Source organism: Mesorhizobium sp. Primo-A (assembly GCF_003997175.1).
In the GTDB taxonomy this organism is placed as follows: domain Bacteria; phylum Pseudomonadota; class Alphaproteobacteria; order Rhizobiales; family Rhizobiaceae; genus Mesorhizobium; species Mesorhizobium ciceri.
Genome location: NZ_RZTG01000012.1, coordinates 1 through 111425, shown reverse-complemented (window position 1 = coordinate 111425; position 111425 = coordinate 1). Strand labels below are relative to the sequence as shown.

Below are 111425 nucleotides of genomic sequence, written 5' to 3'. Positions count from 1 at the left end.
GGAAAATTCAGGCACCAGAAGCAGCACGGCGATGTGCACAATGCCGGCGCCGAGCAGGCCGAGCAGGACGGCATGCAAAAGTCTGCGCATCGCCGCATAAAAACTACGCATCGCAGCCGACCTTGACGATCCGCGGCAGCGAGACGTCCGACAGGCCCGTGCTGCTGGCGATTGGCGTGTCGTAGAAGGTCAGCACGAAATACATCCTGCCGAAGCCGTCTGTCAGCAGCCAATTGCCGGGCATCGGGTGATGGCCGGCGGAAATGATCACCGAATTGTCGGGCTGGCGCACCACCCCGTAGGATTGCAGCGCCGCCAGCCGGGATTTGCCGGTCTCGACCACGCTGAGCGACTGGTCGGCGGCGTAGAGCGTCCAGAACCGCGCCGTCGGAAATCCGCCCTCGATGGTGTAGGTGCATTCGCGCTTGAGCTCGGCGCCGCCCGTGTCTCGCTCGGCGACGAAGGACAGCCCCTCGGCACGGCCGAGTGCAAGCACGCCCTCGCGCGCCACGCGAGCCTTGGAATAAGGATCGGCGGACGGCGTGCCGATATCGGGAAAGGCTGTCCATTGACCGATCCGGATGGCGCCGACGCCATCCTGGACTTTCAGCGCATACCAGACGCTGCCGCCACCGCCGATGATGGCTATGGCAAGCGAAAGCAACGTCAGGAAGGCAGTTTTGAGCATGAAGGGCCGGGGACACCGAAGAGTTGCCGCTCGGGGATATCGCGGCGCAGGGCCTTGTGGCAAGCGGGCCGATGTAGAATTGCAGCCGCCTCTTCCTTCTCCACCTGCGGGAGACGGTGGCCGAGCGAAGCTCGGTCGGATGAGGGGTGTTCCAGCTTCGCAAGGACGGTGATCCGGCCAGCACCCCTCAACCGTCTCGGCGCTGCGCGCCGATCCACCTTCTCCCACAGGTGGAGAAGGAAGAGGCGCGCCATCACAGCGCCGACAGCGTCTCCGGCGGTTGAGGCGTATTGAGGACGGGCGCCGACTGGAACAGGCTGGTCATGTCCCGCAGCGTCTGCGTCGTGCGGCTGGACAGCACCGGCGGCCGTTCGGCGGCTGCATCGGCCACCGCCTGCGCGTCGCTCTTCTTCTGTGCTTCCTCGGCTTTGGCAGCGATCTCCTCGTCGACGAAGGGCTTGTCGATGCCCGGGATCGGCTTGAGGTCGATGTTCTGGTGCGCATAGACCATCAGGCGCTGCCATACCATCGCAGGCAGCGAGCCGCCGGTCATGTTCTTGGTCGGCGTGAAATCGTCATTGCCCATCCATACCGCCGCCGTGTAGTTGCCGGTGAAGCCGACAAACCAGGCGTCGCGGTAGGATTGCGTCGTGCCCGTCTTGCCGGCGACGACGATGTTGGGAAGTTGGGCCCGCCGCGCCGTGCCCATCACCGGTACTGCCGCCAGCATGGTGTTCATCGATTTCAGCGCCTGCTCCGACAACACCCGGTGTGGCGGCGGCGCATCCTTGGCGAAATCATAAACCACCTCGCCGGTGCGGGTGACGAGTTGGCTGATGCCGTGCCGGAAGCCGACGAAACCGTTGTCGGCGAACACGCTGTAGCCCGTCGCCTGGTCCATCACCGTCATGCCCGAGGTGCCCAGCACCATCGTCTTGTGCGCTTCGAGCGGCGATTCCACGCCCATCGCCTCGGCCATGGCCTTGATCGGCCCGATGCCAAGGTGATCCTTGGCCAGCCGAACCGGCACGGTGTTGATCGATTTGGCCATAGCCATGATCAGAGTTACATTGCCCGCCGATCCGCCGCTGTAATTGTGCGGCGACCAGGACCCCCAGCTGATCGGGCCGCCGGAGATGATGGAGTTGGGCGTGAAGCCGTGTTCCATCGCCGTTGCATAGACATAGGGTTTGAATGACGAGCCGGTCTGGCGCAGCGCCTTGGTGGCGCGGTTGAACTGGCTGGCGCCATAGTCGCGGCCGCCGACGATGGCGCGCACGGCGCCGTTGGTCTCGATGACGACGACGGCACCTTCGGTGACGTTGTACTCCTTGCCGAACTGGCGCAGGTGGAACTCCACCGATTCTTCCGCTGCCTTCTGGATGTTCGCGTCGAAGGTGGTGTGGGCAACAAGCGAGTGCTGGCCCGGTTTGGCGATCTTCTTGACCTCGTCGAATGCCCAGTCGAGGTAATAGTCCGGACTTTTCTGCTCGCCGCGGTCGACGACATCGGCCGGATGCAGCCTTGCCTGCAGAACCTGCCCCTCGGTCATGAAGCCGGAATCGACAAGGTTGGACAGCACCACATTGGCGCGTGCGCGCGCTGCCGGCAGGTTGATGTGCGGCGCATATTTGGTCGGCGCCTTGAACAGCCCGGCCAGCATCGCCGCCTCGGCGAGGTTCAGATCCTTGACGCTCTTGCCGAAATAGAAATCGGCGGCCGCCTCGATGCCGAACGTACCGCCCCCCATGTAGGCTCGATCGAGATAGAGCTGCAGGATTTCCTTCTTCGACAGATTGGCCTCGAGCCACAGCGACAGGAAGGCTTCCTTGATCTTGCGCTCTAGCGTGCGCTCATTGGTGAGGAACAGGTTCTTGGCCAGCTGCTGGGTTATGCTCGAGCCGCCCTGAACGACGGAATTGGCCCGCACATTCTCGAAGATGGCGCGGGAAAGGCCGAGCACATCGATGCCGTAGTGATCGAAGAAGCGGCGATCCTCGGTAGCAAGCACCGCCTTGATGACGTGATCGGGCATCTCGTCGACCGGCACGGAATCGCGCTGGATGATGCCGCGCTGGCCGATCTCGTTGCCATAGCGGTCGAGGAAGGTGACGGCGAAGTCGCCCTGGGCGCGCCAGTCGCCGGCCGTATCCTGGAAAGCCGGAATGGCCAGCGCCAGCATCACCACGATGCCGCCGGCGCCGAGCGTAAAACCTTCGCTCAACACTTCGATGATGCCACGGCGCCAGCCGTTGACGCGGAAGCGCCGCGAGAAGATCGTCGCCGATTCCCAGAACTGGCGCGCCTTGAAGCCGATCTCGTAGAGCGAGGAATCGATCCACGCGTCGAGCGCCAGCAGCCGGGCGGCGATCGGACCTCTTCTCTTGCGCGGTTCGGGACTGGCCATTCGGAATCCGGCTAGCAATTGCACGACCTGAGTACCGCAAACCGGCAATTTCAGGGCGATGCATTCCGCAAGACTATTCCTCCATTTTTCCAGCACTCACAAGGGCAGCGAAGACACAGTATCGGGTTTGTTGCTGAGGGGCGAGCCGGCTCAGGCCGGTTCGCGCTTCAGCGCCTGCGCCATGCAGTGGATGCCGCCGCCGGTCTTCGAAATCTCGCTCATGTCGACGGCCGCGACCTCGAAACCGCGGGCCTTGAGCTGGCCGATCAGCGACTGGCTGGAGGTCGGCGCGATCACCCGGTCCTTGCCCAGCGACATGAAGTTGCAGCCGAGCGCCATCGTGTCCTGGAACGGCACGTCGATGATCTCGTGGCCTTTGCCCTTCAGCCAGTCGACAATGCCGGGCTCGGTGCAGGCAAGGCAGACGGCGGTCAGTTTTTCGGCGATCGGCACCACCATCAGGTCGATATGGACGTAATATTCGTCGATGAAGGCGATGCGGGTTTCCCAGCCTTCCTTGTCGAACCAGGCCTGCACCTGGCGCGCACCTTCCTCCTGCGTGCGCGCGCCGCCGCAGCCTATCAGCACGACGCCATCCTCGATGACGTTGAAGTCGCCGCCCTCGAACGTACCAGCCGTGACCATGTCGTAGATCGGGATGCCGAGTTTTTCATAGGTGCGGATCGCGGCATAGTTCTCGCCGCGCCGCCACCAGTTGGCCATGGCGGTGATGAAGGCGCCGTAGGGCGTCATGACGCTGGAATCGCGGGAATAGACCTGCATCGGCAGCTCGGGCGTCGGCTCGTGCCAGTGGATGTTGACGCCGAAATGCTCGTAGGCGGCGACCAGGTCCTTGTGCTGTGCTTGTGCGATCTGCACGTTGCAGGGCGCCTCGCGCAGGTGCTTGCGCGACAGCGAGCTGGTCGACAGATGACGCAGGAAATTGGGCGAGCCGAGCAGGACGTCGGTCAGCACGTCGGTCTCGTTGGCAAAACCCCAGGCGGTCAGCGGCTTGGTGCCGCCGGCGGGGGTGCGGCGCTGCAGCGAAAACGGCTCGGCGACAATGCGGTCATGAACGGTCATGGGATGCTCCTCGTGAGGTGACTTGGGGGTGTCTGATTGCTCGGTATCCACCAGTCGCGTCCACGCGGGGTGGTGACATATTCTGGCCAGCGAAACCCGATCGGCGGCTCGTAGTCGCAAAGCGGTGCGATCCAGTTCGAACCGCCGATGCCGCCGCCGGTGCGGGTAACGAACTCGTCCATCGCCGCCTCGCGGGCAGTCTGGTCTTCCAGCAGGCGAAGGGCGGCAAGCGCAATCGTGCGGGAGGCGCAGGCCACCATCGGGTCGATCGTGGCCGAAATACCGCCCAGCGCATTCATCACCCAGGCTGGATAGGGATAGCCGGTCTCCGAACGCAGCGCCGGGCGGGCGACATAGAAGCGCGCCGTCGGCGTATGCCAGCTCATGTCGGTGTAATCGTCGGAGGTCGAATTGACCTGCGAGGGCGGCAGGTCGCGGCGCAGGATCGCTTCCGCCGCCTGCGGCTCGATCAGGCGCTCCAGCTCTTCGATGAACGGCTCGTCGCTCGCCATGCGCCCGGCATTGACCTGCATTTCGCGCGCGACTGCCTTGGCGTCTTCGTCCCAGCGCGGCGGCCCGACCGCCGACAGCGCTTCATAGGCGATCTCGGCCATGGCATGATTGGCAAGTCCCGGTCGTGACTTCGACACCCAATGCCGCTCGGTGCGGCAATCACTCATCGCTGCCGCCGCCTCGGCATTGCGGTCGAGCACCGCGGTGACCTGCTCGGCCATGGCAAGCGTCGGCACGCGGATCATGTACTGAATCTCGGCCAGCCCCGCCGGCAAATTGTCGGCGGTCGCTTGCCCCGCCGTCAGGATCGCCTCGCTGATCGACCAGCCGCCCTGGTGAGGCAGCATGGAATCGCGCAGAGCCTTGGAGGCCATGTACATCATCATCAATGCGTCGTTGGCGCCGGGCGCGCGCGCCGCCGAATGTGCTTGCGGAATGGGTGCAGCACCCGCAGCCAGCGCCCAGCGCTCCGGTTGGTCGCAGATGAAGCGATAGATCATCGCGTAGGCCGCGCCGCAATGCGTGTCCCAGCGCGCCGTGTTGCAGAGCGGCAGCATGTAGAACGGATGAAAGGAGATCATGCCGGCAAGGCCGTCATAATAGCCCTTGGCGGCATGGATCGGCTTTGACCCACGCACCTTTTCCGCCGGCTCGCCGGTGAAGCGCAGCGTGCCTGATATGCCGTGGCGCTGCATCGCGGCCTTGGTCGCCAGCAGCCCGCCGAGGCTCGAAATACCCAGCCCGGAATGCGGGTCGGTGTGGCCGCCGGCCTGGTTGCCAAGTCCCCGGCGCGGACGCTCGACCGTAGCGGCATCCTGGCAATTGCCCGGCACCGCGTCGTATTCGGCGTACATGCCGATGGTCGGGCCGGGGCCGTTGGTCCAATGTGCGCAGAAGGCGGTCGGCATGCCGCCGGAGCCTTCTTCGACAGAAAAGCCTTCGAGTTTCAGTCGCTCGACATACCAGGCGGCGGATTGATATTCCCGCCACGCGGTCTCGCCGTAATCGAAGATGATGCGTGTCCACGCGGACAACAACGGCTGGATGCCGTCGAGACAGGCAAGGGCGGTTGCTTGCGCCGAGGTGGCCACCGGTTTCTCCATGGCATGAGAAGAAAGCAGTGAAGCGGTTCGCTAAAAAGTGATATGTTTTCCCGGTTCGTGCAAATTCGGTTCACCTGAGGTTCCTTGCGTATACCATCCACACAAGCGCTGCGTGCGCTCGACAGCTTCGCCCGCCATGGCAGCGTCTGGCGCGCCGCCGACGAGTTGCACCTGACCCGCAGCGCCGTGAGCCATCAGCTTCGTCTGCTGGAGCGCGATCTCGGCTTCGACCTGCTCGAACGCATCGGCAAGGGCGTGGCGCTGACGCCGCGCGGCCAGCGCTATGCCAGCGACGTGCGCAAGGCGCTCACCGTTTTGGGCGATGCGGTGACGCGGGACGCCGGCACCGGCGTCGGCGGCTCGTTCGCCGTCAGTTGCACGCCCGGCTTCGCCTCGCTGTTCTTGTGCACCCATATCGGCGAGTTCCGGCAGATGTATCCTGACGTGGCGCTGCGCATCCTGACGCCGCGCCGGCTCGACGATGTCAGCAACGCAGATGCCGATGCCTTCATTGCGTTTGGTGTCGGCAATTGGCCGAACCGGGCGGTCGAGCCGCTCTGCGAAATCTCGTTCACGCCGCTCTGCAGCCCGACGCTGCTCAACAAGGTCGGCGGTTTTTCCCGACCGTCGGACGTGCTGCGCGCCAACCTGCTGCATCTCGACGACACCGAGGATTGGGCGCGCTGGCTGGCGCTGTCCAAGGTGGAAAACCCCGACATCGAGGGTGGCATCTTCTTTTCCGACATGAACCTGGTCTTTTCGGCGGCGATTGCCGGCCAGGGCATCGCCATGGGCGACGAACTGACCAGCCGGCGGGCGCTGAGCGAGGGCCGGCTGGTCAGGCCGTTCGACATCGCGATCAAGTCGCCACGCTCTTATTTCCTGGTCTCCGAACACGCCAAGGCTTCGCATCCGGTGCTGGAAGCGTTCGCGGGATGGCTGCGGTCGAAACTCCAGGAGAACCGCATTCTGCCGTATTGAGGGCAAGGCGGCGCCATCTCGCCATAGATGAATGGAATTTGCCGATCACGCGAAAACTATTCGGTTGCGGTGAGCCGGCACCCTGCCTACGATTTCGACAAGCGTTAGGGAAAGGGCAGTATGCAGCAACCCGGCCGTGCCGCAGAGATCAAGGCAATCGGGATCGGCAAGAGCTTCGGCTCGTTCCGTGCGCTGGACAATCTGTCGCTCGATATCGGCCGTGGCGAGTTCCTGACCCTGCTGGGGCCGTCGGGTTCGGGCAAGACCACCTTCCTGATGATCCTTGCGGGCTTCGTGCAGCCGACCGAGGGCAAGCTGTTCAGCGACGGCGTCGACATCACCGACCGACCGGCAGAGCAACGTGCCGCCGGCATGGTGTTCCAGGGCTACGCGCTGTTCCCGCATATGAGCGTCGAAGCCAACATCGCCTTCCCACTCAAGGTGCGCAAGAAACCGGCCGCCGACATCAAGCGCCGTGTCGGCGAGATGATCGAGCGCGTCGGTCTCAAGGGCCACGAGAAGAAACTGCCGGCGCAACTGTCGGGCGGCCAGCAGCAGCGCGTGGCGCTGGCCCGTGCGCTGGTGTTCGAACCTGGCGTGCTGTTGCTCGATGAGCCGTTCTCGGCGCTCGACAAGAGCCTGCGCGGCCAGATGCAGGCCGAGATGAAGCGGCTGCACCAGGAAACCGGAACCACTTTCGTCTTCGTCACCCACGACCAGAGCGAGGCGCTGGCGCTGTCGTCGCGCGTTGCCATCTTCAACCACGGCAAACTGCTGCAGGTCGGAGCGCCCGACGAAGTCTACGACCGGCCGGACAACCGCTTCGTCGCCGAGTTCCTCGGCGAAATCAACATGCTGCCGCTGAAGGGCGTCAAGCCTGCCGGCAATGGCTCGACCGGCCTTTGCGAAGACCGCGCGGTCAGCATGGGCTGCAAGGCCGAACTCGTGCGCGGCGATGCCATCCTGGCGATCCGGCCCGAATACATGTCGATATCGGGCGAGGCGGCGGATGGCGAGAATGGCATCGCCGCTACCGCCACCAACTCCACCTATCTCGGTGCTGCGACGCGGCTCGACCTGACGACACGGCAAGGCGCCAAGGTTACCGTCTCGGTGCCGAACGAGGTGGCGGCCGCAGCGCTCAGCAAGGGCAATTCCGTCTGGCTCACCTGGCCGGCGGAAAAGGGTTTCCTCCTTCCGCATGGAGGGCAATGACGACGGTGTGGCGAGATGTCGCTCCACCGCTTTCCGGCACTATCAACAACAAAAAAGGGGAACTGACATGACACATGACAACAAAAAACAAGCCGTCGAGAGCCTGTCCGCCAGGGCAGGTCGCGGCGAGATCTCGCGCCGGCAGTTCACACAGCTGGCGGCACTCGTGCTGGCCGGCACGCCGATGCTGCTGCGCTCGACAGGTGCCTTTGCGCAGGCCAAGGAACTGGTGCTGGTCAACTGGGGTGGCGATGCCATCACCGCCTATGATGCCGCCTATGGCCAGGCCTTCACCAAGGACACCGGCATCGCCGTCAAGATGGACGGTTCGGGTCCGACCGAAGGCGCCATCGCCGCGCAGTTCAAGAGCGGCGCGCCGACCTGGGATCTCGTCGACGTAGACCCCTTCTCGGCCATCACGCTCGGCGCCCAAGGGGCTCTCGAGCCGATCGATTACAACATCGTCGACAAGAAGAAGATGCGGCCCGGCTTTGGTTGGGAATACGCCGCCTCGACCTATTTCTTCTCCTATGTCATCGCCTATGATTCCGAGAAGTACGGCAAGGACGCGCCGACCGGCATGGCCGATTTCTTCGACGTGAAGAAATTCCCCGGCAAGCGCTCGCTCTACAAATGGGGCGTATCGAGCTGGGAAGCAGCACTTCTGGCCGACGGCATCGCGCCGGCGTCGCTCTACCCGCTCGACCTCAAGCGCGCCCATGACAAGATCGCCGCGTTCAAGGAAAACGTCGTTGCCTATTGGGGTGGCGGCGCCGAAAGCCAGAGCGTGCTGCTCAATGGCGAGGCCTCGATGGCGATCGTCTGGTCGACGCGCGCTTCGCTGATCGAGCAGGATTCGGGCGGCAAGATCAAGTTCATCTGGGATCAGGGACTGATCTCGCCCGGTGCGCTGGCCGTGCTCAAGAACAACCCCGGCGGCAAGGACGCTGCGATGAAGTTCATCGCCAGTGCCCAGGACCCTGAAAAGCAGCTGGTCATGTTCGACAAGCTCGGCCAAGGTCCTGCAAACCCGGCGGCAGACGCGCTGATCACGGCCGACAAGAAGCGCATCAACCCGGTCGATCCCGAGAACATGAAGAAGCAGATCGCGCTCGACATGGACTGGTACGCCAAAAATTACGGGCCGGCGCTCGACGAATACACCAAGATCATCTCGGCCTGATCAGGGCCGGGATAATCGGGTGGACATGAGATCCTATCTCTCCGACAGGATGGGCGCGGCGCTGTTGATGGCGCCGCTGCTCCTGTTTCTTGTCCTGGCCTATGCCTGGCCGTTCCTCGGCGTCGTCAAATGGAGTTTTACGCTGCCGACGCCCGGCCTCGGCCAATATGAGGCGCTGCTCACCGACGATCTGGTGCAGTCGGTGTTCATCCGCACGCTGCGCATCGCGGCGGTCGTCACCGTGGTCTCGGTGGCCGCTGCCTACGCCATCACCGTCGTCTGGGTGCGTGGAACCCCGGCACAGCGCCTGATCGCCGAGTTCTGCATTCTCGTTCCCTTCTGGATTTCCGTGCTGACCCGTGCCTTCGGCTGGGTGGCGCTGCTCTCCAATCGCGGCCTGATCAACACGTGGCTGCAGGCGATCGGCTTCATCTCCGAACCGCTGGCGTTGGTGCGCAACGAATTCGGCGTCATCGTCGGCATGACGCACTTCCTCATTCCTTTCGCCGTTTTTCCGCTGGCATCGGCCATGCGCAGCCTCGACGACCGCGTGCTCCTGGCGGCGCGCGGGCTCGGCTCCAGCCGCATGCGCACCTTCTGGACGGTGTTCGTGCCGATGACGCGCTCCGGCATCATAGGCGCGGCGATGATCGTTTTCGTCTTCTCGCTCGGCTTCTTCGTCACGCCAGCGATCCTTGGCGGCGGCCGCAGCGTCATGATTGCCGAGCTGATCTATCTCAGGATATTCCAGAGCCCGGACTGGGGCTTGGGTGCAGCGATCAGCGTCGTGCTGGTGCTGTTCGTCGGCGCGCTGATGGCGCTCTTGTTCCGATATGTCAGACCGAAGCAGTTGATCTGATGCCGACCTACCGCCCCGGTCCCGTCTCGCTGATCATCGCCGCCTTCGTGGCGCTGTTCCTGCTGATGCCGCTGCTCGCCGTCATCCCGGTGTCGCTGACGCCGAGCCGCATGCTGGCCATGCCGTCGGGCGAACTGTCGCTGCGCCATTACCGGGCGCTGATCGAAGACCCGCGCTGGCTCCAATCGATTCTGCTCTCGATCCGCATCGGTGTCGTCAGCAGCGCCTTTTCAACTGTGCTGGCGCTGTGCTTCAGCCTTGGCGTCTGGATGTTCCAGCCGCGCTTCACCGCGGCCCTGGTCGGCTTCGTGCTACTGCCGATGGTGGTGCCGCCGGTGGTCTCGGCGATCACGCTCTACTTCTTGCTCACCTCGATCTCGGGTTTCAGCGCGTTCTTCGGCTACGACACCTGGCTTGGCGTCGCCATGGCCCATTCGGTGATGACCGTGCCCTTCGCCACGGTGCTGATGCTGGTCTCTCTCAGCCAGCTCGACCGCCGCATCGACCTTGCCGCGCGGGGCTTAGGGGCCACTGTGTGGGAGCGCGCCACCCGCGTCATCATGCCCAACATCAAGTTCGGCATCGTCACCGCCGCACTTCTCTCCTTCGTGCTGTCCTGGGAAGAAATCGGCGTCACCCTGTTCATCACCTCTGTCAACGCCATCACGCTGCCGCGGCTCATGTGGATGGGCTTGCGCGACAACATCGACCCGGCGATCGCGGCATTGTCGGTGATCCTGATCATCATCACCGTGCTGGTGCTGGCGGTGCGCAGTTTCGTGGCCAGGCAGCGCGGAGCCTAGACAAACCGCACCGAGACGCGGCCAAACCTGCCTAGATCGCCGATGACTTCGTCGCCTGCCTCGACGCTTATCGGTGTCACGCAGGTGCCGGTAATCACCACCTGTCCCGGCTGAAGCGCTATGCCCAGGCCCGACAGTTCATTGACGATCCAGGTAAGCGCGATGCGAGGATCGCCCAATACGGCTGCTCCCGATCCGCTATGTTGCGACCTTCCGGAAACGGACGCGATCACGGGGTGCTTTGCAAGATCCACGTCGTGCCAGTCGTCTTCCGCCGCCTCGCCGATGACAAACAGATTGGCGCAGGCATTGTCCGCAATGAGCTGCGGCGCCCCGACGGCGCAGAAATCGTCATACCGTGAGTCCGGGATTTCGATCGCCGGGTGCAAGCTCGCCACGGCTTCCATCGCCTCGGCGATTTCATAGGGTGCCGCACGAGGCGGCAGCTCGCGGCCGAAACGGAAAGCGAACTCGATCTCGGCCACGCGCATCTTGCTCGTCGCCAGGGAAACGGTCCCGCCGATCTCCACCGCTTTCTCGGCCAGGAGACGTCCGGCCATGGGGCCGTCGACGTTGATGTGCCTTTGTCCCGCCAGACTGGTCGCGGCAATCTTCCAGCCGAAAAGCGGAGCCGCCGAGCGATCCATGACATGCGACTGGACAGCGTAACCTTCGAGCCGTGTTTGTGGGCGCAACGCCTCGGGTATGGCGTCGAGACGGGTGCCCTTGTCCCAGTGGCCTACCAACAACCGCGACGCAGCCCTGGTCTTTTCTGCATCGAGCATCATCAGCTTCCGAAATTGCTTCCTGGATCAAAAACGGCAAGGAAACATTGCGTCATGCGACGCTGTATGGAGCGAGAATATGTGACCAGGAATCGAGAGTCCATGTTCACGGCGTGGTGCCCGCGACGGTGGTCTTGGCAAAGCCGCCCTTTCGAGATCATCGGCATCCATCATTCCGATGACGAATCGCCATCGCCTCTGCGCGTCGAATGGCTATATCTGTCAGAACACGCAGAACGCGGACAGCTTCCGAAAAGCAACAGTCGGCAGCGCAGGAACCGGAGGAAAAGACGATGACCGCGCCAGGCGATTTGCAGCAGGCAGTGTTTCTCAGGCTGAGAAGCGACGCATCGCTGTCGGCCTTGTTGGGCGGCGCCGGACTGCTCGAACGGCCAACCGACAACGCCGCTTTTCCGTACGTGACCTGCGGCCATACCTCCGCTTTCGACTGGGATACGGGCATCGAGAACACTGACGATCAGTTGATTACGCTGCATGTCTGGTCGAAAGCCCATGGTGATGCCGAAACGCTAGCCATCATGGCCGCCATCCAGGTGCGCCTTGCCGACGCAGCATTGGTGATCGGCCCTCGCGGCCAGACACGACTGTCGCTGGAATTTGCCGAAGCCCGCCATGACGAGGATCTGCTCGTGCATCACGGGCTGCTGCGTTTTCGCGCGATGACGCAGGAAAATGCCTGATGCGCTTTCAATATGGTCAAAACGGAGTCTAGACTGGACTTTCGCGGGATTTCGCCTGTTCGAGGCGGTGAAATCCCAGGTTGACTGTCTCGCGTTGCAGGGGTGTGGCGAGGATGTTTTCAGCGGCGTTCACCGTTCATTTCACGTTCAGCACCGATGCGTTACAACGCCGGTCATGAAAACGCTTCGCTCCCACTTCCGAACCGCGACACTGGCGCTTTGTGCTGCCGGGCTGTTTGCGTCGCAGGCGATGGCGATGCCGGTCATCGCGCCGCCCGACCTTGCCAGTCCGATCGTACTGGCGGCCTCCGATTGCTACGCCATCGGCCAACAGGTGGCTGAGCAGAATGGCGGAACGCTGGCCAAGGCCTCGCAATCGACGCGCGGCGGTCAGCCTGTCTGTGTCATCGTCGTGCTCGTTCCGGGCAAGGACGGACAACGTCCGCGCCGTTCCGAGATCGTCGTTCCGCTGAACTGATCCAATCAATCTTAGGCTACGTTTCCCAGGCCGCCGGAATCGGCCTATATCTGCCCCAGTTTTCAATCCTACAAAGCTCTTCCATCCGACAAAGCTCTTCAACAGGTATCGAACTCCGCATGCGTGTACTGGTCGTCGAAGATGACAAGGATCTCAATCGGCAGATATCGGATGCGCTGGTCGATGCCGGCTATGTCGTCGACCGCGCCTTCGACGGCGAGGAAGGCCATTTCCTCGGCGACACCGAGCCCTATGACGCGGTCGTGCTCGATATCGGCCTGCCGCAGATGGACGGCATCAGCGTGGTCGAGCGCTGGCGACGCGGCGGCCGCAAGATGCCGGTGCTGATCCTGACGGCGCGCGACCGCTGGAGCGACAAGGTTTCCGGCATCGATGCCGGCGCCGACGACTACGTCACCAAGCCGTTCCACATCGAGGAGGTGCTGGCGAGGCTACGGGCTCTGATCCGGCGCGCTGCCGGCCATGCCTCGTCCGAGCTGACCTGCGGACCGCTGCGCCTCGACACCAAGGCCTCCAAGGCCGATGTCGGCGGCGTGCCGCTGAAGCTGACGTCGCACGAATTCCGCCTGCTTGCCTATCTGATGCACCATATGGGCGAGGTCGTCTCGCGGACCGAACTGGTCGAGCATCTCTACGATCAGGATTTCGACCGCGATTCCAACACCATCGAGGTGTTTGTCGGGCGGCTGCGCAAGAAGATGGGCATCGACATGATCGAAACCGTGCGCGGCATGGGCTACCGCATGCGTGAGCCGGAGGCGTAACTCGGAACCGCTCAAACCAACCGCAAGGACGCCGCTTTCGCTGCGTTTGTGGCCGCGTTCGCTGACGTTCCGCGTCATCGCCTTTTCCACGGTCTGGGCGATCGTGACGCTCGTTGTCATCTTCACCTTGATCACCACCCTATACCGCCAAGCCAGCGAGCGCGGCTTCGACAGCCTGCTTTCGGCGCATCTGTTCAACCTGATCGGTTCGATCGGCATCTCCGACAGCGGTGCGCTGACCGGCGCGCCAGATCTCGGCGACCTCCGGTTCTCGGAGCCGAATTCGGGCTGGTACTGGTCGGTTGAGCCCGCTTCGGAAGGCGTGCATGGCGATCTCCATTCGTCGTCGATGACCACGACGATCCCGTCACCGAGCGTTGCCGAGGTGCCGTTCAACGCGAGCTTCCAGCGCAGCTACGCAGCCGAAGGCATCGACGGCGAGCAACTCGAAGTGTTCGAGAGCGAATTCGTCCTCGACGCCAAGAACCGCGCCGCGCGTTTCCGCGTCATGGGCAACCAGAGCGAACTCGAACAGGAAATCGCCACCTTTCAGCGCCGCCTGCTGACCTATCTCAGCCTGTTCGGCGTCGGCATGATCGCCATCAACGCGATCGCAATCCTGCTCGGCCTGCAGCCGCTGCGCCGGGTCAGGAACGCGCTCGCCATGGTGCGCGAAGGCACCGCCCAGAGGCTCGACGGCCGCTTCCCGGCCGAGATCGAACCGCTTGCCAACGAAACCAATGCGCTGATCGAAAACAACAGGCGCATCGTCGAGCGGTCGCGAACACAGGTCGGCAATCTCGCCCATTCGCTGAAGACGCCGCTGGCGGTACTGCTCAACGAGGGCCGCGCGCTCGGCGGCGCCAAGGGGCAGTTGATCGCCGAACAGGCGGCTTCCATGCAGAAGCAGGTCGAACACTATCTCCAGCGCGCCCGCGTCGCGGCACAACGCGACAGCGTCGTCTACCGCACGCCGGTGACGCCGCTGGTGCAGCGCATGGTGCGGGTTCTGCGGAAGCTCAATCCGCAGACAAATCTGTCGCTGTCGCTGCCGGCGGGCGAGATCGTCTTCGCCGGCGAGCGCGAGGACCTTGAGGAACTGCTGGGCAATCTCCTTGAAAACGCGATGAAATGGGCAAAGAGCGCGGTGCAGGTCTCGATCGTGCCCTTGACCGGCAAGGACGACCCGGCCGGCCTGTTCGAGATCGGCATAGAGGATGACGGTCCGGGCATTCCCGAGGACAAGGCTCGCGAGGCGCTGAAGCGCGGACGGCGTCTGGACGAGACAAAGCCCGGAACAGGTCTGGGCCTGGCCATTGTCGCAGACCTCGTCAACGAGTATGGAGGCGTTCTGGCGCTCGAACGGTCCGGTATGGGCGGATTGAAGGCGGTGGTGCGATTGCGGAGCCTTCAGTGATGTTCACCAGAGCCGATCGACATAGAGGGGCGGGAGATGTTGTTGGCGGCATGTCCATTGGTCCCGCAGCGGCCAGCGGCCAAATTTCCGACAAATATCAATATTATGGCCACGCCGACTTCTCGATGACGCGGCCCCCGGCGCATCCATGGCAGGCTCCAACTCAAGAAAACCGGTTGTTGGCATGAAGATTCGCGTCGCGCTTGTTTCCGCATTGCTGGCTGTTTCCGGCTGCACCACCTTGAGCGGCAAGGGTCCAACCGTGGCAGCGACACCGGCCTCGACACCTCCTTCCAGCGGCAAGGTGACCACGACGATCATTTCGGCGATGGGCGGCGGCCTCATCAGCGGGGCGATCGGCAACGGCCTCAGCGAGACCGAGAAGCGCAGCGCGCTCGAGGCTGAGTACAAAGCGCTGGAATACACGACCAGCGGCCAGAAGGTGACGTGGAAAGGCGCCCAGGCTTCGCGCTACGGCGAGGTGGTTCCGGCCCAGCCCTACCGCGTCGGTTCGCAGGACTGCCGCCAGTACACGCAGACGGTGTTTTCCGGCGGCGCCGGAGTCACGGCGCGCGGAACCGCTTGCCGCAACGCCGATGGCAGCTGGACGCCGCTGACCTGACGACCGTCTGCCGACGATTGGCGGCTGGCGTCGTCAAAGCGTCGCAGCATGCATCTGTTGGCACGGCAGAGCTCTGCCGTTATTGGAAGAACCATGCTGTTCTGGGTCATAGCCGCCATTCTCACGCTGGGTGCAAGCCTGGCGGTGCTGTTGCCGCTGGCCGCCAGCGCGAAGGGCGCGTCGTCGAGCGGCGAACATGATCTCGAAGTCTATCGCGACCAACTGTCCGAGCTTGACCGCGACGCCGCGCGTGGCTTGATCCAGCCGGCCGAAGCGGCCGAAGCCCGCGCCGAGATCGCTCGCCGCATCCTTCGCCTTGACAATGCGGGTACCGCCGGTGGCGCAAACGCGGGCCGAGCGCCGGCCACCGCAAGGCTGGTGGCAACCGTAGCCGTGCTGGCGGTGCCGCTGGTCAGTTGGGGGCTCTATGTCAAGCTTGGCTCTCCCGACCTGCCGTCACAACCGCTCAGCGAGCGGTTGGCCAAGAATCCCGCCGACAGTTCGGTCGACGAACTGGTGGCGCGGGCCGAAGCCCATCTGGCCGCCAATCCCACCGATGGCAGGGGCTGGGACGTGCTTGCCCCGGTCTATCTGCGCATGCAGCGCTTTTCCGACGCGGCGGATGCCTATCGCAACGCCATTCGGCTTGATGGCGACAGCGCCGTTCGCCAGGCCGGTCTCGGAGAGGCGATCGCCGGCGCGGCAGGCGGCATTGTCTCGGCCGATGCCCAGGATGCTTTCGAGGCAGCCCTGAAGCTCGATCCGGCCAATGCGAAGGCCAGTTTCTACCTGGCCATGGCGTTGGCGCAGGAGGGTCGCGCCAAGGAAGCGACCACGGCATGGCAGGCGATGCTGGGCAGATTGCCGCCGGACTCGCCATGGCGCGGTGCCGTCGAGCAGGCGCTGGCCAAGTCCGGCAACCCCGAAGTGGCTTCTGGCGACGCCGCCAACGGCCCCGATGCCGGCGATATCGACGCCGCATCCTCGATGTCGCCGCAGGATCGGGAAGCCATGATCAACACCATGGTTGCCGGCCTTGACGACAAACTGCGGCAAAATCCGCACGACCCGGAAGGATGGATGCGGCTCGTTCGTTCCTATGTCGTGCTTGGCAAGGCCGATCAGGCGCGTGAGGCGCTCGGTCGCGCCATTGCCGTCTTTGGGGCCGACAGTGACCAGGCGAAGAAGTTCACCGCCTTTGCCGCTTCGCTTGGGCTTGCGGCGACGGAGTAGAACAAGACATGACGCGCAAGCAGAAACGATTGTCGGTGATCGCGGGCGGCCTGGTCTTCCTGGGTGCCGCGACCGGGCTGACTTTCTACGCGCTTGGCCAGAAGGCCTCCTATTTCTACATGCCGGCCGATCTCACCACGGCAAGCGTCCAGCCTGGCCAGCGCATCCGGTTGGGTGGATTGGTCGAAAAAGGCACGATCCAGCGCGGGCAGGGGGCCACGGTCGGCTTTTCGGTCACCGACACGCACAAATCGGTCAAGGTCACCTATACCGGCATCCTGCCCGACCTTTTCCGCGAAGAGCAGGGCGTCATCACCGAGGGTAGTTTCGGCCCGGACGGGGTTTTTGTTGCCGATAGCGTGCTGGCCAAGCATGATGAGCGCTATATGCCCAAGGAGGTTGCGGACGGCCTCAAGGCCAAGGGCGTGTGGCAGGAGAGCAAGAGTGAATAGCTCCGGCAGGAGAGCGACAGTGGATCACGGGCATGGTTGAAACCGGACATTTCGCCCTCGTCCTGGCGTTTGCGCTTTCGCTGGTGCAGACGCTCGTGCCGCTGTTTGGCGCACGCCTGAACAACCAGCGCCTGATGGCCGTCGGGGGTCCGGTCGCGGTGACCGGCTTCGCCTTGACGGCGCTGTCTTTCGCAGCGCTGGCGAGTGCCTATGCGAGCTCCGATTTCTCGGTGGCAAGCGTGTGGGAAAACTCGCATTCCTTGCAGCCGTTGATCTACAAGATCACCGGAACCTGGGGCAATCATGAAGGCTCGATGCTGCTTTGGGTGTTGATCCTGACCTTCTTCGGCGCACTCGTCGCCGCTTTCGGCTCCAACCTGCCGGCGACGCTGCGCGCCAATGTGCTTGCGGTGCAAGGCGCCATCGGCGCCGCCTTCTTCCTGTTCATCCTGGCGACGTCCAATCCGTTCATCCGGCTCAACCCGGCGCCGATCGAAGGCCGCGATCTCAACCCGATCCTGCAGGATCTCGGCCTCGCCATCCACCCGCCGTTCCTCTATCTCGGCTATGTCGGCTTCTCGATCTGTTTTTCCTTCTCGGTCGCCGCTCTCATCGAAGGCCGCATCGACGCGTCCTGGGCGCGCTGGGTGCGGCCGTGGACGCTGGTCGCCTGGATGTTCCTGACCGGCGGCATCGCCATGGGATCGTACTGGGCCTATTATGAACTTGGCTGGGGCGGTTTCTGGTTCTGGGATCCAGTCGAGAACGCGTCTTTCATGCCGTGGCTGGCGGGCACCGCGCTGCTCCATTCGGCCATTGTCATGGAAAAGCGCTCGGCGCTGAAGATCTGGACGCTGCTGCTCGCCATCCTGACCTTTTCGCTGTCGCTGCTCGGCACCTTCCTCGTGCGTTCGGGCGTGCTGACCTCGGTGCATGCCTTTGCAACCGATCCGACCCGGGGCGTGTTTATCCTGTGCATCCTGACGTTGTTTATCGGCGGCTCGCTGGCGCTGTTTGCGCTGCGCGCTTCCCGGTTGACGACCGGCGGCCTGTTCCACCCGATTTCCCGAGAAGGGGCACTCGTCCTCAACAATCTGTTCCTGACCACGGCGACGGCGACCGTGCTTGTCGGCACACTCTATCCGCTCGCTGTCGAAGCCTTTTCAGCCGACAAGATCTCGGTCGGCGCGCCGTTCTTCAATCTCACCTTCGGGCCGCTGATGGTGCCGCTGCTGCTCGTGGTTCCGTTCGGGCCGTTGCTGGCCTGGAAGCGCGGCGATGTCTTCGCCGTCGCGCAGCGCCTGATGGTGGCCTTTGCTGCGGCACTGCTGGCGACGCTGGTCACCGCTCTGTTCATCGACGGCGGCTCGGTGTTCGCAGCCCTGGGCGTAGGCCTTGCCGTCTGGCTGATCCTTGGCGCGCTCACCGATCTCGCCGTCAAATCCGGCTTTCGGACCGTCGCAACGGGGATCATGGTCCGGCGCTTGCTCGGCTTGCCGCGCTCGGTCTTCGGCACAGCCTTCGCTCACCTCGGCCTCGGCCTGACCACGCTCGGCATCGTCGGCACACTTTGCTTCGGCACCGAGAAGATCCTGTCGATGCATGCCGGCGAGACCGTCGAACTGTCCGGCCATACGCTGCGTTTCGTCGGGCTTTATCCGGCCCAGGGACCGAATTACAGCGAGGATCGCGGCCGCTTCGAGCTGATCGGCGTCAGCGGCAGCCCTGTTGGCGAAATCAGCTCCGCCAAGCGGTTTTATCCGGTGCGGCAGATGACGACGACGGAATCCGGCATCAGGACGATCGGTTTCTCGCAGCTCTACATCTCGCTCGGCGACGAGGGCAAAGACGGTTCGGTCGTCGTGCGTTTGTGGTGGAAGCCGCTGGTGACGTTGATCTGGGGCGGTGGCCTGATGATGATGGCGGGCGCGGCGATGTCGCTGATGGACCGGCGCCTGCGCGTCGGCGCGCCGTCGCGACGGCGCAAGCAGGCGAGCGTGGTGCCATCCGCGACCCTGCCATGAACGCACGGCTTTCGCTGACCTCCATTATCCTGCTGCTGGCGCTGTTTTTTGCCGGCACGGCCTTGGCGGTGAAGCCTGACGAGATGCTGCCTGATCCTGCACTTGAGGCGCGGGCTCGGGCGCTTTCGGAAGGCTTGCGCTGCATGGTCTGCCAGAACCAGTCGATCGACGAATCCGATGCCGACCTTGCCCGCGACCTGCGCGTCCTCGTGCGTCAGCGCCTCGTCGCCGGCGACACTGACCAGCAGGTCATGGACTACGTGGTTTCGCGCTATGGCGAGTTCGTGCTGCTCAAGCCGCGTTTCGACCTGCGCAATGCATTGCTGTGGGGCACGCCTGTCCTGCTGTTGCTGGTGGGAGGCGTTTTCATCGTGCTGACCGCGCGGTCGCGTCGCTCGACGGCAACCAATGCGCTGACCACTGAGGAACAGGCGGCGCTGGACAAGATACTAGGCAATTAGCTCGGCCATTCCTCCGAGGGCCAGTCCCGCGACGTGTGAATGACGCGCAGGATAACGACGCACTGACGGCCAGCGATCGGGCGCAACTCATAAGCAATGATGTACGGCGGGCGGCCGATGAACGTCTCATATGTGCCTGTTACCCGGCCTGGCCGGCCCGTCGCCATATCACCAAGGCCTCGGCCCATTTCACGAATACGATCCGCCAGGCGTGCTTGCTGTCATTTATGAAAGCCTTGTGCTGAGTTGTGTACAAGATAGCGCATAGGGCATCGCGGCCAACGGGTTTGTGCGTCTCCCGACCCCAAAACATTACCAAAGTTTCATGTGTCGGAAATGGCGCTGTAATGTGCGCCACTCTAATTCTCTTGCTTGAGGATGCCCATCAGCAGCGTCCATTTGGAAAGAGGATACGAGATCCATGAATATTGCCCCCCGTTCATATTCCGTCACCCGCAAGCGTCTCATGGCTGCCGTCGCGTCTGTAGCCGTGGCCGGTGCGATCGGCGTCGGTGCGCTGACCAGCGGAACCAGCCCTGTTCTGGCCGATGCCGTGCGCGTCGAGGCGCCGCAGGTACCGGGCTTCGCCGATGTCGTCGAGCGGGTTTCTCCCGCTGTTGTCAGCGTCAAGGTCAAGGCCAAGATCAGCCCGGCCGCCGATGACGGCTCGGACCCGTCCGACGATCAGGATGGCATGAACAACCTGCCCAACAATCCGCAACTGCGCCGCTTCTTCAAGGAATTCCGTGGATTTGGTGATCAGGACGGCCAGGGTGGCGGCAACAGGCGCTTCAGCCATCGCGACCGCAACAACGACCAGCCGCGGCCGGTTGCACAAGGTTCCGGCTTCTTCATCTCGGATGACGGCTATCTCGTCACCAACAACCACGTCGTTTCGGAAGGCTCGGCCTTCACCGTGGTGATGAATGACGGCAAGGAACTCGACGCCAAGCTGATCGGCACCGACCCGCGCACCGATCTCGCCGTGCTCAAGGTCGATGGCGTCGGCAAGTTTACCTATGTCGACTTCGCCGATGACTCCAAGGTTCGCGTCGGCGACTGGGTGGTGGCCGTCGGCAATCCGTTCGGCCTTGGTGGCACCGTCACCGCCGGCATCGTCTCCGCCCGCGGCCGCGACATCGGCGCTGGCCCTTATGACGACTTCATCCAGATCGACGCATCGGTCAACCGCGGCAATTCTGGCGGCCCGACCTTCAACCTCAACGGCCAGGTCGTCGGCATCAACACCGCGATCTTCTCGCCGTCCGGCGGCAGCGTCGGCATCGCCTTCGACATTCCCGCTTCGACCGCCAAGCAGGTCGTTCAGGACCTGATGAAGAGCGGTTCCGTTCAGCGCGGCTGGCTCGGTGTCGAAATCCAGCCGGTCACCTCCGACATCGCTGAGTCGCTTGGTCTGAAGTCCAACAACGGCGCACTGGTTTCCAGTGCCCAGGACGATGGTCCCGGCAAGAAGGCGGGCATCACGGCCGGTGACGTGATCACCCAGGTCAACGGCAAGGACGTCGCTTCGCCGAAGGAACTGGCACGGCTGATCGGCGCCTACTCGCCTGGCAAATCGGTTGACGTCACCGTGTGGCGCGACGGCAAGAGCCAGACGGTCAAGGTCGATCTCGGCAAACTGCCCTCGAGCGACAAGCAGGCCTCTGTCGACCAGTCGCAGCCTGCCGCTCCGGCAAAGCCCGACACGCTGGCCGATCTCGGCCTGACCGTCACCAAGTCCGAAAACGGCAAGGGGCTGGTGGTGACCGACGTCGATCCCGACAGCGATGCTGCCGATCGCGGCATCCAGCCGGGCGACGTCATCACATCGGTCAATTCGACCGAAGTGAACGGCACCGACGACGTCACCAAGGCGATGACCGAAGCGGTCAAATCCGGCCGCAAGGCAGTGCTGATGCAGATCACCCGCGACGACACCAATCGTTTCGTCGCGCTGCCCGTCGCCAAGGGCTGAGGTCGGCTCCGGAGCGTTCTCTCGGCCTTCCGAGACGGGTGAGGGCGTTCCGGCGGCAAGTTGGACTTTTCCAGTGCGCCGGTTCAACACCCCCGAGCCGCCGTACGGGAAAGCATGGAGGAGCGCGCGTTAGTCAGTCATCGCGCCTTCCCCCGGCGGCAGCGGGCTTCCCATCGCCCGCTGCCGCACAATTTCAAAAGCGCTTCAACGATCCGATGCCAACGACATCGGCAGCGAGCAGCTTTATCGCGCACTGCTTCGAGCGATCTCGGTCGCGATGCGCTTTGGCAAAGGCCACAATGCAGATGTCTGCCACTCAACCTTCCGGCGAAATCGCGTATAACAGCCCTATGAAGATTCTCGTCATAGAAGACGATCGCGAGGCTGCGGATTACTTGCAGAAAGCCTTTGCCGAGGCCGGTCACACCGCGCATGTCGCCGGTGACGGCGAAACCGGCTTTGCGCTCGCCGACGCCGGCGACTACGACGTGATGGTGATCGACCGGATGATGCCGCGTCGCGACGGCCTGTCGGTCATTGCCGGTCTCAGGTCCAGGGGCAACACGACGCCGGTGCTGATCCTGTCGGCGCTCGGCGAGGTCGATGACCGGGTCACGGGTTTGCGCGCCGGCGGCGACGATTACCTGACAAAGCCCTATGCCTTCTCCGAGCTTCTCGCCCGCGTCGAGGTGCTGAACCGGCGCGCCAGTGCCAAGGAAGCGGAAACCGTCTACCGCGTCGGCGATCTCGAACTCGACAGGCTGTCGCATTCGGTCCGCCGTGCGTCACGCGAGATAACGCTGCAGCCGCGTGAGTTCCGCTTGCTCGAATATCTGATGCGGCATGCCGGCCAGGTGGTGACGCGCACCATGCTGCTGGAAAATGTCTGGGACTACCATTTCGATCCGCAGACCAATGTCATCGACGTCCATGTCTCCCGGCTGCGCGGCAAGATAGAGAAGGGCTTCGACAAGCCCATCCTGCATACGGTTCGCGGCGCCGGCTATATGCTGAAGAGTGGTTAGCTGCGGCATGGCTCTTTCCGTGCCCGCCATCATGAAGACGACGGCAGCGCGGCTTTCGGCGCTCTACTTCCTGCTCTTCGCGCTCTGCGCGGTGGCGCTCGTCTTCTACATGACCTCGCTGTCGGCGCGAATGCTGACCGCGCAGACGCAGGAGACCATCAATGACGAAGTGCTCGGCCTTGCCCGCGCCTATCAGCGCGGTGGCCTGCCGGTACTGGTCCGCGTGGTCGAAGCGCGCTCGCGCCAGCCCGGCGCAAACCTTTACCTGATCGCCGACGCCAACGGCCAGATCCTGACCGGCAACGTGCAGAGCCTCGAACCTGGCGTTCTCGAAACCGAAGGCTGGACCAGCAGTCCGTTCTCTTATCAGCGCTTTGGCGAGGGAGAGCTCGAGCGCCTGCGCAACCTTCCCGCCGAGCAGGGTACCACCACCCAATCCGAGCAGAACGATGCGCAGGCGCAGGGCGAAAAAGGCCACAACGCCATTGCGCTGGTGCTGCGGCTGCCGAACCAGATGATCATGCTGGTCGGCCGCGACCTTGGCGAGCCGGAACGGTTTCGTGCCGTCATCCGCCGTGCGCTGATGCTGGCGCTCGGCATGATGGGGCTGGGCGGATTGCTGATCTGGTTTTTTGTCGGCCGCGCTGCGCTGAAGCGCATCGACAGCGTGTCGGAAGCCAGCCGTCGCATCATGGGCGGCGATCTGTCGGGCAGGCTGCCGGTGACGGGGGTTGGCGACGAGTTCGACCGGCTCTCCGAAAATCTCAATGCCATGCTGGCCAGGATCGCCACGCTGAACGAAGGCTTGAAGCAGGTTTCCGACAACATCGCGCATGATCTGAAGACGCCGCTGACCCGGCTGCGCAACCGGGCCGAAGCGACGCTTTCGGGCAAGCAAAAGCCCACCGACTACCGGCAGGCGCTGGAAGGCACCATCGCCGAGTCGGACCAGTTGATAAAAACCTTCAACGCCATCCTGATGATCTCCCGGCTGGAGGCTGGCTACTCGTCTGAAAATACGAACCGCGTCGATCTTGCGGAAGCCGTACGCGATGTCGTCGAGCTCTATGAGCCGGTGGCGGAAGAGGCGGGCGTGTCGCTGGAAGCAGACGCGCACGAGGCGGTGTCCGTCAACGGCAACCGCGAACTGATCGGTCAGGCGCTGTCGAACATCGTCGACAACGCCATCAAATATTCCACCGGCGCCAATGCCCAGCCGGCGGTGCGCGTCACGCTCGAGCGAACCGGTGCGGACGTTCGCCTGTCGGTTGCCGACAATGGCCACGGCATTCCCGACGATGGCGACCGCGCGCGTGCCACGGAACGTTTCGTGCGGCTGGAGAAGAGCCGTTCGCAACCGGGTTCCGGTCTTGGCCTCAGCCTCGCCAAGGCGGTCATGACATTCCACAATGGCCGGCTTGAACTCTTGCCTGGCAATCCTGGACTATCCGTGGTCATGAGTTTCCCGGTTCGGGAGGATCACTGATGAGCACGACTGCGAGAGCGAAAGATTGGCTGCTGAAGCCGGCGGCCAGGCTTGTTCCGCTGGACGAGGACCGTGCGCGGCTGGAACTGGCCGAGATCGCGTCCGCCGCACGCGAAGAAGGGCTGACGCGGCTGGCCAAGTTTCTGGCCGGCAAAGGGGAGGGCCAGGATTTCCTCGCCGCCGTCTTCGATCTGTCGCCGTTCCTGCGCGATACGGCACGTCGCCGGCCGCAAATCCTGGACGGGCTGTTCGAGCAGACAATCGAGGCTCGGCTGAAAGCGATCGGCGCCGCCATAGACCTGGCGCATTTGGCGGAGACCCTTTCGGAATCCGGCCTGATGATGGAGCTGCGCCAGTGGAAGGCGGAGGCGCATTTCCTCATCGCGCTGGCCGATCTTGCCGGCGAGGCCGAAACGGCGCTGACGGTCCGGCGGTTGAGCGACCTCGCTGACGCCTGTACCCGTGCCGCCGTCGACTTCCTGCTGCGCGACGCGCACGGCCAGGGCAAACTCAAACTGCCGGATGTCGACAACCCGTCGAAACAGTCGGGTTGGATCCTGCTCGGCATGGGCAAGCTCGGGGCACATGAGCTGAATTTTTCCTCGGACATCGATCTGGTGGTTTTCTTCGATCCGGAAGCACCGGCGGTCGTCGACCCGCTCGACGCCACCGAATTGTTTTCGCGGCTGACGCGCCGCCTGGTTCGCATCCTGCAGGACCGCACCGAGCACGGATATGTCTTCCGCACCGATCTGAGGCTGCGCCCCGACCCCGGTTCGACACCGCTGGCGATCCCGGTTGAGGCGGCACTGCGCTACTATGAGGCGCGCGGCCAGAACTGGGAGCGCGCCGCCATGATCAAGGCACGTCCGGTGGCTGGCGATCTGGCCGCGGGCGCTACCTTCCTCAAGGAGCTTCAGCCCTATATCTGGCGCAAATACATGGATTACGCGGCGATTGCCGACGTCCATTCGATCAAGCGTCAGATCCACGCCCACAAGGGCCATGGTGAGATCGCGGTCAAGGGCCACAACGTCAAGCTCGGCCGCGGCGGCATTCGCGAGATCGAGTTCTTCGTCCAGACCCAGCAGCTTATCGCCGGCGGACGCTTCCCTGAACTGCGTGGCCGCGAGACCGTGCCGATGCTCGGCGAGCTTGCGACACGCGGCTGGATCACCACCGAGGCGCGCGATGCGCTCGCCCGCCAGTACTGGTTCCTGCGCCGCGTCGAACATGCCGTGCAGATGGTTGCCGACGAGCAGACCCACACGCTGCCGGAAGATGATGAAGGCTTGGAGCGCATCGCCCGCATGCTCGCCTTTGCCGATGCTTCTGCCTTTTCCCAGGCGTTTCGCGCCTCGTTGCAGCAGGTCGAACGCCACTACGCGGCACTGTTCGAAACAGCACCCGAACTGTCGACAGGCATCGGCAATCTCGTCTTCACCGGCGATGTCGACGATCCCGATACGCTGCAGACCTTGCACGGCCTCGGCTTCCAGCGGCCAAGCGACATCTGCCGCGTCATCCGAGGCTGGCATTTCGGTCGCTATCGCGTCACCCAGTCGGCGGAGGCGCGCGAGCGGCTGACGGAATTGACGCCGGCGCTGCTGCGCTCCTTCGGCCAGACGCGCCGGGCCGACGAAGCGCTGATGCGCTTCGACGAATTTCTCGCCGGCCTGCCGGCCGGCATCCAGCTGTTTTCCCTGCTGCAGTCCAATCCGGCCCTGCTCAAGCTCCTGGCAACGATCATGGGTGCGGCGCCCCGGCTGGCGGCGATCATCACCCGCCGGCCGCATGTCTTCGATGGTCTGCTCGACCCGGCCTTGCTGACGGAGCTACCGGACCGCGCCTATCTGTCGGCACGGCTTTCCGCCTTTGTCGAGGGCGACCGGCTTTATGAGGACGTGCTCGACCGGCTGCGCATTTTTGCTTCCGAGCAGAAATTCCTGATCGGCGTCCGGCTGCTCGCCGGCTCGATCGATCCGGCGCGCGCCGGCCGCGCCTTCTCCGATCTGGCGGATCTCACCATCGAGGCTGCGTTGCAGGCGGTGACGGCCGAATTCGCGGCGCGCCACGGCACCATTGCCGGCGGCGTGGTTGCGCTGCTCGGCATGGGCAAGCTCGGCAGCCGCGAGCTGACCGCCGGATCGGATGTCGACCTGATCCTGCTTTACGACCACGCGCCGGACGCCGAGGAGTCCGATGGCGACAAGCCGCTGGCGCCTTCGCATTACTACACCCGCATGACGCAGCGGCTGATCGCAGCTGTGTCGGCGCCGACGGCGGAGGGCGTGCTCTACGAACTCGACCTGCGCCTGCGGCCATCAGGCAACAAGGGTCCTGTGGCGACCCATATCGATGCCTTCAAGAAATACCAGCGCCAGGAAGCCTGGACCTGGGAGCACATGGCGTTGGCACGCGCGCGCGCCATAGCTGGCGACGCCAGCCTGTGCAGTGAGGTTGAAGCGGAAGTGGCGGCGGTGCTTGGTCAGCCGCGCGACGCCGCAAAGGTGATGGCCGAGGCCTCGGAGATGCGGGCTATGATCGAGAAGGAAAAGCCGCCGCGCGACCTGTGGGACATCAAGCTGATCCCCGGCGGCCTGATCGATCTCGAATTCATCGCCCAAGTCGCTGTCATCACCGGGCAGGTAGGCGCCGGGCCGCGCGTTACCGGTACCGCCGAAATCCTTTCGCGCCTGTCACCGGGCTTCGCCAATGCCGGGGCGAGGCAGGAGCTTTTCGACGCCTATGCGCTCTATCTGGCGCTGACCCAGATGACGCGGCTGTGCCTTACCGGAGCCTTCGAGCGCGACGACGTTCCGCCGGGGCTTTCGGATCTGCTTCTGGCGGTGACCGACCTGCCGGATTTCGGTGTGCTCGAAGCACACCTCAAGGAGACGTCGCAGAAGGTCAGGAAGGATTTCGACCTTTTGCTTCGTGCGGGATGACCGGGAAGCGATCGTCCCTTGGAATCGGGGACGTTTCGTGGTCCTCCAGTCTCATGCAGCTACTCTGTTCGCCGAATCTGCTGCAGCGCCCGGCTTGCGTGAGACTGCAAAATCCGGTCGCGCAGATAGGCATAGAAACGCGGCGGCAGCATGCCATAGTCGAATCGGGACGGTTTGCTCCCCGCGATAGGCCTGAGATCGGGACCCGGCCAGAGGAAATGATTGGTTTCGGTGACGACGATCCATGATGGCGTGTCATCGAGGCCGAGATAGGCTTTGAGGGGCGCAGGTATTTCTACTGCATCGGCAGGATCTGCTGGTGGCGAGTGTGTGACCGGAACGACCGTTATGACTTCACGGCCCTCCACGACCGCGCGGCGACAATGGCGCATGATCGGTTTTTGCGACCTTCTTCGGCACCCTTTTCGTGTTCTCTCACCCAGAGGTAAGAATAGGAAATCACCAGACCCGGGATAGGTTTGGGCAGGCTCACGGTGTCCAGTCTTTGAGCATTGCATCAAGCCCGGCATATTCGCTCGATACGGCGCTTTCGGCGATGGCGTTAAGCGTCTCGTCGTCCAGCTCTTCCACAGGACGGGCGACCCGTCCCTTGACCAAGACCTCGAACATCGCCGCCGACAGGAGTACCGTGTGGGTCCGGCCATTCTTTGTGATTGCGACCGGCGCACGCTGGGCAGCATCCTGAAAACGCCCGACATTCTGCTGGAATTCCGTTGAAGTCACTCGCATGACAAGGCCTTTCTTTTTTATCCAAAATAGATAAAATAGATAACTTTGTCAAAGCGTTTCACCTCGCGTCCACGAGGTGGATCAGGCCTGGGATGGTGATAAAAACTTCACGCTGCAACCTTGACGGCCAGCACGCTCTTCTTCACCGGAATGCGCACCGACACGATAGTGCCGACACCTTCGCTCGACCGGATCTTCAGCGCGCCGCCCTGAAGCTCGGCCAGCGAACGTGAGATGGCAAGGCCAAGGCCGGACCCGGCATGGCTCTTGGAGAACTGGTTCTGCACCTGTTCGAACGGCCGTCCGAGCTTTCCGAGCGCCTCCTTGGGGATGCCGCAGCCATTGTCCTCGATCGTCAGCACCAGCGCGCCGGATGTGTTGCGGGCCCTGACCGATATGTGGCCGCCGTGGCCGGTGAACTTCACCGCATTGGACAAAAGGTTGATGACGATCTGCTTGATCGCACGGCGATCGGCGACCAGCGTCAGCGCATCGGCAATGCGCGTTTCCACGGAGATGGCCTTTTGCGCCGCCTGCAGCGAAACGACGCGTACGGTTTCGCTGATCAGCGGGCCGAGGTCGATCTCTTCCCGGTCCAGAGAGAACTGGCCGGCCTCGATCTTGGACATGTCGAGAATATCGTTGATGACGCCCAGCAGGTACTTGCCGCTGCTGTTGATGTCGGTGGCATATTCCTCGTAGCGCTCCGATCCGAGCGGGCCGAACAGCCCTTGTTCCATCAGTTCGGAGAAGCCGATGATGGCGTTCAGCGGCGTGCGCAACTCATGCGACATGTTGGCCAGGAATTCGGATTTGGCCCGGTTCGCCGCTTCGGCCCGTTCGGTTTCCTTCATGTATTTGCGGTTGAGGTCGACCAGTTCGCGCGAACGCTCCTCTTCGGCCCGCCGCGCGAGGCTGAGATCATGGATCGTTGCCATCAGCCGTCGCTCACTGTCGACCAGCTTCTCCTGGTGCAGCTTGATCTGGGTGATGTCGGAACCGACCGAGACGATGCCGCCGTCCCGGGTCTTCAGTTCGTTGACCTGCAGCCAGCGGCCATCGGCCAACTGCCGCTCGAAAGTGGCGCCGCCCTGCAGGCCGCTGGTGTGGGCAAGCCGCCTTTCGGAAGCAAAGGCCAGCATGCGTTCTTCCAGAGCCGCGCGCGCGGTGCCCGGCATCACGTCGCGGTCCGAAAGCCCGTTGTCCTGCTGGTATTTGGAATTGCACATGATCAGGTGCTGCGTCGAATCCCACAGCACGAAGGATTCGTTGATGTTCTCGATCGCCGTTCTGAGGCGAAGGTCGGCAGCCTCGGAACGCAGCGCCAGATGACGCTGTTCGGTGACGTCGACGGCGATGCCGATCAGCTGGATCTCCGGCGCTTCCGGATCGATGACCTGTGCCCGCGCGCGCATCCAGACCCATTGGCCATCGGCATGGCGCATGCGGAACACCTGATCGATGTGATCGATCTCGCGAGCGACGATTCTGTTGGCGAGCTCGAACAGGTCGCCGTCCTCGGGATGGATGATCTGATCGACCTCGCCGAAGGACAGCATCGTTTCGCAAGGCTTGTAGCCGAGCATGTCGTACATCGAGCGCGACCAGTACATCTTGCCGCGCACCATGTCCCAGTCCCACAGGCCGCAGCGGCCGCGAACCAGCGCCATGTCGATGCGCTGATGCGCTTCGAGGTAGATGCGGTCGGCCGCCTGCGCACGTGCCGCCTGGCCGAAATAGGCATAGAGGATGACGATCAGCACACCGGCCGTCAGCACGAACAGGGTGACGTTCAGCGAAACGGTCTTGCGCCAGGCATCGAAAACCGCGTCCTGTGGCACCAGGGCCGCCGATGCACCCTTTCCGCCATTCGCCAGGCTGACCGCGGCGTACCAATCCCGTCCGTCGATGTTGACGTCCATGACGCCCGCACGATCGCCGAACATGAACAAGGGCTGGCCGCCCTCGACGAGGCCGTCCAGAGAATGGCCCTGCCATGGCATCGAGCGTGGCGTCACCGCGACGATCTTGAAAGCGCTGTCGGTGATGACAAGCACATGGCTGCGGCCCATCGCGCCCTGACGGCTGGTGGTCTCCAGCAGATCCTGTATGGCGCCGGGCACCGTTTCCGAGGTGGTGGCGAGCGAACTGGCCAGCTGGCCCGCCGCCAGCGTCAGGATCGCCTTGGCATTGCGCTCGACATCGTCGCGCTCGTTCATCAGCGACAGCACGCGCAGCGCCGCGATGACGATCAGGAAGGTGATGATGAGGACGGGTATTGATCGGCGCAGCAGCGGCTCGGCGGCCAGAAGCCGCCGGTAGGCCGGTTCGGCGATGAGTCGCGTATTCCCGGCAAGACCGTCGCCGCGCGTCTCACGATGCGCAAAAACCGTCCCTCCGGGCGCGCCCCACGCGTCCGCCTTCGCCATAAATGGCACTCCCCGAATTTGCCTATGCTGCTTGGTGATCCGGCAAACGCCGCACTTCCGAATCGTCAGTAAAGAATCAAAGGTGATTCGCCTTGTCCAGTGGTCCGGCGAAAAAAGATTAAAAATCGACTAAAATAATGGGCTTTCGCTGGCGCAGCGCCTAACGGAAGCCGCTGCTGGCAGGTCCTGGTTGAAATTCACCAGCTTGGCGGCGTGCACGGATCTCCCTTCTGCCACAAGGGGAGAAGGAAGAGAGCGGCTAAGCCAGCGTGCGCTCGACAATATCCCGCAGATCCGCCGACAGGTTTTCGGCGCCGGCGATCGAGAGCAGCGCTTCCCTGGCCTTCGCCTGCCGCAAGGGTTCGAGCGAACGCCAGGATCTGAGCGCCGTCGCCAGCCTTGCCGCCACTTGCGGGTTGCGCTTTTCAACCTCGAGGACGGTTTGAGCAAAGAACCAGTAGCCTTCGCCGTCGGCCCGGTGGAAGCCGGTCTGATTGGCGCTGGAGAAGGTGCCGATCAGCGAGCGCACCCGGTTCGGATTGCCCATCGAGAAGGCCGGGTGGTTGGTCAAGGCCTTCACGGTGTCGACGGTTTGCGGCCCCGGTACGCTGGCCTGGATCTGGAACCATTTGTCCATGATCAGCGGGTCGGACCCGTAGGTCGTCTCGAAAGCCGCCAGCGCCTCGACCGCCTCGGGCGAACCGTGGTGACGATGCGCGAGCACGGCAAGTGCTGCCGCGCGGTCGGTCATGTTGGTCGCGGACTGGAAATGCCCGGCAGCGAGTTCCGCTCCGCCCGGCTGCAGCGACAGATAATCCAGCAGGGTGTTGCGCAAGGCGCGTCGCCCGGCGCTTGCCGCGTCGGGGCTGAACGCTTCTCTGTCGGCAAGGCTGAGGTAGAGGCCCGAAAAAACGTCCCGGTTCGCAGTGCCGATCGCCAGCGCCAGTGCCTCGCGAGCCGCATAGATGGCATCGGGGTCGATGTTCCTGCCGATGTCGCGGGCAATGTCGGCTTCGCCGGGCAGGGCCAGCGCCAATGCCCGATAGGCCGGCTCCAGCGTCTCGTCGCCGGCAATGCTGCCGGCGAGTTCGATCAGCCGCGGCGCAAAGGCCGGCTGCTTGCCGCCGAGGATCTCGCGGAACGCTGATATCAGCGCATCGGTCAACAATGTGTTGAAAGCCTGCCAGCGCGAGAAGGCGTCGCCGTCGTGGCGGGCGAGGAAGAACTGGTCGTCGGCTTTCTGCTCGACGGACAATGTCACCGGCGCCGAAAAGCCGCGGTTGAGCGACACGGCCGGGCGCTCGGTGACGCCTGAAAACCGCACCATGTGGCGACGCTTGCGGATATGGATGACGCCGTCCTCGACGCTGGCGCCCTCGACGCTACTATACGGCACAGGCTTGCCGCCGGCGCCGATCAGCCCGAAAGCGAGCGGGATGTGCATCAGCCGCTTGCGGCTTTCGGAGGGTGTCGGCGGCACCGACTGCTCGATTTCGAGCGTGAACTCCTGCGCGGCCGGATTGTGCGTCGAACTGATCGTCAGGTTCGGCGTTCCCGCCTGATGATACCAGAGCGCGAACTGCGACAGGTCGCGGCCGGACGCATCCTCGAACACCTTGATGAAATCCTCGATCGTCGCCGCGTCACCGTCGTGCCGCTCGAAATAGAGGTCCATGCCGGCGCGAAACACGTCGGCACCGAGAATTGTGCGGATCATGCGCACCACTTCGGAGCCCTTCTCGTAGACCGTCGCGGTGTAGAAATTGTTGATCTCGCGGTAGCGGCGCGGCCGCACCGGATGCGCCAGTGGGCCCTGGTCCTCTGGAAACTGGTGGGCGCGCAAGGTCCGCACCTCGGCAATACGCTTGACCGCGCGCGAGCGCTGGTCGGCGGAGAATTCGTGGTCGCGGAAAACCGTCAGGCCTTCCTTCAGGCAGAGCTGGAACCAGTCGCGGCAAGTGATTCTGTTGCCTGTCCAATTGTGGAAATACTCATGCGCTATGATCGCCTCGATATTGGCGAAATCGGCGTCCGTCGCGGTCTCCCGGTCGGCCAGCACATATTTGTCGTTGAAGATGTTGAGGCCCTTGTTCTCCATCGCGCCCATGTTGAAGTCCGACACGGCGACGATGTTGAAGACGTCGAGATCGTATTCGCGGCCGAACGCCTCCTCGTCCCATTTCATCGACCGCTTCAGGGCGTCCATCGCATAGCCGGCCAGCGTCTCCTTGCCGGGCTCGACATAGATGCCGAGCTCGACCGTGCGGCCGGACAGGGTGACGAAACTGTCCGCGAGCCGGCCGAGATTGCCGGCCACCAATGCGAACAGATAGGACGGCTTGGGGAAAGGGTCGTGCCACACTGCATAATGCCAGCCGTCGCCGAGGTCGCCCTTTTCGAGCGGGTTGCCGTTGGACAGGAGCAGCGGCGCCTCGTCGCGCATTGCCTCCATGCGCACCGTGTAGACGGACAGGATATCGGGACGGTCGAGGAAATAGGTGATGCGGCGAAAGCCCTCGGCTTCGCATTGCGTGCAGTAGACGTGGCTCGAGCGGTAGAGGCCCATCAGGGCTTCGTTGCCCGCCGGCGCCACCTCGGTCTCGATGAGCAACTGGAAGCGCCGCGCCACCGGTGGCTTGAGGATGGTCAACTGGTCGGGCGTCGCCAGCAGATCCGCCGGTTTTACCTTCTTGCCGTCGATCTCGATGTGCTTGAGCGTAAGCCCGTCGCCGTCGAGCACCAACGGAGCCGATGCGGAGACGCCGTCACGGCGCTCTATCGTGAGCACGGCGGTGACACGCGTTGCGTCTGGCGAAAGGCGGAAGGTGAGGTCGGTTTGCGGAATGAGGTAGTCGTTGGGGCGATAGTCTTCGAGCTTGAAGACCTGGCCGGTGTCCGTGCGCATTCCGTGGGTTTTCCTGTCGATTGCGTTGGCGGCGGATTGTGTCCGCTGGTCCAAGAAATTTGAAGTCCGCGCTCTTTACACGAAACGGCCCCTCGACAAAACTGAGGCAATGCCTATTTCAGGCGTTCGTTCTCCTGTCATCATCACGAGGCATCCATGACCGTCGTCACACCGAAATTCGGCATGGGCGCATCCGTGCTGCGGCGCGAGGATGCCGCCTTCATCCAGGGCCAGGGCCGTTATACCGACGACATCCAGCCGGCTGGCGTCCTGCATGGCTATCTCCTGCGTTCGCCGGTCGCCAAGGCCAGCTTCACCATCGGTTCGACCGAGGCGGCGAAGGCCGCACCTGGCGTCCATCTGGTACTGACCGGCAAGGACCTTGCCCATCTCGGCGATCTGAAATCCGGCGTCATGCAGGAACAGCCGGACGGCACCAAGGCGCCGACGCGCGACATCCCGATCCTGTGCCGCGACCGCGTCAACTATGTCGGCGATGCCGTTGCCTTCGTCGTCGCCGACAGCCGTGCCTTGGCGCAGGATGCCGCTGAATTGATCGATGTCGACTATGACGGCGAAGACGCGGCTTCCGGGACCGCAAATGCACTTGCCGAAGGCACGCCGCTGGTCTGGCCGGAGCTCGGTTCCAACCGCGCCTTCAGCTACCACATGGGCGACAGGAAAAAGACCGAAGCGGCTTTCGCCAAGGCCGCACACGTCACCCGCATCGAGTTCGTCAACAACCGGCTGGTCTGCAACTACATGGAGCCGCGCTCCGCGATCGGCGAATGGAACGTCGAGGAGAAGCGCTTCGTGCTGACCACCGGGTCGCAAGGCGTGCACTCCATGCAGTACATCCTGGCCAGCGTGTTCAAGATCAAGAAGGGCCAGTTGCGCGTCATCACACCTGATGTCGGCGGTGGTTTCGGGCCCAAGAGCTTCGTCTACCGCGAATATCCGCTGGTGCTGGAAGCGGCGAAGCGGCTTGGCCGCCCGGTGAAGTGGGCCGGCGACCGCACGGAACACTTTCAGACCGACGCGCAAGGCCGCGACAATTTCGTCACGGCCGAGATGGCACTGGACAAGGACGGCCGCTTTCTCGGCATGAAGGTGGACCTGCTCGCCAACATCGGCGCCTATATCTCGCAATATGGTCCGTTCATCCCCTATATCGGCGTCACCATGTCGACCGGTGTCTACGATATCCAGGCGCTCGACGTCTCGGTGACCGGCCTCTACACCAACACCTGCCCGGTCGATGCCTATCGCGGTGCCGGCCGGCCGGAAGCAGCCTTCCTGCTGGAAAAACTGGTCGATGCCTGCGCCCACGATCTCGGCCTGCCCGTCGAGGAGATCCGCCGCCGCAATTTCATCCGGCCGGAGCAATTTCCCTACCGGACGCAAACCGGCCGCCTCTACGACACCGGTGAATTCGAAGGCCATATGGAGCGCGCCATTGAGCAATCCGAATGGAAAGCGTTTCCGGAGCGGCTGGCGCAGTCGAAGGCCGGCGGAAAAATCCGCGGTCTCGGCATGGCGACCTATATCGAGGCCTGTGCCTTTCCGGGCTCGGAGCCGGCCTTCGTCGAACTCAATGGCGACGGCACGGTGACGCTGAAGATCGGCACCCAGACCAACGGACAGGGACACGCCACCGCCTATGCGCAGTTCCTGTCGGAAAAGCTCAATCTCGACATCGACAAAATCCATGTCCGCCAGGGCGATACCGATGAATTGAAGGCCGGCGGCGGCACCGGCGGCTCGCGCTCCATTCCGCTGGGGGGTGTGTCGGCTTCCCGCGCGGGCGAGGATCTGGCCAACAAGATCAAGCGCATCGCCGCCGACGAGCTGGAGGCTTCTGCCGGCGACATCGAGTTGTCCGATGGTGTTGCCCGCATCGTCGGCACCGATCGCTCGCTCGATTTTTCCAGCATCGCCAAGGCCGCCAAGACGCCTGACGATCTCAAGGGCTTTGGCGAGTTCGTGCAGGACGAATGCACCTATCCCAACGGCACTCATATCTGCGAGGTCGAGATCGATCCCGACACCGGCGCGACCGAGATTGTCCGCTACACCATCGTCGACGATTTCGGCGTGACCGTGAACCCGATCCTGCTCGCCGGCCAGGTGCATGGCGGCGTCGTGCAAGGCATCGGCCAGGCACTGACCGAGGACACTATCTACGGCGAGGACGGACAGCTTTTGACGGCGAGCTTCATGGATTACGCCATGCCGCGCGCCGACAATTTCCCGTTCTTCCATTTCGAGACCCGCAACGTGCCGTCGACGACCAATGCACTCGGCATCAAGGGCGCGGGCGAGGCCGGCACCATCGGTTCGACCCCGGCGGCACTCAATGCGGTGACCGACGCGCTCTGGCGCGCTTATGGCGTCAAGCACATCGACATGCCGGCAACGCCGGCGCGTATCTGGGCGACGATCCGAGAAGCGTCGGGAGCGTGACAGCGGGCCCCGGCAGCCCCTCGGCCACAGCCAGCGATGATGCCGGCGGGCACGACACGCTTACCGGCATCATGCTCAAGATCGTGTCGGTGGCGGTCTTCGTCGGCATGCAGACCTGCATCAAAGCCGCAGGCACGGTTCCGGCCGGCCAGATTGTCTTCTTCCGCTCTTTCTTCGCCATCTTCCCGATCATCGCCTTCCTGGCCTTCAGGAAAGAGCTCGGCACTGCCTTCACCACCAAGCGTCCGTTCAACCACATCGCCCGCGGCCTGGTCGGCGTCTGCGCCATGGGGCTCGGCTTTTTCGCGTTGACCCGGCTGCCGCTGCCGGAAGCGATCACGCTGAACTACGCGCAGCCGCTGCTGGTGGTGGTGTTCAGCTCCATCTTCCTCGGCGAGGCTATCCGCGTGTATCGCTGGAGTGCGGTCGCGGTCGGCCTGGTCGGCGTGCTGATCATCTCCTGGCCGGAACTGACGCTGCTGAGTTCCGACCAGGCGCTCGACGACCAGGAAGTGCTTGGCGTCATGGCCGCTCTTGTCGCGGCGGCGATCTCGGCCGTCGCCATGCTCTTGGTGCGCAATCTCGTGCAAAGCGAGCGTACGGCGACCATCGTGCTGTGGTTTTCGGTGACGGCGAGCGTCATGTCGCTGCTCTCGCTGCCATTCGGCTGGCAGGCGCTGACGCCGCTCCAGGCGGCCCTTCTTGTTGCCGCCGGCTTCTGCGGCGGCCTTGGCCAGATCCTGATGACGGCGGCCTATCGCCATGCCGAAGCCTCGGTCGTGGCGCCGTTCGAATACACCTCGATGATCCTAGGCCTCGTCGTCGGCTATCTCGTCTTCGGCGACGTCGCCACGCTCCATATGCTTGTCGGCGGCCTGATCGTCGTCGCCGCCGGCATCTTCATCATCTGGCGCGAACGCCAGCTCGGCCTGGAGCGCACCCGCACGCGCAAGGCATCTTTGCCTGAAGGGTGATTACGAACGTTCGGCCCGTTCCTTCGCCAACCGAACCAGCACCGTCCTCGTCTGTTCATCGGCGGGGAAAAACGATTCGATCGCCAGTTCCGAAAGCGTCACGTCGAGCGGCGTGCCGAACACGGTGATGGTGCTGATGAACGACAGCACCTGATCGCCATGCGCCAGCCTGAGCGGATGCACGATGGCGTTCGCCTCGACCGGCGACGGCCGGCTGCCTCTCAAGCCTGACGGATAAGTCCTCAGCTCACGCTCGAGTTCGATCAGCACCGCGTCGCCGCTCGCGTCATTCTGGTGTTTCAGGCGCTCGAGCAGATGCGTGCGCCATTCCTGGAGGTTGACGATGCGTGGCGCGATGCCGCCGGGATGCAGGCTGAGGCGAAGCACGTTGACCGGCGGCGTCAGCAGCGAAGCCTCGCTGACATCGGCAAGGAAGGGAGCGATGGCGGCGTTGGCCGAAACCAGGTTCCAGTGGCGGTCGACAGCGAGTGCCGGGAACGGCTCGTGGCCTTTGAGCACGATTTCGACCGCCGCCATCGCCGGCGCCATTGTCGTGTCGGTCAGCGAGCGTTCGCCGAAACTGGGGGCAAAGCCGGCGGCGAGCAGCAACTGGTTGCGTTGCCTCAGCGGGATCGACAATTGCTCGGCCAGATGCAGCACCATGTCGCGCGAGGGCGCGGCGCGGCCGCTTTCGACGAAGCTCAGATGCCGCTGCGAGATTTCGGCCTCCATGGCGAGGTCGAGCTGCGACATGCGCCGGCGCGTGCGCCATTCGCGAATAAGGCTGCCGGCGGAGGTTTGGGCTGTTGTCATGAGTGAATGGTTAGGCTGGTGAGGACGGCATTTCAATTACCTGCGAGGTTATCGCTAGGTGAGCGCTCGCAGCTTTGCCTTCACTTCGAGGAAATCCCGCCACGCCAGCTTCTTGTGCGACGGGGTTCGCAGGAGATAGGCCGGATGCAGCGTCGGCATGGCCGGGATGGCGATGCCGGATGCCGTCGTGTGAACGCGCCAATTGCCGCGCAGCCGCAATATGCCTTCCGAGGTGTTGAGCAAGGTCTTGGCCGACGGGCCGCCAAGGTTGATCAGCACCTTGGGATTGACCAGCTCGATCTGCCGTTCGATGAACGGCCGGCAGATCTCGGTTTCGTGCGGCGTCGGCGTGCGATTGCCCGGCGGCCGCCAGGGAATGACATTGGCGATATAGGCTGAAGTGCGGTCGAGCCCGATCGCGGCCAGCATGCGGTCGAGCAGCCGGCCCGAGCGGCCGACGAAGGGCAGGCCCTCGATGTCCTCGTCGCGGCCGGGCGCCTCGCCGACCAGCATGACGGCGGCTTCCGGGTTGCCGTCGGCAAACACCAGGTTCTTGGCGGTGGCCTTGAGATTGCAGCCCTCGAACGCCGCCATATGCTGGCGAAGCTCGTCCAGCGTCGTTGCTGTGGTCGCCAATTGGCGGGCAAGTGCCGCCTGCGCTTCGTCGGGAACCGCAGTCGTCGCAGACGGCGACCGCGCGACGGGTGGTGCATTTGCTCTGTCCCCGGCTTCGCCGCGGGACACGGTCGTCGAGCGCAGCGGTGCGGCGGTGCCACCCGAAGGCGCTGCGATCGGCGCGCGCTCCATCGGCTTTGGCGCAACCTCGGCGAACCGGTTCACCGGCTGCTCTTCGAGCGCCTCGTCGACGCCCACGCTGGCGTAAAACGCCAGCAGGTCGGCGATATCAGGTCTGTTGGTTGGGGAAGCGGCAGTCATCGATTCCACATTCGTCCGCGTGGCGGCAATTTGCAAGGCTGGCAGCTTGGGTTCCTTCGGAGCCTCTCGCCGGCGCGTTGGCTGACGGAGCATCAAACGAAAAACCCGCCTGTGCGGCGGGTCACTGGCGCAACTCAGCACCATAGGCAAAAATGTACCATAGCTGAGCTCACCGAGTCAAGAAAAAATTCCTATCGTGTCAGCCCGTTGGTATGCGCGGATCCTGCACCAGGTAGAAGGTCCATCTGGGCGTGTAGTCGGTCATCAGGAATTCGAAGCTGGCGGTTTTCAGCGGGTCGACCTTGCCATTCCTGAACAGCAGCCGGTCATAGGGTTCGAAATCGCGATCGAAATCGGCGAAATTGCTCGACCGGATGTTGTCCGGCGTCTTGTTGCGCTGGTCGAAGGAAAGCCCGTCGCCGAACACGCTCGGCTGGTTCAGGATCTCCTGCAATTCGAACTGGAATTCGACCCAGGCCTGGCCGCTATTGTTGAGCACCTCGATGCGCATATACATCATGCCGTTGGCGAATTCGCCGGCCTTGCCGAAGGCCTGGATCGGCTTTGTCGTGCGGATCGTCAGCGTCACCGGCGTTGACGAAGTCAGCTCTTCGGTGATGACGAACGGATCGTCCTTCGTGCCGATGCCCGAGGCGCCGGTGATGTGGAAGCCGCCAAGCTCGTCGGAGAAGGAGTAGGCGCCCGCCGCCCAGACCTTCACTTCGTCGGCGGCAGCGTGATGCGGCGCCAGCATCAGAAGGGCCAAAAGGAGCGCCCGGCGGATCCGGCCGGGCGGGAAAAGAAAGCGCGTCGATGAAAAGCCGGCTGGCCCAGGAAAGCGCATGGCGTGAAGTATGGCCGATAAGCAAGCCGTCGAACAATTAAAAAACGCGCGCCCCGCAGGCAATGCCAGGCGAAAAGCAGTCTTCCAGCCTCGCAATGCGCGACTTTTTGGCCAAAACGGCATTGTCACGTATGCGCCGGTTTCCTGTCGTCAATTGATGCGCTATGCAGCGCGGGAGCCAGCAAGATACCCGAATGGGATAAGCCAGTGCGGAGGGGTTGATGAGCGACATCGAACGCGAAAGCATGGAATTCGACGTGGTTATCGTCGGTGCCGGTCCGGCGGGCCTCGCCGCCGCCATCCGCCTCAAGCAGGTCAATCCCGAGCTTTCGGTCGTCGTCCTGGAGAAGGGCGGTGAGGTCGGCGCCCATATTCTCTCCGGCGCCGTCGTCGATCCGATCGGCATCGACCGGCTCTTGCCGGGCTGGCGCGACGAGGACGGCCATCCCTTCAAGACGCCGGTCACCGCGGATCATTTCCTGGTCCTTGGTCCTGCCGGCTCGTTCCGTCTGCCCAACATTTTCATGCCGCCGCTGATGAACAATCACGGCAACTACATCGTTTCGCTGGGCAATGTCTGCCGCTGGCTGGCGACCAAGGCCGAAGCGCTCGGCGTCGAGATCTATCCGGGCTTTGCCGCTGCCGGCCTGCTCTACAATGAGCAAGGCGCCGTCACCGGTGTCGTTACCGGCGACATGGGCGTCGAGAAGGACGGAACGCACGGCCCGGGTTTCGCACCCGGCATGGCGCTGATGGGCAAATATGTGCTGATCGGGGAGGGCGCTCGCGGCTCGCTCGCCAAGCAACTGATCGCCAGATACAAGCTTTCCGATGGCCGCGAACCGGGCAAATACGGCATCGGCCTGAAGGAACTCTGGCAGGTCAAGCCGGAGAACCACCGGCCGGGGCTGGTCCAGCATTCCTTCGGCTGGCCGCTTGACTTGAAGACCGGCGGCGGCTCGTTCCTCTACCATCTCGAGGACAACCAGGTGGCGGTCGGCTTCGTCCTCCACCTCAATTACAAGAATCCCTGGCTGTCGCCGTTCGAGGAATTCCAGCGCTTCAAGACCCATCCGGCGATCGCGGCTACGTTCGAAGGCGGCAAGCGGCTGGGCTATGGCGCGCGCGCCATCACCGAGGGCGGCTGGCAGTCGGTGCCGAAATTGTCCTTCCCCGGCGGTGCGCTGATGGGCTGTGCCGCGGGCTTCGTCAACGTGCCGCGCATCAAGGGTTCGCACAATGCCGTGCTGTCCGGCATGCTGGCGGCCGAGCATGTCGCCGAGGCGATCGGCGCCGGGCGCGCCAACGACGAACTCGCGTCCTACGAGGAAGCCTGGCGCGCGACCGACATCGGCAAGGATCTGAAGAAGGTGCGCAACGTCAAGCCGCTGTGGTCGCGCTTCGGCACCATCGTCGGTGTCGGCCTTGGCGGCCTCGACATGTGGCTGAACACGCTGTTCGGTGTCTCGCCCTTCGGCACGCTGAAGCATGGCAAGGCCGACTACGCAACGCTCGAGCCTGCCGCCCGGCACAAGAAGATCGCCTATCCGAAGCCCGATGGCGTGCTGACCTTCGACAGGCTGTCCTCGGTGTTCCTGTCCAACACCAATCACGAGGAAAACGAGCCGGTCCACCTGCTTGTCGGCGACATGGAGCTGCAGAAGCGTTCCGAGCACGATGTCTTTGCGGGCCCCTCGACGCGCTATTGTCCGGCCGGCGTTTACGAGTGGGTCGATAAGGACGGCAACGCCGCCGCCGATCCCACGGCCAAGGATGTGCGCTTCGTCATCAACGCGCAGAACTGCGTCCACTGCAAGACATGCGACATCAAGGACCCGAACCAGAACATCAACTGGGTGCCGCCGCAAGGCGGAGAAGGCCCGGTCTATCAGGGCATGTAGGCCCGCGCCGGCCGCAGCGTGCAAAGGTCCCGACGATGGCTCGGGGTCTCCCGTGGCATGTGGAACATTAGAACTGTTGAAACTGCCGCGCGCTTATGGTTCCATTCCTTGACGATAAGGAGATGGCCATGCGCCTGACGGTTCTGGCATGCCTAGTGGCGATCGGTGCGCTGTTCGGTCTGGCTTCGGCGGCCTCGGCCGGCACCAGGGTGGTGGTCAAGACGCGGACCTACGACATCACCGGGAACACGGGGCTGGCGCTAGTCCAAGCTATGGACCGCAAGGGGCCGAAGCACGGCTTCATGACGCATGCCATCGCGCTGACCGGCTACGCTGTGGATTGGGACCTCGACACCAGCCAGGACAATGGCGTCTGCCGCTTGCGGCGTGCCAACGGCACGCTCAATCTCTTCTACACATTTCCGCGTGTCGCCTCGGCCACCACCCCGACGCTCCGGAAGCGCTGGACGCGGTTCTTCGCCGGCGTCCGCGCCCATGAGGAAACCCATGGCCGCATCGCCAGGGAGATGATGCGGGCCACGGAACGATCCATCTCCGGCCTCAGGATTGCCGACGACCGGTCCTGCTACAAGACACGTCGCGAGGCACAGCGACGCATCAAGGCCACCAATGCCGCATATGAGGCCAAGCAGCTCGCTTTCGATGCGCGCGAGCATCGCGACGGCGGCCATGTCCAGCATCTCGTCATCGCTTTGGTCAGGCCCTGATCCTTCAGCCTGGCGTCTTGCCGGCCTGGACAATGGCCGCGGTCGCGGTTTCATGTTCGTCGAGCGGCTTTTGCTGGTTCAGCCTGAGCGAGAACTCCACCATGACCGGGAGGTGATCCGAGCCGGTGTCTTCCAGCCGTGTCGCCGAATGGATAGTCACGCCGCCCTTGCTGAAAACCTGGTCGATCGGCAGGCCGGCGAAGCGCCGCAGGAAATCCGGCAGCCTGATGTGGATCCAGGTCGGGCCGGCGGAAGGCATGACGGTCAGCCCGCCAAGCGCCGCGACCCGCCGCACGGCGGCACTCCATGGGGCGGCATTGCAGTCGCCCGCCATGATGGCCGTCTCGCCGAGCGCGGAAAGCGGCTCCGTCAACTCGCCGATCTGCCAGTACTGCTCGCGTGGCCAGGGCCAGCTGAGATGGATCGCGGCGACATCGACGTCGATGCCGCCGAAGTCGACGGTCGCTGTCGCCATGGCACCACGCCTTTCGCAACGCGCCTCGGTGCCGGCGGCAAAGGGCCGCCGCGAGAGCAGCGCGACGCCGAATATCTTGTTAGGGTAAGGACAGAGGATCCGGTATGGATATGCGCTGCTGATATAGCCAAGCTCGGTCGCCCACATCGCCGACACCTCGTCCAGGGTGATCACGTCGGGATTGGTCCGGCCGATCAGCGACAGCACCTTCTTCGGGGTTGGATTGTCGTAGCGCAGGTTCATCTGCAGCAGCTTGTAGATCGCGCGGTCTTCGTTCTTGGCTTCATAGGCGGCCTGAACCGGCCACAAGCGGGAGAAGGACAGCGAGCCGGAAGTGGTGGCGAAGGCCGCCACGGCAAAAAGCAGTGCCACGGCCGCTTGCAGTCGAAATGTCGTGGCCAGCAGCGGCAACGCGCAAAGCGCCATCAGCACGGCAAGATGGACGCGGAAATGCGAGAAGGAATCGAAGGCGGGATGCAGCGTTCCGAAAAACCCGGCCACCAGCGCGATCGAACAGGCCAGCATTGCCAGGAATGCAACCGAAATCAGCAATGTCCCGAAGCCCGCTCTCTCCATGCCGCCTGCTTATCGGCAGTAATGCGGCTCAATCAAGATGACGAAATGCCCATGCGATGCGTGGAACCGGCCTACTGGAACGCCGTTTCCGAAAAACTTCTGAGCTTGCGCGAATGCAACCGCTCCATCGGCATTTCCGCGAGCTTCTCCATAGCCCTGATGCCGATGGTCAGGTGCTGCGCCACCTGGCGCTTGTAGAATTCGGTCGCCATGCCGGGCAGCTTCAACTCGCCATGCAGCGGTTTGTCCGAAACGCACAGCAGCGTGCCGTAGGGAACACGGAAGCGGAAGCCATTGGCGGCGATGGTCGCCGATTCCATGTCGAGTGCGATGGCGCGAGATTGCGACAGACGCTGTACCGGCCCACGCTGGTCGCGCAGTTCCCAGTTGCGATTGTCGATGGTGGCAACGGTGCCGGTGCGCATGATGCGCTTCAGGTCGTAGCCGGAAAGGCCGGTGACTTCGGCGACGGCTTCCTGCAACGCCACCTGGATCTCGGCCAGCGGCGGGATCGGCACCCAGACCGGAAGATCGTCGTCCAGCACGTGGTCCTCGCGCACATAGGCATGCGCCAGCACATAGTCGCCAAGCGCCTGGGTGTTGCGCAGGCCGGCGCAGTGACCGAGCATCACCCAGGCATGCGGCCTCAGCACCGCAATATGGTCGGTGATGGTCTTGGCGTTGGAAGGCCCGACGCCGATATTGACCATGGTGATGCCGCCATGTCCCGATTTCTTCAGGTGATAGGCCGGCATCTGCGGCAGGCGCGGCGGTGCAACGCCTTCGCTGGGCGCGCTCTGCCCGCCCTTGGTGATGACATTTCCCGGCTCGACGAACTCCGTGTATCCGCCGCCGCCATTGGCCATCAGGTCGCGGGCGCGGGCGACGAATTCGTCGATGTAGAACTGATAGTTGGTGAACAGCACGAAGTTCTGGAAATGCTGCGGCGTGGTTGCCGTATAGTGCGACAGCCGGTGCAGCGAATAGTCGATGCGCTGCGCCGTGAAGGGCGCCAGAGGCCTCGGCTCGCCGAAGGCGACTTCGAAGGTGCCGTTGGCGATCTGGTCGTCGGTGCCGTCGAGATCGGGCACGTCGAACAGGTCGCGGATCGGCCGCTTGATGCGCTCTGCCGTCGCGCCGTCGACATGGGTGCCTTCAAGGAAGGCGAAATGCAGCGGGATGGGTGTGGTCGATTCCGACACCGTGACCGCAACCCCATGATTGCGCATGATCAGGCGCAACTGCTCGACGAGGTAGCTTTCGAACAGGCCCGGCTGGGTGATGGTGGTGGAAAAATGCCCAGGCGTCGGCATATGCCCATAGGCCTGGCGCGAGTCGATCTGGGTGAATGAGTTGGTGGTGACGCCGATCTCCGGATAGAAGGCCCGGTAGCGCTTGCCATTATCACCGCCTGCTGCCGCCAATTCTGCGAAGGAGTCGCGCAGGAACCTGGTGTTGCGATCGTAAAGCGCCTGCAGTGCCTTGACGGCCTTTTCAGCGCTATCAAAGCTTTGCCGGCCAAAAGGCTCCGGCATGACGACAGATTCGATGGCTTGTGGGTAGATTCGCTTTTCCATGGCTCAATATAGAGACTTGGATCGGCACTTGGGAGGGGTGTCGCGACCGAAGGCGGCCAAAGCGCCGTTTTTCTTCAACCGCGCTGCAGGCTGACCAGAAGCACAAAGCCGACGCCGGACTTCTTCAGGGCCGGTGCGTCGATCGTCGAGCCGGCGTCAGCGCGCATCATCGGCACGGCCAGGACCGGAGCGGCCAGAACCGTCAGGATAAGCGCCGCCCGCGGCAGAAGCCGAAGGGTCTTGAGAACGTTGGCGGCGATGCGGTTCATGGCGTTCAGCTTTTCTTTTCGAGGTCTTGGTTTCTTTGTTCAGTTGCGAAGATGGGTGGGGCAGGCGAGGCGGCAGGTTCTGGAACTGGCTTCGTCCCAGGCGCGGGCCGGACGGCCCGCTTCAGCGACGAGGATGGCGAAGAACATTCCAAACAGGCTCACCAGCAGGCAGACGATGGTGAAGCGGCGAGCAAGCATTGGGTCGGTCTCCTTCAACACGCCGGAGAATGCCCTGATGCAACTGAACCGGCTCTGATGGCGGCGTTCATCTGCGGTTCAAGATGATTGACGGGGTTTCGACGGCGCCGGCGTCGGTTGGATAGCCGCCGGCCTCCATCGAGCATCACCGGCGCAGGATGTGTCGACAAAACGAAAACGGGGCCCGTCGGGGCCCCGTCATCAGGTCGGAAAGATGCGCTCGATCAGAGCTTGTGCCAGGTCTGGCTCTTGCAGATCAGCCCGCCGAGCACGCAGCCGCTCATCTTGAGAGAGGTGCCCGACAATGTCGCCTTGCCCGAATAGGTCTTGTCGTTTGCCGGATCGGTGATGTTGCCGGCATATTTGTTGTCGCCCGTCGCCTTGAGCGAGCCGATGGTCTTGCCGGCATATTTGCCGGACTTGAGCGTGATGGAAAACGAGCCGCCGCCAGCGATGGCTGCGGTGTCGCCGGCCTGCGTCTTCCAATTGCCCTCGATCGGATCGGCCCAGGCCGCACCGGCCATGATCAATGTGGCCGCAAGGGCCAGGCTCACTCTTCGAAACATGTCTTCCTCCCTTTAGATGTCCGGCCGGATGCTCCGCCTCGGTCTGCCGCTTACGCAAACGTAAGCTAATCCAGCTCCCGGCAAAACAAAAGCGGTGCCGCAACGGAAGACTTTCGGATTTTGAAGGGCCCCGAATGCGCCTCCTGGCCAAGGAAATGAAACGATCGGCGCATCGCCTTTGTCTCCTGTGGTTAGCGAAGTCTTGAATTGGCATCGGGAAATTTTCGTCAAATTTGACGCAAGCAGGCTGAATTGCTGGCTTTGTATCCTTAACGAATTTCCGCGTTTACCTCTTGTTTTAGCTTTGTTTTCCTCAAATTAAGCACGCCATTTAACGACGGATTCAAGCCTGCACGGCATTCTCGAAAGCATCGGAAGAGCAGCCGCCAAGGACGAAAGAAGGCAGCTCTCGGGAGCCTGACAGGGGCCGGAAACAGGGGATTGAAATGGCACGTTTTGAAATGCTTGAAGCAGGTTTCGGCGCCATGGGGGCAACTGCCCAGGCCGACATCCTTTTCGAACTGGGCATGATGTATGCGACCGGCCGCGATTGCGAGACCGATGTCGTTGCCGCCCACAAATGGTTCAACATCGCCGCCATCAAGGGCTCGGCCCGCGCCGCGGAACTGCGCTCGGAACTGTCGGCGGCCATGTCGAAGGTCGAGATCGCCACGGCGCTTCGCGAAGCCCGCGAATGGATGACCATGCACTGAAATCTGCCAATCGCAGACAGGCCTATCGAAGACAGGGAAGCTCCGGGATCAAGGCCGCACAGACGGCCGGACCCGGCGAAATTGAAGGCCGCGCAAGACGGTCACGAGGGCAAGAGAAAGAACGCGGCAGGCCGCAAGGCCCAGTCGTGCGCGACACAGGGAAGCTGAGCGGGATTTTTAGGGGCGGGGCGCCTGGAGATTGCTCGACGGGCAAAAAAGCCACGACCAGCCGGAACAAGGCTGGCGTGGGTTTTTGCGTGGATGACGTCTTGCAGGCCCAATCGAGCGGCGCCAATGCGCCTAGACAGGCCGAATGAAGGATGAAATTGTCCCGCCTCTCTGGAAGAAGCGTGGCCGGGGCGGCCGCGCGTGAGTGGAGGAGTTCTACCATCATGAAAAAATTGAGTATTTTGAACGCGGCCATATTCGGCCTGATGATGAGCACGCCGGTCGCATTCGCCGACGATATCACCTTTGCGGTGATCGGCCCGATGACCGGACAGCTCGCCACCATCGGCGATCAGTTCAAGCAGGGCGCACAGGCCGCTGCCGATGCGATCAACGCCGCTGGCGGCGTCAACGGGTCGATGATCAAGCTTGATATCGAAGACGACCAGTGCGATCCCAAGCAGGCGGTGTCGGTTGCCAACCGCGTCGTCGCCGATGGCGTCAAGTTCATCGACGGCCATGCCTGCTCGGGTTCGAGCATTCCGGCCTCGGCCGTCTATGCCGAAGCCGGCGCGCTGATGATGAGCCCGGCTTCTTCCAACCCGGTGCTGACCGACGCGGCCGCCAAGGCCGGCTGGCCGACGATCATGCGCCTTTATACGCGTGACGATGCGCAGGGCGCCTTCATCGGCCCATGGATCGCCAAGAAGTTCGCCGGCAAGAATGTCGTCGTCCTGCACGACAAGAGCGCCTACGGACAGGGCGTGGCTGACGCCGTCAGGGCAACGATGAATGCCGGCGGCCTCAAGGAGGTCTACTATGACGGCATCAACGCTGGCGAGAAGGACTATTCGGCTCTCGTTACCAAGCTCAAGGACTTGAAAGCCGACGTCGTCTATTTCGGCGGCTACCATCCTGAAGCTGGCCTGATCCTGCGTCAGTCGGCGGAACAGAACCTGAAGTTCCAGCTGATCATGCCGGACTCCATCGCCTCGCCGGAATTCTGGCAGGTCGCTGGCCCGGCCGGCGAGGGCACCATGTTCGTCTTCCCGTCGGATCCGCAGGCAAAGCCGGAAGCCAAGGCAGCCGTCGAGAAGATCAAGGCCGGCGGTTTCGTGCCGGAGGGCTTCACGCTGTTCTCATACGCCACCATCCAGGCATTCGCCGAAGGCATCAAGCGTGCCGGCAGCGACGATCCGGCCAAGGTTGCCGAGGCGCTGAAGAACGGCACGCCGATCAGCACCGTCGTCGGTAATGTCACCTTCGACGAGAAGGGCGATCTCAAGAATGCCAGCTACGACATCAACCAGTGGCATGACGGAAAATATGCGCCGATCGCGCAGTAATCGCCGGCCCGGCGACTGAATAGCATAGGGAAATGGCCGGGGTCGTCCCCGGCCATTTTCTTGTTTGCCCTGTAGTCTGCCTTTCGAACCGTCAGCTGGCTACAGCGGCCGAAGCGGCTTGTTCCTCGACGAACCGTACCAGCACCGTCCCGTCGGTCACCTGCACGCCCTCGGTGGCGATCTCGGCGATCACGCCGTCATGCGGCGCGGCGATGGTGTGTTCCATCTTCATCGCCTCCAGGATCAGCAGCGGTTGACCCTTGATCACGGCATCGCCCTTTCCCACGCGCACCAGCTTGACCAGTCCCGGCATCGGCGCGCGCAGGCTGCCTGAACCCGCCGCTGCCTCGTCGGCTCGTGCGAGCGGGTCCGGCACCGTAAAGGTGTAGCCGACGGCGCCTTCGAACAGGGTGATGTGGCCTGGCCAGCGGGCGAGGCGTGGTGTTGAGCGAAAATCATGCGAATTGGTGTCGTCATAGGGCTTGTCCAGCGTCACCTGGAACCGCCCGTCATGCCGCACCGAAACTTTCGCCACGATTTCGTCTTCGCCAAACTTCAAACGTGTGCGTCGCGCCACGCTGTGGAAATGCGCATAACCGGCAAGCGACGACCACGGATCGTTGGGTGACGGCGATGCTCCGGCGCCGGAGGCCGCAACGGCCGCGGCAGCGATGGTTTCGCCGGTCGGCGGCGCGACCTCGGTCAGCGCCGTCTGGTGCCTGGCGATCAGGCTGGTGTCAACATCGCCTGCGGCGAAATCCGGATCGGCGGCGAGAGCGGCAAGAAAGGCGGTGTTGACGGTCGAGCCGGCGATCTCGGTCCGGGATAGCGCCGCGCCAAGCGCCTCCAGAGCCGCCTGCCTGTCCGTTGCGTGGACGACCAGCTTGGCAATCATCGGGTCGTAATAGGGCGAGATGGCGTCACCCGCTCGCACGCCAGTCTCGATGCGAATCGTGGCGCCTTGCGGGGCCGCATCCGGAAATTTCAGATGATGCAGCGTACCGGTCGCCGGCAGGAACCCTTTTGCCGCGTCCTCGGCATAGATGCGCGCCTCGAAGGCATGGCCGACGAGCGCGATCTCGCTTTGCGTCTTGGGCAGCTTTTCGCCTGACGCGACCCGCAACTGCCACTCGACCAGGTCGGTGCCGGTGACCATTTCGGTGACCGGGTGCTCGACCTGCAGACGGGTGTTCATCTCCATGAACCAGAAGCGGTCGGCCTTCAGGCCCTGCGAGGCATCGACGATGAACTCGATGGTGCCGGCGCCTGAATAATTGATCGCCTTGGCGGCCTTCACTGCCGCCTCCGTCATCGCCTTGCGCAAAGCGGGCGTCATGCCGGGCGCCGGCGATTCCTCGATCACCTTCTGGTGGCGGCGCTGCGCCGAGCAATCGCGCTCGTAGAGATGCACGACATTGCCCAAATTGTCGCCGAAGACCTGCACTTCGACATGGCGCGGCTTGTCGACATATTTTTCGACCAGCACACGGTCGTCGCCGAACGCGGCTTTCGCCTCGCGCCGTGCGCTGGACAACGCCTCGGAAAACTCATCGGGATGCTCGACCCGGCGCATGCCCTTGCCGCCGCCGCCGGCGCGCGCCTTGATCAGCACTGGATAGCCGATCTCGCGCGCCTTGGAGGCAAGCAGCACGATCTCCTGCGCCTCGCCATGATAGCCCGGCACGACCGGCACGCCGGCCTTTTCCATCAGCCGCTTGGCGGCGTCCTTCAGCCCCATGGCACGGATAGAGGCCGCGGATGGGCCGATGAAAATAAGCCCCGCCGCTGTCACCTGGTCGACGAAATCGGGATTTTCCGACAGGAAGCCGTAGCCGGGATGAATGGCTTGCGCACCCGTTGCCAGGGCCGCCGCGATGATCTTGTCGCCGCGCAGATAGCTTTCGCCGACGGGCGAGGCGCCGATATGCACCGCCTCGTCGGCCATCTCGACATGCAGGGATTTTGCGTCGGCATCCGAATAGATGGCGACGGTACGCACGCCCAGCTTCCGAGCCGTACGGATGACACGGCAAGCGATCTCGCCGCGGTTGGCGATCAGGATCTTGGCGAACATGGAGCCTCCGCATGTAAGGTTCGAAGTCCATGGGAAGCATGGCGCTTGAACACCCCCCTCTGACCGGCAGGACAGAGGGGGGTGCTGTCTCGCGAGCCTTTTAAGCCCTCGGAGTAAACCTCTCCCTTACCAGGGAAGTGCTCTACCTTGCGGTCGGCTGTACCTACTTCGAGGCCGCGATCTCGCAACTGCCGCCGGTCGTGACTTTGTAGTGGCCGCGGGTGGACTGACAGGATTTCATCGCCAACTCTTCGGCCGTCTTTTGAGATGGTGCGTTGAGGTGGCCGCCGCAAACTATGTACGACGACATTATCCGTGCGTAGGGAGTGGTTGCGTACGCTGAATGGCCACCGGCCGCGACATAGGCCTTGTAGGCCTTGGTGCAGGGATCCTTGGGATTTCGCGGCAGGTACGGCGGGAAACGCTTGTCTCCCTCGCTTCCCGCCAGTGAGCCGGCCATGCCCGCTCCGGATGCTGCGAACACCAGCAATACAGCCAATATCGCCATGGCTGTTCGCTTGGAATTCGTGGATTTCATTTTGTCTTCCCCAAGGAGAAAAACCGGGCGCTTTCCGGTCTATTTGGACGCGGCGATGCTGCAGGCGCCGGCGACGGTAACCTTGTATTTGCTTTTGCTGGCCTGACAGGATTTCAGTGCCAGTTCCGCCGCCGCCTTTTGTGACGATGCATTCAGCTTCACGCCGCAAACGAAGTACTCGGTCGCCGGAACGATTGGCGTCGCCGCGAAAGCCGAATGGCCTGCGGCTGCGAGATACGCTGCATAGGCCTTCCCGCAGCCCCCGGTGGTTCCTATAGGAATGGTCACCGGGTAGCGCACGTCGCCCTTGCTGCCTGCCAGCGATCCGGCCATGGCAGCGGTGGAGGCCGCCACCATCAGCAAGCCTGCCACTATGGGGGTGGCTGCTCGTTTGCAGGTCCCGGATTTCATTCTGCTTCCCCCATTCGCAAAAAAGTCTCGGCCGGTTGCTTATTTCGATGACGAGATTGCGCAGCCGCCACTCGCGGTCTTGAGCTTCCACCGTGTCAACCCGGCCTGGCAATTGCGCAGCGCCGTCTCTTCCGCCGCCTTCTGGGACGGCGCGTTGAGCTTCGTCCCGCAGATGATGTAGAGGTCGACAACGCGCGAATAAAAGGTTGTGGCGTAGGCCGAATGGCCGCTCGCCGCGACGTAACCCTTGTAGGCAACGTTGCATTCGCCCGAACCCAAGGTCGGCGGAAAACGCACGTCTCCCTTGCGTCCTGCGAGCGATTCCGCCGAGCTGATGCCGGTCGCCGTTAATATTAGAAATGCGGAAAGTATCGAAGCAGCCGTTCCCTGGCAATATTTCAGTTTCATTTCCAGCCCGTCCCCATTGCCCCATGCTGGATAAACAGTAGCGAATATTTTGTCCCCCCGCCAGTTCACTGTTTGAGATTCGAAGCCGCCTATACTGACCAATCGCTTGGTCCATACAGTTCAGCCTTTTCACACGGCAGCAACGGCCTGCCGGTATAGTTCCGCCGTTTGGCTGTCGAAGTTGACCGTCCATTCTCACATCCGAAACACGCCAAAGCGCGTGTCCTCGATTTCGGCGTTGAGCGCGGCCGACAGGCTGAGCGCCAGCACGTCGCGCGTCTTTGCAGGATCGATGATACCGTCGTCCCAGAGGCGTGCGGACGAATAGAGCGGATGGCCCTCATGCTCGTATTTCATCAGGATAGGCTTCTTGAATTTCGCCTCTTCCTCGGCGCTCCATTCTCCGCCCTTGCGCTCGATGCCTTCGCGTTTGACCATGGCAAGCACCGTTGCCGCCTGTTCGCCGCCCATCACCGAGATGCGGGCGTTCGGCCACATCCACAGGAAGCGCGGTGAATAGGCGCGGCCGCACATGCCGTAATTGCCGGCGCCGAACGAACCGCCGATGATGACAGTCACCTTCGGCACCCTGGCGGTGGCAACCGCCATCACCAGCTTGGCGCCATCCTTGGCGATGCCGCCTGCTTCATATTTTCGACCGACCATGAAGCCGGTGATGTTCTGCAGGAAGACCAATGGAATTTTGCGCTGGCAGCACAGTTCGATGAAGTGCGCGCCCTTCAGCGCGCTTTCGGAAAACAGCACGCCGTTGTTGGCGATGATGCCGACCGGCACGCCATGGAGATGGGCAAAGCCGGTGATCAGCGTGGTGCCGTAATTCTGCTTGAACTCGTCGAATTCGGAACCGTCGACGACGCGCGCGATGACCTCGCGCGCGTCATAGGGCTGGCGCAGGTCGGTCGGCACGATGCCATAAAGTTCATCCGCCGGATGAAGCGGCGGAATCGCTCTCCTAGAGTTCAGGCTTACAGTCTTGTTCCGATTCAGGTTCTTGACGATGCGCCGGCAGATGGCGAGGGCATGGTCGTCGTCCAGCGCATAGTGGTCGGCAACACCGGAAAGCCTGGTGTGCACATCCGCACCGCCGAGATCCTCGGCACTGACATCCTCGCCCGTCGCCGCCTTCACCAGCGGCGGGCCGCCGAGGAAGATGGTTGCCTGATTGCGCACCATGATCGTCTCGTCGGACATTGCCGGCACATAGGCGCCGCCCGCCGTGCACGAACCCATGACGCAGGCGATCTGCGGAATGCCTGATGCCGACATGTTGGCCTGGTTGTAGAAGATGCGGCCGAAATGCTCGCGGTCGGGAAACACCTCCTCCTGGTTGGGCAGATTGGCGCCGCCGCTGTCGACGAGGTAGATGCAGGGAAGATTGTTCTGCAGTGCGATCTCCTGCGCCCGCAAATGCTTCTTCACGGTCAGCGGATAATAGGTGCCGCCCTTCACGGTGGCGTCGTTGACGACGACCATCACCTCGGTGCCTTCGACGCGGCCGATGCCGGCGATCATGCCGGCCGAAGAGATCTCCTCGCCATACATCGACCATGCCGCGAACTGGCCGATCTCGAGGAAGGGTGAGCCGACATCCAGCAATTGCGCAAGGCGCTCGCGCGGCAGAAGCTTGCCGCGCGAGACATGGCGCTCACGCGCTTCCTCCGAACCGCCGAGCTCGACGGTGGCGGCCTTTTCCGCAATGTCGGCGACCAGCGCCCGCATGCGCTCGGCGTTGGCACGGAAGGTTTCGGAGGAGGGGGAGATCTGGGTTTGCAACGTGGCCATACCTACACCCCCTCCGCCATGATCTCGCGGCCGATCAGCCAGCGGCGGATTTCGCTGGTGCCGGCGCCGATCTCGTAGAGCTTGGCATCGCGCAACAGGCGGCCGGTTGGATAGTCGTTGATGTAGCCGTTGCCGCCAAGCAGCTGGATGGCGTCGAGCGCCATCAGCGTCGCCTTCTCGGCGGCAAACAGCACGCAGCCGGCGGCATCCTTGCGCGTCGTCTGGCCACGATCGCAGGCGGCGGCGACGGCATAGACATAGGCGCGCGCGGCATTCAGCGTCGTGTACATGTCGGCCAGCTTGCCCTGCACCAGTTGGAACTCGCCGATCGCCTGTCCGAACTGCTTGCGCTCATGCACATAGGGGATTGCCACGTCGAGGCACGCCGCCATCAGGCCGATCGGGCCGCCGGCAAGCACCGTGCGCTCATAGTCTAGGCCAGACATCAGCACTTCGACGCCGCGCCCTTCCTCATGCAGCACGTTGTCGAAGGGCACCTCGACATCCCTAAACACCAGCTCGCCGGTGTTGGAGCCGCGCATGCCGAGCTTGTCGAGCTTTTGCGCCACGGAAAATCCGGCAAAAGCCTTCTCGACGATGAAGGCGGTGATGCCGCGCGATTTCTGGTCCGGATCCGTCTTGGCATAGACCACCAGCGTCTCGGCGTCCGGCCCGTTGGTGATCCACATCTTGGTGCCGTTGAGCACGTAGCGGTCATTGCGCTTTTCGGCGCGCAGCTTCAGCGAGACGACGTCCGAGCCGGCGCCGGATTCCGACATCGCCAGCGCGCCGACTCGCTCGCCCGAGCACAGCGGCGGCAGGTATTTTTCCTTCTGCGCCTGCGTCGCCCAGCGGTTGATCTGGTTGACGCAGAGGTTGGAATGGGCACCGTAGGAGAGGCCGACCGAGGCCGAAGCGCGCGAAATCTCCTCGACGGCGATCACATGGGCGAGATAGCCCATGCCGCTGCCGCCGAAATCGGGGTCGGCGGTGATGCCGAGCAGGCCGAGCGCACCGAATTCGCCCCACAGATGCGCCGGGAATTCGTTCGAGCGATCGATGTCGGCGGCGATCGGCGCGATCCGGTCCTGGGCAAAGCGCCGCACCATGTCGCGCAGCGCCTCGATCTCTTCGTCATGCCCGAAGCTGAGCGTGTTGGTGTACATTTTTCTCCTCCCTGCGCATGACCTCGAAAATCGACTTTGATTTCGGAAAGGGATCATGCGCGAATCAAAATGCTGCAGCGTCCTTTGCGCGTCCGAAGGGACGCGCGGCGCCGTAGGCGTCGATCTTCGCGCCGACGAGCCGCATTGTCATTGAAAGATATGTTGTGGTCACTTCAGCGATCGACAGCCGTTCGCCCGGCCGAAACCAGACGATGACGCCGGTCATCATCTGGATCAGCGCCATGGCGGTCAGCCCGGTGTCGTCGATGCTGAAGGTGCCCGTCTCGGCGCCGTCGCGCAGGATGGTGCGCAGCTCCTTCTCGTAGGCAGTGCGCATGCGCAGGATCTGCGTCAGCCTTTCCGGCGACAGGCTGCGCAATTCCATGTTCGACACATGCGTGGCGTGCCGTCGCTCGATGTGGAAAGTGATGTGGTTTTCGACATAGGCCGAAAGCCGCTGCACGGGATCCGCATTAACCGGGCGAGCTGTTTCCCACGCTTCGGTCAAACCTTCCATGTGCTCGCGCATCAGCGTGAACAGAAGCTCTTCCTTGGTCGGAAAGTAGCGGTAGAGTGCGGCCGCCTGTACGCCGACCTCGGCGGCGAGCTGTCGCATCGACATCGCCTCGTAGCCAAAACGCGCGATCAGATTGACCGCCGCCTCACGAATGGTCGCTTCGGTCTTTTCGCCATCAGACCCGGCGGTGCGTGCCATGTCAGCTCCTCTGCGGAGCAATAATAAAACGAACGTTTAATTAATTCAAGGCGCTCAATCCAAATCCGCCTTCATGCCACGATTCTGAACCCAACAGAGGCGTTGTCTGCCTCCAACTCCTCGACGTCGACCTTGGAAACCAAAGCCCCGGCCGGCCCTTTCCAGAGGCGCTCGATCATTGTCGAGACCTCCTCATCGAGGCCTGCGATCTCGGCCGTTACGGACCCGTCCGCTTCATTGCAAACCCAGCCCGCAAGACCAAGGCCCGTGGCCTCATCCCGGGCCCAGGCTCTGAAGCCGACGCCTTGCACGTTACCGTAGACGCGTGCGTGCACTTTCCTGCGATGACCAGCCATGAATCTCTCCAAGCCTGTCTCGTTTTGAATCTGGCGCACGGCCTGAGGAATGCAACCTGCGCGCGGACGCAATAGCTGGGCCTTCCGGCTTTAGCTGGCCTTCTGGCCTTGAATTTAATTGACTCAGTCCACTAATTTAGGAAAATGGAACTGCTTTATTAGGAGCTGGCCGCAAATGTTGGACGAACGCAACGCATTGGTGGCCGATGTCCGGCGCTTCAATCGCTTCTACACGCGCACTGTCGGCCTTCTCGACGAGACGCTGACACAAAGTGCATTCACTTTGACCGAGGCGCGCGTGCTGTTCGAACTGGGTCACCGCAGCAACCCGGCTTCCGCCGAAATCGCCGGCGAGCGAGGTTTCCTGGTTGGGGCTTTTCGGCTCGAGAATGGCCCGGCGGCCTCCGAAATATCGAGACAATTGCGTGTCGATGCCGCCTATCTGACGCGGATCCTGCGCAAGTTCGCGGGCCAGGGGCTGACCGAGGCCAGAACGGACCCGGCTGACCGGCGCCGAAGGGTCCTCTCGCTGACCGCAAGGGGCGAGGCAGCGCTTGCCAGGCTGCAGGCGGCGGCCGATCGGGATACGGCGCGGCTGATCGAAAGCGTACCCGACGACAGGTTGCATGAACTGCGCAGCGCCTTGCGCAAGGCGGGGGAATTGCTGGGTGATCCCACCCGTGAAAGCGGCGAGGTGACGTTGCGGCCGCACCGCGTCGGCGATGTCGGCTGGGTCGTGCAGCGCCAGGCCCAACTTTATGCCGAGGAATATGGCTGGACGATCGAGTTCGAGGCCATGCTCGCCGAGATCGGCGCCGATTTCATTCGCAATTTCGTGCCCGGCCGCGATTTCTGCTGGATCGCCGAGCGCGGTGGTCAGCCGGTCGGCGCGGTGTTCCTGGTTCATCAGGATGATAAGGTGGCCAAGCTGAGAATGCTGCATGTCGAGGCGTCGGCGCGCGGCTTCGGCATCGGCAAACGACTGGTGGCGGAATGCGTGAACCAGGCCCGGGCTTGCGGCTACGCCAAGCTAGTTCTGTGGACCAACGACATCCTCGTTGCGGCGCGCGCGATCTACGAACGTGCCGGCTTCAGGCTGGTCTCGCAGGAGCACCACCGCAGCTTCGGCAAGGATCTGACCGGCCAGACCTGGGAAATGGATTTGTAGGCGGCTTTTGCTGCCGGTTGCGCGCCAGCGGTATCCTAATTACCCCGCGCTGCCGCCAAAGCACCGGGAAGTTCCTCGGCAAAAATGTCGAGCTCGTGATCGAGGCCGACGCTGACGCGGATGCAGCGGTCGAGCCGTGGCACCATCGGCTTGCGGATGAAGACGTCGCGTGACAGCAGGGCTTGCAGAACTTTCAGCGCGAAGGCGCCATCGCCGCAGCAATCGATGGTGACGAAATTGGTCGCCGACGCCAGTGGCTTCAGCCCGTTCGCCTCGGCAATGCCGGCGATGCGTCGGCGGCCGGCCGCGACCCGCGCCACCACGCTTTGCAGATAGTGCTGATCGGCGAGCGCCTCGACGCCGGCGATCTGCGCCATGCGGCTGACGCCGTAATGGTTGCGGATCTTCTCGAAGTCGCGGATCACCTGGGCCTCAGCGATCGCATAGCCGCAGCGTATGCCCGCCAGCCCGTACGCCTTCGAGAAGGTGCGCATGCGGATGACGTTTGGCCTGGAGATATCGATCGGCGGCAGCGCCGAGGCCGGCCCGAGTTCGCCATAGGCCTCGTCGAGCACCAGCATGGTGGTTTCCGGCAGCGCCTCGATGAAGCGGATGATCTCGCTCGCCTCCCACCAACTGCCCATCGGATTGTCGGGGTTGGAGAGATAGACCAGCGGGGCCTTGTCCCTGTGCACCGCCGCCAGCAGGCCATCCAGGCTTTCCCGGTCGTTCTCGTAAGGGACCGTCACCAGTCGTCCGCCGACACCGGCGATGTGGAAGTTGAAGGTCGGATAAGCGCCGAGCGAGGTGACCACAGCATCGCCGGGCGCCACATACATGCGTGCCACCAGGGCGAGCAGGCCATCTATGCCTTCGCCGACAACGACGTTCTCTGCTTTTACGCCGTGATGCGCGGCTACCGCCACCTTCAGATCGTGATTGTCGGGATCGCAATACATCCACATGTCGCCGGCGATCTCGGCCATGCGGGCGATGACGCGCGGCGAGGGACCAAAGCTGCTCTCATTGGCGCCGATGCGGGCGCGAAAAGCGCGGCCACGCTCGCGCTCCTGCGCTTCGGGGCCGACAAACGGCACCGTCGAGGGAAGCGCTGCGATGAGCGGCATGAGGGGAGGGCGCTGATGCATGGTGGAAGCTCGCTTGAAAGGGCCTTCTTGCTAGCGCGCCGGATGGGTCGGTGCAAGTTGCCGCTGGGCAGATCCGTAACGCTGGATTCTTTCGGCCGCTTTTGCTAGCGAGACGTGATGAACAACCGTCTGCCGCCTGCCTGGTCAAAGCACCTCAAGGTCCAAACCGGGCCGAAACCCAAATTCCCGCAGCCAAATCTGCGCAACGCAAATTCGCTTTCGCCTGCGCAGGCAGACGATGCGTTGCTGGAGCAGGCGTATCAGTTTCAGCAGGCCAAGCGGCTTAACGAGGCTCAGGACCTATGCCTTCGGGTGCTGGCGCGCACGCCTAACCATCCGCTCGCCCTGTATATTTTGGGGACCGTGTGCCTGGGCTACGACGATGAGGCGGCCTTGCGATATTTCGCACGAGCGATCGGCGAGGAACCAAAAAACCCCTACTACCACCTTGGTTTGGCTTCGGCCTATGTGAAGGTCAGTGAATATTCACCGGCAATCGAGCATATGCAGTATGCCTTGGAGTTGCAGCCAGGTCTCATCGAAGCGCTTTGTGCATTGGGGGACGCTTATATCCAGTTTGATAAACCCGACATGGCTTTGCCGCTCTATGAGAAGGCGCTGAAGATCAACCGCGATCATCCCAAAGTGCGGATAGGACTGGCCAGCGCGCTCAGCAGCCTGGGGCGCATGGACGAGGCCGCCGCCTTTCTTAAAGAAGCAATCGAACGTCGCATCGCAATGCCGACTGCCTACAACGACCTTGTACAGACGCAAAAGTTCACCGAAGAGCCAAAGGAACTACAATCCATCGTTGGTGAACTCGGCAATCCCAAGCTTGATCTGGACGGCGTAGAGAAGCTCCATCTGGCGGCCGGCAAGGTGCTGAACGACCTCAAGCGCTATAAGGATGCATTCGGCCATTTCAACAAGGCCAAACAGGCCTCGGGCCGCTACTTCGATATCGACCAATACCGTCGGTGGGTAGATTCACTGATTGAGACCTTCACGCCTGAGATGCTGGCTGCCAGGTCGGGTTACGGAAATCCTTCGGAAGTTCCTGTGTTCGTGGTCGGCATGCCGCGCTCGGGAACGACACTCACGGAACAAATTTGCGCAAGTCATCCCGATGTCCATGGCGCAGGGGAACTAAGCAAACTCAGAAGAGTCGCGAATGCGATCGACCTCAGAAAGTCATCGGCCGGGAGGCTAAACCATGCGATGGCGTCGATCACAGAACACCTGTCCGGAACACTGGCCGAAGAGCACCTGACCTATCTGAGGGAGCGAGCGCCTGCCGCGCTTCGGATCGTGGATAAGATGCCTCATAATTTTGAGCTGATCGGTCTTATCGCCGTTCTCTTTCCCAACGCGCGAATCATTCATTGCCGTCGTGACGCCATCGACAATTGCGTCTCTTGTTTTGTCCAGAAATTCGGCGAGGGGCACAGCTACAACACCGACCTGAAGACACTCGGCCTGTACTATCGAGAATATGACCGCCTGATGCAGCATTGGAACGAGGTTTTCCCGAACCTGATCTTCGAAAATCAGTACGAGACGCTGGTCGACGATCAGGAAGCGCAGTCACGCCGCCTCATCGATTACCTTGGGCTGCCCTGGGATGACGCCTGCCTGCGCTTTTTCGACAGGGATGGTTCGGTCAACACACCCAGTCGCTGGCAGGTTCGCCAACCGATCTACAAATCGTCGGTCAAGCGCTGGAAGAATTATGAAGGCGAGATCCAGCCACTCATCGATGCTTTGGGCGACTTGGCGGACACGTAACTCAGACCAGTCCTGCGTTCCGCTCATGCGCGCACGTCTCCTCGATTTGGTTGGCACTGCTGAGAAATAGAGCTGAAGAAGCTTACGGATGCGCGTGATTCCGCACCCGATGATCCCAACACAATCGCTCGGTTGGTCAATTGATTCTGCTGGTCGACACGCTCGAAGTGCTTGGCGCGAAAACTCACGCACTGCCGGACTGCCGGAGCTGCCGGGGCTCGGCTTCGTCGGCTGGCTATTGTCGCTCGCAAACCTTCAAGAAGTGCAGGGGCTCGGTCTCGGGGCGGCTCAACTGCATTTGACGAGTCTCTCGGAACCCGGCGTAAAAAACCCGGCGGTTGCCCGCCGGGTTTTCGATTTCGACAAGTCGAAATATATTAGAACGAGCGCTGGAAGCGGAGGAGGCCGCCGATGCTGTTCTTCTTGTCGGCCGGTGTGAACGATGGGTTAACATAGTTGACATCGCCAAATCGGCCTGCATGGAGGTAGTCGACTTCGGCCGTGACCGTGAAGCCCGGCACAACGTCGTAAGCGATGTTCGCGGCAACGCCGACGTTCTTCCAATCGTCAGCAGACACCTGAGCGTTGAACGAGGTTTTTTCGTTGAACTTGTAGGTGCCACCGCCCCACACTGCCCAATTGCCACCCCACATCTTGTAGAAGCCGCGACCGTTGGCGTCGACATGATTGCTGAGGTTATCGTTGAGATTGTCGTCCGAACCGTAGCCGCCCATGATGAACAGCGAGAGTTCGTTGGAGACGTTCACATCCAGGCGAACCTTGCCGGCCACTTCTTCGTAATTGCTGTCATAGGCGACGACACCGGTGATGGCGCCCCAGCCCTGCGTGTACTTCACGCCGCCGACGACATGCGGAACATAGCTGTCGATCGTGTCATTGGCGTTACCTTCTTCCAGCGAGACCACTGCCGAGAAGCCGTTGCCGGCGTCGAAGTAGTACTGGACGACGTTGGTGTCGAAATCGCCGTAGGGAACGAGCGTGTCGTTGATGACGTTGCCGGCGTAGCCGACGAACGTATCGAAGGCCGATTCGTCCTTACCGACGCGCAGGCCGCCGAGCTGGATCCAGGCGAAGTTCAGCGAGACGTCCCGGTTGTGGGCGGCGTTGACGTCCTCGAAGGCGTTGTCGTCGCCGAAGTTGAAGCGGGTCTCGGTGTAGGTCTTCAAGGTGCCGAGTTCGGTTTCCTGGCCTGTCCAGGTCTTCAGCGTGAAGCGGGTATTCTTCAGCCAGGTATTGTGGTCATCACCATCCTGGTGATCCGCGGCTTTTGCACCATCGAACGAACCGAGGTCGCCACCGCCGATGTCATAACGGACATAGCCGCCGACGCGCAGGCAGGTCTCGGTGCCGGGGATGTAGAAGTAGCCAGCGCCGTAGACGTCGCAAATCTTGACGTATTCAGCGGGTTCCGGCTCGGCGACGACGACGGCGTCGGCGGCGCGCGCACCGGAAACTGCGATCAGGGCCGCAGCGGAGCCGAGGAGAAGGCTCTTAATGTTCATTTTCTGACCTCCAGTCAGAATCGAGAACGGAGGTCGGTAAAACCCAGCTCTCATGTATTTTTTTCTTTATATTTCAGATGGATAGATAAAAAGGCCTTCAGCGGGGCTCTGTCCGCCAAAGCCGTTTACTGGCGAAAGCCTTGCCCGATCCGGTCTTGAAATATCGCTCGAACTGCCGTGCGTTGGTCTCGGTTTCGACCGCGATATAGGTCTTCAGGGCTACAGGCAGATAGGCTCTGGTCGAAGTCACATAGCCTGATTGATGCGATTCGAACCGGCGTCGAAGGTCGTTTGTCGACCCGACATAGACATCGCCATTATGAAGCTGCAGGAAATACACGTACCACATGGTCCCCGTACGCTACTTCGTAGCTTCGGGCGACACTCCCACGCCGATGCGGTTCCGGGTGGCCTGCCACCCGAAGCCCGCAGGGCGTAGGGTGGCGGAGAGGATGGGATTCGAACCCACGAGAAGCTTTTGACCTCTACTCCCTTAGCAGGGGAGCGCCTTCGACCACTCGGCCACCTCTCCGTTGCGCCGCTGGATAAAGAAAAGCGCCGGCACAATCAACAAGCCCGCATCATTATATGCAAAAATAAGAAGGCGCCGAACCGCGACCCCCATGGATGTGGCGGTTCTGCGGTTGTTTCCTGGCTAGCGACTCGGGAATTCGCCATGATTCCGTCGGCCCATCGCCGGATTCGCCGGCAAACAAGGGAGTGCGGCGGCCTGATGGTTAACGAGAGCTTTCTGAGTGAGGCCAAATCGTGTCATTTGTGCAACAACGCCGGGGGATAGCAGCCAGGCAGCCCTTTCACCGGTACGATCGTGGTTGAACCTCGCCGCCTCATGGGTAATGTCGATTTCGAAGGAGCGGCGCGGTGCGCATCTTTTTCGGTAGTGGGGATGGGGCAGGGAACGCTGTCCTTCAGCAAAGAATACCCAGACCCGTTTTTTAACTTTTGACTGGAGGTCAGAAAATGAACATTAAGAGCCTTCTCCTCGGCTCCGCTGCGGCCCTGATCGCAGTTTCCGGTGCGCGCGCCGCCGACGCCGTCGTCGTCGCCGAGCCGGAACCCGCTGAATACGTCAAGATTTGCGACGTCTACGGCGCTGGCTACTTCTACATCCCCGGCACCGAGACCTGCCTGCGCATCGGCGGCTATATCCGTTATGACATCGGTGGCGGCGACGTCGGCTCGTTCGATGGTGCAAGAAGCGCAGATCATCAGGACATCGGTGAGAGCAACGACACCTGGCGCAAGAGAGCCCGCTTCACGCTGAAGACCTGGACCGGTCAGGAAACCGAACTCGGCACCTTGAAGACCTACACCGAGACCCGCTTCAATTTCAGCAACACCCAACGCGATACGAGCCCGTTCATCAATGCTGCTGGCAACGAGCCTGTTTCGCTGAACTTCGCCTGGATCCAGCTCGGTGGCCTGCGCGTCGGTAAGGACGAATCGGCCTTCGATACGTTCGTCGGCTACGCCGGCAACGTCATCCAGGATACGCTGGTTCCCTATGGCGGCTTCGACACCAACGTCATCCAGTATTACTTCGATGCTGGCAACGGCTTCTCGGCTGTGGTTTCACTCGAAGAAGGCTATGGCGCCTACACGATCGACAGCTATGTTCCGCATGTCGTCGGCGGTGTGAAGTGGACGCAGGGCTGGGGTGCAATCACCGGCGTTGTTTCGTATGACAGCAACTACGAAGAAGTCGCCACCAAGGTTCGCTTGGACGTGAACGCGACGAACGAGCTGACGCTGTTCATCATGGGCGGTTACGGCACCGACGACAACTACACCGACGCAAGCTTGAATTTCCCTGCTGGTGGTCGCGGCATGTACAAGCAGTGGAGCGGCAATTGGGCACTGTGGGGCGGTGGCACCTACAAGTTCAACGAGAAGACCTCGTTCAACGCTCAGGTGTCATATGACGAGGGCAAGAACCTCGGCATCGCGGCGAACATCGCCTACGACGTGGTTCCTGGCTTCACGGTTACGGCCGAAGTCGATTACCTTAATGTCGGCAACGACACCGTGTCCAACTGGACCCATGCCGACAAGAAGAGCAACATCGGCGGTATCCTCCGCTTCCAGCGCTCGTTCTAAGGGCTGGTTCCTTACAGGTGAAATCCAGCCCGGGCGCGCAAACGCCCGGGCTGTTTTTGTTTCGTGACTGGATCAAGGCAAACGGAAGGATGGGGGTAACGGTAGCTGAATAAATCCGTGGGGTGGTTTCGTGGGATCCGCTGATGGGCGGATGAAATCACAACTGCGTGATTAAAATCTCTTGAAAGGACGCTTCCAAGCGGGTAGGGCTGACCTATCCCACTCGGGGGTGTGGCAAATGATGACGAACGAAGCGATTCAAGAGGGCGAGTCCTCTGATCATTTTTCGATGTTTTCTTCTCAAAGTCCGAAGATTCGATACACCTACAACAAGATTAGAGAAGTAAAATCGCATCGGGTCGGAGATCTTTTTTCAGCATATCGGGACATATTATGGGATGATGGGCGGCATAAGTATAATGTCAGCTCGTTCATCGGCGAAATAGACGAGATTCTCCTTGGTGAGCGTTTCAGCGCCTTTGACCAAAGTACCCTGGACAACCTTATCGGCACCCTGCGCCAGCGCGGCAACAGCAACGCAACCATCAATCGAAAGATGGCTGCCCTCAGCAAACTGCTGCGCAAGGCTCACAAGATGGGAGATATCCACAGCCTGCCCGAGTTCCGCCGCCAGAAGGAGCGGGCGGGTCGGATTCGCTTCCTCGAAAGGGACGAAGAGGCGCGCCTGTTCGCCGCCATCAAGAGCCGCAGCGAGGATGCCTACAGGCTTTCCGTTTTCCTGGTCGACACCGGATGCCGTCTCGGCGAGGCGCTTGGGCTGATCTGGAACGATATCCAGGAGCATCGCGTCTCCTTCTGGATCACCAAATCCGGCCGCAGCCGCACCATTCCGATGACCGAGCGGGTCAAGGAGGTCATCAAGCTGCCTCCCACCGAGGGTCGTCGGCCCAAAGGACCGTTCACCAAGCTCAGCCAGGCACAGTTCCGTGCCATCTGGAACGACGCGAAGGCCGAAGTCGGCCTCGGCGCCGACGATCAGGTGGTGCCGCACATATTGCGCCATACCTGCGCCTCGCGTCTTGTCCAGGGCGGCATCGACATCAGGCGCGTGCAGATGTGGCTCGGCCACCAAACGCTGTCGATGACGATGCGCTACGCGCATCTGGCCACCAACGATCTCGATGGCTGTGTCATCGTGCTGGAAACGCCTCGATCGACTCAGCCGGGCGGCAATTGCGCTGAAGGCCCCATGTTTTCTTCGCCCGTGACGACGCCTTCGTCGCCGACGGCAGAGCGGAAAAAGAGGGACGGGGCAGCCGCCGCCGCTAAGGAGTCGCCGAAAGCGACTCGGAAAAGTTCAAAAGCCAAGTAGGCTGAAGAAACTTGCCTATACTATCATAGCTATCCCGTGACCTTGTTCGGTCATGGGATTTACTTCAGGATATTCTTCCGCTCGGCCTGATCGAGAAAAGCGCCTATGTCGCCCGGTAGGCTGCCGGTCTCGAGGAACGGCGCATGGCCCTGACCCTCGACGGTGATCGTCTCCATCATGGAATGGCGCTCTCTCATCTGCTTGAGCGTGTCTGTGGACAGCAATCTCGAATTAACGCCCCGTATGGTGAGCAGAGGAATCGCGGCCAACGCCTCGAATTGCGGCCATAGGTCAGGCAGCTTCTGCGTCAGATCGAGACTGGCAACGGTATCCACCAGCTTCGGATCGAAATCCGGCACCAGCCCACCATCCGTTTCGCGGTAGAGAGCCCATACCATCCGATCCCAATCGGCGCCGGCAAGAGCGGAGAAGTCTTCGCCATGCACGCTGCGCTGGGCGGCCGCCGCCTGTGTGCGGGTTTTCGGTGCCGGGTCGCGCTCGAGATAAGACTGGATATGGGCAAGTCCGGCCGTCTCGATCATCGGTCCGATGTCGTTGAAAACAATGGCTTTCAGGACGGATGGCCGCATCGTCCCGAGCACATGGATGATCAATCCCCCGCGCGAGGTGCCGATGAAGGCCGCTTCTCCGATGTTCAGCGCCGCCAGCCCGGCGAGAATGTCGCCGGCCTCCACGCCGACATTGTAATTTTTGACGTCGGGATCATAAGCTGACTGCCCGCGCCCGCGGTAGTCGAAGGCGATGACCTTTCGTGGAGTTGCCGCATGCGTCGACAGATAGAGCGCCAGCTCGTGAAAATCCCTGGCATTGCGGGTCAGGCCAGGCAGGCAGACAACCGGCCAGGGTCCGGAATTGGCCTCGCCATAGACGCGCGCATGGAGTTTTAACCCGTCCGGTGCGCTGTAGAAGAAGTCGGAAAAAAGCTGCTCGCTTGCCATCGGAATGTGCGACCTCGCTGTATCAATCTGGACAGCTACAGGCGAGGGCAGGGATGGTCAATAAAAGGCGCTCTTGCCTTCTCCCACAAGTGGAGAAGGACAGAAAGGCTCAACTCCGCCCGTTCACCAGATCCCCGACAATGTCGTATTCGCCGGAAATACGCATCTTGTAGACCTCGTAATTCTCCATCACTCGCTGAACGTAACTTCTTGTTTCCGTGTAGGGAATCCGCTCGATCCAGTCGACGACCGCGTCGATGTCCTTGCCGCGCGGGTCGCCATATCTGCCCACCCACTGCCTGGCCCGGTTGGGGCCGGCATTGTAGCCGGCGAAGGTCAGCACGTAGGAGCCGTTGAAGCGGTCGAGCTGTTCGCCGAGGAAGGCCGAACCAAGCGTCGCGTTGTAGCCGGCATCGGTGGTCAGCCGTGTTTGCGAAAACTGCAGCCCGGCCTTCTTCGCCAATTGCCTTGCGGTTCCCGGCATCAGCTGCAGCAGCCCGCGCGCGCCGGCGCTCGACACGGCGCCGATGTTGAATTCGCTTTCCTGGCGGGCGATCGCATAGGCCAGCGCCTTGCCTGAGCCGGAAATGTCGGCCGAATCGGGAATGACGCCGAGCGGATGCGACAATGCGCCGACATCAATGCCGCGCGCCCCGGCGATCTTGCCGATTTTCAGCGCCATGAAATGGTTCCCTTGCTTTTCGGCAAGGACAGCGAGCAGCGCCAGTTCGCCTGGACTGGTCAACTGCCCGGCAAGGTCGCGATAGAGCGTCTCGGCATAGCGGTCGTAGCCCGCCTCCTGCAGCCGCTTGATGGCGCTGACGGCCTCGCGGCCGGCAAAGTTCTGCCGGTCGGCTGCGCTTGGCGAGGGATAGACGATGTTGAGCGCCTGCCGGCCGACACGTTCGGCGGCAAGCTGGCCGTAGAATGTCGTGCCGTAGGCAGCGGCGCGCGCAAAATAATCCTTGGCGTTGCCCGGGCCGCCGACTTCGGCGGCACGGCCGAGCCAGTAATACGCGCGCGACAGCGTCATCGGCCCTTGGGCAAGGTCGGCGATGCGAGCGAAATGCGTTGCGGCAAGCTTGGGGTCGTTCAGGCCGCGCAACGCGTACCAGCCGGCATGGAATTCGGCGTCGGCCGCATTGGTGGCACTTTCGGCAGCGTGTGTAGCGACGATCTTGTACGCGGCCTTCATGTCGCCCTGGTCGACCAGTTCACGCGACAGCACCCGGCGCTCGACCCACCAGGCATCCGGATCGACCAGAGCTTCGCGATCGGTCGGTGCCTGCATCACAATGGCTGCAGCGCCGGCAAAATCCTCCTGCTTGCGCAAATATTCGGCCTGCGCGAAGAAGTAGCCGGCCGAACGTTGCATTGCCGGCACGGCCTTCAGCAGCTTGGGCGCGTTCTTGTCGCCTTTGTCGGCCGCCGCCCATGCATCGGCGAGCTGCTGGGCGCCGGCGAGGCCGGCGACGCGCAGCGCGGAATTCGCGCGGTCGGCATAGAACATGCGCTCCATGCGAAAGCGGTGGTCCGCGGCCGGGATCAGGCTGCCGAATTCCTTGATCAGCGCCGCCTCGTCCTTGGCCTCCAGGATCGCGGTGCGCCAGAAGGGCGACAGCACGGAACGCGCCGCCTTGGTATTGCTGGACGCCACATAGGCGCGGGCGAGAACCATCACGCCTTCGAATGTCTGCGGCTGGCTGCCATCGAACGCCCTGATGACGATGTCGGGGGCAGGGTTCTCTCGATAGAGCGCGCGCTCGCTGTTCTTGCGCAGGGCTACGGTCCCCGGCCAGTTGGGCAGCATCTTGGCCGCAGCAGTGATATCGTCGCTCGGAACCTTGTCGCCGCCATAAAGCGCGATCGCCCAGGCAAGGATATGCTGGTCGAGCGACTGCGCCGGAAGGGCATCGCGCACGCCACGAGCGCGGAGACTATCACCCCGCGCCAACGCATCCAGTCCGCTTTTCAGAGGGGCGACGTCGGGCAAGGGCGCCTGTCGCGTTCTGTCCTGCAGGTCTGGCAGCGCAATTGCCGCGCCTGGAATCGGAATGGCTGAGGTGACCCGTGCGTCCACGCTGCCGCTGATCGCCATGCCCGGCATCAGCGCGAGCGCGGCGCCAAGCAGCGCGAGAAGGTGAGGCCGACCGCCCGGCATGATCCCTAAATCTTTCCTTGTCCTGGCATTCCACAAGCTGGCGAAGATGCCTCGAAGCCTAAACTTAGGTCGTGAAGAGCCCGTAAACAAAGAGTTAGCGAGGCCGTTCGAATTGCGCTTGCTGGCACCATGGCAATGCTTGCCGCGCAACCATGTCGAGACTATGGTGCGCCGCTTCGCTTTCGGTTAGAAGGCGCGACCACAAACACCGACACAAAACACCAGAAGTGCCAAGGAGTTGGACGATATGCTGAGAGGCTCGCTTACTGCGCTCGTGACACCGTTCGAAAAGAGCGGGCGTTTCGACGAGAAAGCCTTTCGCGCATTCGTCGAATGGCAACTCGCGGAGGGCACGACGGGCCTGGTGCCGGTCGGCACCACCGGCGAGTCGCCGACACTGTCGCATGACGAGCACCGCCAGGTCGTCAAGGTATGCATCGAGGTGGCCAAGGGACGAGTTCCGGTCGTCGCCGGCGCTGGTTCCAACAACACCGAGGAAGCCGTCGGGCTCGTGCAGTATGCCGAGAAGGCCGGCGCCGATGCCGCCCTGGTCGTCACGCCTTATTATAACAGGCCGACGCAGCGCGGCCTGTATGAGCACTTCGCGGCGGTCGCCAGGGCGACCAAGCTGCCGATCATCATCTACAACATCCCGCCGCGCTCGGTCATCGACATGATGCCGGACACGATGGGCCGGCTCGTGCACGACTTCAAGAACATCGTCGGTGTCAAGGATGCCACCGGCAAGGTCGAACGGGTTTCCGAGCAGCGTGCCACGTGCGGCAAGGATTTCATCCAGCTTTCGGGCGAAGATGCTTCGGCGCTTGGATTCAACGCGCATGGCGGCGTCGGCTGTATTTCGGTGACGTCGAACGTCGCGCCGCGGCTGTGCGCCGAATTCCAGGAGGCAACGCTTGCCGGCGACAGCGCCAAGGCGCTGGATCTGCAGGATCGCCTGCTGCCGCTGCACAAGGCGATCTTCATCGAGCCTGGCGTTTCCGGCGCCAAATACGCGCTGTCGAAGCTAGGCAAGGTCGAAAACGTGCTGCGCTCGCCGTTGGTGACGATCGAACAGTCGACTGCCGACAAGATCGATGCGGCTATGAAGCACGCCGGCTTGATTAATTAGGGATGAGGCGCCACCTCTCCGCATCATGAATCAAGTCAGAAAAGCCGATCCCAACAACAAGACCGTTTCGGAAAACCGCAAGGCGCGGTTTTCCTATGAGGTGCTCGACACGGTCGAGGCCGGTCTGGTGCTGACCGGCACCGAGGTCAAGTCGCTGCGCCAGGGCCAGGCCAACATCCAGGACAGCTACGCCTCGGTCGAAGGCGGCGAGATCTGGCTGATCAATTCCTATCTGCCGGAATATCTGCAGGCCAACCGCTTCAACCACGAGCCCAGGCGGCGCCGCAAGCTGCTGCTCAACAAGCGCGAAATGGCGAAACTGTCGCAAAGCGTCGACCGCGAAGGCATGACGCTTGTGCCGCTGAAAATCTATTTCAACGACCAGGGCCGCGCCAAGCTGCTGCTCGCTGTCGGCCGCGGCAAGAAACTGCACGACAAGCGCGAGAGCGAGAAGCAGCGCGATTGGTCGCGCGAGAAGGGCCGGCTGTTAAAAGAGCGTGGGTAGGCTGGGGCCATTCGCTTGAAGAACCGAATTGTTCTCTTTGGTCTGGCCAGTCTGGTCTTGGTATGTTTCGTCGCAGCAGGCGGCTACATCTATTTCAAGGCATTCTCGCCGGACCGCGACAAATATCCGCTCAGGGGCATCGACGTTTCCCATCATCAGGGCCGGATCGACTGGCCGCGTGTCGCCGCCGACGATGTCGCCTTCGCAGTCATCAAGGCGACCGAAGGCGGCGATCATGTCGACGATGCCTTCGCGAAGAATCTGGAAGAGGCCCGCGCCGCCGGTCTCGCCGTCGGCGCCTATCACTTTTTCACCTTTTGCCGACCTGGCGCCGACCAGGCGAAGAATTTCATCTCGGTTGTGCCGCACGACCAGCCGCTGCTGCCGCCGGTCGTCGACATCGAATTCGGCGGCAACTGCCCGCAGCGGCCGACGCCCGAACAATTGAACGCCGAACTGGCCGCGTTCCTCGCTCCAGTCGAGGCGACGTTCGGCAAGCCTGCGATCGTCTATCTGACCGATGAGGCAGCGCAGACCTATGCAGGGCGCATTGCTGCCCGTCCGCTCTGGCTCCGCTCGTTGCTCCTGGAGCCGGACCGCGACGACTGGGTCTACTGGCAGTACCACAACAGGGGTCGCGTCGACGGCATCAATGGCGATGTCGATATGAATGTGCTGAAGGGTGGGCCGGCGGTGCTGGCTGCACTGTTTGCGCCATCAAGCTGATCCGCTGGCGCCCGACTCTATTTCTGCAGGAACGCCGCTATCTGGCTGAAAACGCTAACGAACATCGCTTCGGTCAGCACACCGGTGTTGGTGTTGTAGCGCGAGCAATGATAGCTCGAAAACAGCGTGATGCTGCCGGCCGGCAGCTGCCCGCCATGCTTGAACGGATAGGCGGCGACACGCCCGCCCAATGCCCGCACCGTCGACTGGTGCGCGATCGATCCCAGTGCCAGCACGGCGCGCAGGTTCGGGAACCTGGCGATCGTCGGCACCAGGAATGTCCGGCAGGTGGCAATCTCAGCGCCCACCGGCTTGTTCTCCGGCGGCACGCAGCGCACCGCGTTGGTGATCGCGGTGCCGACCAGCTCCAATCCGTCATCTGGCCGCGCCTTGAACTCTCCGCGCGCAAAACCGTGCGAAATCATCGTCGAGTAGAGCATGTCGCCGGCATAGTCGCCGGTGAACGGGCGGCCCGTTCGATTGGCACCGCGCAGGCCAGGCGCCAGCCCGACGATCAGCAACTGAACCGCCGCGTCACCCTCGGGTGGTAAAAAAGTCGGCACCGGCGCATTGAACCAGGACGGCTCGCGCTGCCGCCACTCGGCGATGAAGTCATGCAGCCTTGGGCAGAGCGGGCAATCGCGGCCGGGTTCGGAGGCGGAAAGCACGGTCAAGGCGACCGGCCTCAATAATCGTCCTCGTCGACTTCGGCCGGCTCGGGCCTGCGCACCGGGCGCTCGGACGGGTCACGGCCAACCTCGTTCTTCAGCGTCGTCAGGTCGATGAAATGGTCGGCCTGGCGGCGCAGATCGTCGGAGATCATCGGCGGCTGCGAGGCCATGGTCGAGACGATCGATACCTTGCGGCCACGCCGCTGCAATGCCTCGACCAATGTGCGGAAATCGCCGTCGCCGGAAAAGATGACGTAGTGGTCGACGACATCGGCGAGTTCCAGCGCATCGACGGTGAGCTCGATGTCCATATTGCCCTTGATCTTGCGGCGGCCGGTCGAGTCGGTGAATTCCTTGGCCGGCTTGGTGACCACCTTGAAGCCATTATAGTCGAGCCAGTCGATCAGCGGACGGATCGAGGAGTATTCCTGATCCTCGACCAGCGCCGTGTAATAATAGGCGCGCAGCAGATAGCCGCGCTTCTGGAAGCTCGACAGAAGCTTGCGGTAGTCGATGTCGAAGCCGAGCGCGCGCGACGTCGCGTAGAGATTGGCGCCGTCGATGAATAGGGCGATTTTTTCACGAGGGTCGAACATGGAAAATATTCCTTCTCGAAATAAACACCCGTCTAAACCAAATGCGATAGCGTTCGGTCAGGCTCATAATAAACCGGCTGACCTCTATGCCATCCGAGATAGCGCCAGTTTCGCGGCAATCCAAGGGCGCGTGCGGCACTGCAAGCAATTGTGATCGGGACACCGAACACATAGCACAGACTGGTTTTGCCAAATCGGGTGTTTGAACCAAGGTTTGGGCGCCATGCAACCCAGCCATTGCCATGATGCTTGTATTTTGGCGGCGTTCGGGTTATGGACCGAGCCTGTTTTCCATCAAATCCATCGCATGAAAGGGGCAATCCATGGCCCGCGTAACCGTTGAAGATTGCATCGACAAGGTCGACAACCGCTTCGAGCTGGTGCTCCTTGCCGGCCATCGTGCCCGGCAGATCAGCCAGGGCGCGCCGATCACAGTGCCGCGTGACAACGACAAGAATCCGGTTGTGGCGCTGCGCGAGATCGCCGATGAGACGCTGTCGCCCGACGACCTCAAGGAAGATCTGATCCATTCGCTGCAGAAGCATGTCGAGGTCGACGAGCCCGAGGCCGATGGCGAGGCGATTGCCGATCAGACCGGCACCGCCGTTGCCGCCACCGACGCCGACGACGCCGAGGAGAACATCACCTTCGACCGGATGACCGAGGAAGACCTCCTGGCCGGCATCGAGGGCCTGGTGCCGCCGGAAAAGAGCGACGACTACTAAGCCAGCGTTCTGGACCTGCCTGGAATACGTTTCCGGCACTTCCGTCCAGTCAGTTTCGTGGCTATCTATGGGATGCGCCGTACGCTAGTGCGGCGCATCAATCATTTCAGCACCGCGAGATTCCGCCCATGATGCGTCAGTATGAGCTTGTCGAGCGCGTCCAGCGCTACAAGCCTGACGTCAACGAGGCGTTGCTCAACAAGGCCTATGTCTATGCCATGCAGAAGCATGGCCACCAGAAGCGCGCTTCCGGCGATCCGTATTTCTCGCATCCGCTCGAAGTCGCCGCCATCCTCACCGAAATGCATATGGACGAGGCGACGATCGCGGTCGCCCTGCTGCACGACACCATCGAGGACACGACCGCCACGCGGGCCGAGATCGACGATCTGTTCGGCCCCGAAATGGGCAAGCTGGTCGAGGGCCTGACCAAGTTGAAGAAGCTCGATCTGGTCTCGAAGAAGGCCGAGCAGGCGGAAAACCTGAGAAAGCTTCTGCTGGCGATTTCGGAAGATGTCCGCGTGCTGCTGGTCAAGCTCGCCGATCGTTTGCACAATATGCGCACCCTCGACCACATGCCGGAGGCCAAGCGCCTGCGCATCGCCGAGGAGACGATGGATATCTACGCACCGCTGGCCGGGCGCATGGGCATGCAAGGCATGCGTGAAGAGCTGGAGGAGATCGCCTTCCGCTTCATTAATCCTGAAGCCTATCGCGCCGTCACCGCACGGCTTGCCGAAATCTTCGAACGCAACAAGGGCGTGCTGACGGACATCGAAAAGGCACTGTCCACGTTGTTCGAGAAGCATGCGATCAACGCCAGCGTAAAGAGCCGGCAGAAGAAGCCGTGGTCGGTGTTCCGCAAGATGGAGGCCAAGGCGCTGTCCTTCGAGCAGCTCTCTGACATCTTCGGCTTTCGCGTCGTCGTCGACACGGTCGAGGACTGCTACCGGGCGCTTGGCGCCATCCACACCGCGTGGTCGATGGTGCCGGGTCGCTTCAAGGACTACATCTCGACGCCGAAACAGAACGACTACCGCTCGATCCACACCACCATTGTCGGCCCGTCGCGCCAGCGTGTCGAGCTGCAGATCCGTACCCGAGAGATGAACAAGATCGCCGAATACGGCGTCGCCGCCCATTCGATCTACAAGGATACCGGCGGCAAGACGAATGGCGCCGCCCACGCGATTTCAAAGGAAACCAACGCCTACGCCTGGCTGCGCCGCACCATCGAGCAGCTTGCCGAAGGCGACAACCCTGAGGATTTCCTCGAAAATACCAAGCTGGAACTGTTCCAGGACCAGGTGTTCTGCTTCACCCCGAAAGGCATGTTGATTGCGCTGCCGCGCGGCGCGACACCGATCGACTTCGCCTATGCGGTGCACACCGATGTCGGCGACACCTGCGTCGGTGCCAAGGTCAACGGCCGCATCATGCCGCTGATGACGGAACTGAAGAACGGCGACGAGGTCGAGATCATCCGCTCCAAGGCGCAGGTGCCGCCGGCGGCGTGGGAATCGGTCGTCGTCACCGGCAAGGCGCGCTCGGCCATCCGCCGTGCCACCAAGAACGCCATCCGCAAGCAATATTCGGGTCTTGGCATCCGCATCCTGGAACGCGCCTTCGAGCGTGCCGGCAAGACCTTCACCAAGGAGAGCCTGAAGCAGGTGCTGCACAGGTTGGCGCGCAAGGACATCGAGGATGTGCTGGCCTCTGTCGGGCGTGGCGAGCTCGCCTCCACTGATGTCATGAAGGCGGTATTCCCCGACTACAAGGATGAGCGCGTCACCACGGCCGTCCCCAAGCCGCGAGAGGAGGGCTGGTCGAAGATCCGCAATGCCGCCGGCATGCTGTTCCAGATTCCGGGTCGTGCCGCGCGCAAGGACAAGGACCAGCCGCGCGATGGAGCCGTGCCGATCCGCGGCGTGCGCGGCGATCTGCCGGTGCGCTTCGCGCCGGAAGGGGCAGTCCCTGGCGATCGCATCGTCGGCATCGTCCAGCCGGGCACCGGCATCACTATCTATCCGATCCAGTCGCCAGCGCTGCAGGCGTTCGATGACCAGCCCGAGCGCTGGATCGACGTGCGCTGGGACATCGATGAGCGCACCAAGGAACGCTTTCCGGCGCGCGTATCGGTCACCGCCATCAACGCGCCGGGGTCACTCGCCGATATAGCGCAGGTGGTTGCCTCGAACGACGCCAACATCCATACGCTGTCGATGGTGCGCACTGCGCCCGACTTCACCGAAATGCTGATCGATCTCGAAGTCTGGGATCTCAAGCACCTCAACCGGCTGCTATCGCAGCTCAAGGACAATTCGAGCGTCAGCGACGCAAGACGCGTCAATGGCTAGACCATGCTCCGGTTTCGGACAACATCATGGTCAATCAAAAAGAGGCAGACATGAACACCGATGAAGTGCTGGGCATTTTCCGCGAGGCGGGTGCTGTTCTGGAAGGGCATTTCATTTTGACCTCGGGCCTGCGCAGTCCGGTCTTCCTGCAGAAGGCGCGCGTGTTCATGCATGCCGACAAGACCGAGCTTCTGTGCAAGGCGCTGGCGGAGAAGATCCGCGCAGGCGTGCCCGGCAAGATCGACTATGTCGTCGGCCCGGCGATCGGCGGGCTGATCCCGGCCTATGAGACCTCACGTCATCTCGGCGTGCCGGCGATCTGGGTCGAGCGGGAGGGGGGCGAGTTCCGCTTGCGCCGCTTCGAGATCGCCAGGGGGTCGCGTGTCGTCATCGTCGAGGACATCGTCACCACCGGCCTGTCGATCCGAGAGACCATCGAGTGCCTGCGCGAGCTTGGCGCCGAGGTGGTTGCCGCGGCCTGCATCATCGACCGTTCGGCCGGCAAGACTGATGTCGGCGTGCCGCTCATCGCGCTTGCCGAGTATGAGGTCCCGGCCTATCCGGCCGACCGGCTGCCGCCGGAGCTTGCCGCCATCCCGGCGATCAAGCCCGGCAGCCGCAACATCTGACGGGGCATGCCGACATGCGTGAAGACGAATTGGAAATGATCGCCGGCATCGATCATTTCGTGCTGACGGTCGCTTCGCTGGAAGTGACCTGTGAGTTTTACCAGCGCGTGCTGGGTTTTGAGCGCATCGACGCGGCGGATCGACCGACGGCGCTGGCTTTCGGTAGCCATAAGATCAATGTGCATGAGGTCGGCCGGACTTTCGAGCCAAAGGCGAAGTCGCCGACATCAGGATCAGGTGATTTCTGCCTGATCACCGAGCGGCCACTGGATGAGGTCCGTGCGCGGCTCGCGGCCAATGGTGTGGTGGTGGAACTCGGCCCGGTTGAACGTGTCGGGGCCCGAGGTCCAATGATGTCGGTCTATTTCCGCGACCCGGACGGCAATCTGGTCGAGGTCAGCGAATACCTGCCGTAGCCGCTGGCGGCGCTGTGCCTTTCGGCGATGCGACTGCCGTTCCTTAAATTTGCCGCGATTGTCCAATGTTCGAAGCAAGACCTGCCGCCCCGAAGGGCGGCGACAAGCGCGGCGCACAAAAGGTGTTTGGTTGTTCTTGCGCCAGCGCGTTGTTATATAAGCTGGCGATTGCCATAGGGTGATCGTCAAGCGCAAGATGTGGCTGCCACGCCCGGCTGAAGGTGCCGTTGCGGGCGCTGTGGAACGGGAACAGAGTGCTATTTCGACGCCGCAAGCCTGATGGCCTTTATGAGCGGGTGCGTACCTATCTTTGGCCGCGCCGCTCGTTTTCGCGCTCGCTTCAGTATTTTTCCAAGCGCATCCTGCGGCTGAAGGCCACACCGCATGCGGTGGCGGCCGGCGTTGCGGCCGGTGTCTTCGCTTCATTCTTCCCCGTCGGTTTCCATTTCATCATCGCTGCCATCCTGTGCTGGGTGATAGCCGGCAATCTGGTGGCGGCGGCGCTTGGCGCGGTTTTTTTCGGCAACCCGCTGACCTTCCCGTTGCTATGGGGCGCGTCGTGGGAAACGGGCAAGCTCATCCTGCATGACCGGTTGCCGACACATGGGCCGCCGGCGCATCTGGGCGAGATGTTGCACAACCTCTCCTTCGCGCAATTGTGGAAACCGGTCCTTGAACCGATGCTGATCGGTGCGGTTCCGCTCGGCTTGATCTTCGGGCTGCTGTTCTACGCCATCACGCGCTGGGGCATGAACGCTTTCCGCGAACAGCGGCGCAAACGCCTGGCCGAGCGCGCAAGCCGGCATGCGCAATCGTCCCATCCCGGCGCAAGCATCGGTTCCACTGCGCGATGATCATCGGCATCGGCAGCGACCTGATCGACATCAGACGCATCGAGAAATCGCTGGAGCGTCACGGCCAGCGCTTCGTCCAGAGAATCTACACCGACATCGAACAGGCGCGTTCGGACAATCGACGCGCCCGCGCGGCCTCCTATGCCAAGCGTTTCGCCGCCAAGGAGGCCTGCGCCAAGGCGCTGGGCACCGGACTGGCGCAGGGCGTGTTCTGGCGCGACATGGGTGTCGTCAACCTGCCCAGTGGCGCGCCGACCATGGCGTTGACGGGAGGAGCGCAGGCCAGGCTGGCCAAAATCCTGCCAAAGGGCTATCGGGCGGCAATCCACCTCACCATCACGGATGATTTCCCGCTCGCTCAAGCCTTTGTGATCATCGAGGCGCTGCCCGTCGAAGAAGCGCCACATTGATTGCCTCTGACGACCGGCATTGACGTTGCCCAGCGCGCGCCGAGACTCTATACCATCCAACGCACAATCGAGGACGACATGAGCGTGGCTGAAAAATCCGAGAAGAAATCCGGCGGGCTTGGCGAGACCGTCAGCGTCATCGTCCAGGCGCTTTTGCTCGCCCTGGTCATCCGCACGCTGCTGTTCCAGCCTTTTTCGATCCCGTCGGGATCGATGCGGCCGACGCTTTTGGAAGGCGACTATCTGTTCGTCACCAAATGGTCCTATGGCTATTCGCGCTATTCGCTGCCTTTCGGACCCGATATTTTTTCGGGCCGCATCTGGGGCTCCGAGCCGAAGCGCGGCGACGTGGCGGTTTTCAAATTCCCGCCTGATCCGTCCGTCGACTACATCAAGCGCGTTGTCGGCCTGCCGGGTGACAAGATCCAGGTCAAGGACGGCCAGCTTTTCATCAACGGTGTCGGCGTGCCGCGCGTGAAAACAGGCCAAATCGACAATCCCGACATCACCGAGGAATCGCGCCCGATCGATGTCTATCGCGAAACCCTGCCCAACGGCGTCAGCTACGACACGCTTGACCTGAATTCGAACTCGATCGGCGACAACACCCGCGAATTCGACGTGCCGCCCGGCCACTATTTCATGATGGGCGACAACCGGGACAATTCCGCCGACAGCCGTTTCACCGTCGGCTACGTTCCCGCGGAAAATCTGGTTGGCCGCGCCAATCTTGTCTTCTTCTCGATCGCCGGCAAGGCGAGCCCTCTCGAAATCTGGAAATGGCCGTCGCTGATGCGCGCTTCGCGCCTGTTCCACTTCGTCAATTGATGGCTTTGAAGCGCCCGACAGGCGAAACACTGGCCGGTTTGGTGAAGGCCAAGACCGGTTACGTCTTCAAGGATATCCGTTTGCTTGAGACCGCCTTGACGCATTCCAGTGCGGTCAAGGCGGCCACCAACAACCAGCGTCTTGAATTTCTTGGCGACCGCGTGCTCGGGCTTGTCGTCGCCGATATGCTTTTCGAAAAATTTCCCGATGCGCCGGAAGGTGAAATCGCGCCGCGCTTCAATGCGCTGGTCGATGCGCGGACCTGCTCCGAAATCGGCATCGAAATGCAGCTGGAGGATCTGGTCCGCGCCGATTCTGCCTTGAAGATGCGGTCGCGCGGCTCGGGCGGAAACTATCTGGCGGATGCGGTCGAAGCGCTGATTGCGGCGGTTTACGTCGACGGTGGCATCGAGGCCGCGCGGCGGTTCGTCCTGCGCTATTGGGAACCGCGCTCGCATACGGTGATCGCAAAGCCGCTCAATCCGAAATCCGATCTGCAGGAATGGATTGCCAAGACCAGCGATATCAGACCCGAGTATGTGATCGACAAGCGCGAGGGACCCGACCATCAGCCGGTCTTCACTGTATCCTTGCAGGTCCGCGGCTTTGCGCCGATAAGCGGCACCGGCGGCTCGCGCAGGGCGGCCGAAGAAGCGGCGGCTTCGGCATTTCTTGTGCGCGAAGGCGTTTGGGCCGCCGCATCGGCCCAAAAATCGGGGGGCTCGCGGCCCTCCAGTGAAGGGAGCGCGGCATGACCGCTACCGAAGAGCCGGCGACCACAGCCGCCGCCACGCATTCCGGCTTTGTCGCGCTGATCGGCGCGCCCAATGCGGGCAAGTCGACCTTGGTCAACCAATTGGTCGGCGCCAAGGTGTCGATTGTCACCCACAAGGTGCAGACGACCCGCGCCATCGTGCGCGGCATCGCCACGCATGACAATGCGCAAATCGTTTTCGTCGATACGCCCGGCATCTTCAAGCCGAAGCGGAGGCTCGACACGGCGATGGTGACCACCGCCTGGGGTGGGGCCAAGGACGCCGATATCGTACTGCTTCTGATCGACGCCGAGCGCGGCATCAGGGGCGACGCCGACGCCATCCTCGAACGGCTGAAGGATGTGCGCCAGCCGATGGTGCTGATCCTCAACAAGGTCGACCGCGTCAAGCACGAAGCGCTGCTGGCTCTGTCGGCGGCAGCGAACGAAAGGGTGCCGTTCAAGCGCACCTTCATGGTGTCGGCGCTGACCGGTTCCGGCTGCAAGGACGTGCTCGATTATCTGGCCGAGTCTCTGCCGGTCGGTCCCCGGTACTATCCGGAAGACCAGATCTCGGACCTGCCGATGCGCCAGCTCGCGGCCGAGATCACGCGCGAGAAGCTTTATCTCAGGCTGCATCAGGAATTGCCCTATTCCTCGCATATCGAGACCGAGAAATGGGAAGAGAAGCCGGACGGCTCGGTGCGCATCGACCAGACCATCTATGTCGAGCGCGACAGCCAGAAGAAGATCGTTCTCGGCCACAAGGGCGAGACCATCCGCGCCATCGGCCAGGCGGCGCGCATGGAGATAGCAGGCATCCTCGAACAGAAGGTGCACCTGTTCCTGTTCGTCAAGGTGCGCGAGAACTGGGGCGACGACCCCGAGCGCTACCGCGAAATGGGGCTCGAGTTTCCGCGCTAGGCTCGATGGTCAGCAAGCCGAACATCGACATAACGCTTGTCAGCCGATTGATCGCCACGCAATTTCCCAAGTGGAAGGATCTTCCGGTCAGGCCGGTTGCATCAGGCGGATGGGACAACAGGACCTTTCATCTGGGCGGCGAGATGACCGTGCGACTGCCAAGCGCCGCGGCCTATTCCCTGCAGGTGGAAAAGGAGCATCGCTGGCTGCCGAGGCTCGCACCTCTGCTGCCGCTGCCGATCCCGGTGCCGCTGGCGATGGGAGTTCCGGCCGAAAGCTATCCCTGGCACTGGTCCGTCTACCGCTGGATCGAAGGCGAGACGGCAGAGCGCGAGCGGATTGCCACCCTGCCGCAATTTGCGACCGACCTGGCCGCGTTCCTGGTCGCCCTTCAGCGTATCGATGCCACCGGTGGACCGGCGCCGGGACAGCACAATTTCTTTCGCGGCGGAGCACTCAGCGTCTACGATGGCGAGGCCCGGCAAGCGATTGCCGCCCTCGACGGCAAGATCGACACGGCCGCAGCCAGTGCGGTGTGGGAGGCAGCACTTGCCGCACAATGGCACGGTGCGCCGGTCTGGTTCCACGGTGACGTCAGCTGGGGAAACCTGTTGGTCAGGCAAGGCCGATTGAGCGCGGTGATCGACTTCGGAACCTCCGGCGTCGGCGATCCCGCCTGCGATCTGGCGATTGCGTGGACGCTGTTTGAAGGCAAAAACCGGGAGGCGTTTCGTGCCGGGCTTCCGGCCGACGAGGCGATGTGGGCGCGCGGTCGTGGCTGGACGCTTTGGAAGGCGCTGATCACGGTCGCTGGACAGATCGACGCCAACCCTGTTGAGGTTGAGAAATCCTGTCACGTAATCGATGAAGTCCTTGCCGACCGCGCGCGCGAGCGTGAAGCGCCGAACGATAAGCCACTCTAGCCAACCAAAACCCAGTCCCGTCGCCAAACATCCGCCGTCGCATGGCGCGACCAGGGACATTCCGACCGACGCCATGCTTCCCGGGAGTGCCGATCCGCCTGATCGAGGCGGACGACCACGTCGCCCGTGTCGCCAAGGTCGACTGAGAGGCGTCACGGAGGAATCGTTTTGAACGTTTGGCTGCTGTCACAATCGGGGACACCACAGCGCTCCAGGGTTTCGATCGTCTTGGAAGAAGCAGACAGGCTTGGAAGCGTCATCCCGCTTTTCGCCTCGGCATCAGAGTGGGATTGGCGAATGGGCGTCACCTGGCGATAGAGGGGTCGGCAAGATTCAGGTCGATGTCGGCGAAAACCAGGTAGATATTCCACATTGTGCGGTCTTTTAGAAATATAAAACGTCGTAGTTATATTTAGTCGCGAAAGTATCCGTATATATATTCAATGTGTGACGTTGTGCCACTTGTGCCATTCGCCATCGCGGCAAGTGTTATTTGTGCAACACAGCATTAATCTGTTCGCGGAATTGGCATTATTTCGGAAATCGTCATTGAAGGCAGATGATCGATGGGTATGTTCGCCGCTGAAAAGGGCGAGCGGTGTGAGCCTTTTTCGTTGTGGGGGTGAGGCGGGAAAACATTGCCGCCAGCCACAAATCCGAAGCCATTTAAAACTATGACTGGAGAGGTCAGAAAATGAACATCAAGAGCCTCCTTCTCGGCTCAGCCGCGGCCCTGATCGCGGTCAGCGGCGCACGCGCCGCCGACGCTGTCGTCGTCGCCGAACCGGAACCGGCCGAATACGTCAAGATTTGCGACGTCTACGGCGCCGGCTACTTCTATATTCCGGGCACCGAGACCTGCCTGCGCATCGGCGGCTACCTCCGCTACGACATGGGCGTCGGCGATTCCGGCTCGCTCGATGGCGCCAACAACGTTCCCGATCACATGGACGGCGGAACGAACGACACCTGGTATAAGAACATGCGTTTCACGCTGAGGACTTATACCGGCCAGGAAACCGAGCTCGGCACGCTGAAAACCTTCACCGAAACTCGCTTCCAGTTCGGCAACTCCTCCGGCGACTATACCGACCAGACCCCGGCCAACAACGGCTGGCAGGCCGGCAACAAGACCACCACCCTCAATTTCGCCTGGATCCAGCTCGGTGGCCTGCGCGTCGGTAAGGATGAAACGGTATACGACCAGTTCATCGGTTATGCCGGCAATGTCATCCAGGACACGCTCATCCCGTATGGTGTCAAGGATACCAATCTCATCAGCTATTACTTCGACGCTGGCAGCGGCTTCACGGGCGTGGTCTCGCTTGAGGAAGGCACCGCCGTCAACACCATCGACAGCTATGTTCCGCATGTCGTCGGCGGCTTGAAGTACAAGGGCGACTGGGGTGCGATCACTGGCGTCGTGGCCTATGACAGCAACTATGAGGAAGTGGCCGGCAAGGTCCGTTTGGACGTCAACGTCAGCAAGGAACTGACGCTGTTCGTCATGGGCGGCTACGGCACCAACGACAACATCAACGACTTCGGCACAGGCCGTACCCAATACAAGCCGTGGGGCGGTAACTGGGCAGTCTGGGGTGGCGGCACCTACAAGTTCAACGAGAAGACCTCGTTCAACGCCCAGATTTCCTATGACGACTGGAAGAACCTCGGCGTCGCTGCCAACGTTGCCTATACCATTGTGCCCGGCTTTACGGTCACGACTGAAGTCGATTACCTCAATGCAGGAAAATTCGACGACTTCGACTTCAACAACTGGACCAAGGCCGACAAGAAGAGCAGCGTCGGCGGCATCGTCCGCTTCCAGCGCAATTTCTAGCAGATCGACTGACCTCACCAGCCCGCCCGCAGCACATCGCTGCGGGCGGTTTTTTATGCATTGGTGTGAGAGTTACCCAGGAGCCAAGCCCATACCTTGATTTCGCCACCCGATCGGTGAAAAGCTCCTGAAATGGAATGGCGCGACGAGGGAATCATTCTCGGCACCCGCAAGCATGGCGAAACCAGCGCCATTCTCGAGGTGCTGACGCGAGCGCATGGCCGTCATCTCGGCCTTGTTCGCGGCGGCCGTTCGCGCAAACAGCAGCCCGTCCTCCAGCCCGGCAATCGCGTCGACCTGTTGTGGCGTGCGCGCCTTGATGAACATCTCGGCACGTTCCAGGCCGAAGCGATCGAGATGAATGCTGCCCGGTTGATGGACAGCGCCGTCGCCGTCTACGGCTTGCAGACCATGGCCGCGCATCTGCGCCTGCTGCCCGAGCGCGACGCGCATGAAGGTCTCTACGAAACGCTTGCCGTGATGATCGTCCATCTCGACGACGCCGACGTTGCCGGAGAACTGGTGGCGCGCTTCGAGCTTCTGGTGCTGGACGAACTCGGCTTCGGCCTCGATCTCAGCCAATGCGCCGCCACCGGCACGCGACAGGACCTGGCCTATGTTTCGCCGAAGTCGGGACGCGCGGTATCGCGCGAAGCCGGTTTGCCATGGCGCGACAGGATGCTGGCTCTGCCGGCCTTCCTGCAGCGCGGCTCCGGCCTGCGCGCGGATGCGGCTGATGTCGACGACGCCTTCCGGCTCACCGGCTTCTTCTTCAACCGCCACGTCTATGAGCCGCGCGGCATCGAGCCGCCGGACGCTCGTACCGGCTTCCTCGCCGCCTTGCGCAAACATCACGCACGCGGCAAGGCCATAGCTGGCGAGGACGCAGCCAGAGAAATCCTCACATGAGCGAAGTCGAACTTTATCCTGGCCGGGTCTCACCGCTCGGCCTCGGCACCATTCCGCACGCCGACATCCTGAAATACACCGGTTTGGAATTGCTGCAGCGCATCGTCGACGGCAAGTATCCGGCGCCGCCGATTTCCTTCCAGCTGAATTTCACTCTCACCGAAGTCTCGGAAGGGCGCGCTGTCTTTCGTGGCATGCCGAGCGAGCGCCATCTCAACCCGCTGGGCAGCGTGCATGGCGGCTGGGCGGCGACGCTGCTCGATTCGGCACTGGCCTGTGCCGTGCAGACGCTGCTCGAAAAGGGCGAGGCCTATACGACGGCGGAGTTCAAGGTGAATTTGACGCGTCCCATCACGCCGAAGACCGGCGAAGTGGTCTGCGAGGGCAGGGTTGTTCACAAGGGCCGCACGTTGGCGGTGTCGGAAGCGACGCTGAAGGATGGCGGCGGCAAGCTGCTGGCTTTCGGCACCGAAACATGCTCGATCTTTCCGGCCGCCAATCTGGCGGCGCGCTGAGTTTTCTGGCCGTTTGGCCGCCGCATTTGCATGTCAGTGAGACGAAACGTCAGTGAAAACTGGCCTGGTTTGGGGGAACCGCCATGTTTGAGAGCCTGATCGGCCTTGTCGCCATCATCGCCTTGTTCGTCATCATTTCGCGCCAGCAGAGCCGCATCGGCCTTGTCGAGCGCGAGCTTGGCGCGCTGCGCAGCCTTGTGCTCTCGGGAGCCGTGCCGCCTGCGGCCAAGCCGTCCGAACAGACGGTGGCCGACAACGTGCCCGCCGATGTGATTCCAGCCGTTGCGGCAGCGGCCGACATTCCCTCTCCAGCGACAAGCGAGCCGGTCGCCGCACCGGCGCCACCCACGGAAACGGAAGACTCGACCGGCGAGATCGTGTCCGGGCCGTGGACCGCTCCAGAACCGGCGCCGAAGGCGGTGGAACCCGCGGAGCTTCCCGGAGCGACGAAAGCCGCCCGCCAATCCGATGTCGAAACCGCGCTCGGCACCCGCTGGGCGGTCTGGGTCGGCGGCATCGCCCTGGCGCTGGGCGGTCTGTTCCTGATCCGCTACACCATCGAAGCCGGCATTTTCGGCCCCGGCGTACGGCTGACCATGGCCGGCGCGCTCGGCCTTGTGCTGGTCGTGGGCGGCGAGTTCGTCCGCCGCACCGGCTTCAAGATGCCCGTACAAGGCGCCGCGGGCGCCTATATTCCGGCGATCTTGACAGCGGCCGGTGCCTTCATCCTGTTCGGCACCGTCTACGCCGCGCATGGCATTTACGGTTTCATCGGGCCGGCGCTCGCCTTCACGCTGCTTGGGGCCATCGGTGTGGCAACCATTGCCGCTGCGCTCGTCCACGGCCAGGCGCTGGCCGGCGTCGGCCTTGTCGGCGCCATGGTGACGCCGGTGCTCGTCGCCTCGCAGGCACCCAATCCCTGGGCGCTGTTCGGCTATCTCGCCATCGTGCTTGCCGCCACCGGCGTCATCGCCCGCATGCGCGACTGGAAGTTGCTGATGGCGGCTGCCTTTTTCGGCACCGGTGTCTGGACCATTCTCTATATGACCGATGCGCCGGGGGCGAACCTCTCTGCGATCCTGCTCATCGACGCCGTCACGCTGGCCGTGCTCGCCCTTGTCTGGCTCGCTCGCCGTGGCGACGAAACCACGCCAGACAGGGCTTTCGACTGGCCGTCCATCGTGCCTGGCCTGTTCGTCGCATTCTCGGCACTGGGCCTGTCGGTAGACCCGGCCTTTGCTGCCGCCGGCTATGCCTTGCCGGGCGCGGTGGTGATCGCCGCGATGGTGGCGGTCACGCTTTATCGTCCGCTGGCGCTGCCGCTCCTCTATGCCGCGGGACTGGTCACGGTGCTGATCTATCTCGGCATTATCCCGCCAACCTCGATCGCTTCCGATTTTTCGGGCGGCGCCCTGGGCGTCGACGGACTGCCGGTGGCCACGTCCAACGCGCTGACCTTGCGCATCGGCATCGCACTCGGCCTGGTCTTCATCGGCGCCGGCTTCTGGGCCGCGCGCCGGTTCGCCGCTGGGACACAGATACGTGCGGCCTCATGGGCGGCGTGGGGCGTCATCGTCCCGCTGGTCGTCCTGCTGGCGCTCTGGTTCACTTTCGGCAATCTCGACCGTGACCCTGTCTACGCCGCCGCAGCGGCACTGTTGGTCGTCATTTTCGCCGCCGGCGGCGAGTGGATCGCGCGGGCCGAGGAGCCGCCGCTCAAGGGCGGTGTCGCGGTCTCGTTTGCCCTGGGCGGCGCGGCCATCGCCGGGCTCCTGCTCATGCATATGGCTTTCGATTCCGGCTGGACCACCATCCTGCTCGGTGCGGCGGCCATCGTGCCGGCGCTGGCCACGCGCTGGCGCTCCTATCCGGTGCTCGGCTGGATTTCGGTCGGCGCGGTGATCGCGGTGCTTGGCCGTGTCGCCTTCGACCCGACCATTGTCGGCGCCGGCTTCCTGTCGACGACGCCGGTGTTCAACTGGCTGCTGCCGGGCTACGGCGTGCCCGCACTGGCCTTCGGCTTCGCCGCGTGGCAGCTAGCGCGCACCACCAACGGCCGACCGCGCCTTGCCATGGAAGCGGCGGCGGCGCTGTTTGCGCTGCTCACGCTCGCCATGCTGGTGCGCCACGCCATGCATGGCGGCGTCATCGACACGGGTGCCATGACGCTCGCCGAACAGTCGATCTACACCCTGATCGCCATCGGCGCCGGCGCCATCCTGGTCGCCATCGACATGCGCTCGCCAAGCTCGGTGCTGCGCTATGGTTCGATGGCCGCCGGTGTGGCCTCGGTCGCTTTCATCGTTGTCAGGCATTTCGTGGTGCTGAATCCTTTGCTTACCGACGAATCGACCGGCCGTATCCCGGTGTTCAACCTGTTGTTCCTCGCCTATCTCCTGCCGGCGGTCGCCGCCGGGGGACTGGCGCTCTACGCCAGGGACAAGCGGCCAAAATGGTATGCGCAGATGCTGGCCGTGGTGTCTGCCGCGCTTGCCTTCGCCTATGCCACGCTGTCGGTGAGGCGCCTGTTCAAGGGCGAATTCATCGGCCTGTGGAGCGGCCTCGGCCAGTTGGAAACCTACACCTATTCGGCGCTCTGGCTGGTGATTGGCGTTGCGCTGCTCTCAGCTGGCGTCTGGCTGAAATCGCAGGTGCTGCGCATCGCTTCGGCCGCGCTGATCGCGATCGCCGTGCTGAAGGTCTTCATATTCGACATGTCGGAGTTGGAAGGCGTACTCCGGGCGCTATCCTTCATCGGCCTCGGCGCGGTTCTGATCGGTATCGGCCTGTTCTATCAGCGGCTTTTGACACGGGCGGCGAGGGAAAACGGATAAAGGCAAGCAAGAACAATAAGATTTCACCCCGACCGGGAATAAATCGGCACTCGCCAGCGTTATCTCATTGCTTGGGTGACCGGGGCGGGAGACCGCTTCGCGCTGGCCGCTTGCGCCGCGCCCGGAAGGCGCGTTCAATCCAGATCAACAAGGGCGACCTCGAAACCAGCGGTCATGGACGAAAAGAAGGCAGCAATCCTTGGCGAAATACCGCGCCTGCGCCGTTACGCACGCTCGCTTTTGCGCGACCGCGACGCTGCCGACGACCTTGTCCAGGATTGCCTCGAGCGGGCGCTTGTGCGGCTCGACAACTGGCAGACAGGAGAAAGCCCCCGGAGGTGGCTGTTTACGATCATGCATCATTTGTTCATCGACCAGATGCGCAAGGTGAACCGCCGCGGCGAGGCGGCGATGTTGCCGCTGGAGGCGGGCGAGGCCGTTGCCCAGCCGGCAGAGCAGGTGGAGAGTATCGCCTCGCGCGAGATCATCGACGCGTTGCAGGCGATCAGCCCCGATCGACGCGCAGCTCTTGTCATGGTTGCCATCGAAGGTTTTTCCTATGCCGAAGCCGCCAACATTCTGGGCGTCCCCGCTGGCACGCTGATGTCGCGCATTGCGCGCGGGCGTGAGGAATTGCGTGGTTTGCTGGACGATACGGCGCGTCGCCGCGCGATAAGGATCGTCGAGAAATGATCCGCCGCGACTTTTCCGAACGGGACATCCACATGGCGCTCGATGGCGAGCTGCCTGCAGACGAGCGCGCCGCTTACGACGCCTGGCTCGACGCCAATCCCGAGATGAAAGCCAGGAGCGCCCGTTTCACCGCCGACCGGGCGGCGCTGCGTGCCGCCTTCGCCGGGGTGCTGGACGAAGCCGTGCCTGCGCGGTTGCGCAAGGTCGTGCTTGGCGAGGCGCCGGTCAAGGCAGCTGTGCCACGCTCGCGCTGGTGGCTTGCCGCTGCCGTGTTGCTGGTCGCCGCCGGCGGGCTTGGTGGCTACCTTGCCGGCGTCGACGGCATCGGCCAGGAGGACCCGGCGGAAGATCGGCTGGCCGAGCAGGCAATCGCGGCCCATGTCATCTATGCCGCCGAAAAGCGGCATGCCGTCGAGGTTCCGGCCAGCGACAAGGACCATCTGCAGACCTGGCTGTCCAACCGGGTAGGGTTGAAGCTGGTGGCACCCGACTTGACCGCGAACGGTTTCCAGTTGGTCGGCGGCCGGTTGCTTCCGGCAGGCGAGAGCAAGGCCGCCATGCTGCTTTACGAGGACGGCAATGGGCAGCGTATATCGCTGTTCGTCACCACGGCATCGACGGAGAATGCCAAGGGCACCTACGCCGCCACGCAAGACGGACCCGAGGCCGTCTACTGGCTGGACAAGGGCTATGGCTGCGCCGTCGTCGGCTCCTTGCCGCGCGAGCGGCTGAACGAGGTCGCCAGGAACGCCTACACGCAACTTGTAAACGGGCTGGCAAGCTGAACGGCACCGCTTTTGCCGGTGCCGTCGATCCGCGAATGCCGATCTGGCCGAAGGACCTTTTGCGCCCGTCGGATCGGCGTCGGATTTGTCACAATTCGGCCCTAATCGAGGTGCGATAGCGCTTGATGAATGCCGTCGCATCGCCCCGAAAATCGGAAACGGTTTTTGGAAAAACGAGGCGAAGATTCAAGGTGGTGGAGCGGACTTCGTGCGCCCAGGTGGACGCCGGTTTTCCCAACGCCCTGGTTGGCGTCAAGGACGTGTTCGAGTAGGGCCATTTCCACCACCAATCGAGGTTTTCTGAAGCCGCATGCCTGCCGAGATCCGCACGGCCCGCGCGTCTGACGTCGATGATCTCGCCGCCATCGAGAAAGCTGTTTTCTCAAGCGACCGTATTTCCCGCCGCTCCTTCCGACTGTTCATCGAGCGTGAAACCGCCGAGACGCTGGTCGCCGAAGTCGACGGCCGCGTGGCCGGTTATGCGATCGTGCTGTTTCGCAAAGGCAGCGGCGTGGCGCGCCTCTACTCGATTGCGACCAGTCCGTTTTTCGGCGGGCTGGGTGTCGGCCGCATCCTGCTCGGATCCGCCGAAGATGCCGCCTTCGAGCACGACCGCATGATGCTGCGTCTCGAAGTTCGCGAAGACAACAGCCGCGCGATCCGCATCTACGAACGGGCCGGTTATCGCAAGATCGGGCGTGAGCCCGGCTACTATGAGGATGGCGAAACGGCACTTCGCTACGAAAAAACCTTGCGTGGCGACATTCCGATCGCCACCAAGGTGCCGTTCTACCCGCAGACCTGTGAATTCACCTGCGGTCCGTGCTGCCTGATGATGGCGATGGCCAATTTCGATCGCGGCTTCGTGCCGGATCCGGTCATGGAAATCCGCCTGTGGCGTGAAGCGACGACCGTCTTCATGATGTCGGGTCCCGGGGGTTGCGAGCCGTTCGGCCTCGCTGTCTCGGGCTATGAGAGCGGGCTCGCGGTGGAGATCTACGTCTCCTTCTATGGCGCGCTGTTCCTGCAATCGGTGCGCAGCGAGGACAAGCGCAGGGTAATGGAACTGGCCCAGGTCGACTTTCGCCGACGCGCGGAACTTTACGGCATCCCGGTGAATTACCGTGCATTCACAATCGACGATATCCGCGCTGCGATCGCTGGGGGAAAGCTGGTGCTGGTGCTGATCAGCGGCTTCCTGATGTTCGGCAAGAAGGTGCCGCACTGGGTGCTGGCGATCGGCGATGACGGCGACCATATCCTGATCCACGACCCTTGGGTCGAGGATGAAAGGCAGGAGACCATCCTTGATGCAGCCAACATTCCCGTGCCTTACGGCATCTTCATGAACATGGCGCAGTTCGGTCGCGATGGACTGCGGGCCGCCATCACTCTGGGAAAGCGTGACAGACAATGACCTGGGTCATCCTTACCGGCAGGCAGAGCGATCTCGACCAGGTGGCGACACCGCACAAGATCATCACCAATCGCGACTATCTCGCGCATCCGTCATTGTTTCGCGGCCAGCGGCCGAAGGTCATCAACCTGTCGAACAATTACGCCTACCAGAGCCGCGGCTACTATGCCTCGCTGCTGGCAAGCTCGCGCGGCCACAAGGTGATCCCGACCGTCGAGACGATGATCGACCTGTCGGAACGCAAGCTCTATGAGCACGCGCTGCCGGAACTGGAACTGGCGCTCAACAAATGCCGCAAGGATCTTGGTGGCGCCTTTCCGCAAAAGGTCTGCATCTTCTTCGGCATCGGGCCGTCAAAAATCTGGGACCGTTTCGCCAAGCTGTTGTTCGATTGGTTCCGCGCACCGGCGCTCGAAGTCCACATCAAGGACAGCGCCGAATGGGCCTCGATCCGCAAGATCGGCTTCCATCCGCTGGCGCGGATGACCGAGGACGAGGAAAAAAGCTTCATACAGTGCCTGGAAACCTACACCAACCGGGAGTGGCGCGACACCAAGGGCCGCACGCCGGCGCGCTATACCTTCGCCACGCTGGTCGACCCGCATGAGGAATTGCCGCCCTCGGAGATCTCGTCGCTGCGCTATTGGGCCAAGATCGCCGAGAAGATGGGCGTCGAAATCGAGCCGATCACCAAGCGGGACCTGGCCAAGCTCGCCAATTACGACGCGCTGTTCATCCGCGAGACCACCTCGATCTCCAACCACACCTATCGTTTCGCCCGCCGCGCCCAGCAGGAAGGCATGCCGGTGATCGACGATCCACTGTCGATGATCCGCTGCACCAACAAGGTCTATCTCAACGAGCTGATGGCCTACAACAAGGTGCCGGTGCCGCCGACGGTGATGATCGCCGGCACCTCGGATCTCGAACTGGCGGCGCAGACGCTGGGCTTTCCGCTGGTGCTGAAGATCCCGGATTCGTCGTTCTCGCGCGGCGTCAAGAAATGCGCCAATTTCGAGGAACTGAAGACGCTCGCCACCGAATGGCTGGAGGATTCCGACCTTCTGATCGCGCAGAAATTCATTCCGACCGAATATGATTGGCGTGTCGGCGTGCTCGGCGGCCAGCCGCTGTTTGCCGTGCACTATCTGATGGCCAAGAAGCACTGGCAGATCGTCAACCACAAGGCCAACGGCAAGCCCGACCAGGGCGGCATCAAGACCTTCACGCTGAAGGAAACGCCGGCGCATGTCGTCGAGACGGCAGTGAAGGCGGCGCGCTGCATCGGCGACGGGCTCTATGGCGTCGACCTCAAGGAGACCAAGGACGGCGTCTTCGTCATCGAGGTGAATGACAATCCCAACCTCGATCATGGCTGGGAGGATTCCGGTGAGAAGGACGAGGTCTGGGTGCGGCTGACGCAGTGGTTCCTGGAGCGGTTGGACCGGCCGGGGCGGTAATTTGATCGGGGGTAGAACATGCAGTTTATCGTGATCGAGGATTTCACCGGCTGTGATCGCAAGGAGATCTATCGCCGCTTTCGCGACCGCGGCCGCCTGAAACCGGACGAGCTGCTCGTGCACCACAGCTGGATCGCGGCGGACATGAGCCGCTGCTTCCTGCTGGTGGAGGCCGATGACGTCACGCTGCTGCAGCGTTGGGTCATCGAATGGGCGGATCTGGTGGAATTCGAGATCATCCCCGTGGCGACAAACAAGGACATGGCTGAGGCATTGAGCGGGCACCTCTGACGATTGCCGCGTGTCGCGTCAACGCAGTGCCGGCGAGCCGACTGCGCGCCGGCACTCGTCGATCAGCCACTGGCGAAATGCGTCCACGACATCGCGTCTGGCGCTGCGCGCCGGGATCGTCAGGCAATAGGGCTGGCGCAGCTCGACCATTTGGGCGAGGGGCCTGACAAGTCGGCCGTCCTCCAGCGCCTCGGCACAGTAGATCCCTTGCGCCAGCGCCACGCCCAATCCCGAAATGGCAAGGTCGAGTGCTGCGCGCGATGAGTTGGCCGAGAGGCCGCGCTGCGCTGCCCGGCCGGGTTCGATGCCGGCCGCCTCGAACCAGTTGTGCCAGGACGGAAAGGACGCACCGGTCGGTCCCCAGCCGGTATGGATAAGCGGCAGGCTGGCGAGGCCTTCGGGTTTGATCGTGTCCGCCAGCCCGGGTGCACACACGGGATAGACTGCGTCCTGGACGATGTCCTCGGTCGGGTGCTCGCGATAGTGCGGGCCATAAGTGAGCCTGATGTCGATCAACTCACGGTCGAACGGCACCGGGTCATCCTCGCCTCTGAGCGATATGTCGACGGCGCCATGGCTGGAGACAAAACCAGTGAGGCGCTGCGAAAGCCAACCCATGGCCATGGATGGCGGCACCGACACCACGAGGCGCGGGCGGAACGCATCGCCGCCCAGTTGGCGCGCGACGCTGCCGATCTCCTGGAAGGCCATGGTCAGCCTGGGCAGCATCTCGACGCCGGCCTCGGTGAGGACGGCGCGCCGGTTGACGCGATGGAACAGCTTGCGGTCCATCTGCTCCTCGACGGTGCGGATGAGCTGGCTGACGGCGGCGGCCGATACAGAAAGCTCTTCCGCCGCCCCCGCAAAGCTGCCTGTACGGGCGGCAGCCTCGAAAGCCTGAAGTCCTTTGAGAGAGGGAAGTACGGCCATGATCACCGGATAGATAAGTTCAGCTTATCTAAATCGCAGAAATCGTCATTTTTGGAAAGATTTTTCATGCGCTACAGTGGATTCTATCAAATCCCAGCCTGGATCGAAGCCCGTGGATCATCGCGACGTAATTTCATCGTTGACGCAGGAGGAGCGCAACCGGCTGACCGCCAAGTCTGATGCCGCGGGCCTCGTTCAGCTTGCCGCTCATTGGGGTGCGATCGTGATCCTCGGATCGCTGATCGCCGCCAAAGTGCCGTTCTGGCCGCTGCTGATGCTGCCGCAAGGTCTCCTCATCGTGTTCCTATTCACGCTGCTGCACGAGACGGTTCATCGCACGGCCTTTGAGGCGCAGCGGCTGAACGATCTCGTGGCGCGGGTGTGCAGCCTGGCGATCGCACTGCCGGCGGACTGGTTCCGCTACTTCCACTTTGCCCACCATCGATACACGCAAGATCCCGACAATGACCCGGAACTGGCGTTCCCCAAGCCGGAGACATGGCGGCAATACCTCGTCCACATATCCGGCATCCCGTTATGGTGGGGCCACATCAAGACGCTTTATGCCAACGCCGCGGATCGTGGTCGCGAAAGCTACGTTCCGCCAAAGGGCTATGACAAGGTGCGCATCGAGGCACGCGCCATGATTGCCTTTTATGCCGTGCTCCTTCTGCTTGCCGTCTATTTCCGGCTCTCGGTGCTTGTCTATGTCTGGATTTTGCCCGCTCTGTTGGGGCAGCCGTTTCTGCGCCTCTATCTCTTGGCCGAGCACGGTCGTTGTCCGTTCGTCGCCAACATGCTGGAGAACACCAGGACCACATTGACCAACTGGCTGGTCCGCAAGCTGGCGTGGAACATGCCGTTCCATGCCGAGCATCATGCCTATCCCGGCGTGCCGTTTCATCAACTGCCGCGGTTTCATGCGCTGATCGAGCGGCATCTCAAGGTGGTCGAGCCCGGCTATGTCAGCTTCCACGAAAAGTACATCGAGACGCTGCATTGACGATGGCCGGCCTAGCCGGTCTGGCTGTGCGGCGCCCGGGATCTCAACAGACGCTGGATCTCGGCCGCCTGTGACGGCGCGCCGATCAGAAAGCCCTGCGCCTCGGTGCAGCCATTGCTGCGCAGGATGTCGAGTTGCACCTCGGTCTCGACCCCCTCGGCGGTGACAGTGATGCCAAGCTCGGCACCCAGCCCGATGACGGTGCGAACGATCGCCGCGGTGTCGCGATTGCCCAAATCGTGGATGAACGAACGGTCGATCTTGATCTTGTCGACAGGAAAACGCCTGAGGTAGCCGAGCGACGAATAGCCGGTGCCGAAATCGTCCAGCGCGATGCGGATGCCGAGTTCGCGCAACTGCCGCAGCGTCCTTAGCACCACCTCGCTTTCGTCCATCAGCACGGTTTCGGTGATCTCCAGTTCCAACCGACCGGCTGGCACGCCGGAGAAAGCCAGCGCCGAGATGACGCTGCGGGCGAAGCTGCCGCTTTTAAGTTGCACGGCCGAGACATTGACCGCGACGCGCAGGCCGGCGGGCCACCGTGCCGCCGCCGTGCAGGCTTTCCTCAGCGCCCATTCTCCAAGCGGCACGATCAATCCGGTTTCTTCGGCGACCGGAATGAAGCTGTCCGGCGCCACCATGCCACGTTCTGGGGAATGCCAGCGCATCAAGGCTTCCGCGCCGACGATCTCGCCGGAGGCGATGTTCATGATGGGTTGGAAATCGAGGTCGAATTCCTGGCGCGACAGTGCGGTCCCGAGGTCGACCTCCAACGCACGCCGTGCCTGTACCATTGCGTCCATTCCGGGTTCGAAGAAGCGATACAGATTGCGGCCTTCGCTCTTCGCCCGGTAAAGCGCTGTATCGGCGTTCCTCAGCAGCGTGTCGGCGTCTCCGCCGTCGTCGGGGAAAACCGCGATGCCCAGGCTGATGCCGATATGCATCTCGCGGCTCTTGTCGCGGAACGGTTTTCCGATTGTCTCGACGATGCGCTTCGCGAGTTTTTCAGCATTGGCAATGCCCTTGAAATTGAACTGGATGATGACGAATTCGTCGCCGCCGAAGCGGGCAACGACGTCGTTTTCATTATGCAGGCAGCGCTGCAGCCGCTCGGCCACGGTCTTCAGCAGCCAGTCGCCGGCCGGATGTCCCCAGGTGTCGTTGACTGCCTTGAAGCGATCGAGATCGAGCGAGAAGATCGCCAGCGGCGTGGCCGCCGTGTCCTCCAGCGCAAGGTCGAGCCGTTCGCGAAACATCGAGCGGTTGGGCAATCCCGTCAGCGTGTCGTGATGCGCAAGATGGGTCATGCGCTCTTCGGTGCGGCGACGTTCGGTGACGTCGTCGAAGGTCACCACCCAGCCGCCGCCATCCATCGGCCGACGTGTGACCAAAACCGTCCTGCCGTCGGTAAGATGCCGATAGGCCGAATGCATTTTTGCCGCCGCCAGACAGGCTTCGGTCTTGGCGACTTCGCTGTCGACATCGATCTTCGTATAGATGCCGAGTTCCAGCAACCGTTCGAGCGCGTCGCGGTGCGTCGTTCCAAGCGGAAAATCCGCCGGGGTGACCTTGTAGAGCTCCAGAAAACGCCGGTTTCGCACGATCATCTTGCCGTCGGCGTCATACATCAGCAAGCCTTGCGACATGTTGGCGAGCGCTGCGTCGAAGCGGCGGTGCTGCTCCTTGAGATCCTCTTGCGCGCGGCGCTGCTCGGTGATGTCTTCATAGATCGAAACCCAGCCGCCCAGAGCCAGAGGGCGGTGCGAGATGCTGACGATGCGGCCGTCCGACAGTGTTTCTTCGTAGGTCGAGGGCTTTGCCTGATCGATATAGGGCTTGCGGATGGCGTAGAGTTCGTCGGCGGTTTGCGAGGCGACGCCGATATCGACGCTGTGGCGCAGAATGTCGAGGAACCGGATGCCGGGCCTTATCACCCTGGCGTCGAGGCAAAAGATGTTTAGGTAGTTGCCGTTGCAGATGATCATCCGCTCGTCGGCGTCGAACATGCACAGGCCGTGCGACATGTTCTCGACCGCAGCCGAAAAGCGTTGGTTCTGCTCCCGCAGTTCGTCTTCCATGTGGCGGGAGCGGTCCATGCCTTCGGCCTCCCGTTTCGGGACGGCCGAACCATCCTTGGCATCAGCGACGGGCATGAGCGCGCCTGCGGACCGTGATCGAACAAGCTACTGTGGTCGCCGCTGGTTAATTTAGCGTTTTAATGCATGTCGCCCAAAAGTGACCTCGGTTTTGGGGGAATGACATGCATAAAAAGACCTAAAGCGCGTCGCGTGAATCCGTTTCAGCGCGACGCGCTTTAGCCGATTGCGGTCGCCGAAACCTGATGCCGCGACGTCTCGATCGCCGAAAACCGTTTCAGAAACGCGTTCTGCGCCCAGGTCACCGAACGTGGCGTGAAATCGAAGCGGTCGGCATTGAAGCCGCGCGGACGGCCGAAGAACTCGGTCGCCTCGGCGGTCGAAAAGCCGGCGAGCAGCGTTGCCTCGAAATAGGCGGCGATCTGGTCGGCGCGCTTGATCTCCTTGCGCAGCGCAGCACTTGGTTCCGGAGGCAGCGAGAAGCGCAGATGGATGGCGCGCTGCAGCCGTAACTCACAATCCTTGTAGCTGCCGCCCATCACCGATTTGAACGGCGAGATCATGTCGCCGATGACATATTCGGGGGCGTCGTGCAGCAGGGCCGCCAGCCGGGCGTCGGCCGAAGCCTCGGGCACCAGGTCGCAGAACAGCGCTTCGACCAGCAGCGAGTGCTGGGCGACCGAAAACGCATGCTCGCCGCTGGTCTGGCCGTTCCAGCGGGCAACGCGGGCGAGCCCGTGCGCAATGTCCGAAATCTCGATGTCGAGCGGCGAGGGGTCGAGCAAATCGAGCCGGCGGCCCGACAGCATGCGCTGCCAGGCGCGTGCCGGCGCGCCGACGCGGTCGGCCGCCATCAGGCCTCCTCCGCGCTGACGGCTTCCTGCGGGAAGGCGAATTTTGCCCAACCGGGAATGGCCAGCGTTAACGGAACGTCCCCGGCCATGATCGGCTGGCCGGCATCGAGCGCCGCCTTGACCCGGTCGATGCGCGCAATGGCCAGACCGGTCGTGTCTACGGTCGAGCCGAGCGTGCCAACCGGCCTGCCTGCGACGGTCAGCTCGGTGCCGGGCGCGGGCAGGGGCCTGTCGGCCGATGCAATCAGCACGCGCCGCCTGGCCGTGCCGCGATGCTGCATGCGCGAGACGACCTCCTGGCCGACATAGCAGCCCTTCTTGAAGCCGATGCCGCCGGTTTCGTCCAGCAGCACATCGTGGGGGAAGGCGTCTCCGAGTTGGTAGTCGCTGCCGCTTTCGGCAATGCCGCCGACAATGCGGAAGGCTTGCCACGCGGCAAGATCGCCGGGCTCATCCGTTTCGCCATAGGAACGCGTGACGGCACCCTTCGGAAAGCGTGTGTCGGCGGCCGCCGTTGAATCAGATTGTGAGGGTGTTGATTCATGTCCCCACGCGACGGTGACAAACGCCTGATCGGATTTGGTAATCTCGACCTTGGCGCGCAGTTTGTAGAGCGTCAGCCGGCGTACGAAATCGTCCGATATGTCGGCACGGCATTCGAGCCGGAATGCATTCTCGCCGGTGCGGGAGATCAGGAAATCGAACAGGATCTTGCCTTGCGGCGTCAGCAGCGCACCGGGTTTGGCTTCGCCGGGAGCCAGGATGTCGAGATCGGTGGTCAGGATGTTCTGCAAAAAATGCTCGGCATCCGGACCTGATACGGAAATGAGGGCGCGGTCTTTGAGCTGGGCACAGGGCATGGGCGGAAAAGCAACCTGATCTTGCAAAATGGTCGGCCTTTACGTAAGCCGCTGGCACTCCCCCCGCAAGAGAGCATGGCCATGATCTACGACCTCATCCTGACAGGCGGCACAGTGGTCAACCATGACGGCGAAGGGGCTCGCGACATCGGCGTGAAGGACGGGCGCATCGCTGCCATCGGCGATCTCCGCCAGGCCTCGGCCGGCGAGACGATCGACTGCCGCGGCCTGCATATCCTGCCGGGTGTCGTCGACAGCCAGGTGCATTTTCGCGAGCCGGGACTGGAGCACAAGGAAGATTTGGAAACGGGTTCGCGCGCTGCCGTGCTTGGCGGCGTCACCGCCGTGTTCGAGATGCCCAACACCAATCCGCTGACCACCAGCGAGGCAGCGCTTGCCGACAAGGTCCGGCGCGGCACGGGGCGCATGCATTGCGATTTCGCCTTCTGGGTCGGCGGCACCCGCGAGAATGCCGGGGATGTCGGCGAGCTTGAGCGGCTGCCGGGTGCGGCCGGGATCAAGGTTTTCATGGGCTCGTCCACTGGCGACCTGCTGGTCGAGGATGACGAGGGCGTGGCGTCGATCCTGAGAAACACGCGCCGGCGCGCCGCCTTTCATTCGGAAGACGAATTCCGGCTGCGCGAGCGCCTTGGCGAACGCATCGAAGGCGACCCGGCATCGCACCCTGTCTGGCGCGACGAGATCGCCGCCTTGCGCTGTACCGAACGGCTGGTACGCATTGCGCGAAACGCCCGTGCCCGCATCCATGTTCTACACATCTCGACCGCCGAGGAGATTGTGTTCCTCGAACAACACAAGGATGTCGCGACCTGCGAGGCGACGCCACATCATTTGACGCTGAGCGCCGACGACTATCTCAGGCTTGGCACGCTGATCCAGATGAACCCGCCGGTGCGTGCCGCGCGCCATCGCGATGGCGTCTGGCATGGCATTGCGCAAGGCATCGTCGATGTGCTCGGCTCCGACCACGCGCCGCACACGCTGGCCGAGAAGGCAAAGCCCTATCCGGCCTCACCGTCGGGGATGACCGGCGTGCAGACGCTGGTGCCGATCATGCTCGACCACGTCAATGCCGGCCGGCTGACCTTGCAGCGCTTTGTCGACCTGTCTAGCCACGGCCCGCAGCGGATCTTCGGCATGGCGAGAAAGGGCCGCATCGCTGCCGGCTACGAGGCCGACTTCACCATCGTCGATATGAAGCGGCGCCAGACCATCACCAATGCGCAGGCCGGCTCGAAAGCCGGCTGGACGCCTTATGACGGGAGAGAAGTGGTCGGCTGGCCGGTCGGCACCGTCATTCGCGGCCGCCGCGTGATGTGGGAAGGCGAGATCGCCACGCCAAGCCAGGGTAGGGCGGTGGAGTTTTCTGAGGCATTGCCCCGCTAGGCTCCCTACCCCCGTGGGTGGGAAGAGCCGCTCTCAATCCCCGGCGACGAAGAATGACCACTGTCCGCTAGGGGTGATACCGACGCGATAGAAAATATAGGCGCCGAACTGCTTCATGTCGTCGAAATCGCCAGCGGTGACGATCTTGAACAGTTCGACCCGCTGCTTGGCGTCCAGCTTGTCCAGCGGGAGGGCGAAGAAATACGGCCACACATAGAGCTCTTGTGGCGTGCCGGCATCGAGGTGGACGTAGCCGGCATCAAGCACCTCCTCCAGGATGGCCAGGATTTCCTGGCCGTCCGGGTCTCCCGAGAGGCCCTTGAGGAAGGCGACGGCATCGCCATCAATGTCGGTTAGGGACAATTGCGTTGTGTTGTCGCCCGTGCCGATCAACGGCCGCAACTTTTCGATATCGCCGCCCTTGCAGGCTTCGACGATCAAATCATGCATGCGCCGCACTGGTTCCGGCAGCTTGCCGAGATCGTAGATGACCTCGGGCACCGGCGTGTCCGGATCGACGCGTGGCCTGGTCACGCCGCCATCCGCCGGACTGTCCGGCTCGGCTTCGGCAGGAGCAGTCGGCTGGCTAGACGGCGGCGGCGTCCCGACCGGGTTGGGCATTGGCACGGTGCTTCCGGGGGGCGACATGTCGTCGGCCGGCGGCGTGACCGTCGGGGGGAGCTCTTCGCGCTTGATTTCGCTCAGCGCATAGGCGGGGCTGCTCGCGAGACACACAACCAGGGGAATCGCGGCACAGCAAGCGGCGAAAGAGATGCGAAGGACCAAGCCACGCGGCTTGCCTGACATCGAAAAACTCACTGCCCGTTTCTCCCTGCTTACGGGCATGACGCCCGAGCGGCATATTGCCGTCAAAGAACCGGACGTCGGTTCAGTGCCGCAGCCGTTCAGGTTCGAAGGCGCCAGCAATCACCTTTTCACGCATACGGTCGAGCAGGGCAAGGGCCGAGGTCTCGCCATTGGCACGCAACATCTCGCCGAAGGCTGTTTCGAGCGCTGCTTCGGCAATGATCTCGGGCTCTATCCCGGCGGAGAGACCTTCCGCCCAGGCCTCGCTGTGGCTTTCCACGGCGGTCAAGCGTTTTTCTTCCCTGACCAGCGCGTCGATGTCGTTGACACCATGTTCCATAAGCGAATGTCCACCCTTTCAAGCTGCGATCCATTGATGTGGATCAGGCCTGATCTGTTCATTTCACACCCAGGGACAATTAAGTATTTGTAAATACGACATTTTTTTGATCGTCTTTTACAAAGCCCGATTGCCTTGTGCGAAACTGCGTTCAGTTCGAGTCAAACTTAGCCGATTGGGGCGGCCTGCGGGGCGAAAACCTTCAGTTTGAGTTAATTCCGCTTTCGCGCGGTAGGGTTTCGTTAATACTGTTGCAGAAGTGCAACATGAGGATTGCACCAAGATATCGCCTGGCACAAGCCGATATATCGGCTGTACCCAGCAATGGTTCGGATAGTTGTCGATGAGCGAGTGCCTAAAGCGCGCTGCGTTTGAACGGATTCAGGCGAGGCGCTTTAGGTTTTCGTTTTTATGCGTGTCGTTCTCCCAAAACCGCAGCCACTTTTGGGCGACATGCATTAGTTGCCGTAACGCGAGGCGATGTCGCGAGACAGCGTCTCGCCTTCCTTCATGTAGCGGCTGATGGCTTCGGTCGCCGAGGGCGTGCACCTCGTATAGGTGCCGCCGAAGGAGCGGTAGCCGCGATTGAAGCTGGCAATGAAGCGGGCGCGCCGCTCGGCGTCCGGATTTTCCGAATCGAGCAGTTTTGTCATCTCGACACGCCACTGGTCGCCCTTTTCGCCGCACAGATTGCGCAGGAAATGCAGCGAGCCCAGAACCTCCGCCAGCCGCATCAACCCGGGCTCGAACGGCGACTCGGCGCTGAGCGCGGGCCGTATCGAAACGGTCGCGCCGACCGCAAGACACACGGCGAGGAGCATGGATGGACGATTCATAAGCCTTCTCTACCAGCTGCGTGGCTCTGCTAAACAGCATAAGTCTTTGTGGCGAAACAATTTGTGGCCCGCAAGTTGATTTCAGGACAGCAGTCCGGCGTTTCCGCCGGGGGCCAACAAGTCTTCGGCGACCGCGAATACCGAGCCTGCCAGCGGCAGCGCCGCCATCTCGCTGAGCGTATAGAAGGCCGCCGTCTCCGCATCGTCGCTGGCCACGGCCTCGCCGCCGGCATAGGCGGCGCCGAAGACTGTGAGGAGATAATCGACCGGGTGGCTGTCATCCCGGCCGTCGATGCGGATTTCCCGCAGCGGGCGATAATTTGTGGCACGCAAACCGGTTTCTTCCTGAAGTTCGCGCTCTGCCGCTGCCTCCAGCGTCTCACCAGGTTCGACCTTGCCGCCCGGAAAGGCATAGAGCCCTTGCGACGGTTGCCGGGCTCGCTTGACCAGAAGCACGGTGTCTGCCCGCACGACGGCGACCGAGACTGCCGGAAGTATTTTGCGCGCTTCGTTCATGGATTCCCAATCAGGCTGAAGGCCGGTCAGTTGTGGACCGGCCAGCGTGGACAAGTTTTAGCGGTTGCGCAACGCCGGTTCCATCGCCACTTTCAGAAGCCGAACCTTTCGAAGGGCACCAATCGACCATGTGCGGACGTTTCGCCTTGACCGCGACGCCGGATCAGACCGCTGCCTTTCTGGACGTGGCGGGGCTTGAGGATTTCCCGGCGCGCTACAACATCGCCCCGACGCAGCCGATCCTGATGGCGGTCGCCGGCCCTCCGCAGGCGCCGGGCTCCAATCTGCCGGACCGGCAGCCAATGCTGGTGCGCTGGGGGCTGATCCCGACCTGGGTGAAGGATACACGCGAGTTTCCGCTGCTGTTCAACGCGCGCTCCGAAGGGGCTGCCGAAAAGGCGTCGTTCAAGGCCGCCATGCGCCATCGCCGCGCTTTGGTGCCGGCGTCCGGCTTTTATGAATGGCGGCAAACCGGTGGCAAGAAGGGGCAGCCTTACTGGATACGCCCCAGGCATGGCGGGTTGGTTGCCTTCGCCGGGCTGATCGAGACCTATGCCGAGCCGGGCGGTTCGGAAATGGACACCGGCGCCATCCTGACCATCAACGCCAATGCCGACATCGCGCATATCCACGACCGCATGCCGGTGGTGATCGACCCCAGGGATTTCGCCCGTTGGCTGGATTGCCGCACGCTCGAACCGCGTGATGTCGCCGATCTGTTGCGGCCGGCTCAGCTCGATTTCTTCGAGGCAATTCCGGTCTCCGACCTCGTCAACAAGGTCGCCAACACCGGACCGGAGATTCAGGAGCGGGGCGAGATCGGGCCGGAGCCCGAGAAGGTCAAGCGCCAGAAGTCCGGCGCGGACGACAGTCAGATGACGTTGTTCTAGCAGAGGGCGCGCGCGTCGGCGCCTTCATTTCTGGCGCCATTGGCGCCGGCCGCCCACCCCTTCAGGCAGCGCGGGGCGAAACGATCTTCTGCGCCGGCTTTTTCTTCTTGGCGGTATGGAGAAGGGCGGCGACGATCGCGGCCGGGCCGATTGCGCGATAGTGGTTGGCCAGCGCCGGCTGCTTGGCGCGGTTGGCTTCCTGCTTGGTTCGGGGCATGTCTCTCTTCCCTGGTAACATTTTCGTGTCTGCGTTTGATGGCCGATTCTGACCAAATCGTGACGCCTGCTGATCTAGCCGGCGAATGTTTCATGACTGTGCCGACATGTTTAATAAAATGTTTCAGTGCATCATTACCTGTGACCCAGCGACGGTTTTGCCGAAACTTGCGACTTGACGGCAACACAAGCCAAGGCGATAAAGCCGCCCATGAAAACGTCTTTCGCCATTTGTGGCATTTGCATTATTGGCTAGCCTCGCGCTGGTCCGGACGTTTTCGCCTCATCTCTCCCCAGATTGGACAAACGCCCCGGCCAGCAGGCTGGAGCCTGATTTGCGTTCGCGCAGGGCTGGCTTCGTCGAATTGAGTTCTGAACCGGGAAGGCACGAATGTCCGACGCATCGCAGGGCCTGCGCCTCTACAACACGCTGACGCGGACGAAAGAGGATTTCGTCCCGATCGATCCGCTGAACGTGCGCATGTATGTCTGCGGCCCGACCGTCTACGACTTTGCTCATATCGGCAATGCCAGGCCGGTGATCGTCTTCGACGTGCTGTTCCGCTTGCTGCGCCATCTCTATGGGCAGACGCACGTCACCTATGTGCGCAACATCACCGACGTAGACGACAAGATCAATGCGCGCGCTTTGCGCGATTTCGGCGGCGAGATCGCTTCCGGCACGCTGTCGTTGAATGAGGCGATCAGGCGGGTCACCGAAAAGACCGCCGACCAGTTCCACAGCGACGTGGCGGTTCTCGGCTGCCTGGAGCCGACGGTCGAGCCGCGCGCCACCGAATTCGTCGAGCCCCGTGCCGACGGCAAGGTTGACATGATCACCTTGATTCAAAGCCTGATCGAACGCGGCCATGCCTATGTTGCTGCGGGCGAAGTCCTGTTCGACACGGCGTCGATGCCCGACTACGGCCAGCTGTCGAAGCGCAATCTCGACGAGCAGCAGGCCGGTGCTCGCGTCGCCGTCGACGCGCATAAGAAAAATCCCGGCGATTTTGTCCTCTGGAAGTTGTCGTCACCGGAGGAGCCGGGCTGGAATTCGCCATGGGGCAGGGGTCGGCCGGGCTGGCACATCGAGTGCTCGGCGATGTCGGCCGCCTATCTCGGCGAGGTCTTCGACATCCATGGCGGCGGCCTCGACCTGATCTTCCCGCACCATGAAAACGAGATCGCCCAGTCGCGTTGCGCCCATGGCACCGAAATGATGGCCAACATCTGGATGCACAACGGCTTCCTGCAGGTCGAAGGGCAGAAAATGTCGAAGAGCCTCGGCAACTTCTACTCGATCAACGAACTCCTGGAGACCGAGACCTTCGGCGGCCGCAAATGGCCGGGCGAGGTGCTGCGGCTGGCGATGCTGATGACGCATTATCGCGAGCCGATCGACTTTTCCGTGCGCAAGCTGGAAGAGGCCGAGAACACCCTGCGAAAATGGAAGCGGGGGGCCGACCTCGCGCCGACGGCGGCGGGACAGGTGCCCGTGGAGATCATTGACGCCTTGTCGGACGATCTCGCCACCTATGCCGCCTTCCAGGTCCTGACCCAGTTGGCCGGCGAGGCAATGGACGGCAACGATGCCGCTGCATCGCTGAAGGCGTCGCTGCTGTTCCTCGGCTTCGACGTCGCGTCGGCGAAGGTTGATGAAGGCCACGTCGGCAAGGCCATCGCCAAGCGTCTCGCGTTCATCGCCGCCAAGAGCTGGGCCGAAGCCGACCGCATCCGCGACGACCTGCTGGCCCAGGGGATACAGTTGAAGGACGGCAAGGATCCGGTCACAGGCGAACGCATCACCACCTGGGAGGTAAAAAGATGATCGATCATCTCGGCATCAACGTTGCCGATTTCGACGCTTCGAAGGCTTTCTATGACAAGGCGATGGCGCCGCTTGGTGCCGCGCTGTTGTATATGGTGCCGCTGGAGTACACCGGCGGTAAAAAGGTCGGTGGCTACGGTCGCGATCGGCCGGTATTCTGGCTGCAGGAAGGCAAGGATGGTCAGAAGGCCCATCAGCACGTCGCCTTCACCGCGCGCAGCCGCGCCGAGGTCGAAGCCTTCTATGCTGCGGCGCTTGCCGCCGGCGGCAAGGACAATGGCGGGCCGGGCCTGCGCCCGCACTATCACCCGGACTACTATGGCGCCTTCGTCCTCGATCCCGACGGCAACAACGTCGAGGCCGTCTGCCATGCGCCGGAGTGATCAGCGATGAGCCTCGACAACCGACCGATCTATACCGGCGGCTGCCAGTGCGGCGCGGTGCGCTTTCGCGTTGAAGGCGCTTTGGGCGACGCTTCGGTCTGCCATTGCCGCATGTGCCAGAAGGCGTTCGGCGCGTTCTACGCGCCGCTGGTTTCGGTGCGTGGCGCCAGGCTCGACTGGACGCGCGGCGAGCCGAAATACTTCCGTTCGTCCAACCATGTCGATCGCGGTTTTTGCGCCGATTGCGGCACGCCGCTGACCTTCACCGCGCCGGACGGGGTTGGCCTCGCCATCGGTGCGTTCGACAATCCAGCGGAGATCGTGCCGCTGATTCAATGGGGGATCGAGGCAAAGCTGCCCTATGTCGACTCGATCCCGCAACTGCCGGGCGAGGACACCATGGCCGACATGTCGTCGGCCTCCTATCTGGCCGATCTCGTTTCCTACCAGCACCCCGACCACGACACCGAACAATGGCCGCCAAAGGAAAGATCATGACCGATCAGGTAAGAACCGGCGGCTGCCAGTGTGGCGCCGTGCGCTTCCGCGTTCATGGAGCGCTCGGCCGTCCGTCCATCTGCCATTGCCGCATGTGCCAGAAGCAGTTCGGCTCGTTCTTCGGCGCGCTGGTCACGGTGCCCAGAGATGGCGTCGAATGGACCCATGAAGAGCCGAGTTACTTCCAGTCGTCGGTCAACATCGATCGTGGTTTCTGCGCCCGCTGCGGCACGCCGCTGACATATCGGCAGCCCGGCGGGCTGGAAATCGCGATCGGTGCCTTCGACGACCGTTCGGACCTGGCACCGCAGATCCAGGTCAACTATGCCGCGCGGTTGCCCTGGGTGGAGACGATCTTCGATCAGCCCGTCCACCAGGATCCTGATTATTACAACAGGCAGGAATCCATCATCTCCTTCCAGCACCCAGACCATGAAACGCCGGACTGGCCGACCAAAGGTTTACAACTATGAGCAGTCAATTGCGTACGCTTTATCCCGAGATCGAGGCGTTCGATTCCGGCATGCTCGATGTCGGCGACGGCCACCAGGTCTACTGGGAGCGTTCCGGCACTAAAGGCGCCAAGCCGGCGGTGTTCCTGCATGGCGGGCCGGGCGGCACCATTTCGCCAAAACACCGGCGGCTGTTCGACCCGAAGCTCTACGATGTCATCCTGTTCGACCAGCGTGGCTGCGGAAAATCGACGCCCAACGCCTCGCTCGAAGCCAATACGACATGGCACCTGGTCGCCGACATCGAACGGCTGCGCGAAATGGCCGGCTTCGACAAATGGCTGGTGTTCGGCGGCTCCTGGGGGTCGACGCTTGCGCTCGCCTACGCCGAGACCCACCCAGAACGCGTCAGCGAACTGGTGGTGCGCGGCATCTACACGCTGACGCGTGCGGAACTGGAATGGTACTATCAGTTCGGCGTCTCGGAAATGTTCCCGGACAAATGGGAGCGCTTCCTGGCGCCGATCCCGGAGGCCGAGCGCAGCGACATGATGGTCGCCTATCGCAAGCGGCTGGTCGGCACGGATCGAAAGGCGCAGATCGAGGCGGCCCGCGCCTGGAGCCTGTGGGAAGGCGAAACGATCACGCTGTTGCCGGAGCCTGAGACAAGCGGTCCGTTTGGGCAGGACGACTATGCCGTCGCGTTCGCCCGCATCGAGAACCACTATTTCGTCCATGCCGGCTGGCTGGAAGAGGGACAATTGCTGCGCGACGCGCACAGGCTGAGCGACATCCCCGGCACCATCGTCCATGGCCGCTACGACATGCCATGCCCGGCGCGCTATGCCTGGGCGCTGCACAAGGCCTGGCCAAAGGCGGATTTCCATCTGATCGAGGGCGCCGGCCATGCTTATTCGGAGCCGGGTATCCTCGACCGGCTGATCCGCGCGACGGACAAGTTTGCAGGCAAATGACCATGACCCGCGAGCGCCTCTATCTCTTCGACACCACATTGCGCGATGGCCAGCAGACGCCGGGCATCGACTTTTCCGTCGAGGACAAGATCGCCATCGCAAAACTGCTTGACGCTTTTGGCCTCGACTATGTCGAAGGCGGCTATCCCGGCGCCAACCCGACCGACACCGCCTTCTTCCAGGAGAAGCGCACGGAGCGCGCCAAATTCGTCGCCTTCGGCATGACCAAGCGGGCAGGGGTGTCGGCGTCCAACGATCCCGGCCTAGCGTCTCTTGTGCAATCGAAATCGGATGCCATCTGCTTCGTCGCCAAGAGCTGGGACTACCACGTCCGTGTCGCGCTCGGCTGCACCAATGAGGAGAACCTCGATGCCATCAAGGCCTCCGTCGAGGCGGCGATCGCCGCCGGCAAGGAGGCATTGGTCGACTGCGAGCATTTCTTCGATGGCTTCAAGGCCAATCCCGACTATGCGCTGGCCTGCGCCAGGACCGCCTATGATGCCGGGGCGCGTTGGGTGGTGCTGTGCGACACCAATGGCGGCACGCAGCCATCGGAAGTCCGCGCCATCGTCGAGAAGGTTATTTTATCAGGCATTTCAGGCGATCATCTCGGCATCCATGCCCATGACGACACCGGCCAGGCCGTGGCGAATTCCCTCGCCGCTGTCGAGGCTGGCGTGCGCCAGATCCAGGGCACGCTCAACGGCATCGGGGAGCGCTGCGGCAACGCCAATTTGATCTCGATCGTGCCAACGCTGGCGCTAAAGCCGGCCTTCGCCGATCGTTTCGAAACTGGCATTTCGGCTGAGGCGCTGACAGGCATTTCCAGGTTGTCGCGCGCATTCGACGAACTCCTGAACCGAGCGCCAGAGGCGCAAGCGCCCTATGTCGGCGCTTCCGCCTTCGCCACCAAGGCCGGCATTCATGCCTCCGCACTGGCCAAGGAGCCGGCGACCTACGAGCACGTCCCCCCCGAAACGGTCGGCAACCGCCGCCGTGTCATGGTCTCGGACCAGGGCGGCAAGGCCAATTTCCTCGCCGAGCTGAGGCGACGCGGCATTGAGGTGCCGAAGGACGATCACCGGCTCGACGCGCTGATATCCGTGGTCAAGGAGCGCGAGGCCGAGGGCTATGCCTATGAAGGCGCCGATGCCAGCTTCGAACTCCTCGCCCGCAAGATGCTGCACGGCCTGCCGGAATTCTTCAACGTCACCTCGTTCCGCTGTATGGTCGAGCGCCGCTTCGACGCCAACGGCCAGTTGAAGACGGTCTCCGAAGCGATCGTCAAGGTGGTGGTCGATGGCGAGGAGAAGATGTCGGTGGCCGAGGGGCATGGCCCGGTCAACGCACTCGACATCGCGCTGCGCAAGGACCTCGGCAAATTCCAGGGCGAGATCGCCGACATGGAGCTGGCCGACTTCAAGGTGCGTATCCTCAATGGCGGTACCGAGGCGATCACCCGCGTTCTGATCGAATCGCATGACGGCACCGGCGCGCGCTGGTGGACGGTCGGCGTTTCCGAGAACATCATCGACGCCTCGTTCCAGGCGCTGATGGATTCCATCGTCTACAAGCTGATGAAGAACCGCGAGATGGCCGGACTGGTGGCCGCCGAATAGGGTTGAACCATCAGCGAAAGTCCATTGATCCATCAGAACTTTGCGATGGTCTTGCCAAGGTGACTGGGCCATAGCGTTGGCCCATGGCCACTGAAGCAATTACCCTGGATGCAGAGTCCAAGGCCCGGCGCGGCTTTCTGCTGGCGCTCGGCGCCTATCTGCTATGGGGATTGCTGCCCTTCTACATGAAGGCGGTCGCTCATCTGCCGCTCGCGGAAGTCATTGCCCATCGCATCGTCTGGTCGGTGCCGATCGCCGCCGCCGTTCTGATCTGGGCCGGCCGCACGGCGGATTTCAAGGCGGCGCTTCGTTCGCCGCGCACCATCGCCATGGCCGCGCTGACGGCGGCGCTGATCTCGGTCAACTGGGGCATCTATGTCTGGGCGATCGCGGTCGACCGCACCGTCGAAACCGCGCTCGGCTACTACATCAATCCCCTGGTCAGCGTCGTTGTCGGCGCGCTGCTGCTCGGCGAGCGGCTCGACCGGCTGCAGATCGCGGCGGTGGTGCTGGCGGCCGTCGCCGTCGCCGTGCTGACCATCGAAGGCGGCAAGCTGCCCTGGGTGTCGTTGGCACTGGCGTTTTCCTTCGCCGCCTACGGCTTCTTCCGCAAGACGCTGCCGATCGGCCCGAGCCAGGGATTTTTGCTCGAAGTCCTTCTGCTGTCGGTGCCGGCACTTGGCTACATAGTCTATCTCATCGCGACCGGACAGGACCACATCGTATCCAGCAGTGGCACGGATACGGCGTTGCTGATCGGCTGCGGTCCAGTCACATCGGTGCCGTTGTTGCTGTTCGCCTTCGGCGCCAAGCTGCTGCGGCTGTCAACCATCGGCATCATGCAATATATCGCGCCGACCATGGTGTTCCTGATCGCCGTTCTGATCTTCGACGAGCCTTTCGGCACCATCCAGGCCATCGCCTTTGCGCTGATCTGGGCGGCTTTGGCAGTCTATTCCTGGTCGATGTTGACGACAGCGCGACGCGCCGCGCCGCAGCCCGCACGGTAAGGGGGTTCGATGTACCTGCTGCATATCGCCAACAAAAATTATTCCTCATGGTCGCTGCGGCCCTGGGTGCTGATGCGCGCGCTGGATATCCCATTCGAGGAACGGCTGACGCCATTCCCGACCGGATCGAGCTGGGATCTGTACCGTTCCTTCTCACCGAGCGGCCGCGTGCCGTGCCTGGTCGACGACGGCTGGGCGGTCTGGGATTCGCTGGCCATCGTCGAATATCTGGCCGAACGCCACCATGGCGTGTGGCCCGTCGAAGCCAAGGCGCGCGCCTGGGCGCGCTCGGCCGCCGCCGAGATGCATTCGAGCTTCACCGCATTGCGCAGCGCCTGTCCGATGAGTTGCGGCGTGCGGGTAGAGCCGTTTCCGATGTCCGATGCGCTGAAGCAGGACCTCTTTCGCCTCGGCGACCTCTGGAATGATGGTCTTGCTCGTTTCGGCGGGCCATTTCTGGCGGGCGCTCATTTCACCGCAGTAGATGCTTTCTTTGCCCCGGTGGCGTTCCGCGCACAGTCTTATGGGCTCTCCTTCGAGGGTGCGGCTGCAGCGTATCCGGCGCAGTTGCTTGCTCTGCCGGCGATGCGCGAATGGCATGCGGCTGGGCTTGCCGAGACCTGGCGCGAGCCCGATCACGAAGCGGAAGTGGCCGCCGCCGGCACCATCATCGAGGATCTTCGCGCCACTGCGTGAAAGCTGCCGGCGGGTGCTACATCTGTCCGAGCCGCCTGACAAAGAGATAGGTCGCGCCCGCGATCACCATCGACACAGCCGTCACCACCCAAAAGCCCATTGGCGTGTCGACCAGCGGCAGGCCCCCAACGTTCATGCCGAACAGGCCTGAGATGATGGTCATCGGCAACAGCACCGCCGTCATCACCGACAGGACGTACAGCAGCCGGTTCGACTGCGTCGTCAGCTTTGCCATAAGCTCGTCCTGCAATAGCCGGGCGCGCGCCTGCAATTGCTCGCCGTCATAGTGCAGCGTCTGCGCCCGGTGTGAAAGGCGCGCGGCCATGTCGTTGATGCTGTCTGGCAGGTCGTTGCGGTGCGAATGATCAAGGTGACGGAACAGATTGGTCAGCGTCGCCATCTGCCTGTGGATCACCACCAGATGCCGGCGCGCGTCGACCAGGGATTGCCGTTCATTGTGCCATGCGTCGCAGACGATACGGTCTTCGATGCCGTCGAGACTGTCGCCGAGTGCCGCAAGTTCCGCCACCATGCCATCGAACGACTGGCCGACGACAGCCTCGATCAACTCGGCTGGCGAGCGGAACTTGCGCGATCCATTCTCGATCGCCTTGCGGATGTTGTCGACCGACTGCAGCGGTTGCTTGCGGGCGCCGACCAGCATCGTGTCATTGAGCGCGAAGCGGAAATGGCCAAGCCCGCCCGCTTCCGCCGAATAGTCATGGCGCAGGTCCGGCAGATCGCCATAGAGCCAGTCGTCCTCGAGGTCGATGTGGCAGCCATGGCTGGCGGACAGGAAAGCTTCACGCGCCGGTGCCGGCAAAACCCGATCGGCGCCGATTTCGTGACGGGCCCGCATGTCGGAAAGCTGGTAGCTGCGCCATGTCCAGTGCGCGGCGGCGGCGTCCCTGGTTCGCACGCCCTCAGCGGTGAAGTGATAGATGAAGAACAGTCCGTGCTCGTCGGGCAGGTAGGGCGAGAGATCGGTGCCTTCCGGGGCGAGAGTGATGTCCATGGGCGGTGCCAGATGCATGTTCCGAAGATGGCGCCGCACGGCGGCTGCCTGATACTGATTCCTAGCACGCGCGAAGCCGGTTTCGTGTGACGGTTTCTTGACAGCCGATCACAGTCTGTCGATCCCCGTGTCAATCCGGGGGTGACGCCTTCGTCACCCCCGGATGTGCCCTGTCAGTGCTTCGGGCCGAAGCCGGGGTAGGGCTTGAGGGGCACGATTGCGGCAATGTCCATCATGCCGGCCTTGACCAACGGCAAGGTGGCGAGGTGGCCGCGAACCTCAGCATCATCAGCAGCCTCGAGCATCATGCCGCTGCCCGGGATGTCGCCTCGGTTCCACACCTGACGTACCGCCCCTTCGGCGTAGAGCGTGCGCCGCTGTTCGGCTTCGCCGGGCAGAAGTGGAGCGAAATCGGCATCGGTAAATTTTTCGGTGTTGCGAGCGAGAAGGGCAAAGAACTGCATGGCGGTCTCCTTTGGTTGGGATGGCCGATTATCGCTTTTGGCTGGTCAGACAGTCCAAGACTGATTAGGATAAAGTTGAGACCCAAAGGGACTTGAGCCTTGGAGGAGAAATGTTCGACCTGCGCCAGCTCCGCTATTTCGTCACGGTCGCCGAAACCGGAAATGTCGGGCGCGCAGCCGAAATGCTGCATATTTCCCAATCGCCACTCAGCCGGCAGATCATCCAGCTCGAGGAGCAGTTGGGTGTTTCCCTCTTTGAGAGGTCGAAGCAGCGGGTCCATCTCAACGCCGAGGGCCGCGCCTTCCTCACCGAGGCCCGCGCGCTGCTGTCCAATGCGCGACGTGTGGAGGAGTTCGGCCGCAACCTGGCCAGCGGCGCCGTCGGCCGGCTCGCCATCGGCTATGTCGAAGGGGCCGTTCATGCCGGGCTTGTCGCCGGGATGCTGCGCCAGTTCCGTCGCGACCGGCCGGATTTCCACCTGCAGCTGAGAAGCCTGCGCTCGGCGGCGCAGTTGGAAGGGCTACGGCAGCGGTCGCTGGATCTGGGCTTTGTCTACTCGCCGCCACCCGATGATGATCCGGATGTCGCCGCCATGGCGCTGCGGCATGAGCCGCTGGTGCTGGCGATCCCCGAAGATGACCCACTCGTTGAAGTGCCAGAGATCGGGCCTCACCATCTTGACGGTCGCACCTGGATCACCGTCGTGCGCCAGCCGGACGACACCAATCGCGGCCAGTTCCTTGCCGCCTGCGCCAAAGCCGGCTTTTTGCCCGACATCGCCTATGAGACGGCGGACCCGCTGACCTCGCTCGGCCTTGTCAGCGCGGGTCTCGGCTTGGCGACGGTGCAAGCCAGCCTGCGTGCCGCTGCGCCGCCGCGGATCGTGTTTCGCGACCTGCCGTGGCTCGAGCGCACGGTTTCACTCCATCTCGCCTGGCGGCGTCATGACCGGCGCGCGGTGATTGCCGATTTGCGGCAGGCTGCGGCGGAGTAGGGGAATAGGGGAGTAGGGGAG

Annotated in this window: 106 protein-coding genes, 1 tRNA gene and 1 pseudogene (1 of these 108 running past the window's edge); 62 read left to right on the top strand and 46 right to left on the bottom strand. The window is 62.6% G+C overall.

The window, feature by feature from the left end; genetic code table 11:
- From EOC83_RS22470 to EOC83_RS22450, 5 genes are all read right to left on the bottom strand, one after another.
- Positions 1-111, bottom strand: the start of a protein-coding gene (locus EOC83_RS22470) for a DUF1254 domain-containing protein (protein ID WP_013532652.1). 459 nt of this gene lie to the left of the window's left edge; only the first 111 of its 570 coding nucleotides appear in the window; the start codon lies at positions 109-111; the stop codon falls past the left edge of the window.
- Positions 104-688, bottom strand: coding sequence for a DUF1214 domain-containing protein (locus tag EOC83_RS22465; RefSeq protein WP_013532651.1), 585 nt, complete (start codon positions 686-688; stop codon positions 104-106). Before EOC83_RS22465 ends, EOC83_RS22470 begins: the two co-directional genes overlap by 8 nt.
- Positions 689-941: 253 nt before the next feature.
- Complete coding sequence (locus EOC83_RS22460) at positions 942-3095, bottom strand: penicillin-binding protein 1A (protein WP_013532650.1); 2154 nt, start codon at positions 3093-3095, stop codon at positions 942-944.
- A 150-nt stretch (positions 3096-3245) separates the two neighbouring features.
- A complete protein-coding gene (locus EOC83_RS22455) occupies positions 3246-4178 on the bottom strand; it encodes a dimethylarginine dimethylaminohydrolase family protein (protein WP_127325982.1) in 933 nt (310 codons plus the stop codon).
- A complete protein-coding gene (locus tag EOC83_RS22450) occupies positions 4175-5794 on the bottom strand; it encodes a hypothetical protein (protein ID WP_063167697.1) in 1620 nt (539 codons plus the stop codon). Before EOC83_RS22450 ends, EOC83_RS22455 begins: the two co-directional genes overlap by 4 nt.
- Positions 5795-5878: 84 nt before the next feature.
- On the opposite strand from EOC83_RS22450, the gene EOC83_RS22445 reads away from it, so the two are divergent.
- The 5 genes from EOC83_RS22445 (at position 5879) to EOC83_RS22425 (ending at position 10835) form a co-directional block, all read left to right on the top strand.
- On the top strand, positions 5879-6775 hold the full coding sequence (locus tag EOC83_RS22445) for a LysR substrate-binding domain-containing protein (RefSeq protein WP_013532647.1): 897 nt from the start codon (positions 5879-5881) through the stop codon (positions 6773-6775).
- A 120-nt stretch (positions 6776-6895) separates the two neighbouring features.
- On the top strand, positions 6896-7990 hold the full coding sequence (locus tag EOC83_RS22440; protein WP_013532646.1) for an ABC transporter ATP-binding protein: 1095 nt from the start codon (positions 6896-6898) through the stop codon (positions 7988-7990).
- 67 nt (positions 7991-8057) lie between these two features.
- The gene (locus EOC83_RS22435; protein ID WP_013532645.1) at positions 8058-9173 is read left to right on the top strand and encodes an ABC transporter substrate-binding protein; all 1116 of its coding nucleotides are present in this window, start codon (positions 8058-8060) and stop codon (positions 9171-9173) included.
- Between the two features lie 25 nt (positions 9174-9198).
- Complete coding sequence (locus tag EOC83_RS22430; protein WP_013532644.1) at positions 9199-10032, top strand: ABC transporter permease; 834 nt, start codon at positions 9199-9201, stop codon at positions 10030-10032.
- A complete protein-coding gene (locus EOC83_RS22425; protein WP_013532643.1) occupies positions 10032-10835 on the top strand; it encodes an ABC transporter permease in 804 nt (267 codons plus the stop codon). Before EOC83_RS22430 ends, EOC83_RS22425 begins: the two co-directional genes overlap by 1 nt.
- Here the strand turns inward: EOC83_RS22425 and EOC83_RS22420 are convergent.
- On the bottom strand, positions 10832-11620 hold the full coding sequence (locus EOC83_RS22420) for a fumarylacetoacetate (FAA) hydrolase (protein ID WP_013532642.1): 789 nt from the start codon (positions 11618-11620) through the stop codon (positions 10832-10834). The two genes, EOC83_RS22425 and EOC83_RS22420, sit on opposite strands and share 4 nt — an antisense overlap.
- A gap of 293 nt (positions 11621-11913) precedes the next feature.
- Here EOC83_RS22420 and EOC83_RS22415 point away from each other — a divergent pair, with 293 nt between their 5' ends.
- The 9 genes from EOC83_RS22415 (at position 11914) to EOC83_RS22375 (ending at position 19793) form a co-directional block, all read left to right on the top strand.
- Positions 11914-12321: a DUF3168 domain-containing protein gene (locus EOC83_RS22415; RefSeq protein ID WP_013532641.1), complete on the top strand. Its 408-nt coding sequence runs from the start codon at positions 11914-11916 to the stop codon at positions 12319-12321.
- Positions 12322-12496: 175 nt separating this feature from the next.
- Positions 12497-12799 (top strand): hypothetical protein, encoded by a 303-nt coding sequence (locus EOC83_RS22410; RefSeq protein WP_013532640.1) that lies wholly within the window; start codon positions 12497-12499, stop codon positions 12797-12799.
- 119 nt (positions 12800-12918) lie between these two features.
- On the top strand, positions 12919-13584 hold the full coding sequence (locus EOC83_RS22405; protein WP_013532639.1) for a response regulator transcription factor: 666 nt from the start codon (positions 12919-12921) through the stop codon (positions 13582-13584).
- Positions 13568-15001 carry an ATP-binding protein gene (locus EOC83_RS22400; RefSeq protein ID WP_013532638.1) on the top strand — a complete coding sequence of 478 codons (1434 nt, stop codon included), beginning with the start codon at positions 13568-13570 and terminating at the stop codon, positions 14999-15001. The genes EOC83_RS22405 and EOC83_RS22400 overlap by 17 nt, the downstream gene beginning before the upstream one ends.
- A 184-nt stretch (positions 15002-15185) precedes the next feature.
- Positions 15186-15623, top strand: coding sequence for a hypothetical protein (locus tag EOC83_RS22395; RefSeq protein WP_013532637.1), 438 nt, complete (start codon positions 15186-15188; stop codon positions 15621-15623).
- 93 nt (positions 15624-15716) lie between these two features.
- Positions 15717-16856, top strand: coding sequence for a c-type cytochrome biogenesis protein CcmI (gene ccmI, locus EOC83_RS22390; protein ID WP_013532636.1), 1140 nt, complete (start codon positions 15717-15719; stop codon positions 16854-16856).
- Between the two features lie 8 nt (positions 16857-16864).
- The gene (gene ccmE, locus EOC83_RS22385; RefSeq protein WP_013532635.1) at positions 16865-17308 is read left to right on the top strand and encodes a cytochrome c maturation protein CcmE; all 444 of its coding nucleotides are present in this window, start codon (positions 16865-16867) and stop codon (positions 17306-17308) included.
- Between the two features lie 32 nt (positions 17309-17340).
- Positions 17341-19332 carry a heme lyase CcmF/NrfE family subunit gene (locus tag EOC83_RS22380; RefSeq protein WP_013532634.1) on the top strand — a complete coding sequence of 664 codons (1992 nt, stop codon included), beginning with the start codon at positions 17341-17343 and terminating at the stop codon, positions 19330-19332.
- Positions 19329-19793 (top strand): cytochrome c-type biogenesis protein, encoded by a 465-nt coding sequence (locus EOC83_RS22375; RefSeq protein WP_013532633.1) that lies wholly within the window; start codon positions 19329-19331, stop codon positions 19791-19793. The genes EOC83_RS22380 and EOC83_RS22375 overlap by 4 nt, the downstream gene beginning before the upstream one ends.
- Here the strand turns inward: EOC83_RS22375 and EOC83_RS22370 are convergent.
- Positions 19790-20008, bottom strand: a pseudogene (locus tag EOC83_RS22370) (type II toxin-antitoxin system RelE/ParE family toxin); the annotation flags it as partial. The gene EOC83_RS22375 and the pseudogene EOC83_RS22370 sit on opposite strands and share 4 nt — an antisense overlap.
- 206 nt (positions 20009-20214) lie before the next feature.
- Here EOC83_RS22370 and EOC83_RS22365 point away from each other — a divergent pair.
- The 4 genes from EOC83_RS22365 (at position 20215) to EOC83_RS22350 (ending at position 27227) form a co-directional block, all read left to right on the top strand.
- The gene (locus tag EOC83_RS22365; protein ID WP_013532632.1) at positions 20215-21768 is read left to right on the top strand and encodes a Do family serine endopeptidase; all 1554 of its coding nucleotides are present in this window, start codon (positions 20215-20217) and stop codon (positions 21766-21768) included.
- 350 nt (positions 21769-22118) lie between these two features.
- Complete coding sequence (locus tag EOC83_RS22360) at positions 22119-22793, top strand: response regulator transcription factor (protein WP_023812818.1); 675 nt, start codon at positions 22119-22121, stop codon at positions 22791-22793.
- A gap of 7 nt (positions 22794-22800) precedes the next feature.
- On the top strand, positions 22801-24279 hold the full coding sequence (locus tag EOC83_RS22355) for a HAMP domain-containing sensor histidine kinase (RefSeq protein ID WP_013532630.1): 1479 nt from the start codon (positions 22801-22803) through the stop codon (positions 24277-24279).
- Positions 24279-27227, top strand: coding sequence for a bifunctional [glutamine synthetase] adenylyltransferase/[glutamine synthetase]-adenylyl-L-tyrosine phosphorylase (locus EOC83_RS22350; protein ID WP_013532629.1), 2949 nt, complete (start codon positions 24279-24281; stop codon positions 27225-27227). The genes EOC83_RS22355 and EOC83_RS22350 overlap by 1 nt, the downstream gene beginning before the upstream one ends.
- A gap of 59 nt (positions 27228-27286) precedes the next feature.
- Here EOC83_RS22350 and EOC83_RS22345 read toward each other — a convergent pair whose 3' ends face one another.
- The 4 genes from EOC83_RS22345 to pepN all read right to left on the bottom strand — a co-directional run bounded on the left by EOC83_RS22345 (position 27287) and on the right by pepN (position 33311).
- Positions 27287-27619, bottom strand: coding sequence for a hypothetical protein (locus EOC83_RS22345; protein ID WP_244514280.1), 333 nt, complete (start codon positions 27617-27619; stop codon positions 27287-27289).
- Positions 27620-27716: 97 nt separating this feature from the next.
- On the bottom strand, positions 27717-27977 hold the full coding sequence (locus tag EOC83_RS22340) for a type II toxin-antitoxin system prevent-host-death family antitoxin (protein ID WP_013532628.1): 261 nt from the start codon (positions 27975-27977) through the stop codon (positions 27717-27719).
- 107 nt (positions 27978-28084) lie between these two features.
- Positions 28085-30406 carry a PAS domain-containing sensor histidine kinase gene (locus EOC83_RS22335; RefSeq protein ID WP_013532627.1) on the bottom strand — a complete coding sequence of 774 codons (2322 nt, stop codon included), beginning with the start codon at positions 30404-30406 and terminating at the stop codon, positions 28085-28087.
- Between the two features lie 259 nt (positions 30407-30665).
- A complete protein-coding gene (pepN, locus tag EOC83_RS22330) occupies positions 30666-33311 on the bottom strand; it encodes an aminopeptidase N (protein ID WP_063167698.1) in 2646 nt (881 codons plus the stop codon).
- Positions 33312-33467: 156 nt separating this feature from the next.
- Here pepN and EOC83_RS22325 point away from each other — a divergent pair, with 156 nt between their 5' ends.
- Both EOC83_RS22325 and EOC83_RS22320 read left to right on the top strand, forming a co-directional pair.
- The gene (locus EOC83_RS22325; protein WP_063167699.1) at positions 33468-35774 is read left to right on the top strand and encodes a xanthine dehydrogenase family protein molybdopterin-binding subunit; all 2307 of its coding nucleotides are present in this window, start codon (positions 33468-33470) and stop codon (positions 35772-35774) included.
- 71 nt (positions 35775-35845) lie between these two features.
- Positions 35846-36748 (top strand): DMT family transporter, encoded by a 903-nt coding sequence (locus tag EOC83_RS22320; RefSeq protein ID WP_244506971.1) that lies wholly within the window; start codon positions 35846-35848, stop codon positions 36746-36748.
- Here EOC83_RS22320 and EOC83_RS22315 read toward each other — a convergent pair whose 3' ends face one another.
- The 3 genes from EOC83_RS22315 to EOC83_RS22305 form a co-directional block, all read right to left on the bottom strand.
- On the bottom strand, positions 36749-37561 hold the full coding sequence (locus tag EOC83_RS22315) for a helix-turn-helix transcriptional regulator (RefSeq protein ID WP_013532623.1): 813 nt from the start codon (positions 37559-37561) through the stop codon (positions 36749-36751).
- Between the two features lie 54 nt (positions 37562-37615).
- Complete coding sequence (locus tag EOC83_RS22310; protein WP_024505277.1) at positions 37616-38497, bottom strand: uracil-DNA glycosylase; 882 nt, start codon at positions 38495-38497, stop codon at positions 37616-37618.
- Positions 38498-38696: 199 nt separating this feature from the next.
- Entirely contained in the window at positions 38697-39341 is a 645-nt protein-coding gene (locus EOC83_RS22305) for a hypothetical protein (RefSeq protein ID WP_013532621.1), read from the bottom strand.
- A 221-nt stretch (positions 39342-39562) separates the two neighbouring features.
- Here EOC83_RS22305 and EOC83_RS22300 point away from each other — a divergent pair, with 221 nt between their 5' ends.
- Both EOC83_RS22300 and EOC83_RS22295 read left to right on the top strand, forming a co-directional pair.
- Positions 39563-41242, top strand: a complete 1680-nt coding sequence (locus EOC83_RS22300; protein ID WP_013532620.1) for an electron transfer flavoprotein-ubiquinone oxidoreductase — start codon at positions 39563-39565, stop codon at positions 41240-41242.
- A gap of 128 nt (positions 41243-41370) precedes the next feature.
- The gene (locus tag EOC83_RS22295) at positions 41371-41970 is read left to right on the top strand and encodes a DUF922 domain-containing protein (protein WP_013532619.1); all 600 of its coding nucleotides are present in this window, start codon (positions 41371-41373) and stop codon (positions 41968-41970) included.
- Positions 41971-41974: 4 nt separating this feature from the next.
- Here the strand turns inward: EOC83_RS22295 and EOC83_RS22290 are convergent, their stop codons facing one another.
- The 5 genes from EOC83_RS22290 to EOC83_RS22275 form a co-directional block, all read right to left on the bottom strand.
- Complete coding sequence (locus EOC83_RS22290) at positions 41975-43021, bottom strand: endonuclease/exonuclease/phosphatase family protein (protein WP_013532618.1); 1047 nt, start codon at positions 43019-43021, stop codon at positions 41975-41977.
- Between the two features lie 71 nt (positions 43022-43092).
- The gene (locus tag EOC83_RS22285; protein ID WP_128278158.1) at positions 43093-44556 is read right to left on the bottom strand and encodes an AMP nucleosidase; all 1464 of its coding nucleotides are present in this window, start codon (positions 44554-44556) and stop codon (positions 43093-43095) included.
- Between the two features lie 116 nt (positions 44557-44672).
- Complete coding sequence (locus EOC83_RS22280) at positions 44673-44867, bottom strand: hypothetical protein (protein ID WP_013532616.1); 195 nt, start codon at positions 44865-44867, stop codon at positions 44673-44675.
- A 39-nt stretch (positions 44868-44906) separates the two neighbouring features.
- A complete protein-coding gene (locus EOC83_RS32850) occupies positions 44907-45065 on the bottom strand; it encodes a hypothetical protein (protein ID WP_023812838.1) in 159 nt (52 codons plus the stop codon).
- Between the two features lie 224 nt (positions 45066-45289).
- Positions 45290-45631, bottom strand: coding sequence for a DUF2147 domain-containing protein (locus tag EOC83_RS22275; protein WP_013532615.1), 342 nt, complete (start codon positions 45629-45631; stop codon positions 45290-45292).
- 446 nt (positions 45632-46077) lie between these two features.
- Here EOC83_RS22275 and EOC83_RS22270 point away from each other — a divergent pair, with 446 nt between their 5' ends.
- Entirely contained in the window at positions 46078-46344 is a 267-nt protein-coding gene (locus EOC83_RS22270; protein ID WP_013532614.1) for a sel1 repeat family protein, read from the top strand.
- 392 nt (positions 46345-46736) lie between these two features.
- A complete protein-coding gene (locus EOC83_RS22265) occupies positions 46737-47858 on the top strand; it encodes an ABC transporter substrate-binding protein (RefSeq protein WP_013532613.1) in 1122 nt (373 codons plus the stop codon).
- Positions 47859-47949: 91 nt separating this feature from the next.
- Here EOC83_RS22265 and EOC83_RS22260 read toward each other — a convergent pair whose 3' ends face one another.
- The 8 genes from EOC83_RS22260 to EOC83_RS22225 all read right to left on the bottom strand — a co-directional run bounded on the left by EOC83_RS22260 (position 47950) and on the right by EOC83_RS22225 (position 55329).
- Positions 47950-49932 (bottom strand): acetyl/propionyl/methylcrotonyl-CoA carboxylase subunit alpha, encoded by a 1983-nt coding sequence (locus EOC83_RS22260; RefSeq protein WP_013532612.1) that lies wholly within the window; start codon positions 49930-49932, stop codon positions 47950-47952.
- Between the two features lie 163 nt (positions 49933-50095).
- Positions 50096-50470, bottom strand: coding sequence for a hypothetical protein (locus EOC83_RS22255; RefSeq protein ID WP_024505729.1), 375 nt, complete (start codon positions 50468-50470; stop codon positions 50096-50098).
- Positions 50471-50509: 39 nt separating this feature from the next.
- Positions 50510-50881 (bottom strand): hypothetical protein, encoded by a 372-nt coding sequence (locus EOC83_RS22250; protein ID WP_013532610.1) that lies wholly within the window; start codon positions 50879-50881, stop codon positions 50510-50512.
- Between the two features lie 39 nt (positions 50882-50920).
- Entirely contained in the window at positions 50921-51391 is a 471-nt protein-coding gene (locus tag EOC83_RS22245) for a hypothetical protein (RefSeq protein WP_318011939.1), read from the bottom strand.
- Positions 51392-51484: 93 nt separating this feature from the next.
- Positions 51485-53092, bottom strand: a complete 1608-nt coding sequence (locus tag EOC83_RS22240; RefSeq protein ID WP_013532608.1) for a carboxyl transferase domain-containing protein — start codon at positions 53090-53092, stop codon at positions 51485-51487.
- Positions 53093-53094: 2 nt separating this feature from the next.
- Positions 53095-54258 (bottom strand): isovaleryl-CoA dehydrogenase, encoded by a 1164-nt coding sequence (locus EOC83_RS22235; RefSeq protein ID WP_013532607.1) that lies wholly within the window; start codon positions 54256-54258, stop codon positions 53095-53097.
- Between the two features lie 64 nt (positions 54259-54322).
- Positions 54323-54973, bottom strand: coding sequence for a TetR/AcrR family transcriptional regulator (locus tag EOC83_RS22230; protein ID WP_013532606.1), 651 nt, complete (start codon positions 54971-54973; stop codon positions 54323-54325).
- Positions 54974-55044: 71 nt separating this feature from the next.
- Positions 55045-55329, bottom strand: a complete 285-nt coding sequence (locus tag EOC83_RS22225; protein WP_013532605.1) for an acylphosphatase — start codon at positions 55327-55329, stop codon at positions 55045-55047.
- A 175-nt stretch (positions 55330-55504) separates the two neighbouring features.
- Here EOC83_RS22225 and EOC83_RS22220 point away from each other — a divergent pair, with 175 nt between their 5' ends.
- Positions 55505-56497 carry a helix-turn-helix domain-containing GNAT family N-acetyltransferase gene (locus EOC83_RS22220; protein ID WP_013532604.1) on the top strand — a complete coding sequence of 331 codons (993 nt, stop codon included), beginning with the start codon at positions 55505-55507 and terminating at the stop codon, positions 56495-56497.
- Positions 56498-56532: 35 nt separating this feature from the next.
- Here the strand turns inward: EOC83_RS22220 and EOC83_RS22215 are convergent, their stop codons facing one another.
- Positions 56533-57645: a pyridoxal phosphate-dependent aminotransferase gene (locus EOC83_RS22215; protein ID WP_013532603.1), complete on the bottom strand. Its 1113-nt coding sequence runs from the start codon at positions 57643-57645 to the stop codon at positions 56533-56535.
- A 117-nt stretch (positions 57646-57762) separates the two neighbouring features.
- Between EOC83_RS22215 and EOC83_RS22210 the strand changes: the two genes are divergently transcribed.
- Positions 57763-59430, top strand: a complete 1668-nt coding sequence (locus EOC83_RS22210) for a sulfotransferase (protein WP_013532602.1) — start codon at positions 57763-57765, stop codon at positions 59428-59430.
- A 377-nt stretch (positions 59431-59807) separates the two neighbouring features.
- On the opposite strand, the gene EOC83_RS22205 is transcribed toward EOC83_RS22210, so the two are convergent.
- From EOC83_RS22205 to EOC83_RS22195, 3 genes are all read right to left on the bottom strand, one after another.
- On the bottom strand, positions 59808-60953 hold the full coding sequence (locus tag EOC83_RS22205) for a porin (RefSeq protein ID WP_013532601.1): 1146 nt from the start codon (positions 60951-60953) through the stop codon (positions 59808-59810).
- Between the two features lie 97 nt (positions 60954-61050).
- Positions 61051-61302 carry a GIY-YIG nuclease family protein gene (locus EOC83_RS22200; RefSeq protein WP_013532600.1) on the bottom strand — a complete coding sequence of 84 codons (252 nt, stop codon included), beginning with the start codon at positions 61300-61302 and terminating at the stop codon, positions 61051-61053.
- 92 nt (positions 61303-61394) lie between these two features.
- Positions 61395-61485, bottom strand: a tRNA-Ser gene (locus EOC83_RS22195).
- A gap of 449 nt (positions 61486-61934) precedes the next feature.
- On the opposite strand from EOC83_RS22195, the gene EOC83_RS22190 reads away from it, so the two are divergent.
- Together EOC83_RS22190 and EOC83_RS22185 are read left to right on the top strand one after the other, a co-directional pair.
- Positions 61935-63071 carry a porin gene (locus EOC83_RS22190; RefSeq protein ID WP_013532599.1) on the top strand — a complete coding sequence of 379 codons (1137 nt, stop codon included), beginning with the start codon at positions 61935-61937 and terminating at the stop codon, positions 63069-63071.
- 238 nt (positions 63072-63309) lie between these two features.
- Complete coding sequence (locus EOC83_RS22185; protein WP_013532598.1) at positions 63310-64404, top strand: site-specific integrase; 1095 nt, start codon at positions 63310-63312, stop codon at positions 64402-64404.
- Between the two features lie 59 nt (positions 64405-64463).
- Here the strand turns inward: EOC83_RS22185 and EOC83_RS22180 are convergent, their stop codons facing one another.
- Together EOC83_RS22180 and EOC83_RS22175 are read right to left on the bottom strand one after the other, a co-directional pair.
- Positions 64464-65363: an alpha/beta hydrolase gene (locus EOC83_RS22180; RefSeq protein ID WP_013532597.1), complete on the bottom strand. Its 900-nt coding sequence runs from the start codon at positions 65361-65363 to the stop codon at positions 64464-64466.
- A gap of 109 nt (positions 65364-65472) precedes the next feature.
- On the bottom strand, positions 65473-67524 hold the full coding sequence (locus EOC83_RS22175) for a lytic transglycosylase domain-containing protein (protein ID WP_013532596.1): 2052 nt from the start codon (positions 67522-67524) through the stop codon (positions 65473-65475).
- Between the two features lie 247 nt (positions 67525-67771).
- Here EOC83_RS22175 and dapA point away from each other — a divergent pair, with 247 nt between their 5' ends.
- The 3 genes from dapA to EOC83_RS22160 are packed head-to-tail and all read left to right on the top strand — an operon-like array spanning position 67772 to position 69884.
- Entirely contained in the window at positions 67772-68653 is an 882-nt protein-coding gene (gene dapA, locus EOC83_RS22170) for a 4-hydroxy-tetrahydrodipicolinate synthase (protein WP_013532595.1), read from the top strand.
- A gap of 25 nt (positions 68654-68678) precedes the next feature.
- Positions 68679-69158 (top strand): SsrA-binding protein SmpB, encoded by a 480-nt coding sequence (gene smpB / locus EOC83_RS22165; protein ID WP_013532594.1) that lies wholly within the window; start codon positions 68679-68681, stop codon positions 69156-69158.
- Positions 69159-69173: 15 nt separating this feature from the next.
- Positions 69174-69884, top strand: coding sequence for a GH25 family lysozyme (locus tag EOC83_RS22160; RefSeq protein WP_013532593.1), 711 nt, complete (start codon positions 69174-69176; stop codon positions 69882-69884).
- A gap of 17 nt (positions 69885-69901) precedes the next feature.
- On the opposite strand, the gene EOC83_RS22155 is transcribed toward EOC83_RS22160, so the two are convergent.
- Together EOC83_RS22155 and EOC83_RS22150 are read right to left on the bottom strand one after the other, a co-directional pair.
- Positions 69902-70558, bottom strand: a complete 657-nt coding sequence (locus EOC83_RS22155) for a uracil-DNA glycosylase (RefSeq protein WP_013532592.1) — start codon at positions 70556-70558, stop codon at positions 69902-69904.
- An 11-nt stretch (positions 70559-70569) separates the two neighbouring features.
- Positions 70570-71151, bottom strand: a complete 582-nt coding sequence (locus tag EOC83_RS22150) for an NYN domain-containing protein (RefSeq protein WP_010915096.1) — start codon at positions 71149-71151, stop codon at positions 70570-70572.
- Between the two features lie 323 nt (positions 71152-71474).
- On the opposite strand from EOC83_RS22150, the gene rpoZ reads away from it, so the two are divergent.
- The 19 genes from rpoZ to EOC83_RS22055 all read left to right on the top strand — a co-directional run bounded on the left by rpoZ (position 71475) and on the right by EOC83_RS22055 (position 90715).
- Positions 71475-71876, top strand: a complete 402-nt coding sequence (rpoZ, locus tag EOC83_RS22145; RefSeq protein ID WP_013532591.1) for a DNA-directed RNA polymerase subunit omega — start codon at positions 71475-71477, stop codon at positions 71874-71876.
- A 128-nt stretch (positions 71877-72004) separates the two neighbouring features.
- Positions 72005-74233 carry a bifunctional (p)ppGpp synthetase/guanosine-3',5'-bis(diphosphate) 3'-pyrophosphohydrolase gene (locus tag EOC83_RS22140; protein ID WP_013532590.1) on the top strand — a complete coding sequence of 743 codons (2229 nt, stop codon included), beginning with the start codon at positions 72005-72007 and terminating at the stop codon, positions 74231-74233.
- A gap of 50 nt (positions 74234-74283) precedes the next feature.
- A complete protein-coding gene (pyrE, locus tag EOC83_RS22135) occupies positions 74284-74862 on the top strand; it encodes an orotate phosphoribosyltransferase (RefSeq protein ID WP_013532589.1) in 579 nt (192 codons plus the stop codon).
- Positions 74863-74897: 35 nt separating this feature from the next.
- Positions 74898-75278 carry a VOC family protein gene (locus EOC83_RS22130; protein ID WP_024503070.1) on the top strand — a complete coding sequence of 127 codons (381 nt, stop codon included), beginning with the start codon at positions 74898-74900 and terminating at the stop codon, positions 75276-75278.
- Between the two features lie 254 nt (positions 75279-75532).
- Entirely contained in the window at positions 75533-76132 is a 600-nt protein-coding gene (locus EOC83_RS22125) for a DUF2062 domain-containing protein (protein ID WP_013532587.1), read from the top strand.
- Complete coding sequence (acpS, locus tag EOC83_RS22120; protein ID WP_013532586.1) at positions 76129-76542, top strand: holo-ACP synthase; 414 nt, start codon at positions 76129-76131, stop codon at positions 76540-76542. The genes EOC83_RS22125 and acpS overlap by 4 nt, the downstream gene beginning before the upstream one ends.
- A 78-nt stretch (positions 76543-76620) precedes the next feature.
- Positions 76621-77370: a signal peptidase I gene (gene lepB / locus EOC83_RS22115; RefSeq protein WP_013532585.1), complete on the top strand. Its 750-nt coding sequence runs from the start codon at positions 76621-76623 to the stop codon at positions 77368-77370.
- Positions 77370-78125: a ribonuclease III gene (gene rnc, locus EOC83_RS22110; protein ID WP_013532584.1), complete on the top strand. Its 756-nt coding sequence runs from the start codon at positions 77370-77372 to the stop codon at positions 78123-78125. Before lepB ends, rnc begins: the two co-directional genes overlap by 1 nt.
- Positions 78122-79048 carry a GTPase Era gene (gene era / locus EOC83_RS22105; RefSeq protein WP_013532583.1) on the top strand — a complete coding sequence of 309 codons (927 nt, stop codon included), beginning with the start codon at positions 78122-78124 and terminating at the stop codon, positions 79046-79048. The genes rnc and era overlap by 4 nt, the downstream gene beginning before the upstream one ends.
- Positions 79049-79053: 5 nt before the next feature.
- Positions 79054-79971, top strand: coding sequence for an aminoglycoside phosphotransferase family protein (locus EOC83_RS22100; protein WP_013532582.1), 918 nt, complete (start codon positions 79054-79056; stop codon positions 79969-79971).
- Between the two features lie 694 nt (positions 79972-80665).
- On the top strand, positions 80666-81811 hold the full coding sequence (locus EOC83_RS22095) for a porin (RefSeq protein ID WP_013532581.1): 1146 nt from the start codon (positions 80666-80668) through the stop codon (positions 81809-81811).
- Between the two features lie 132 nt (positions 81812-81943).
- Positions 81944-82720: a DNA repair protein RecO gene (gene recO, locus EOC83_RS22090; protein ID WP_013532580.1), complete on the top strand. Its 777-nt coding sequence runs from the start codon at positions 81944-81946 to the stop codon at positions 82718-82720.
- A complete protein-coding gene (locus tag EOC83_RS22085; protein ID WP_013532579.1) occupies positions 82717-83235 on the top strand; it encodes a PaaI family thioesterase in 519 nt (172 codons plus the stop codon). Before recO ends, EOC83_RS22085 begins: the two co-directional genes overlap by 4 nt.
- Before the next feature lie 83 nt (positions 83236-83318).
- Entirely contained in the window at positions 83319-86069 is a 2751-nt protein-coding gene (locus EOC83_RS22080; RefSeq protein ID WP_063167700.1) for a DUF2339 domain-containing protein, read from the top strand.
- Positions 86070-86243: 174 nt separating this feature from the next.
- Complete coding sequence (locus EOC83_RS22075) at positions 86244-86762, top strand: RNA polymerase sigma factor (protein ID WP_013532577.1); 519 nt, start codon at positions 86244-86246, stop codon at positions 86760-86762.
- A complete protein-coding gene (locus EOC83_RS22070) occupies positions 86759-87547 on the top strand; it encodes an anti-sigma factor (RefSeq protein ID WP_013532576.1) in 789 nt (262 codons plus the stop codon). The genes EOC83_RS22075 and EOC83_RS22070 overlap by 4 nt, the downstream gene beginning before the upstream one ends.
- Before the next feature lie 310 nt (positions 87548-87857).
- The gene (locus tag EOC83_RS22065) at positions 87858-88964 is read left to right on the top strand and encodes a peptidase C39 family protein (RefSeq protein ID WP_013532575.1); all 1107 of its coding nucleotides are present in this window, start codon (positions 87858-87860) and stop codon (positions 88962-88964) included.
- Entirely contained in the window at positions 88961-90424 is a 1464-nt protein-coding gene (locus EOC83_RS22060; protein WP_013532574.1) for a RimK family alpha-L-glutamate ligase, read from the top strand. Before EOC83_RS22065 ends, EOC83_RS22060 begins: the two co-directional genes overlap by 4 nt.
- Before the next feature lie 30 nt (positions 90425-90454).
- On the top strand, positions 90455-90715 hold the full coding sequence (locus tag EOC83_RS22055; protein ID WP_244514281.1) for a DUF3303 family protein: 261 nt from the start codon (positions 90455-90457) through the stop codon (positions 90713-90715).
- Between the two features lie 18 nt (positions 90716-90733).
- On the opposite strand, the gene EOC83_RS22050 is transcribed toward EOC83_RS22055, so the two are convergent.
- Complete coding sequence (locus tag EOC83_RS22050; RefSeq protein ID WP_013532572.1) at positions 90734-91645, bottom strand: LysR substrate-binding domain-containing protein; 912 nt, start codon at positions 91643-91645, stop codon at positions 90734-90736.
- Between the two features lie 112 nt (positions 91646-91757).
- Between EOC83_RS22050 and EOC83_RS22045 the strand changes: the two genes are divergently transcribed.
- The gene (locus tag EOC83_RS22045; RefSeq protein ID WP_013532571.1) at positions 91758-92648 is read left to right on the top strand and encodes a fatty acid desaturase family protein; all 891 of its coding nucleotides are present in this window, start codon (positions 91758-91760) and stop codon (positions 92646-92648) included.
- 11 nt (positions 92649-92659) lie between these two features.
- On the opposite strand, the gene EOC83_RS22040 is transcribed toward EOC83_RS22045, so the two are convergent.
- The 3 genes from EOC83_RS22040 to EOC83_RS22030 form a co-directional block, all read right to left on the bottom strand.
- Positions 92660-94801 carry an EAL domain-containing protein gene (locus EOC83_RS22040; protein WP_013532570.1) on the bottom strand — a complete coding sequence of 714 codons (2142 nt, stop codon included), beginning with the start codon at positions 94799-94801 and terminating at the stop codon, positions 92660-92662.
- 161 nt (positions 94802-94962) lie between these two features.
- Positions 94963-95598 (bottom strand): HD family hydrolase, encoded by a 636-nt coding sequence (locus tag EOC83_RS22035; RefSeq protein ID WP_013532569.1) that lies wholly within the window; start codon positions 95596-95598, stop codon positions 94963-94965.
- Positions 95598-96458: a folate-binding protein YgfZ gene (locus EOC83_RS22030; RefSeq protein ID WP_013532568.1), complete on the bottom strand. Its 861-nt coding sequence runs from the start codon at positions 96456-96458 to the stop codon at positions 95598-95600. Before EOC83_RS22030 ends, EOC83_RS22035 begins: the two co-directional genes overlap by 1 nt.
- 75 nt (positions 96459-96533) lie before the next feature.
- Between EOC83_RS22030 and EOC83_RS22025 the strand changes: the two genes are divergently transcribed.
- Positions 96534-97865 carry a dihydroorotase gene (locus EOC83_RS22025; protein WP_063167701.1) on the top strand — a complete coding sequence of 444 codons (1332 nt, stop codon included), beginning with the start codon at positions 96534-96536 and terminating at the stop codon, positions 97863-97865.
- A 33-nt stretch (positions 97866-97898) separates the two neighbouring features.
- Here the strand turns inward: EOC83_RS22025 and EOC83_RS22020 are convergent, their stop codons facing one another.
- From EOC83_RS22020 to EOC83_RS22005, 4 genes are all read right to left on the bottom strand, one after another.
- Positions 97899-98684 (bottom strand): hypothetical protein, encoded by a 786-nt coding sequence (locus tag EOC83_RS22020; protein WP_027162675.1) that lies wholly within the window; start codon positions 98682-98684, stop codon positions 97899-97901.
- Between the two features lie 70 nt (positions 98685-98754).
- Positions 98755-99012 carry a hypothetical protein gene (locus EOC83_RS22015; RefSeq protein WP_008874920.1) on the bottom strand — a complete coding sequence of 86 codons (258 nt, stop codon included), beginning with the start codon at positions 99010-99012 and terminating at the stop codon, positions 98755-98757.
- Between the two features lie 458 nt (positions 99013-99470).
- A complete protein-coding gene (locus EOC83_RS22010) occupies positions 99471-99848 on the bottom strand; it encodes a TIGR02301 family protein (RefSeq protein WP_013532565.1) in 378 nt (125 codons plus the stop codon).
- Positions 99849-99929: 81 nt separating this feature from the next.
- Positions 99930-100364, bottom strand: a complete 435-nt coding sequence (locus EOC83_RS22005) for an NUDIX hydrolase (protein ID WP_013532564.1) — start codon at positions 100362-100364, stop codon at positions 99930-99932.
- Between the two features lie 128 nt (positions 100365-100492).
- Between EOC83_RS22005 and EOC83_RS22000 the strand changes: the two genes are divergently transcribed.
- Positions 100493-101254, top strand: a complete 762-nt coding sequence (locus tag EOC83_RS22000) for an SOS response-associated peptidase (RefSeq protein WP_013532563.1) — start codon at positions 100493-100495, stop codon at positions 101252-101254.
- 61 nt (positions 101255-101315) lie between these two features.
- On the opposite strand, the gene EOC83_RS21995 is transcribed toward EOC83_RS22000, so the two are convergent.
- Positions 101316-101471 (bottom strand): hypothetical protein, encoded by a 156-nt coding sequence (locus tag EOC83_RS21995; protein ID WP_013532562.1) that lies wholly within the window; start codon positions 101469-101471, stop codon positions 101316-101318.
- Positions 101472-101861: 390 nt separating this feature from the next.
- Here EOC83_RS21995 and cysS point away from each other — a divergent pair, with 390 nt between their 5' ends.
- From cysS to EOC83_RS21955, 8 genes are all read left to right on the top strand, one after another.
- The gene (cysS, locus tag EOC83_RS21990) at positions 101862-103298 is read left to right on the top strand and encodes a cysteine--tRNA ligase (protein ID WP_013532561.1); all 1437 of its coding nucleotides are present in this window, start codon (positions 101862-101864) and stop codon (positions 103296-103298) included.
- Entirely contained in the window at positions 103295-103681 is a 387-nt protein-coding gene (locus tag EOC83_RS21985) for a VOC family protein (RefSeq protein WP_013532560.1), read from the top strand. The genes cysS and EOC83_RS21985 overlap by 4 nt, the downstream gene beginning before the upstream one ends.
- Before the next feature lie 6 nt (positions 103682-103687).
- Positions 103688-104179 carry a GFA family protein gene (locus EOC83_RS21980; RefSeq protein ID WP_013532559.1) on the top strand — a complete coding sequence of 164 codons (492 nt, stop codon included), beginning with the start codon at positions 103688-103690 and terminating at the stop codon, positions 104177-104179.
- A complete protein-coding gene (locus tag EOC83_RS21975; RefSeq protein WP_013532558.1) occupies positions 104176-104652 on the top strand; it encodes a GFA family protein in 477 nt (158 codons plus the stop codon). The genes EOC83_RS21980 and EOC83_RS21975 overlap by 4 nt, the downstream gene beginning before the upstream one ends.
- Positions 104649-105605, top strand: a complete 957-nt coding sequence (gene pip, locus EOC83_RS21970) for a prolyl aminopeptidase (RefSeq protein ID WP_013532557.1) — start codon at positions 104649-104651, stop codon at positions 105603-105605. The genes EOC83_RS21975 and pip overlap by 4 nt, the downstream gene beginning before the upstream one ends.
- A complete protein-coding gene (gene cimA, locus EOC83_RS21965; RefSeq protein WP_174299068.1) occupies positions 105602-107224 on the top strand; it encodes a citramalate synthase in 1623 nt (540 codons plus the stop codon). Before pip ends, cimA begins: the two co-directional genes overlap by 4 nt.
- Before the next feature lie 83 nt (positions 107225-107307).
- On the top strand, positions 107308-108234 hold the full coding sequence (gene rarD, locus EOC83_RS21960; RefSeq protein WP_013532555.1) for an EamA family transporter RarD: 927 nt from the start codon (positions 107308-107310) through the stop codon (positions 108232-108234).
- A gap of 9 nt (positions 108235-108243) precedes the next feature.
- The gene (locus EOC83_RS21955; protein WP_013532554.1) at positions 108244-108930 is read left to right on the top strand and encodes a glutathione S-transferase family protein; all 687 of its coding nucleotides are present in this window, start codon (positions 108244-108246) and stop codon (positions 108928-108930) included.
- Positions 108931-108946: 16 nt separating this feature from the next.
- On the opposite strand, the gene EOC83_RS21950 is transcribed toward EOC83_RS21955, so the two are convergent.
- Both EOC83_RS21950 and EOC83_RS21945 read right to left on the bottom strand, forming a co-directional pair.
- On the bottom strand, positions 108947-109945 hold the full coding sequence (locus EOC83_RS21950) for a transporter (RefSeq protein WP_063167702.1): 999 nt from the start codon (positions 109943-109945) through the stop codon (positions 108947-108949).
- 173 nt (positions 109946-110118) lie between these two features.
- Positions 110119-110409, bottom strand: coding sequence for a muconolactone Delta-isomerase family protein (locus EOC83_RS21945; RefSeq protein ID WP_013532552.1), 291 nt, complete (start codon positions 110407-110409; stop codon positions 110119-110121).
- Between the two features lie 110 nt (positions 110410-110519).
- Between EOC83_RS21945 and EOC83_RS21940 the strand changes: the two genes are divergently transcribed.
- The gene (locus tag EOC83_RS21940) at positions 110520-111404 is read left to right on the top strand and encodes a LysR substrate-binding domain-containing protein (RefSeq protein WP_013532551.1); all 885 of its coding nucleotides are present in this window, start codon (positions 110520-110522) and stop codon (positions 111402-111404) included.
- Positions 111405-111425: the final 21 nt, after the last annotated feature.

What these genes read in the sequence shown, in the direction of transcription:
- EOC83_RS22355 (WP_013532630.1), top strand. Translation starts at nt 22,801, where the DNA reads ATGGCTCTTTCCGTGCCCGCCATCATGAAGACGACGGCAGCGCGGCTT.
- EOC83_RS22345 (WP_244514280.1), bottom strand. Translation starts at nt 27,619, where the DNA reads ATGCGCCATTGTCGCCGCGCGGTCGTGGAGGGCCGTGAAGTCATAACG.
- EOC83_RS22065 (WP_013532575.1), top strand. Translation starts at nt 87,858, where the DNA reads ATGCCTGCCGAGATCCGCACGGCCCGCGCGTCTGACGTCGATGATCTC.
- EOC83_RS22405 (WP_013532639.1), top strand. Translation starts at nt 12,919, where the DNA reads ATGCGTGTACTGGTCGTCGAAGATGACAAGGATCTCAATCGGCAGATA.
- EOC83_RS21940 (WP_013532551.1), top strand. Translation starts at nt 110,520, where the DNA reads ATGTTCGACCTGCGCCAGCTCCGCTATTTCGTCACGGTCGCCGAAACC.
- cysS (WP_013532561.1), top strand. Translation starts at nt 101,862, where the DNA reads ATGTCCGACGCATCGCAGGGCCTGCGCCTCTACAACACGCTGACGCGG.
- EOC83_RS22095 (WP_013532581.1), top strand. Translation starts at nt 80,666, where the DNA reads ATGAACATCAAGAGCCTCCTTCTCGGCTCAGCCGCGGCCCTGATCGCG.
- EOC83_RS22015 (WP_008874920.1), bottom strand. Translation starts at nt 99,012, where the DNA reads ATGGAACATGGTGTCAACGACATCGACGCGCTGGTCAGGGAAGAAAAA.
- smpB (WP_013532594.1), top strand. Translation starts at nt 68,679, where the DNA reads ATGAATCAAGTCAGAAAAGCCGATCCCAACAACAAGACCGTTTCGGAA.
- EOC83_RS22310 (WP_024505277.1), bottom strand. Translation starts at nt 38,497, where the DNA reads ATGACTGCCGCTTCCCCAACCAACAGACCTGATATCGCCGACCTGCTG.
- EOC83_RS22350 (WP_013532629.1), top strand. Translation starts at nt 24,279, where the DNA reads ATGAGCACGACTGCGAGAGCGAAAGATTGGCTGCTGAAGCCGGCGGCC.
- EOC83_RS22290 (WP_013532618.1), bottom strand. Translation starts at nt 43,021, where the DNA reads ATGGAGAGAGCGGGCTTCGGGACATTGCTGATTTCGGTTGCATTCCTG.
- EOC83_RS22255 (WP_024505729.1), bottom strand. Translation starts at nt 50,470, where the DNA reads ATGAAATCCACGAATTCCAAGCGAACAGCCATGGCGATATTGGCTGTA.
- recO (WP_013532580.1), top strand. Translation starts at nt 81,944, where the DNA reads ATGGAATGGCGCGACGAGGGAATCATTCTCGGCACCCGCAAGCATGGC.
- EOC83_RS22360 (WP_023812818.1), top strand. Translation starts at nt 22,119, where the DNA reads ATGAAGATTCTCGTCATAGAAGACGATCGCGAGGCTGCGGATTACTTG.
- dapA (WP_013532595.1), top strand. Translation starts at nt 67,772, where the DNA reads ATGCTGAGAGGCTCGCTTACTGCGCTCGTGACACCGTTCGAAAAGAGC.
- EOC83_RS22415 (WP_013532641.1), top strand. Translation starts at nt 11,914, where the DNA reads ATGACCGCGCCAGGCGATTTGCAGCAGGCAGTGTTTCTCAGGCTGAGA.
- EOC83_RS22275 (WP_013532615.1), bottom strand. Translation starts at nt 45,631, where the DNA reads ATGTTTCGAAGAGTGAGCCTGGCCCTTGCGGCCACATTGATCATGGCC.
- EOC83_RS22000 (WP_013532563.1), top strand. Translation starts at nt 100,493, where the DNA reads ATGTGCGGACGTTTCGCCTTGACCGCGACGCCGGATCAGACCGCTGCC.
- EOC83_RS22100 (WP_013532582.1), top strand. Translation starts at nt 79,054, where the DNA reads ATGGTCAGCAAGCCGAACATCGACATAACGCTTGTCAGCCGATTGATC.
- EOC83_RS22380 (WP_013532634.1), top strand. Translation starts at nt 17,341, where the DNA reads ATGGTTGAAACCGGACATTTCGCCCTCGTCCTGGCGTTTGCGCTTTCG.
- EOC83_RS22465 (WP_013532651.1), bottom strand. Translation starts at nt 688, where the DNA reads ATGCTCAAAACTGCCTTCCTGACGTTGCTTTCGCTTGCCATAGCCATC.
- EOC83_RS22205 (WP_013532601.1), bottom strand. Translation starts at nt 60,953, where the DNA reads ATGAACATTAAGAGCCTTCTCCTCGGCTCCGCTGCGGCCCTGATCGCA.
- EOC83_RS22375 (WP_013532633.1), top strand. Translation starts at nt 19,329, where the DNA reads ATGAACGCACGGCTTTCGCTGACCTCCATTATCCTGCTGCTGGCGCTG.
- lepB (WP_013532585.1), top strand. Translation starts at nt 76,621, where the DNA reads ATGAGCGTGGCTGAAAAATCCGAGAAGAAATCCGGCGGGCTTGGCGAG.
- EOC83_RS22300 (WP_013532620.1), top strand. Translation starts at nt 39,563, where the DNA reads ATGAGCGACATCGAACGCGAAAGCATGGAATTCGACGTGGTTATCGTC.
- EOC83_RS22030 (WP_013532568.1), bottom strand. Translation starts at nt 96,458, where the DNA reads ATGCCCTGTGCCCAGCTCAAAGACCGCGCCCTCATTTCCGTATCAGGT.
- EOC83_RS22420 (WP_013532642.1), bottom strand. Translation starts at nt 11,620, where the DNA reads ATGCTCGATGCAGAAAAGACCAGGGCTGCGTCGCGGTTGTTGGTAGGC.
- EOC83_RS22070 (WP_013532576.1), top strand. Translation starts at nt 86,759, where the DNA reads ATGATCCGCCGCGACTTTTCCGAACGGGACATCCACATGGCGCTCGAT.
- EOC83_RS22190 (WP_013532599.1), top strand. Translation starts at nt 61,935, where the DNA reads ATGAACATTAAGAGCCTTCTCCTCGGCTCCGCTGCGGCCCTGATCGCA.
- rpoZ (WP_013532591.1), top strand. Translation starts at nt 71,475, where the DNA reads ATGGCCCGCGTAACCGTTGAAGATTGCATCGACAAGGTCGACAACCGC.
- EOC83_RS22265 (WP_013532613.1), top strand. Translation starts at nt 46,737, where the DNA reads ATGAAAAAATTGAGTATTTTGAACGCGGCCATATTCGGCCTGATGATG.
- EOC83_RS22395 (WP_013532637.1), top strand. Translation starts at nt 15,186, where the DNA reads ATGAAGATTCGCGTCGCGCTTGTTTCCGCATTGCTGGCTGTTTCCGGC.
- rarD (WP_013532555.1), top strand. Translation starts at nt 107,308, where the DNA reads ATGGCCACTGAAGCAATTACCCTGGATGCAGAGTCCAAGGCCCGGCGC.
- acpS (WP_013532586.1), top strand. Translation starts at nt 76,129, where the DNA reads ATGATCATCGGCATCGGCAGCGACCTGATCGACATCAGACGCATCGAG.
- EOC83_RS22320 (WP_244506971.1), top strand. Translation starts at nt 35,846, where the DNA reads ATGCTCAAGATCGTGTCGGTGGCGGTCTTCGTCGGCATGCAGACCTGC.
- EOC83_RS22005 (WP_013532564.1), bottom strand. Translation starts at nt 100,364, where the DNA reads ATGAACGAAGCGCGCAAAATACTTCCGGCAGTCTCGGTCGCCGTCGTG.
- EOC83_RS22315 (WP_013532623.1), bottom strand. Translation starts at nt 37,561, where the DNA reads ATGACAACAGCCCAAACCTCCGCCGGCAGCCTTATTCGCGAATGGCGC.
- ccmE (WP_013532635.1), top strand. Translation starts at nt 16,865, where the DNA reads ATGACGCGCAAGCAGAAACGATTGTCGGTGATCGCGGGCGGCCTGGTC.
- EOC83_RS22340 (WP_013532628.1), bottom strand. Translation starts at nt 27,977, where the DNA reads ATGCGAGTGACTTCAACGGAATTCCAGCAGAATGTCGGGCGTTTTCAG.
- EOC83_RS22075 (WP_013532577.1), top strand. Translation starts at nt 86,244, where the DNA reads ATGGACGAAAAGAAGGCAGCAATCCTTGGCGAAATACCGCGCCTGCGC.
- EOC83_RS21980 (WP_013532559.1), top strand. Translation starts at nt 103,688, where the DNA reads ATGAGCCTCGACAACCGACCGATCTATACCGGCGGCTGCCAGTGCGGC.
- EOC83_RS22130 (WP_024503070.1), top strand. Translation starts at nt 74,898, where the DNA reads ATGATCGCCGGCATCGATCATTTCGTGCTGACGGTCGCTTCGCTGGAA.
- EOC83_RS22215 (WP_013532603.1), bottom strand. Translation starts at nt 57,645, where the DNA reads ATGCATCAGCGCCCTCCCCTCATGCCGCTCATCGCAGCGCTTCCCTCG.
- EOC83_RS22440 (WP_013532646.1), top strand. Translation starts at nt 6,896, where the DNA reads ATGCAGCAACCCGGCCGTGCCGCAGAGATCAAGGCAATCGGGATCGGC.
- EOC83_RS22410 (WP_013532640.1), top strand. Translation starts at nt 12,497, where the DNA reads ATGAAAACGCTTCGCTCCCACTTCCGAACCGCGACACTGGCGCTTTGT.
- EOC83_RS22450 (WP_063167697.1), bottom strand. Translation starts at nt 5,794, where the DNA reads ATGGAGAAACCGGTGGCCACCTCGGCGCAAGCAACCGCCCTTGCCTGT.
- pyrE (WP_013532589.1), top strand. Translation starts at nt 74,284, where the DNA reads ATGAACACCGATGAAGTGCTGGGCATTTTCCGCGAGGCGGGTGCTGTT.
- EOC83_RS22285 (WP_128278158.1), bottom strand. Translation starts at nt 44,556, where the DNA reads ATGCCGGAGCCTTTTGGCCGGCAAAGCTTTGATAGCGCTGAAAAGGCC.
- EOC83_RS32850 (WP_023812838.1), bottom strand. Translation starts at nt 45,065, where the DNA reads ATGCTTGCTCGCCGCTTCACCATCGTCTGCCTGCTGGTGAGCCTGTTT.
- EOC83_RS21985 (WP_013532560.1), top strand. Translation starts at nt 103,295, where the DNA reads ATGATCGATCATCTCGGCATCAACGTTGCCGATTTCGACGCTTCGAAG.
- EOC83_RS22460 (WP_013532650.1), bottom strand. Translation starts at nt 3,095, where the DNA reads ATGGCCAGTCCCGAACCGCGCAAGAGAAGAGGTCCGATCGCCGCCCGG.
- EOC83_RS22435 (WP_013532645.1), top strand. Translation starts at nt 8,058, where the DNA reads ATGACACATGACAACAAAAAACAAGCCGTCGAGAGCCTGTCCGCCAGG.
- EOC83_RS22085 (WP_013532579.1), top strand. Translation starts at nt 82,717, where the DNA reads ATGAGCGAAGTCGAACTTTATCCTGGCCGGGTCTCACCGCTCGGCCTC.
- pepN (WP_063167698.1), bottom strand. Translation starts at nt 33,311, where the DNA reads ATGCGCACGGACACCGGCCAGGTCTTCAAGCTCGAAGACTATCGCCCC.
- EOC83_RS22225 (WP_013532605.1), bottom strand. Translation starts at nt 55,329, where the DNA reads ATGGCTGGTCATCGCAGGAAAGTGCACGCACGCGTCTACGGTAACGTG.
- EOC83_RS22035 (WP_013532569.1), bottom strand. Translation starts at nt 95,598, where the DNA reads ATGGCGGCCGACCGCGTCGGCGCGCCGGCACGCGCCTGGCAGCGCATG.
- EOC83_RS22430 (WP_013532644.1), top strand. Translation starts at nt 9,199, where the DNA reads ATGAGATCCTATCTCTCCGACAGGATGGGCGCGGCGCTGTTGATGGCG.
- rnc (WP_013532584.1), top strand. Translation starts at nt 77,370, where the DNA reads ATGGCTTTGAAGCGCCCGACAGGCGAAACACTGGCCGGTTTGGTGAAG.
- pip (WP_013532557.1), top strand. Translation starts at nt 104,649, where the DNA reads ATGAGCAGTCAATTGCGTACGCTTTATCCCGAGATCGAGGCGTTCGAT.
- EOC83_RS22140 (WP_013532590.1), top strand. Translation starts at nt 72,005, where the DNA reads ATGATGCGTCAGTATGAGCTTGTCGAGCGCGTCCAGCGCTACAAGCCT.
- cimA (WP_174299068.1), top strand. Translation starts at nt 105,602, where the DNA reads ATGACCATGACCCGCGAGCGCCTCTATCTCTTCGACACCACATTGCGC.
- EOC83_RS21995 (WP_013532562.1), bottom strand. Translation starts at nt 101,471, where the DNA reads ATGCCCCGAACCAAGCAGGAAGCCAACCGCGCCAAGCAGCCGGCGCTG.
- EOC83_RS22425 (WP_013532643.1), top strand. Translation starts at nt 10,032, where the DNA reads ATGCCGACCTACCGCCCCGGTCCCGTCTCGCTGATCATCGCCGCCTTC.
- EOC83_RS22365 (WP_013532632.1), top strand. Translation starts at nt 20,215, where the DNA reads ATGAATATTGCCCCCCGTTCATATTCCGTCACCCGCAAGCGTCTCATG.
- EOC83_RS22455 (WP_127325982.1), bottom strand. Translation starts at nt 4,178, where the DNA reads ATGACCGTTCATGACCGCATTGTCGCCGAGCCGTTTTCGCTGCAGCGC.
- EOC83_RS22230 (WP_013532606.1), bottom strand. Translation starts at nt 54,973, where the DNA reads ATGGCACGCACCGCCGGGTCTGATGGCGAAAAGACCGAAGCGACCATT.
- EOC83_RS22335 (WP_013532627.1), bottom strand. Translation starts at nt 30,406, where the DNA reads ATGGCGAAGGCGGACGCGTGGGGCGCGCCCGGAGGGACGGTTTTTGCG.
- EOC83_RS22270 (WP_013532614.1), top strand. Translation starts at nt 46,078, where the DNA reads ATGGCACGTTTTGAAATGCTTGAAGCAGGTTTCGGCGCCATGGGGGCA.
- EOC83_RS22240 (WP_013532608.1), bottom strand. Translation starts at nt 53,092, where the DNA reads ATGGCCACGTTGCAAACCCAGATCTCCCCCTCCTCCGAAACCTTCCGT.
- EOC83_RS22295 (WP_013532619.1), top strand. Translation starts at nt 41,371, where the DNA reads ATGCGCCTGACGGTTCTGGCATGCCTAGTGGCGATCGGTGCGCTGTTC.
- EOC83_RS21975 (WP_013532558.1), top strand. Translation starts at nt 104,176, where the DNA reads ATGACCGATCAGGTAAGAACCGGCGGCTGCCAGTGTGGCGCCGTGCGC.
- EOC83_RS21945 (WP_013532552.1), bottom strand. Translation starts at nt 110,409, where the DNA reads ATGCAGTTCTTTGCCCTTCTCGCTCGCAACACCGAAAAATTTACCGAT.
- EOC83_RS21955 (WP_013532554.1), top strand. Translation starts at nt 108,244, where the DNA reads ATGTACCTGCTGCATATCGCCAACAAAAATTATTCCTCATGGTCGCTG.
- EOC83_RS22220 (WP_013532604.1), top strand. Translation starts at nt 55,505, where the DNA reads ATGTTGGACGAACGCAACGCATTGGTGGCCGATGTCCGGCGCTTCAAT.
- EOC83_RS22235 (WP_013532607.1), bottom strand. Translation starts at nt 54,258, where the DNA reads ATGTACACCAACACGCTCAGCTTCGGGCATGACGAAGAGATCGAGGCG.
- EOC83_RS22200 (WP_013532600.1), bottom strand. Translation starts at nt 61,302, where the DNA reads ATGTGGTACGTGTATTTCCTGCAGCTTCATAATGGCGATGTCTATGTC.
- EOC83_RS22260 (WP_013532612.1), bottom strand. Translation starts at nt 49,932, where the DNA reads ATGTTCGCCAAGATCCTGATCGCCAACCGCGGCGAGATCGCTTGCCGT.
- EOC83_RS21950 (WP_063167702.1), bottom strand. Translation starts at nt 109,945, where the DNA reads ATGGACATCACTCTCGCCCCGGAAGGCACCGATCTCTCGCCCTACCTG.
- EOC83_RS22080 (WP_063167700.1), top strand. Translation starts at nt 83,319, where the DNA reads ATGTTTGAGAGCCTGATCGGCCTTGTCGCCATCATCGCCTTGTTCGTC.
- EOC83_RS22175 (WP_013532596.1), bottom strand. Translation starts at nt 67,524, where the DNA reads ATGCCGGGCGGTCGGCCTCACCTTCTCGCGCTGCTTGGCGCCGCGCTC.
- EOC83_RS22305 (WP_013532621.1), bottom strand. Translation starts at nt 39,341, where the DNA reads ATGCGCTTTCCTGGGCCAGCCGGCTTTTCATCGACGCGCTTTCTTTTC.
- EOC83_RS22060 (WP_013532574.1), top strand. Translation starts at nt 88,961, where the DNA reads ATGACCTGGGTCATCCTTACCGGCAGGCAGAGCGATCTCGACCAGGTG.
- EOC83_RS22325 (WP_063167699.1), top strand. Translation starts at nt 33,468, where the DNA reads ATGACCGTCGTCACACCGAAATTCGGCATGGGCGCATCCGTGCTGCGG.
- EOC83_RS22280 (WP_013532616.1), bottom strand. Translation starts at nt 44,867, where the DNA reads ATGAACCGCATCGCCGCCAACGTTCTCAAGACCCTTCGGCTTCTGCCG.
- EOC83_RS22040 (WP_013532570.1), bottom strand. Translation starts at nt 94,801, where the DNA reads ATGCCCGTCGCTGATGCCAAGGATGGTTCGGCCGTCCCGAAACGGGAG.
- EOC83_RS22250 (WP_013532610.1), bottom strand. Translation starts at nt 50,881, where the DNA reads ATGAAATCCGGGACCTGCAAACGAGCAGCCACCCCCATAGTGGCAGGC.
- EOC83_RS22180 (WP_013532597.1), bottom strand. Translation starts at nt 65,363, where the DNA reads ATGGCAAGCGAGCAGCTTTTTTCCGACTTCTTCTACAGCGCACCGGAC.
- ccmI (WP_013532636.1), top strand. Translation starts at nt 15,717, where the DNA reads ATGCTGTTCTGGGTCATAGCCGCCATTCTCACGCTGGGTGCAAGCCTG.
- EOC83_RS22185 (WP_013532598.1), top strand. Translation starts at nt 63,310, where the DNA reads ATGATGACGAACGAAGCGATTCAAGAGGGCGAGTCCTCTGATCATTTT.
- EOC83_RS22010 (WP_013532565.1), bottom strand. Translation starts at nt 99,848, where the DNA reads ATGAATCGTCCATCCATGCTCCTCGCCGTGTGTCTTGCGGTCGGCGCG.
- EOC83_RS22025 (WP_063167701.1), top strand. Translation starts at nt 96,534, where the DNA reads ATGGCCATGATCTACGACCTCATCCTGACAGGCGGCACAGTGGTCAAC.
- EOC83_RS22050 (WP_013532572.1), bottom strand. Translation starts at nt 91,645, where the DNA reads ATGGCCGTACTTCCCTCTCTCAAAGGACTTCAGGCTTTCGAGGCTGCC.
- EOC83_RS22210 (WP_013532602.1), top strand. Translation starts at nt 57,763, where the DNA reads ATGAACAACCGTCTGCCGCCTGCCTGGTCAAAGCACCTCAAGGTCCAA.
- era (WP_013532583.1), top strand. Translation starts at nt 78,122, where the DNA reads ATGACCGCTACCGAAGAGCCGGCGACCACAGCCGCCGCCACGCATTCC.
- EOC83_RS22150 (WP_010915096.1), bottom strand. Translation starts at nt 71,151, where the DNA reads ATGTTCGACCCTCGTGAAAAAATCGCCCTATTCATCGACGGCGCCAAT.